95 protein-coding genes and 2 pseudogenes (1 of these 97 running past the window's edge) are annotated in these 102,892 nt (G+C 67.8%); 50 read left to right on the forward strand and 47 right to left on the reverse strand.

Features of this window, described 5'->3' with window-relative positions; all coding sequences use genetic code 11:
* Both AU195_RS02165 and AU195_RS02170 read left to right on the forward strand, forming a co-directional pair.
* A protein-coding gene (locus AU195_RS02165) for a hypothetical protein (protein ID WP_059157507.1) crosses the window boundary here: on the forward strand, positions 1–252 show its end. Its footprint begins 480 nt before the window's first position; the window shows 252 of its 732 coding nt (coding positions 481–732); its start codon lies off the left edge, out of view; its stop codon occupies positions 250–252.
* Between the two features lie 91 nt (positions 253–343).
* Positions 344–919, forward strand: coding sequence for a hypothetical protein (locus tag AU195_RS02170; protein ID WP_059157421.1), 576 nt, complete (start codon positions 344–346; stop codon positions 917–919).
* Between the two features lie 16 nt (positions 920–935).
* On the opposite strand, the gene AU195_RS02175 is transcribed toward AU195_RS02170, so the two are convergent.
* Complete coding sequence (locus AU195_RS02175) at positions 936–1,625, reverse strand: hypothetical protein (protein WP_059157422.1); 690 nt, start codon at positions 1,623–1,625, stop codon at positions 936–938.
* 78 nt (positions 1,626–1,703) lie between these two features.
* On the opposite strand from AU195_RS02175, the gene AU195_RS02180 reads away from it, so the two are divergent.
* The 5 genes from AU195_RS02180 (at position 1,704) to AU195_RS02200 (ending at position 6,316) form a co-directional block, all read left to right on the forward strand.
* The gene (locus AU195_RS02180) at positions 1,704–3,212 is read left to right on the forward strand and encodes a carboxylesterase/lipase family protein (protein ID WP_059157423.1); all 1,509 of its coding nucleotides are present in this window, start codon (positions 1,704–1,706) and stop codon (positions 3,210–3,212) included.
* A 61-nt stretch (positions 3,213–3,273) separates the two neighbouring features.
* Positions 3,274–5,277: a DUF7064 domain-containing protein gene (locus AU195_RS02185; RefSeq protein WP_059157424.1), complete on the forward strand. Its 2,004-nt coding sequence runs from the start codon at positions 3,274–3,276 to the stop codon at positions 5,275–5,277.
* Between the two features lie 78 nt (positions 5,278–5,355).
* Positions 5,356–5,685: a YnfA family protein gene (locus AU195_RS02190; protein ID WP_059157425.1), complete on the forward strand. Its 330-nt coding sequence runs from the start codon at positions 5,356–5,358 to the stop codon at positions 5,683–5,685.
* Positions 5,686–5,754: 69 nt separating this feature from the next.
* The gene (locus AU195_RS02195) at positions 5,755–5,967 is read left to right on the forward strand and encodes a hypervirulence associated TUDOR domain-containing protein (protein ID WP_011559910.1); all 213 of its coding nucleotides are present in this window, start codon (positions 5,755–5,757) and stop codon (positions 5,965–5,967) included.
* 10 nt (positions 5,968–5,977) lie between these two features.
* Positions 5,978–6,316, forward strand: a complete 339-nt coding sequence (locus AU195_RS02200) for a DUF3140 domain-containing protein (RefSeq protein WP_059157426.1) — start codon at positions 5,978–5,980, stop codon at positions 6,314–6,316.
* 7 nt (positions 6,317–6,323) lie between these two features.
* Here AU195_RS02200 and AU195_RS02205 read toward each other — a convergent pair whose 3' ends face one another.
* The 4 genes from AU195_RS02205 to AU195_RS02220 form a co-directional block, all read right to left on the reverse strand.
* Positions 6,324–7,211 (reverse strand): SCO6745 family protein, encoded by an 888-nt coding sequence (locus tag AU195_RS02205; protein ID WP_059157427.1) that lies wholly within the window; start codon positions 7,209–7,211, stop codon positions 6,324–6,326.
* 27 nt (positions 7,212–7,238) lie between these two features.
* Entirely contained in the window at positions 7,239–7,856 is a 618-nt protein-coding gene (locus tag AU195_RS02210; protein ID WP_059157428.1) for an RDD family protein, read from the reverse strand.
* 104 nt (positions 7,857–7,960) lie between these two features.
* Complete coding sequence (locus tag AU195_RS02215) at positions 7,961–8,926, reverse strand: DoxX family membrane protein (RefSeq protein ID WP_059157429.1); 966 nt, start codon at positions 8,924–8,926, stop codon at positions 7,961–7,963.
* A 40-nt stretch (positions 8,927–8,966) separates the two neighbouring features.
* Complete coding sequence (locus AU195_RS02220) at positions 8,967–9,476, reverse strand: DUF6328 family protein (RefSeq protein WP_059157430.1); 510 nt, start codon at positions 9,474–9,476, stop codon at positions 8,967–8,969.
* Positions 9,477–9,579: 103 nt separating this feature from the next.
* Between AU195_RS02220 and AU195_RS02225 the strand changes: the two genes are divergently transcribed.
* Together AU195_RS02225 and AU195_RS02230 are read left to right on the forward strand one after the other, a co-directional pair.
* The gene (locus AU195_RS02225) at positions 9,580–10,977 is read left to right on the forward strand and encodes a xylulokinase (RefSeq protein WP_059157431.1); all 1,398 of its coding nucleotides are present in this window, start codon (positions 9,580–9,582) and stop codon (positions 10,975–10,977) included.
* A 119-nt stretch (positions 10,978–11,096) separates the two neighbouring features.
* Positions 11,097–12,314 (forward strand): acyl-CoA dehydrogenase family protein, encoded by a 1,218-nt coding sequence (locus AU195_RS02230; protein ID WP_059157432.1) that lies wholly within the window; start codon positions 11,097–11,099, stop codon positions 12,312–12,314.
* Positions 12,315–12,401: 87 nt separating this feature from the next.
* Here the strand turns inward: AU195_RS02230 and AU195_RS02235 are convergent, their stop codons facing one another.
* Positions 12,402–13,031: a flavodoxin family protein gene (locus tag AU195_RS02235; protein WP_059157433.1), complete on the reverse strand. Its 630-nt coding sequence runs from the start codon at positions 13,029–13,031 to the stop codon at positions 12,402–12,404.
* A 90-nt stretch (positions 13,032–13,121) separates the two neighbouring features.
* Between AU195_RS02235 and AU195_RS02240 the strand changes: the two genes are divergently transcribed.
* Together AU195_RS02240 and AU195_RS02245 are read left to right on the forward strand one after the other, a co-directional pair.
* On the forward strand, positions 13,122–13,934 hold the full coding sequence (locus AU195_RS02240) for an acyl-CoA thioesterase domain-containing protein (protein WP_059157434.1): 813 nt from the start codon (positions 13,122–13,124) through the stop codon (positions 13,932–13,934).
* Positions 13,935–13,964: 30 nt separating this feature from the next.
* Positions 13,965–15,446 (forward strand): FGGY-family carbohydrate kinase, encoded by a 1,482-nt coding sequence (locus AU195_RS02245; protein ID WP_059157435.1) that lies wholly within the window; start codon positions 13,965–13,967, stop codon positions 15,444–15,446.
* 10 nt (positions 15,447–15,456) lie between these two features.
* Here the strand turns inward: AU195_RS02245 and AU195_RS02250 are convergent, their stop codons facing one another.
* The 8 genes from AU195_RS02250 to AU195_RS02285 all read right to left on the reverse strand — a co-directional run bounded on the left by AU195_RS02250 (position 15,457) and on the right by AU195_RS02285 (position 24,377).
* Positions 15,457–15,963 (reverse strand): Rv2253/PknI dimerization domain-containing protein, encoded by a 507-nt coding sequence (locus AU195_RS02250; RefSeq protein WP_353612148.1) that lies wholly within the window; start codon positions 15,961–15,963, stop codon positions 15,457–15,459.
* A 9-nt stretch (positions 15,964–15,972) separates the two neighbouring features.
* Positions 15,973–17,460 carry an MCE family protein gene (locus tag AU195_RS02255; RefSeq protein ID WP_059157436.1) on the reverse strand — a complete coding sequence of 496 codons (1,488 nt, stop codon included), beginning with the start codon at positions 17,458–17,460 and terminating at the stop codon, positions 15,973–15,975.
* A complete protein-coding gene (locus AU195_RS02260) occupies positions 17,460–18,596 on the reverse strand; it encodes an MCE family protein (protein WP_502687307.1) in 1,137 nt (378 codons plus the stop codon). The genes AU195_RS02255 and AU195_RS02260 overlap by 1 nt, the downstream gene beginning before the upstream one ends.
* A gap of 77 nt (positions 18,597–18,673) precedes the next feature.
* Positions 18,674–19,942, reverse strand: a complete 1,269-nt coding sequence (locus AU195_RS02265) for an MCE family protein (RefSeq protein ID WP_059157438.1) — start codon at positions 19,940–19,942, stop codon at positions 18,674–18,676.
* Positions 19,939–21,024 (reverse strand): MCE family protein, encoded by a 1,086-nt coding sequence (locus tag AU195_RS02270; protein ID WP_059157509.1) that lies wholly within the window; start codon positions 21,022–21,024, stop codon positions 19,939–19,941. The genes AU195_RS02265 and AU195_RS02270 overlap by 4 nt, the downstream gene beginning before the upstream one ends.
* Complete coding sequence (locus AU195_RS02275; protein ID WP_059157439.1) at positions 21,024–22,052, reverse strand: MCE family protein; 1,029 nt, start codon at positions 22,050–22,052, stop codon at positions 21,024–21,026. Before AU195_RS02275 ends, AU195_RS02270 begins: the two co-directional genes overlap by 1 nt.
* Positions 22,049–23,236, reverse strand: a complete 1,188-nt coding sequence (locus AU195_RS02280) for an MCE family protein (protein ID WP_059157440.1) — start codon at positions 23,234–23,236, stop codon at positions 22,049–22,051. The genes AU195_RS02275 and AU195_RS02280 overlap by 4 nt, the downstream gene beginning before the upstream one ends.
* A gap of 37 nt (positions 23,237–23,273) precedes the next feature.
* Positions 23,274–24,377 (reverse strand): NAD(P)H-dependent amine dehydrogenase family protein, encoded by a 1,104-nt coding sequence (locus AU195_RS02285; RefSeq protein ID WP_059157441.1) that lies wholly within the window; start codon positions 24,375–24,377, stop codon positions 23,274–23,276.
* A 216-nt stretch (positions 24,378–24,593) separates the two neighbouring features.
* Here AU195_RS02285 and AU195_RS02290 point away from each other — a divergent pair, with 216 nt between their 5' ends.
* The 4 genes and pseudogenes from AU195_RS02290 (at position 24,594) to AU195_RS02305 (ending at position 28,842) form a co-directional block, all read left to right on the forward strand.
* Entirely contained in the window at positions 24,594–25,562 is a 969-nt protein-coding gene (locus tag AU195_RS02290) for an LLM class flavin-dependent oxidoreductase (RefSeq protein WP_059157442.1), read from the forward strand.
* A gap of 15 nt (positions 25,563–25,577) precedes the next feature.
* Complete coding sequence (locus AU195_RS02295; protein WP_059157443.1) at positions 25,578–26,651, forward strand: NAD(P)H-dependent amine dehydrogenase family protein; 1,074 nt, start codon at positions 25,578–25,580, stop codon at positions 26,649–26,651.
* A gap of 18 nt (positions 26,652–26,669) precedes the next feature.
* Positions 26,670–27,652: pseudogene (locus AU195_RS02300) on the forward strand (LLM class flavin-dependent oxidoreductase).
* Positions 27,652–28,842, forward strand: coding sequence for a cytochrome P450 (locus AU195_RS02305; protein ID WP_059157444.1), 1,191 nt, complete (start codon positions 27,652–27,654; stop codon positions 28,840–28,842). Before AU195_RS02300 ends, AU195_RS02305 begins: the two are co-directional and overlap by 1 nt.
* Positions 28,843–28,875: 33 nt before the next feature.
* Here AU195_RS02305 and AU195_RS02310 read toward each other — a convergent pair whose 3' ends face one another.
* On the reverse strand, positions 28,876–30,087 hold the full coding sequence (locus AU195_RS02310) for a cytochrome P450 (protein WP_059157445.1): 1,212 nt from the start codon (positions 30,085–30,087) through the stop codon (positions 28,876–28,878).
* 100 nt (positions 30,088–30,187) lie between these two features.
* On the opposite strand from AU195_RS02310, the gene AU195_RS02315 reads away from it, so the two are divergent.
* Together AU195_RS02315 and AU195_RS25000 are read left to right on the forward strand one after the other, a co-directional pair.
* The gene (locus tag AU195_RS02315; RefSeq protein WP_059157510.1) at positions 30,188–30,805 is read left to right on the forward strand and encodes a TetR/AcrR family transcriptional regulator; all 618 of its coding nucleotides are present in this window, start codon (positions 30,188–30,190) and stop codon (positions 30,803–30,805) included.
* Positions 30,806–31,519 (forward strand): annotated as a pseudogene (locus AU195_RS25000) (SDR family NAD(P)-dependent oxidoreductase); the annotation flags it as partial.
* A 247-nt stretch (positions 31,520–31,766) separates the two neighbouring features.
* Here AU195_RS25000 and AU195_RS02325 read toward each other — a convergent pair.
* The 4 genes from AU195_RS02325 to AU195_RS02340 are packed head-to-tail and all read right to left on the reverse strand — an operon-like array spanning position 31,767 to position 36,308.
* On the reverse strand, positions 31,767–33,047 hold the full coding sequence (locus tag AU195_RS02325) for an amidohydrolase family protein (protein ID WP_059157447.1): 1,281 nt from the start codon (positions 33,045–33,047) through the stop codon (positions 31,767–31,769).
* Positions 33,038–34,033, reverse strand: a complete 996-nt coding sequence (locus AU195_RS02330; protein ID WP_059157448.1) for an SDR family NAD(P)-dependent oxidoreductase — start codon at positions 34,031–34,033, stop codon at positions 33,038–33,040. Before AU195_RS02330 ends, AU195_RS02325 begins: the two co-directional genes overlap by 10 nt.
* Positions 34,030–35,157: an acyl-CoA dehydrogenase family protein gene (locus tag AU195_RS02335; protein ID WP_059157449.1), complete on the reverse strand. Its 1,128-nt coding sequence runs from the start codon at positions 35,155–35,157 to the stop codon at positions 34,030–34,032. The genes AU195_RS02330 and AU195_RS02335 overlap by 4 nt, the downstream gene beginning before the upstream one ends.
* Positions 35,154–36,308, reverse strand: a complete 1,155-nt coding sequence (locus AU195_RS02340; RefSeq protein WP_059157450.1) for an acyl-CoA dehydrogenase family protein — start codon at positions 36,306–36,308, stop codon at positions 35,154–35,156. The genes AU195_RS02335 and AU195_RS02340 overlap by 4 nt, the downstream gene beginning before the upstream one ends.
* A 99-nt stretch (positions 36,309–36,407) precedes the next feature.
* On the opposite strand from AU195_RS02340, the gene AU195_RS02345 reads away from it, so the two are divergent.
* The 8 genes from AU195_RS02345 to AU195_RS02380 all read left to right on the forward strand — a co-directional run bounded on the left by AU195_RS02345 (position 36,408) and on the right by AU195_RS02380 (position 46,484).
* Entirely contained in the window at positions 36,408–38,096 is a 1,689-nt protein-coding gene (locus AU195_RS02345) for a nitric oxide reductase activation protein NorD (RefSeq protein ID WP_059157451.1), read from the forward strand.
* A gap of 102 nt (positions 38,097–38,198) precedes the next feature.
* A complete protein-coding gene (locus tag AU195_RS02350) occupies positions 38,199–39,050 on the forward strand; it encodes a CbbQ/NirQ/NorQ/GpvN family protein (RefSeq protein ID WP_059157511.1) in 852 nt (283 codons plus the stop codon).
* Between the two features lie 83 nt (positions 39,051–39,133).
* Positions 39,134–40,252: an ABC transporter substrate-binding protein gene (locus AU195_RS02355; protein ID WP_059157452.1), complete on the forward strand. Its 1,119-nt coding sequence runs from the start codon at positions 39,134–39,136 to the stop codon at positions 40,250–40,252.
* A 4-nt stretch (positions 40,253–40,256) separates the two neighbouring features.
* Positions 40,257–41,393 carry a spirocyclase AveC family protein gene (locus AU195_RS02360; protein WP_059157453.1) on the forward strand — a complete coding sequence of 379 codons (1,137 nt, stop codon included), beginning with the start codon at positions 40,257–40,259 and terminating at the stop codon, positions 41,391–41,393.
* Positions 41,386–42,432 carry an SDR family oxidoreductase gene (locus tag AU195_RS02365; protein ID WP_059157454.1) on the forward strand — a complete coding sequence of 349 codons (1,047 nt, stop codon included), beginning with the start codon at positions 41,386–41,388 and terminating at the stop codon, positions 42,430–42,432. Before AU195_RS02360 ends, AU195_RS02365 begins: the two co-directional genes overlap by 8 nt.
* Positions 42,425–43,918, forward strand: a complete 1,494-nt coding sequence (locus tag AU195_RS02370; protein ID WP_059157455.1) for an aldehyde dehydrogenase family protein — start codon at positions 42,425–42,427, stop codon at positions 43,916–43,918. The genes AU195_RS02365 and AU195_RS02370 overlap by 8 nt, the downstream gene beginning before the upstream one ends.
* On the forward strand, positions 43,918–45,135 hold the full coding sequence (locus tag AU195_RS02375) for a cytochrome P450 (RefSeq protein WP_059157456.1): 1,218 nt from the start codon (positions 43,918–43,920) through the stop codon (positions 45,133–45,135). The genes AU195_RS02370 and AU195_RS02375 overlap by 1 nt, the downstream gene beginning before the upstream one ends.
* Positions 45,136–45,206: 71 nt before the next feature.
* Positions 45,207–46,484 carry a cytochrome P450 gene (locus tag AU195_RS02380; RefSeq protein ID WP_059157512.1) on the forward strand — a complete coding sequence of 426 codons (1,278 nt, stop codon included), beginning with the start codon at positions 45,207–45,209 and terminating at the stop codon, positions 46,482–46,484.
* A 167-nt stretch (positions 46,485–46,651) separates the two neighbouring features.
* Here AU195_RS02380 and AU195_RS02385 read toward each other — a convergent pair whose 3' ends face one another.
* Positions 46,652–47,455 (reverse strand): lysophospholipid acyltransferase family protein, encoded by an 804-nt coding sequence (locus tag AU195_RS02385; RefSeq protein WP_059157457.1) that lies wholly within the window; start codon positions 47,453–47,455, stop codon positions 46,652–46,654.
* Between the two features lie 86 nt (positions 47,456–47,541).
* Positions 47,542–48,849: a TetR/AcrR family transcriptional regulator gene (locus AU195_RS02390; RefSeq protein ID WP_059157458.1), complete on the reverse strand. Its 1,308-nt coding sequence runs from the start codon at positions 48,847–48,849 to the stop codon at positions 47,542–47,544.
* Between the two features lie 330 nt (positions 48,850–49,179).
* On the opposite strand from AU195_RS02390, the gene AU195_RS02395 reads away from it, so the two are divergent.
* Entirely contained in the window at positions 49,180–50,058 is an 879-nt protein-coding gene (locus AU195_RS02395) for a mycofactocin-coupled SDR family oxidoreductase (protein WP_059157513.1), read from the forward strand.
* On the opposite strand, the gene AU195_RS02400 is transcribed toward AU195_RS02395, so the two are convergent.
* Positions 50,055–50,711, reverse strand: coding sequence for a TetR/AcrR family transcriptional regulator (locus AU195_RS02400; protein WP_059157459.1), 657 nt, complete (start codon positions 50,709–50,711; stop codon positions 50,055–50,057). The genes AU195_RS02395 and AU195_RS02400 overlap by 4 nt on opposite strands.
* Before the next feature lie 188 nt (positions 50,712–50,899).
* Here AU195_RS02400 and AU195_RS02405 point away from each other — a divergent pair, with 188 nt between their 5' ends.
* On the forward strand, positions 50,900–51,688 hold the full coding sequence (locus tag AU195_RS02405; RefSeq protein ID WP_059157460.1) for a spirocyclase AveC family protein: 789 nt from the start codon (positions 50,900–50,902) through the stop codon (positions 51,686–51,688).
* 8 nt (positions 51,689–51,696) lie between these two features.
* The gene (locus AU195_RS02410; protein WP_059157461.1) at positions 51,697–52,902 is read left to right on the forward strand and encodes a cytochrome P450; all 1,206 of its coding nucleotides are present in this window, start codon (positions 51,697–51,699) and stop codon (positions 52,900–52,902) included.
* Between the two features lie 15 nt (positions 52,903–52,917).
* On the opposite strand, the gene AU195_RS02415 is transcribed toward AU195_RS02410, so the two are convergent.
* Positions 52,918–53,946: a sugar-binding transcriptional regulator gene (locus AU195_RS02415; protein WP_059157462.1), complete on the reverse strand. Its 1,029-nt coding sequence runs from the start codon at positions 53,944–53,946 to the stop codon at positions 52,918–52,920.
* A gap of 117 nt (positions 53,947–54,063) precedes the next feature.
* On the opposite strand from AU195_RS02415, the gene eltD reads away from it, so the two are divergent.
* From eltD to AU195_RS02455, 8 genes are read left to right on the forward strand one after another with little or no spacing between them, the layout of a single operon-like run.
* Positions 54,064–55,152: an erythritol/L-threitol dehyrogenase gene (eltD, locus tag AU195_RS02420; RefSeq protein ID WP_059157463.1), complete on the forward strand. Its 1,089-nt coding sequence runs from the start codon at positions 54,064–54,066 to the stop codon at positions 55,150–55,152.
* 20 nt (positions 55,153–55,172) lie between these two features.
* Positions 55,173–56,600: an ABC transporter substrate-binding protein gene (locus AU195_RS02425; RefSeq protein ID WP_059157464.1), complete on the forward strand. Its 1,428-nt coding sequence runs from the start codon at positions 55,173–55,175 to the stop codon at positions 56,598–56,600.
* Between the two features lie 32 nt (positions 56,601–56,632).
* Positions 56,633–57,589 (forward strand): carbohydrate ABC transporter permease, encoded by a 957-nt coding sequence (locus tag AU195_RS02430; RefSeq protein ID WP_059157465.1) that lies wholly within the window; start codon positions 56,633–56,635, stop codon positions 57,587–57,589.
* Positions 57,590–57,591: 2 nt separating this feature from the next.
* Positions 57,592–58,470 carry a carbohydrate ABC transporter permease gene (locus AU195_RS02435; RefSeq protein ID WP_059157466.1) on the forward strand — a complete coding sequence of 293 codons (879 nt, stop codon included), beginning with the start codon at positions 57,592–57,594 and terminating at the stop codon, positions 58,468–58,470.
* Positions 58,470–59,585 carry an ABC transporter ATP-binding protein gene (locus AU195_RS02440; protein ID WP_059157467.1) on the forward strand — a complete coding sequence of 372 codons (1,116 nt, stop codon included), beginning with the start codon at positions 58,470–58,472 and terminating at the stop codon, positions 59,583–59,585. Before AU195_RS02435 ends, AU195_RS02440 begins: the two co-directional genes overlap by 1 nt.
* Positions 59,582–60,709, forward strand: coding sequence for an ABC transporter ATP-binding protein (locus AU195_RS02445; protein ID WP_059157468.1), 1,128 nt, complete (start codon positions 59,582–59,584; stop codon positions 60,707–60,709). Before AU195_RS02440 ends, AU195_RS02445 begins: the two co-directional genes overlap by 4 nt.
* Positions 60,706–62,454 (forward strand): D-erythrulose 4-kinase, encoded by a 1,749-nt coding sequence (gene derK, locus AU195_RS02450; protein ID WP_059157469.1) that lies wholly within the window; start codon positions 60,706–60,708, stop codon positions 62,452–62,454. Before AU195_RS02445 ends, derK begins: the two co-directional genes overlap by 4 nt.
* Positions 62,451–62,918, forward strand: a complete 468-nt coding sequence (locus AU195_RS02455) for a ribose-5-phosphate isomerase (protein ID WP_059157470.1) — start codon at positions 62,451–62,453, stop codon at positions 62,916–62,918. The genes derK and AU195_RS02455 overlap by 4 nt, the downstream gene beginning before the upstream one ends.
* A 24-nt stretch (positions 62,919–62,942) precedes the next feature.
* On the opposite strand, the gene AU195_RS02460 is transcribed toward AU195_RS02455, so the two are convergent.
* A complete protein-coding gene (locus tag AU195_RS02460) occupies positions 62,943–63,434 on the reverse strand; it encodes a hypothetical protein (protein ID WP_059157471.1) in 492 nt (163 codons plus the stop codon).
* Between the two features lie 242 nt (positions 63,435–63,676).
* Between AU195_RS02460 and AU195_RS02465 the strand changes: the two genes are divergently transcribed.
* Positions 63,677–64,543: an EamA family transporter gene (locus AU195_RS02465; RefSeq protein ID WP_059157514.1), complete on the forward strand. Its 867-nt coding sequence runs from the start codon at positions 63,677–63,679 to the stop codon at positions 64,541–64,543.
* Between the two features lie 26 nt (positions 64,544–64,569).
* On the opposite strand, the gene AU195_RS02470 is transcribed toward AU195_RS02465, so the two are convergent.
* The 4 genes from AU195_RS02470 to AU195_RS02485 form a co-directional block, all read right to left on the reverse strand.
* Entirely contained in the window at positions 64,570–65,427 is an 858-nt protein-coding gene (locus AU195_RS02470) for an ABC transporter permease (protein WP_059157472.1), read from the reverse strand.
* Entirely contained in the window at positions 65,424–66,299 is an 876-nt protein-coding gene (locus tag AU195_RS02475) for an ABC transporter permease (protein ID WP_059157473.1), read from the reverse strand. Before AU195_RS02475 ends, AU195_RS02470 begins: the two co-directional genes overlap by 4 nt.
* A gap of 9 nt (positions 66,300–66,308) precedes the next feature.
* Positions 66,309–67,499 carry a polyamine ABC transporter substrate-binding protein gene (locus AU195_RS02480; RefSeq protein WP_059157474.1) on the reverse strand — a complete coding sequence of 397 codons (1,191 nt, stop codon included), beginning with the start codon at positions 67,497–67,499 and terminating at the stop codon, positions 66,309–66,311.
* 73 nt (positions 67,500–67,572) lie between these two features.
* Complete coding sequence (locus tag AU195_RS02485; RefSeq protein WP_059157475.1) at positions 67,573–68,739, reverse strand: ABC transporter ATP-binding protein; 1,167 nt, start codon at positions 68,737–68,739, stop codon at positions 67,573–67,575.
* A 324-nt stretch (positions 68,740–69,063) separates the two neighbouring features.
* Between AU195_RS02485 and AU195_RS02490 the strand changes: the two genes are divergently transcribed.
* Positions 69,064–69,495 carry a type II toxin-antitoxin system Rv0910 family toxin gene (locus AU195_RS02490; RefSeq protein WP_059157476.1) on the forward strand — a complete coding sequence of 144 codons (432 nt, stop codon included), beginning with the start codon at positions 69,064–69,066 and terminating at the stop codon, positions 69,493–69,495.
* On the opposite strand, the gene AU195_RS02495 is transcribed toward AU195_RS02490, so the two are convergent.
* The gene (locus tag AU195_RS02495) at positions 69,492–70,958 is read right to left on the reverse strand and encodes an MFS transporter (RefSeq protein ID WP_059157477.1); all 1,467 of its coding nucleotides are present in this window, start codon (positions 70,956–70,958) and stop codon (positions 69,492–69,494) included. The genes AU195_RS02490 and AU195_RS02495 overlap by 4 nt on opposite strands.
* Before the next feature lie 113 nt (positions 70,959–71,071).
* Here AU195_RS02495 and AU195_RS02500 point away from each other — a divergent pair, with 113 nt between their 5' ends.
* Together AU195_RS02500 and AU195_RS02505 are read left to right on the forward strand one after the other, a co-directional pair.
* Positions 71,072–71,551: a TspO/MBR family protein gene (locus AU195_RS02500; protein WP_059157478.1), complete on the forward strand. Its 480-nt coding sequence runs from the start codon at positions 71,072–71,074 to the stop codon at positions 71,549–71,551.
* Positions 71,552–71,609: 58 nt separating this feature from the next.
* Entirely contained in the window at positions 71,610–72,137 is a 528-nt protein-coding gene (locus AU195_RS02505) for a phosphate-starvation-inducible PsiE family protein (RefSeq protein WP_059157515.1), read from the forward strand.
* Between the two features lie 4 nt (positions 72,138–72,141).
* Here the strand turns inward: AU195_RS02505 and AU195_RS02510 are convergent, their stop codons facing one another.
* The 7 genes from AU195_RS02510 to AU195_RS02540 form a co-directional block, all read right to left on the reverse strand.
* Positions 72,142–73,224, reverse strand: a complete 1,083-nt coding sequence (locus AU195_RS02510) for an isocitrate/isopropylmalate dehydrogenase family protein (protein ID WP_059157479.1) — start codon at positions 73,222–73,224, stop codon at positions 72,142–72,144.
* A gap of 35 nt (positions 73,225–73,259) precedes the next feature.
* Complete coding sequence (locus AU195_RS02515; RefSeq protein WP_059157480.1) at positions 73,260–74,312, reverse strand: tartrate dehydrogenase; 1,053 nt, start codon at positions 74,310–74,312, stop codon at positions 73,260–73,262.
* Entirely contained in the window at positions 74,309–75,913 is a 1,605-nt protein-coding gene (locus AU195_RS02520) for an SLC13 family permease (protein ID WP_059157481.1), read from the reverse strand. The genes AU195_RS02515 and AU195_RS02520 overlap by 4 nt, the downstream gene beginning before the upstream one ends.
* Before the next feature lie 98 nt (positions 75,914–76,011).
* Entirely contained in the window at positions 76,012–76,431 is a 420-nt protein-coding gene (locus AU195_RS02525) for a hypothetical protein (RefSeq protein WP_059157482.1), read from the reverse strand.
* A gap of 120 nt (positions 76,432–76,551) precedes the next feature.
* The gene (locus AU195_RS02530; RefSeq protein WP_059093464.1) at positions 76,552–76,737 is read right to left on the reverse strand and encodes a hypothetical protein; all 186 of its coding nucleotides are present in this window, start codon (positions 76,735–76,737) and stop codon (positions 76,552–76,554) included.
* Positions 76,738–76,913: 176 nt separating this feature from the next.
* Positions 76,914–77,330 (reverse strand): DUF5313 domain-containing protein, encoded by a 417-nt coding sequence (locus AU195_RS02535; protein ID WP_059157483.1) that lies wholly within the window; start codon positions 77,328–77,330, stop codon positions 76,914–76,916.
* A 25-nt stretch (positions 77,331–77,355) separates the two neighbouring features.
* Positions 77,356–77,844 (reverse strand): MarR family winged helix-turn-helix transcriptional regulator, encoded by a 489-nt coding sequence (locus AU195_RS02540; protein ID WP_059157484.1) that lies wholly within the window; start codon positions 77,842–77,844, stop codon positions 77,356–77,358.
* 86 nt (positions 77,845–77,930) lie between these two features.
* Here AU195_RS02540 and AU195_RS02545 point away from each other — a divergent pair, with 86 nt between their 5' ends.
* Positions 77,931–78,773 (forward strand): nitroreductase family protein, encoded by an 843-nt coding sequence (locus tag AU195_RS02545; protein WP_286149104.1) that lies wholly within the window; start codon positions 77,931–77,933, stop codon positions 78,771–78,773.
* A gap of 12 nt (positions 78,774–78,785) precedes the next feature.
* Here the strand turns inward: AU195_RS02545 and AU195_RS02550 are convergent, their stop codons facing one another.
* From AU195_RS02550 to AU195_RS02570, 5 genes are read right to left on the reverse strand one after another with little or no spacing between them, the layout of a single operon-like run.
* A complete protein-coding gene (locus tag AU195_RS02550) occupies positions 78,786–79,193 on the reverse strand; it encodes a 4Fe-4S dicluster domain-containing protein (protein ID WP_059157485.1) in 408 nt (135 codons plus the stop codon).
* The gene (locus tag AU195_RS02555) at positions 79,190–80,788 is read right to left on the reverse strand and encodes an FAD-dependent oxidoreductase (protein WP_059157486.1); all 1,599 of its coding nucleotides are present in this window, start codon (positions 80,786–80,788) and stop codon (positions 79,190–79,192) included. The genes AU195_RS02550 and AU195_RS02555 overlap by 4 nt, the downstream gene beginning before the upstream one ends.
* On the reverse strand, positions 80,772–81,503 hold the full coding sequence (locus tag AU195_RS02560; RefSeq protein WP_059157487.1) for an ABC transporter ATP-binding protein: 732 nt from the start codon (positions 81,501–81,503) through the stop codon (positions 80,772–80,774). The genes AU195_RS02555 and AU195_RS02560 overlap by 17 nt, the downstream gene beginning before the upstream one ends.
* Positions 81,500–82,387, reverse strand: a complete 888-nt coding sequence (locus AU195_RS02565; protein ID WP_059157488.1) for an ABC transporter permease — start codon at positions 82,385–82,387, stop codon at positions 81,500–81,502. Before AU195_RS02565 ends, AU195_RS02560 begins: the two co-directional genes overlap by 4 nt.
* A complete protein-coding gene (locus tag AU195_RS02570) occupies positions 82,366–83,325 on the reverse strand; it encodes an ABC transporter substrate-binding protein (protein ID WP_059157489.1) in 960 nt (319 codons plus the stop codon). The genes AU195_RS02565 and AU195_RS02570 overlap by 22 nt, the downstream gene beginning before the upstream one ends.
* Before the next feature lie 180 nt (positions 83,326–83,505).
* Between AU195_RS02570 and AU195_RS02575 the strand changes: the two genes are divergently transcribed.
* Both AU195_RS02575 and AU195_RS25005 read left to right on the forward strand, forming a co-directional pair.
* A complete protein-coding gene (locus AU195_RS02575) occupies positions 83,506–84,123 on the forward strand; it encodes a peroxidase-related enzyme (protein WP_059157490.1) in 618 nt (205 codons plus the stop codon).
* A 310-nt stretch (positions 84,124–84,433) separates the two neighbouring features.
* Positions 84,434–86,416 (forward strand): SIMPL domain-containing protein, encoded by a 1,983-nt coding sequence (locus tag AU195_RS25005; protein WP_082702937.1) that lies wholly within the window; start codon positions 84,434–84,436, stop codon positions 86,414–86,416.
* Between the two features lie 463 nt (positions 86,417–86,879).
* On the opposite strand, the gene AU195_RS02585 is transcribed toward AU195_RS25005, so the two are convergent.
* Positions 86,880–92,441: an alpha-2-macroglobulin family protein gene (locus AU195_RS02585; RefSeq protein ID WP_353612149.1), complete on the reverse strand. Its 5,562-nt coding sequence runs from the start codon at positions 92,439–92,441 to the stop codon at positions 86,880–86,882.
* On the opposite strand from AU195_RS02585, the gene AU195_RS25570 reads away from it, so the two are divergent.
* From AU195_RS25570 to AU195_RS02595, 3 genes are all read left to right on the forward strand, one after another.
* Complete coding sequence (locus AU195_RS25570; RefSeq protein ID WP_157531000.1) at positions 92,403–92,552, forward strand: hypothetical protein; 150 nt, start codon at positions 92,403–92,405, stop codon at positions 92,550–92,552. The two genes, AU195_RS02585 and AU195_RS25570, sit on opposite strands and share 39 nt — an antisense overlap.
* Positions 92,553–93,159: 607 nt before the next feature.
* On the forward strand, positions 93,160–94,461 hold the full coding sequence (locus AU195_RS02590; protein WP_059157492.1) for a TrpB-like pyridoxal phosphate-dependent enzyme: 1,302 nt from the start codon (positions 93,160–93,162) through the stop codon (positions 94,459–94,461).
* 62 nt (positions 94,462–94,523) lie between these two features.
* Entirely contained in the window at positions 94,524–95,063 is a 540-nt protein-coding gene (locus AU195_RS02595) for a hypothetical protein (protein ID WP_059157493.1), read from the forward strand.
* 604 nt (positions 95,064–95,667) lie between these two features.
* Here AU195_RS02595 and AU195_RS02600 read toward each other — a convergent pair.
* Both AU195_RS02600 and AU195_RS02605 read right to left on the reverse strand, forming a co-directional pair.
* Complete coding sequence (locus AU195_RS02600; RefSeq protein ID WP_059157494.1) at positions 95,668–95,979, reverse strand: type II toxin-antitoxin system PemK/MazF family toxin; 312 nt, start codon at positions 95,977–95,979, stop codon at positions 95,668–95,670.
* The gene (locus AU195_RS02605; RefSeq protein WP_059157495.1) at positions 95,969–96,202 is read right to left on the reverse strand and encodes a hypothetical protein; all 234 of its coding nucleotides are present in this window, start codon (positions 96,200–96,202) and stop codon (positions 95,969–95,971) included. Before AU195_RS02605 ends, AU195_RS02600 begins: the two co-directional genes overlap by 11 nt.
* Before the next feature lie 592 nt (positions 96,203–96,794).
* Between AU195_RS02605 and AU195_RS02610 the strand changes: the two genes are divergently transcribed.
* Positions 96,795–97,034: a type II toxin-antitoxin system Phd/YefM family antitoxin gene (locus AU195_RS02610; protein WP_059157496.1), complete on the forward strand. Its 240-nt coding sequence runs from the start codon at positions 96,795–96,797 to the stop codon at positions 97,032–97,034.
* Complete coding sequence (locus AU195_RS02615; RefSeq protein WP_059157497.1) at positions 97,031–97,420, forward strand: type II toxin-antitoxin system VapC family toxin; 390 nt, start codon at positions 97,031–97,033, stop codon at positions 97,418–97,420. Before AU195_RS02610 ends, AU195_RS02615 begins: the two co-directional genes overlap by 4 nt.
* A 335-nt stretch (positions 97,421–97,755) precedes the next feature.
* Here AU195_RS02615 and AU195_RS02620 read toward each other — a convergent pair whose 3' ends face one another.
* Together AU195_RS02620 and AU195_RS02625 are read right to left on the reverse strand one after the other, a co-directional pair.
* Positions 97,756–98,439, reverse strand: coding sequence for a DUF4304 domain-containing protein (locus tag AU195_RS02620; protein ID WP_059157498.1), 684 nt, complete (start codon positions 98,437–98,439; stop codon positions 97,756–97,758).
* Positions 98,440–98,538: 99 nt separating this feature from the next.
* Positions 98,539–99,138: a TetR/AcrR family transcriptional regulator gene (locus AU195_RS02625; RefSeq protein WP_059157499.1), complete on the reverse strand. Its 600-nt coding sequence runs from the start codon at positions 99,136–99,138 to the stop codon at positions 98,539–98,541.
* Positions 99,139–99,261: 123 nt separating this feature from the next.
* On the opposite strand from AU195_RS02625, the gene AU195_RS02630 reads away from it, so the two are divergent.
* Positions 99,262–100,269 (forward strand): NAD(P)H-dependent amine dehydrogenase family protein, encoded by a 1,008-nt coding sequence (locus AU195_RS02630; protein WP_172800452.1) that lies wholly within the window; start codon positions 99,262–99,264, stop codon positions 100,267–100,269.
* A gap of 407 nt (positions 100,270–100,676) precedes the next feature.
* Positions 100,677–102,359: a GMC family oxidoreductase N-terminal domain-containing protein gene (locus AU195_RS02635; protein WP_157531002.1), complete on the forward strand. Its 1,683-nt coding sequence runs from the start codon at positions 100,677–100,679 to the stop codon at positions 102,357–102,359.
* 79 nt (positions 102,360–102,438) lie between these two features.
* On the opposite strand, the gene AU195_RS25885 is transcribed toward AU195_RS02635, so the two are convergent.
* Complete coding sequence (locus AU195_RS25885; protein ID WP_172800450.1) at positions 102,439–102,585, reverse strand: hypothetical protein; 147 nt, start codon at positions 102,583–102,585, stop codon at positions 102,439–102,441.
* Between the last annotated feature and the right edge of the window lie 307 nt (positions 102,586–102,892).

A 102,892-nucleotide genomic window follows, 5' to 3' on the forward strand; every position in this document is an offset into this window, starting at 1 on the left:
AACGGTTCGGCCGTCGGTGTGCAGTTCGGCGGCCTCGGCGGAGACTTCGGCCGAGACGACGACCAGAACATCTTCGAGAAACAACAACAGCTCAAGGACGCGCAGTTCCGCGCCGAGGTGCGCAACCGGCGACTGTTGCAGCAAGCCGGACAGCTCCAGCAGCGGCCGGACGGCAGATGGGGCGCCACCATCGACGGTCAACCCGTCGAGGCGGTGATCGTCGACGGCGACTTCCGGCTTCCACCGTCCTGAGCCGCCGGACCGCCGGCCCCGTGGACCCAGCACCCGCGGGGCCGTCGGCCTTCCGTCACGCCGCGCCCGCCGGGCGTACGCTGCGGAACTGATGGATGACTGGTTCGACCGAAGCCCGTTCGTCGGGTTCGTGCCGTGGATCATCTACTGGGTCGTCGCCGACGGCCCGAGCACGTGGAAGTTCGGCGCGCTCTGCGCGGTCCTGTCCGCCGTCATCCTCGGAGTCGCGATGGGCCGGGGCGGTCCGCGGCTGCTCGACATCGTCACGATCGTGTTCTTCTTCGGCGTCACGGTGGTCGCGACCGCCGTCGGCGCCGCAGACCGGGACTGGATGGACACCTACGCGACCACGCTGTCCAGTGCTGTGCTGGCGGTGATGACGTTGGTGTCGCTGGCGTTCGTGCCGTTCACCGAGCAGTACGCCAGAGAGTCGGTGCCGCTTCAGGATTGGGAGGAGCCGGCCTTCCGGCGCAGCAACCAGGTGCTGACCCTGATGTGGGCGCTGGTGTTCTCGTTGATCGCGTTGCTCGGGTTGCTCGCCGCGCAGATCCCGCACACCCGCGACTGGACCAACTACGTCATCCCCGTCGTCGTCATCGTCGGCGCCATCGGGATGACGCACGCCTACCCGCAGCGGGCCCGGGACCGGGCGCGCCCGGCGAAGTGAAGCGTGCCGACTGCGATCAGCAGCTGAAGCGTGCGCCGACACCTGGCGGCGGCGTCACCTGTTGTAGACAGCCGAACGGTTCGACGCCCGTGTCACTCAACCGCGCCGCCGACTGGTGGGCGTAGTTGACACAGAACAGGCCCGACGGGTCGGTGCGGCACCGGTAGTCGCCGAAGTTCAGCGCCTGCCCGTACGGCAGTTCGACACCGAATCCGTCGGAGAACGGACCGGGATCGGCGTGCGCCGAACCGACGTCGAGGGTGGCCCCCGGGAAGTCGACCCAGCCGCCCTTCCACTCGCCGTACACGTCGGGCGGACGCGCCGGCGGCTCCGTCAGATCCACCAGACAGGTCAACGCCCCTTCGGCGCGGCGGTCGGTGACGCACTTCGACGTGCCTGCGGGTGTGGTGAACGCGACGCCGTCACCGAGATCCGTGGCGGCCCCCTCGCGGCTCACCGTGCGGAAACCCTCGGGTGCGGCCGGGGGCGCGGCCTCGATCCACCGGACCACCTCGCCGATCGGCGCCCCGGCCGCCGGGGCGCTGGTCGGCGGGGGTTTCGTCGTCGTCGTCGTCGGCGTCGGTGAGGTGCGGGTGGTGACGGACGGCGCCGACAGCGTCGGTTCCGTCTGCCGCGCCTGCTCCTCGACGCCCTGGGAACAACCCGCGACCAGCACAGACGCCGCCAGCATCACAGCAATCCGCATGGTCGCCAGGCTAGCGGGCCGACACGCACACCCCGGTCAGGCGCGGCCGCGCAGACGTGTTCGACTACCGTCGAAAACATGCACGAGCGTACCGTCCGCGCAACCATCAGCACCGGAACGGTCGAGGGGTTCACCCGCGACGGGGTCCACCGGTGGCGAGCCATTCCCTACGCCCAGCCGCCCGTGGGGCGCCGCCGGTTCCGCGCCCCGCTGCCCGCCGAGCCGTGGCGCGGGGTCCGGTACTGCCACAGCGTGGGCAACTGTGCCCCCCAGGACCCGAGGTACACGCTCCTCGGCGTGGGGAAGCGCCAGCAGATGAGCGAGGACTGCCTGACGCTCAACGTGGTCGCGCCGGAGAAGCCTGCGGACGGTCCGTTGCCGGTGATGTTCTTCGTCCACGGCGGGGGATACGCGTTCGGCAGTTCGGCCACCCCGATCTACGACGGTGCCGCGATGGCGCGCCGCGGGTGCGTCTACGTGTCGGTCAACTACCGCCTCGGCCCGCTGGGCTGTATGGACTTCTCGTCGCTGTCCACCCCGGAGAATCCGATCGACGGGAACCTGTTCCTGCGCGACCTGGTGATGGCGTTGCGGTGGGTTCGCGACAACATCGCGGTGTTCGGCGGCGACCCGGGCAACGTCACGATCTTCGGCGAGAGCGCGGGCGCCCACGCGGTCGCCACGCTGCTCGCCGTGCCGCAGGCCAAAGGCCTGTTTCATCAAGCGATCTCGCAGAGCCCGGCCAGCGGGATGGTGCGCTCCCACGAGGCGGCCGCGGCGTTCGCCGAACGCTTCGTCGAGCAGCTCGGCGCCCGGCCCCAGGACGGCGCCGCCGCGTTGATGGCCGCTCGGCCCGTTCAGCTCGGCGACGCGCTCGAGCACCTGATCCGGCGGGGAATGACCCATATGCCGGGCGCGTTCCCGGTCGGTCCGTCGTACGGCACCGACTACCTGCCCGTCGAACCCGTCGCGGCGATGGCAGAGGGCAGCGCGCACCGGGTGCCGCTGATCGTGGGCAACAACGCCGAGGAGGGTCGGCTGTTCAGCCGGTTCCTGCCGCTGCTGCCGATGTCGGAGCCGATGATCGAGACGCTGCTGGCCGATTCGGACGCCGAGCGCCGTGACCGGATCACCGGCGCCTATCCCGGCTATCCGGACCCGTCGGCGTGCATGCAACTGGGTGGGGATTTCGCCTTCGGCACCGCCACGTGGCAGATCTCAGAGGCGCACTCCCGTCACGCCCCGACGTTCGTGTACCGCTACGACTACGCACCGCGCACGCTGAAGTGGTCGGGGCTGGGCGCGACGCACGCGACCGAACTGCTGGCGGTCTTCGACACCTACCGCACCAGGTTCGGATCCCTGCTGACCGCGGCCGCCGACCGGCGTTCGGCCGTCAAGGTGAGCAGGGACGTCCAGCGCCGCTGGCGGGCGTTCAGTCGTAGCGGAACGCCCGGCGACGGGTGGGAGCCCTACCGCGCCGATCAGCGTGCGGTGCTGGTCTTCGACCGCAGGCCGCGCGTCGAGTACGACCCCGATGCCGATCGCAGGCAGGCCTGGGAAGGGTTCACGCTCTCCACGCGCTGACGCGACACTCGTGGTTGACACCCGTCAACAGTGTGATGCAGCCCACTGCTAGGTTCATCGCGTGGCTCACACTGCAGACCTCGTCATCGAACGTCCCTCGGACCTCACCGCCGAGTGGCTGACCACCGTGCTGGGCGCGGGTGCCGTCACCGGATTCGGCTTCGAACGCATCGGCACCGGCCAGATGAGCGAGTGCTACCGCGTCTCGCTCGCCTACGCCGACACCGCGACCGCCGGACCGGAATCGGTGGTCCTCAAGGTCGCCGCGACCGACCCCAACAGCCGCCAGACCGGGTTGGCGCTCGGGCTCTACGAGCGGGAAGTGCGGTTCTACACCGACATCGCCCCGGGCCTGCCGGGTCCGGTGGCGCCCTGCTATCACGCCGCCTACAACGGCGAGACCGGTGCGTTCGACCTGCTGCTCGGCGACGCGGCGCCCGCGGTGGTCGGCGACGAGATCCGCGGTGCGACGGTCGAGCAGGCGGCGCTCGCACTGGCCGAACTCGGCCGCGTTCACGGCCCGCTGCTCGGTGACGCCGCGCTCGCCGACGCCGACTGGCTCAACCGCGAGTCACCGATGAATCAGGCGCTCATCGGCCAACTGTGGGCGGGCTTCGCCGACCGCTACGGTGACGCGATCGCGCCGGAGCACCGCGCCGTCTGCGAGCGCCTGGTCGCGGTGTTCGACGCCTATCTCGACGCCGAGGGCGCCCCCGAGCGCCCGCACGGGCTGATCCACGGCGACTATCGACTCGACAACATGCTGTTCGGCCAGCCCGGCGCGGACCGGCCGCTGACCGTCGTCGACTGGCAGACAGTCACCTGGGGACCCGCGTTCACCGACGTGGCCTACTTCCTGGGATGTGCGCTGCCGGTGGAGGATCGGCGCGCGCACTACGATGCGCTGCTGCGCGCCTACCACGACGCGCTGGGGGCCCAGGCGCCGGTGGACCTGGCGGCCGTCCGCGACGGGGTCCGCCGCCAGAGCTTCTTCGGCGTGATGATGGCGATCGTGTCCTCGATGCTGGTCGCGCGTACCGAGCGCGGCGACGAGATGTTCATGACGATGTTGCGCCGCCACTGCCAACACGTGCTCGACACCGACGCCCTGGCCGCGCTGCCGGACGCGACAGCCGGTGAACCCCTGCAGCCCGGCGCCGACGACGAGGGCTCACACCGGCCCGGCGACGAGGAACTCTGGAACGAGAGCTGGTATTTCGACTTCGCCGACGGGGCACAGGATGTCGGCGGCTGGGTCCGGCTCGGGCTGTACCCGAACCGCAACGCCGCCTGGGTCAACGCGCTGGTGTGCGGACCGGGTATGCCGACCATCGGGATCGTGGACTTCGAGGCCCCGCTGCCGGACGACTACACCGAAACCGTCACCGACAGTACGCATCTCGGCCTCGAACCCGTCGAACCGCTGCGCACCTACCGGGTCACCGTCCGCGGCCGCGGGGAAGCGCACGACGATCCCGTCGCACTGTTGCGCGGGGAGGCGGGCCGTCCGGTCGACCTGACGATGGATCTGACGTGGACGACTGTCGGCACGCCCTATCAATACCGCATCACGTCACGCTACGAGATCGCCTGCACGGTGTCGGGCACCATCAGCGCCGACGGCCGCGAGTACACGTTCGACGCGGTGCCCGGACAGCGGGACCACTCGTGGGGGGTGCGCGACTGGTGGGCCATGGACTGGGTGTGGAACGCCCTGCACCTCGACGACGGCACCCACTTGCACGGGGTCGACCTGCGGATCCCCGGGATGGGGCCGATGAGCATCGGTTACGTGCAGTCCCCGGGCGCTGCCCTGATCGAGACCACCGAGATGACCGCCCAGGCGACGTTCGCCGACACCGGTCTGCCGGTCACCACCTCGCTGACGGTGCAACCCGGCGACCTCACCGTCGACGTGGACATCCGCGGCTTCGCCCCGGTGATGCTGACCTCGGGGGACGGCCGCGTCAGTCACTTCCCCCGGGCGTGGGCGGCGGTCACCACGGGAGACGGACGCACGGGCATCGGCTGGCTGGAGTGGAACCGCAACGTCACCCGCCCCTGACGACGAGCGCGCGCGTCCGCTCCGCGACACGCCGCGCGGATTCGGCATTCTGCGCACGCCCGCGGCAGGCTGACGGGCGTGCTCGTGCTCAAGTCCGCCGTCCTGTTCGTCCTCGCCGCAGTGCTCGAGATCGGTGGCGCATGGCTGGTCTGGCAGGGGGTGCGTGAGCACCGCGGCTGGATCTGGGCGGGCGCAGGGGTCCTCGCACTGGGCGCCTACGGCTTCGTGGCGGCGTTCCAGCCCGACGCCCACTTCGGCCGCATCCTGGCCGCGTACGGCGGGGTGTTCGTCGCGGGTTCCCTGCTGTGGGGCGTGGTGGTCGATGGTTTCCGCCCTGATCGATGGGACATCACCGGCGCGCTCATCTGCCTGGCCGGGGTGGGCCTCATCATGTACGCCCCGCGCTGAGGAGCAACGGAAATATGACGTCGGCTTCGCGGCGCGGGTGACCGCGGAACCGGTGGGTACCCGCTCGTCATGAGCGATCAAGAATTCAAGAAGGGCGACAAGGTCACCTGGCAGAGCCACGGCAGCACCGCCGAGGGCGAGGTCGTCGAGAAGATCACCTCCGAGACCGAGGCGGCGGGCCGGAAGGTCAAGGCGTCCAAGGACGAACCGCAGTACCGGGTGGTCAGCGACAAGAGCGGCAACGACGCCGTGCACAAGCCCGGCGCGCTCGACAAGAAGTGACGGTCATCCGATGACCGCCGACAATGACGCCGAACAGACGTGGTCGCAGTTCAAGGACGCGGTCAACATGACCGCCGGTGAACTCGACGAATGGCTGGACACCGACGAGTCGAAGTCGGTGGGGCAGAAGTCCGGCGGCGGCGAAGCCACCGGACACGCCAGCGGGCGCCACATCGTGTCGATCCTGCACACCAAGAAGGCCGACCTCAGCGACGACGACCACGCCCACATGCGGAAGGTCGTCGGATACGTCAACCGGCATCTCGCGCAACGGCCGTCGGGAGACGTCGAGAACACCCCGTGGCGGTACTCGCTGATGAACTGGGGCCACGACCCGCTCAAGAAGTGACCTGTCGTCAGCTCAGGTGGGCGCCGGCGTCGTCGAGGTCGGCACGGGACAGCCCCATCGGGGTGGCGTCGGGGACGATCTCCGCGGCGACCACCGCGCGGGTGATCGGCGTCAGCGTCTGGAACAACGTCTCGACCTCGTCGTCGTCGAGTCCGTCGAGGGCGCTCAACGCCAACTCGTCGGTGGAGTCCTCGACCCGCTGTTTGAGCGCATGGCCCGCCGTGGTGAGCCCGCCCCCGGCGTCGAGGAGACCGCGCTCCGCCAGGCGGTCCGTGTAGTGCTGCCACTGCGCGTCGTCGTAGTCGCGGCTGCGCATGATCATCTCGCGCGGCACCCGGCCGGCCGCCGCATGCAGCACATTGCACTCACGGCCGCTCAAACCCGCGGCGGCCAGCACCGCGACGTGCCCGTCCCCGCGGTGCTCCCGCAGCAGGGTGGCGGCGTGCCACAGGACGGCGACCGGATGGTCGGGCCAGTCCAGGGATTTGTTCGCCGCGTACAGCGGCCGACCGTCGACGGGCAGATCGCGCGCGGCCTTCGCGGCCAGCGCGGCGGCGGTGCGCACCCCCTCGCCGTCGCCGACACCGCACCGGTTCAGCGCCGCCACCGCCGACTGCTCCCTGGCCTGCAGCGCCGCGTCCGGCGGTGCGACCTCCCATGCCGCGGGCAACGCCTTGGCCACCCGCTCCGGAGCGAAGTTGTAGAAGATCGCGGTCACCACGTCGGCGGGCACGCGGCCCAACGGCGCGGAGCGGGCGGCGAAATACCCCATCCAGAATCCGCGGTACCCGAGGCCGTCGAGGGCCGAGCGGGCTTCCGGAGCGAAGTAGGTGACGGCGTGCACGGGCTCGAAGCGATCGAACAGGCGGCGGGCGAGTTCGGGACGTCTACTCACACTCCCGCGCTTGGCGCTCAACGTATTTCAGCCTTTGACCACCTGGGTGCCGCCCGCCATCTCGTCGTGCTTGCCCTGTTTGGTCGGGCTGCCGTTGATCGTCACGGCGATCACGACGATCGCGATCACGCCCAGCAGGCCACCGACGAACGGGATGATGGGGAGCAGCGTGAACAGGTTGCGGATGGCCGACTGGGCCGCCGACGGCTTGGGTGCGCCGCCGGGGCCGCGCACGCTCATCCCCAGCAGCTTCTTCCCCGGGGTCCAGCCCTGCGTCGCCTCGAACGCGACGTAGTACAGGAACGACAGCACCCCGGTGAACACTCCGGTGACCAGGACGTTGGACATCGAGTCGGTCAGCACGATCAGCAGACCGCCGACGATGCCGACGATGACGCCGTCGATCAACCGGGCCAGGAAGCGCATCCCGAGGCTGCCGGGAACCTGCCCGCCGAAGGGCGGGGGATACCCGCCGGGCTGTCCGTACTGCGGCTGCCCATACGGCGGTTGACCGTAATCGGGTTGGCCGAACTGCGGCTGCTGTCCGTACTGCGGCTGCTGTCCGTACTGGGGCTGCTTTCCGTACTGGGGCTGCTTTCCGTACTGGGGCTGGCCCGGCTGAGGGGGGTAGTCACCGGTTGTCATTGCATCCGCTCCTGACCGCGTAGTGGGTGGGAACGAATCTACCGCCGGAAGACGACGAACCGGGCGCTTCGACGCGCCCGGTTCGACAAGATCAAACGACGGTGTCAGCGAAGCCGGCGCTTGGCCTCCTTGCGGACCTGCTTCCTGGACTGCTTGGCCTGCTTGCGGGTGGTCTCGGCCAGCTCGTTGGCCCGCTCGCGGGCCAGCAGGGCCAGTTCCGCGCTGCGCCCCTTGGCGACATCGGCGAGTTCGGGGGCGCGGTCGCGAGCCACCTCGGCCCATTCGGTCCCGCGTTCGCGGGCGACGTCGGCCAGCACCGCGCCGCGCTTGCTCGCCACCTCGGCCAGCTCGGCACTGCGTTTGCTCGCGACCTCGGCGAATTCCGCACCGCGCTTGCTGGCGATCTCGGCGAACTCCGCACCGCGTTCGCGGGCGACGTCGGCCAGCACCGCGCCGCGCTTGCTCGCCACCTCGGCCAGCTCCGCACCGCGTTCCCGGGCGACGCCGGCCAACTCGCGTCCCCGCTCTGCGCCGACGTGCAGGCCGTGGCCGAGCTTCTCGGCGAATTCACTGTCTGTCAGCGAACCGCCGGCAGCCGCACCGACCGGCAGCGCCGCGGTGACCTTCTGCGCCGCGCGGCGACCGCGCCACCCCAGGGACGGCTTGCCCTCGGTGTCGACGGCCGCGATGATCAAGCCGCCGATGAGGCTGACGTCGGTGAGGAAGGCGCGCCGCTCCTCGGCCTTGCGCTCCGGCTCGGTCTCGTTCCAGAACATGTGGCCGCCGAGGCTGCCCGGCACCACGCTGAACGCCAGCGCCGCGGAGGCGAGCCGCGGCAACTTGCCGGAGGCCAGCAGCAGCCCGCCGCCGATCTGCACGCCCGCGGTGATGCGGGCGACGGTCTCGGCGTTGGTGGGTACGTTGGTGCCGACCGGGTCGGGCAGTTTGGCCAGTCCCTCGAGCGTTGGTTTGGCCGCATCGACAGCCGGTTTGGGGCTCCGCAGAGCCTCCACTCCACGCCCGATGAACACAGCAGACAACATGGGTCGCGCGATACGTCGGATAAGCATGTTGCGCTGTGTTCCCCGGCCGAACAGGTCACAAACGCCCTCAGTTCGGCCTCTTGTGCCTGCGGTGCCGCACCGGAACCCAGAACCACGAGAACGCCAGTGCCAGCAACGTCGCGGTGCCGGCCGCCCACGCCGCGGTGGCGCCGAGCACCGCGTCGAAGATGATCGCGGCCACCCCCGTCAACGCCATACCGAGCAACACCAGACCCGCGAGCGCGAACCGGTGCGAGGACGCCACCAGGGCGTCGAGTCGGTGCCGGCGGAACAGCATCCGGTGCATGCTCGCCGGCGCGACCAGCAAGACCGTCGACCCGATCGAGCACGCCACGGTCAGCAGGTACACCAGCCGGGCGCCCCAGTCGAGGTCGGCGAACCGCTCCTGGAACGGCAACACGAGGAGGAAACCGGTCAGCACCTGCACGCCGGTCTGTGCCACGCGCAGCTCCTGCAGCAGGCTCGACCAGTTGCGGTCCAACCGCTCGGTCTCCGTCTCGTCGCGGTCCGGATCCCATCGCTGGCGGTCCCGCGGCTCCGTGCTCTCGCCGGCCATCGGACGATTCTCGCAGTCGGCCGCCGCCTCGATCGGCGTTCGGCCGGGTGGGTTTCCGCGTGACTAGGGTGGACGGTCGAGTCGCCGTTCTGAGGAGGTCGCCGTGGCACTGGTCGCCGGCATCGATTCGTCGACCCAGTCGTGCAAGATCCTGGTGTGCGACGCCGACACGGGTGAGATCGTCCGCTCGGCGACCTCTCCGCACCCCGGCGGCACCGAGGTCGATCCCCGGTTGTGGTGGTCGGCCCTACAGGCCGCCGAGACCGCGGCCGGGGGCCTCGAGGACGTCGGTGCCGTATCGGTCGGCGCCCAACAGCACGGGATGGTCTGCCTGGACTCCTCGGGCGCGGTGGTGCGAGATGCGTTGCTGTGGAACGACACCCGGTCGGCCGGGGCCGCCGCCGATCTGGTCGGGGAGCTCGGCGGTCCGGGCGCGTGGGCCGACCGCATCGGCGTGGTGCCGGTCGCCGCCATCACCGCGGCGAAGCTCCGGTGGCTGGCCGACGCGGAACCGGAGAACGCCGACGCCACCGCGGCGGTGTGCCTGCCGCACGACTGGCTGACGTGGCGGTTGTCCGCATCCGACGACATCGGTGAGGTGCGCACCGACCGCAGCGATGCCAGCGGCACCGGGTACTTCTCCGCACAGACCGGTGACTACGACCTCGATCTGCTCGAGTTGGCGATGCGGGGCCGACGGCCCACGCTGCCCCCGGTGCTCGGGCCGCGGGACGTCGCCGGCCGCACCGCGTCCGGCGCCCTGCTCGGTCCGGGCGCGGGGGACAACGCGGCCGCCGCACTGGGCCTCGGTGCCGCCGCGGGTGACTGCGTCGTGTCGCTGGGGACCTCGGGTGTGGTCAGCGCGGTCGCGACCACCGCGCCACGCGATCCCGAGGGTCTCGTCGCGGGTTTCGCCGATGCGACCGGCCGTCAGCTGCCCCTGGTGTGCACGCTCAACGGGGCGCCGGTGCTGGCCGCGACGGCGGGCATGCTCCGGGTGGAGTTCGACGAGTTCGACCGCCTGGCGCTGTCGGCGCCCGCCGGTGCGGAGGGCCTGAGCCTCGTACCGTACTTCGACGGCGAGCGGTCACCGAACCTCCCGGACGCCTCGGGCGCACTGCACGGCCTCACCACCCGCAACTTCACCCCGTCCAACGTGGCCCGGGCGGCGGTGGAGGGACTGCTGGCCTCCATGGCGTTCTGTATCGACAAGATCTCCGAGCAGGGCATCGGCGTCCAGCGGATCATCCTGGTCGGCGGCGGGGCGCGTTCGGGAGCCGTGCGCCGGATCGCACCCGCCATCCTCGGCCGCCCCGTGCACGTCCCGACGCCGGCCGAGTACGTCGCGCTGGGCGCCGCGCGTCAGGCCGCCTGGGTGCTGAGCGGTCAGGACGCCCCGCCCGACTGGGCCCTGGGAGGGACGGCGTCCTACGAGGCGGAACCGACCCCGCACGTCACCGAGCGGTACACCGCGGCCCGGATGCTGACGCTCGGTCAGTGATCCCGGTGAATACCGTGGCGCCGCAACGGCTTTGATCTCTGTCGGACGCGGGCGCGCGCACTCTCGCCCACGCATGACACGATGGGCGGCGACGACCGCGTCACGATAGGAGATCCGCGATGGAGCCCACTTTCTCGCTCGAACTTCCCGAGGACGTCGTCTCGGTGCGTGACTGGGTGCACGAGTTCGCCCACGACGTGGTCCGTCCCGCGGCGGCCGAGTGGGACGAGCGGGAGGAGACCCCGTGGCCGATCATCGAAGAGGCCGCGAAGGTCGGGCTGTACACGCCGGAGCTGTTCGCCCAGATGGCGGGGGAGAGCAGCGGGATCGGTCTCATCACGGTGTTCGAGGAGCTCTTCTGGGGCGATGCGGGCATCGCGCTGTCGATCCTGGCGACCGGTCTGGCGGCGGCGGCGCTGGCGTCGAACGGCACACCGCAGCAGATCGGGGACTGGCTGCCCGCGATGTTCGGCACACCGGGTGACACCAAGGTCGCCGCGTTCTGCTCGTCGGAACCGGGAGCCGGCTCCGATGTCGGGGCGGTACGCACCCGCGCGGTCTATGACGAGTCCGCCGACGAGTGGGTGCTCAACGGGACCAAGACGTGGGCGACCAACGGCGGCATCGCCAACGTCCACGTGGTGGTCGCCTCGGTGTACCCGGACCTCGGCACCCGCGGGCAGGCCAGCTTCATCGTGCCGCCCGGCACGCGCGGGCTGTCGCAGGGGCAGAAGTTCAAGAAGCACGGCATCCGGGCCTCGCATACCGCGGAAGTGGTGTTGGACAACGTCCGTATCCCCGGGGAGCTGCTCCTGGGTGGCCGGGAGAAGTTCGAGCAGCGGATCGCGCGCGCGAAGGAGGGGCAGCGGACGGCGAGCCAGGCGGCGATGGCGACCTTCGAGCGGACCCGGCCGTTCGTGGGCGCGATGGCGCTGGGGGTGGCGCGGGCAGCCTATGAGTACGCCCTCGACTACTCCTGCCAGCGTGAGCAGTTCGGCCGCAAGATCGGAGAGTTCCAGGCGATCGCCTTCAAGCTCGCCGACATGAAGGCGCGTATCGACGCCACCCGGATGCTGGTGTGGCGGGCCGGATGGATGCACCGCAACAACAAGGCGTTCACCGCGGCGGAGGGGTCGATGGCCAAGCTGTACGCCAGCGAGACCGCCGTCTACGTCACCGACGAGGCGATCCAGATCCTCGGCGGCAACGGCTACACCCGCGACTATCCGGTCGAGCGGATGCACCGTGACGCGAAGATCTTCACGATCTTCGAGGGCACCAGCGAAATTCAGCGCCTCGTCATCGGGCGCGCGCTGACCGGTCTGCCCATCCGCTAGCGGTTCCACCCACCGCGAACGTGCGTGTCTGTCACCCGAAACGCCGTGCAGCGCATGGCATTTGCGCACGATCGCGGGCGGCCGGCCTCAGGTGTACGGCGGATACGGGTGGGCGCGCAGCATGCCCGCCAGGTGCGCCGCATTGCGCGCGGCCGAACGGGTCGTGCCGGCGACCGCCTCCGGGGTCTCGTCGAGGTCCTTGAAGTCGCGGCCGCCCATCGCCTCGTCGTTCCAGTAGGTGCAGCCCTGCGCCGGGATGGTGAACCCGATGTCGTTGAGCGCCTGGAACAGGTCGGCCACGATCTTGTGCGCGCCGTCCTCGTTGCCGACGACCGCGGCGAGCGCCACCTTCCCGACCTGCCGGGGCCGGCCGGCGTCGTCGGTCTCGGACAATTCGGCGTCGAGTCGCTCGAGCACCCGCTGGGCGACGCTCGACATGTGTCCCACCCACGTCGGGGTGGACACGACCACGATGTCGGCGGCGACGATCTTCTCGAGGATGGCGGGCCATTCGTCACCGGGTCCCATGTCCGCCTCGACTCCGGGGTGCAGGGCGTGGTCGACGCACCGCACGATCTCGCACTCGACGCCGGACTCGCGCATCGGTTCGAACAGCTGCTCGGCGATCACGACGCTGCTCGACGGTGCCGGGCTGGGTTTGAGGGTGCAGACGAGACCGACGGCGCGCAGGGGCCGGTTCTGTTCGGGGGTGGTCATACCGGGCCGTCTACCCCGCGGTACCCGCTCGGAATCACCCGGCGGCGGCCGTCACAGGTCGGTCACCACCGGCTGTGCGACGATGCCGGGATGAGCGAGCATCCCGTCCACTTCGATCCGGCCGACGACGGCGCGTTCCTGCCCACCCGGTTCGCTCAGAGCCACTGGGGCGAGGACCACCTCAACGGGCCGGCCGTCGTGGGTCTGGCGGCATCGGTCCTCGAGGCCGAGTTCGGGTGCGATGGGTTCCTCCCGACCCGGCTGACCGTCGACCTGTTCAAGGCTGCCCGCGGCGTCGCGACGACGGCGAAGACGAACCTGGTGCGCGACGGCAGGCGCGTGCGCAACGCCGAGTGCGAGTTGGTGCAGGACGGCGTCACCGTCGCGCGCGCGACCCTCGTGCAGTACCGGCGGGCACAGGCGCCGCGCGGTGACGAATGGGTCGCCCCCGGAGCGTTCGACGTGCCGCCCGAGGTCGATCCGTCGCGGGCGATCCACCTCGGCAGCGACGGACTGGGCTGGACGCATGCGATCGTCGACCACCAGAACACCGCACGCAAACGGACCTGGAGCCGCTCGATCCAGGTCGTCGCCGGCATCGAGAATTCGCCGTTCGTGCGGGCGGTGGTGGCCGCCGAGGGCACCAGCCTCGTGACCAACCTCGGCACGGCCGGGGTCGGGTACATCAACGGCGACCTCACCGTCGCGCTCGCCCGGCTGCCGGTCGACGAGTGGGTCGGTGTGCAAGCCGATTCGCACTGGGTCGCCGACGGCATCTCCGTGGGCACCGCGACGCTCTACGACCGGGAGGGGGCCTTCGGCTCGGGGATGGTGACCGCGGTCAGCAACCCGGCCGCGCAGATCGATTTCGGCAACGATCCCTTTCCGTCCAGGACGCACTGACGCGGTCTGTCACCACGTAGGGTTTGGCACGTGGATCTGCTGCTCGGAATCGACATCGGAACGGGGAGCACCAAGGGCGTACTCGTCGATCTGAGCGGAACAGTGATCGCCTCTGAGGCCATCGCCCATTCGATGAGCCTGCCGCGCCCGGGTTGGGCGGAGGCCGATGCGGAGGGGCTCTGGTGGCGCGAGGTCTGCCGCATCAGCGCCGCGCTGATGGAGCGGCTTCCGGACGGCGGTGCGGTCGCCGGGATGTGTGTCAGCGGAGTGGGGCCGTGTCTCGTGCTCTGCGACGACCGCCTGCACCCGCTGCGGCCGGCCATCCTGTACGGTGTCGACACTCGCGCCACCGATGAAATCGACTCGCTCACAGCCGAATTCGGTGAGCGGAACATCCTCGAACGGGCCGGCACCCTGCTGTCCAGCCAGGCCGTCGGACCGAAACTGGAGTGGGTGCGCCGCCACGAGCCCGAGGTGTTCGACCGCGCGACGGGCTGGTTCGGGTCGAACTCGTACATCGCCGCCAAGTTGACCGGCGAATACGTCATCGACCATCACACCGCCAGCCAGTGCGACCCGCTCTACGGCACCCGGCTGTTCGACTGGAACCACGACTGGGCGCGGCGCATCTGCGCCCATCTGCCGTTGCCGCGCCTGGTCTGGCCAAGTGAAGTGGTGGGCACGGTCACCGCCGAGGCGGCGGCGGCCACCGGCGTTCCGGCAGGCACCCCGGTGTCGGCCGGCACCATCGACGCGTACTCCGAGGCGTTCTCCGTCGGTGTGCGCCAACCCGGCGATCAGATGCTGATGTACGGCTCGACGATGTTCCTCGTCCAGATCATCGACGAGTACTTCAGCGACCCGACGCTGTGGACGACGACGGGCGTCGAGCACGGCAGCCTCGCGCTGGCGGCCGGGACGTCGACGGCGGGCAGCCTGATCGGGTGGTTGCAGGCCACCACCGGCGGCGCGTCGTTCGACGAGCTGACCGCCGAGGCGTCCGCGGTGCCTCCCGGCAGCGAGGGGTTGCTGATGCTGCCGTACCTGGCCGGCGAGCGCACGCCGGTGTTCGACCCGCGGGCGCGTGGCGTGGTCGCGGGCCTGACCCTGCGCCACGGCCGCGGGCACCTGTTCCGTGCGGCCTACGAGGGCATCTCGTTCGGCATCCGGCAGATCCTCGAACGCTTCGACGACGCCCACTCCGCGATCAGGACGGTGGCCGTCGGAGGCGGGCTGCGCAGTCCGGTGTGGGCGCAGGCGGTCAGCGACATCACCGGTCGGCCGCAGCTGGTTCCCGAACAGGCGATCGGCGCGAGCTACGGGGACGCCCTGCTCGCCGCGATCGGGACCGGACTGGTCGATCCGGACACGGACTGGACACGGGTGGCCCGGGAGATCGAGCCGGACCCCCGGCGCCGCGCGCTCTACGACGACCTCTACGACACGTGGTGCGAGTTGTATCCGGCCACCCGCACGCAGGTGCACCGGCTGTCGGCGCTCGACCCCGGCTGAGCGTCGGCGATCAGGCGATTCGGCTGAGCCGGAACGGCATTCGGATGTTCTGCCACCGGTTGACGCCGCACGCCCCGCTCGGTCCTATGGTCTGGTCCCACCCGCTGAGCCGGTCATGGCGGTCCGGCGCGTCCGCCCGGGCCGGCCAGAACGTGAACGACTGTTCGCCGGGGAAGGCGGTGCCGTCCGGACAACGCTCCCAACCCTCGATGACCCGGGTGACGCGCCACATGAGATTGCGGTAGACCAGGTCGGCCGTCCACCCCTGATCGCTGCTCACCGAGCCGGTGCAGTCCTGATAGGTGGTGCACGTCGACGAGATCGTCCATGTGCTGACGACCGTGGCCTCGTCGCGGAAGCTCTCCCGTGTCTTGGCCCATTCGCCGTCGGACACCGCCGTGAACACCCCGTTGAGGGCCACGTCGCCGACGGAGGCGGAGGCGGTCGCGCCGGCTGCGACGCTCCCGATGAGAAGGGCGCCGGCCGCGGCCGCGGTGGTGGTACGCGTCATCGACATGTCTCCCGGCTACCCGCTTCCCGACATCACGAGGTCTTTCCAGGTCTTGTCCGCCCCGGACGACGCCAGGTCGCTCTGTTCGAAGATGTGACCGTCGGGTGCGGCGACGCGGCCGGTTTCGGGGTCATAGGTGGCGACGGCCACCGTGGGTCCTGGTGCGGGGCCGTCGCCGGTGTGGCCACTCGGCGCGGCGCCCGGTGTTCCCTCGATCGGCCCGTGGATGTTCTCGTCGAGGGTCACCCGGTCGTCGGGCGGGACACCTTGAGCGATGAGATTCGGGTCCAGCGGGTAGGGCCCCGTGGCGTGCTGGCGGACGGCCAGTGGCTGGAACGGCCGGTCGCTGTTGCACTCCTCGATGGTGGGGGCGTATTTGCCCGGGTGGCGCATACAGGGGAAGTTGCGGGCCCCGCGCACGGCTATCGGCGAATCCTGCGGCAGTTTGCAGTACAGACCGTCCGGGGTGTCGATGGTCGTCGTGTCGGCGGGGGAGCGCCACGACGACGGCGGCAGGAAGCCCACGGTGCAGGCCGGCGGATCGCTCATCGACACCCGGAAGTCGCCGAGAGGTATACCGGTCGCGTTCTGTCCGGGCCCCGCCGACTGGTAGAAGGCCGTGGCCGGCGGCAGCAACACGAGGAGCTGCTCCAAACCCGGGCGATAGGTCACGGCGATCTGTCCGATCGACGTGAGGTTGGCCAGCAGCACAGGCAGCGTCGGCTTCACCTGGTCGAGTAGGCGCGAAACCTCCTGCGCGGCGCCGGGTCCCGTCTCGAGGATGGTGCGAAGGTGGGGGTCGTCGGCCACCAGTTGCCCGGTGACGCCTGCGAGTCGATCGGCCCACGTGCGCAGTGCCTGCGCGCTGACGTTCTGGCCGTCGAGCACCGGTTGCGCATCGTCGATGAGGCGTGAGGTGCGGTCGGCCACCGCGTCGGTGTCGTGGGCGATCCGCGACGCGGAGTCCGAGAGGGACTGCAGGTCGTACGCGGAGCCGTTGAACGCCTTGAACGATTCGTCGAGCAGCCCGTCGAGCTTGTCGGTCGGGACACTGCCGATCAGCGCGCTGAGCCGGTCCATCATGGGGCCGACCTCCTGCGGGATGACCGTCCGGTCACTCGGGATCACCGAACCGTCCTGCAGGAAGGGGCCGCCTCGGCCGTGCGGTTGCAGATCGACGTACTGCTCGCCGACCGCGGACACACTGCGCACTTCGGCGGTCAGATCGCTCGGCACCTTCGGGGAGCCGTCGAGCGACAGGGTGGCGACGGCGCCGCGCGGGTTGACGTCGACTTCGGTGACCTTCCCGATCTGCACTCCGCGATAGGTCACGTTGGAGAACCGGTAGAGACCCCCGGCGTTCGGCAGTTCCATCGTCACGGTGATCCGACCCACTCCGAGCAGGGTGGGCACCTGCAGGTATTCGACGATCAACACCGACACGCCGACCAGCGAGGCGACGGCGAACACCGCGAGCTGAACCCGGACGAATCGAGTCAGCATCAGCCACCACCCGGCCCGGTTGGCGGAGGAGCCGGAGTCGGGGGAGGCGGCATCCGGTCGGGCCCTCGCACGCCGGGGGGCGGTGCGACAGCCTCCCCGAGCGGGTTCTTCGAGTAGAACGAGTCGTATCCCGGGTCCCCCGGAGCAGGTACCAGGGGTGCGTTCTCGTCACCGAAGCTGGTGCCCGCCAACAGGCCCCGCTTGAAGCGTCCCAGCGTCAGGTCGACGGTGACGAACAGGTTCATGTAGTCGCCGCGGATTCCGCGGTCGATGATGTCCTGTCCCAGTGGGAACACGGTGGCCCACGCGAGCGCCGTGCTGATGTCGGGGCCCACGTCGGCCAGCGCGCGGATGGTCGGCGCCAGGTTCTGCAGGTCGGTGACGAGGTCGTCGCCGACTTCGGAGACGACGCCGGTGGCCGTGTCGCTGAACACGCGGAGCCTGTCCAACGCGGCCACCAGTCGGGGCCGTTCCCGCCGTAGCGTGTCGAGCGCCGGCGGGATGTCGCGGAGTGCGTCGGTGATGACGTCGCGCTGGGCGGCCAGTGTGGACGCGAACCTGTCGAGTTCCGTCACGGTGGCGATGACGTTGTCGCGCTGCGCGTCAAGGGCTCCGACGAAGGTGTCGAGACGGCCGAGGAGAGCGCGGATCTGGGTCTGGCGTCCGGTGAAGGCGGCGTTCAACGAGTGGATGATGTCGCCGATCTGCCCGAGCCCGCCCGCGTTGACCACGGCCGACAGGGCTGCGAGCGTCTGCTCGGTCGACGGGTACGTCGACGAGCGATCGAGGGGGATCGTCGCGCCGTCGCGCAGCGCGCCTGCCGGCGCCTGACCGGTCGGGACGTCCAACTGCAGGTGCATGGAGCCGAGAAGGCTGGTCTGGCCCACCGCGGCGGTGGCGTTCGCGGGGATGTGCACGTCCGGCCGCACGGCGATCTCGACCTCGGCGCGGCGGTTCACGAGGCCGACGCTGCGGACGCTCCCGACCACGACGTCGTCGACCATGACCGGTGAATTCGGTTCCAGGGTACCGACATTGCTCAGCTCGACACGGTATCTCGACGCGTCGGACTCCCGGCCGACGGTGCCGGGGAGGGGCAGGGAGTTCACTCCCTGGAAGCTGCACCCGACGACCATGACCGGGAGCAGGGCGGACAGGACGCGACGTCCCGCGCGGAAGATGCTCACGACGGTGGCCCTTTCACGACGGTGCCTCATGAGGGGGGCCGCTCGGCGGGCAGGAGGAGATCAGGCGTCGTGGTCGCGGCATACGCCGAATCCTCCGGTGCGACGGGCATGGGACCCGAGGTGGTTCCTTCCCCGCCCGGCCGCAGCGCGGGATCGGTGTAGATGAGCTTCTCTGCCGACGGAACGCTGGTGAGTCCCGGATTGAACGGGAACGGAAGGTAATTGAAGTTCAGCCGGTCCAGACCCGGGCCGAGGTACTGCGAACACAGCCGACTCGTCTCGGGCGCGGTGACATTGGCCAGTGCTCCGATCATGCCGCAGAAGAACATGGTCGGATCCGAGAAGTTGTTCAGCACGAACACCCCGCTGGCGCCGCCGGTTCGGGGATCCATCATGTTGTAGGAGTTCGCGAGCGCCGAGGGTGCGACGTGGAGCACCTGCTCGAGGTCGCCCTGGTGGTCGACCAGGGTCTGAGTGACGTTGCGCAGCCGTTGTACCTGTTCGGCGGTGGCATCGCGGCTGCCGGCGACGAATCGCCGGACGTCGGTCACCGCCTCGGACAGGTTGGTCAGCGCGGCGTCGATGTCCGACCGGCTGCCGTCGAGCACGTCGGTGAGCGTGGCGAGCCGGTCCTGGAACTGCACTATCTGCTCGTTGCTCCTCCGGAGGACGGCGACGAAGATCTGGAGGTTCTCGATGATCCCGCTGATGTCCCCGCTGCCGTCGGCGATGACCCGGCTGATCGCGGCCAGCTGCGACAACGTCTCACGGAGCTTGTCTCCGTTGCCGTCCATCGCGTCGGCGGCGCTGTCGATGAGGCGTCCGACCGAACTGCTCGACGACGCGGCGGTGGGCCCGAGATCGGCGGCCAGCCGGGTCAACTGCTCCTTGACCTCGTCCCATTCCACGGGGACGGCGGTCCGTTCCATGGGGATGACGGTGTGGTCCGCCATCGTGGGTCCCGCGGTGAAGGCGGGGGTGAGCTGGACGAACCGCGCCGAGACCAGGTTCTGCGCGACGATGACGGCCCGCGCGTCGACGGGCACCCGCACGCCGTGGTCGATCTGCAGGGTGAGCACCGCCTGGGTGCCGTCCGGTTCGATGGCGGTGATCGTCCCCACCGGAACGCCGGCGATCCGCACCTCGTCTCCCGGATAGATCGAGGTGGCGCCGGCGAAGACAGCGGTGATCACCGTCGGGCGGAAGAGGTGACGGGACATGATGAACACGGCCGCGCCGAGAATCGACACCACCAGCGCCGCTGCCGTGATCCTGGTGAGGGCTGCGCGGTTCATCGGGGCGGCTCCTCCGGGATTCCGTTGTAGGGGAACGGAATCTCCGCGCGGGGTCCGACGTTGTCCGGCGGCTGTCCGGCATCGACGCCACGACGGAAGCCGAAGGCGTAGTCCAGGAACGGCTGCAGTACCGCCGGGAGGTCGACGTTGGGGATGTAGGCCGAGTAGAAGGGCCCGCTCGCCACCGTCTCCCCGAGCGTGGTCTGGTACTTCGCGAACCGGGGGAGCGCCAGGGCGATGTTGTCCCGCTGCCGTTCCAACATGGCGAGCACCGAGTTCAACTCAGCCAGTGTGGGTGCCAGTTCCTGTTCGTTGTCGTCGATCACGGCGGAGACCTCGCGGGCCATCGCGGAGGTGTGAGCGAGCAACTCGACGATGACCCGGCGCCGCTCGGACAGCATGCCGACCAGGTCGTTGGCGTTGAGGATCAGCGTGGAGATCTGCTCGCTGCGCTGGGCGAGGATCTCGGTGACCTCCCGGCCGCTCGAGAACAGTTCGCCCAGTGATGAATTGCGGTCGTTGAGCGCGGCCGATATCCGCGTCAGCCCGTCGAACGTGGGTCCGAGCTGTGGTGCGATCTGGTCGATGGTGGCCGACAGGGCGTCCAGCGACTGATTCAGATTCGCGGTGTCCGTGGCGGCGGTGTTCGCCGTCAGTTCGCCGACCGCCTCGGTGAGGGTGTACGGGGAGAAGGTGCGGGAGACCGGGATGACGGTCATCGGTTTCAGCGCCGCGTCGCCCGCGGAGCGCAGTGTGAGCACCCGCTGCCCCAGCAGCGTGCCGGTCCGGATCTGGGCCGTGCTCTGCGAGCCGAGTGCGATGTCGTCGTCGACGGTGAACGTCACCAGGGCGTTGGGATCCTGCAGCGCTATGGAGCTCACCGTGCCGACGGTCATACCCGACATCGTCACGTCGTTGCCGACCGCCAAGCCGCTCGCATCGACGAACAACGCCTGGTACCGCGCGGACGCCGCCCAGTTGATGAGCCGCTCGGGGGACAGCCCGACGGCGATGACGAGAACGACGAGGACCAGGCCGACGAAGCCGGTCCGGATGACTTTGGGGTTGCGGTACTTCAGCATCAGTCCTCCGCGCACCGTCCGCCGTCTTGCCGGAAGGACGGGAATACCGCGGTTCGGCCCTGCAGGTCTGTGACGCGTACCGCCAGCGAGCAGATGTAGTAGTTGACGAAGCTGCCGTAGGAGCCGATCCGGATGAGCTTGCGGTAGTTCTCGGGGGCTTTCTGCAGTGCCGTCTCGATACGGTCCTGTTTTCCCGCGACGTTGGGCGCCAACGTCTTCAAGTGGTCGACGGTCTCGGCGAGAGGTGGCCGGGCACGGGTGAGCAGGTCGGCGACCGAAGCGGTGCCGGTGTTGAGGGATTCGATGGCCGCACCGATCGGTTCGCGATCGGCCGCGAGTTCGGTGATCAGACCTTCGAGCCGGTCGAGCGCCGTGGAGAACTGATCGCCGTCGCGCGCCAGCGTCGACAAGGTGGTGCGAAGGTTCTCGATGAGCCGGTCGATCACCTCGTTCTTGTCGGCCAGCGCATGGGAGAACGACGAGGTTCTCGACAGCAGGGATTCGATGGTGCCGCCCTGGCCCTGGATGATCTGGATCAGCGATGACGCCAACGCGTTGACGTCCTGGGCGTTCAGGCCCCGGATGACGGGTTTGAGGCCCCCGAGGAGGAGGTCGAGGTCCAGTGCCGGTGCCGTTCGTTCGAGGGGGATCCGCGCTCCGGGAGGCATGATCCGGGTCGAACCCTCACCGTCGACGAGTTCGAGGAAGCGGTCGCCGACCAGGTTGAGATAGCGGACGACGGCGCGGGTGCCGTCGGTCAGCACCAGGGTGCGGTCGGCATCGAAGGTGACGACGATGGTTTTGTCCGAACCCATCTCGAGGTCGCTCACCGTGCCGACGCGGACACCGGCGAAACGAACCGACTCGCCGGCACGGAGGTTCGAGACGTCGTCGAAGACCGCCGAGTAGGTGTTCGCCGACCCGGTGCGGTAGTCGCCGAAGACCGCGAACAGACACGCGGTCAGCAGTGTCATCGCCGCGACGAAGACGCCGAACTTGACGAACGACTTCCTGCCGTCACTCCTCATCCCGGTTGGCCGATCTGTGCGCTGTTACGCGGTGGACCGTCGATGGGCCCGAACAGGATCTGTTTGAGCAGATCGGAATTGAGCACCGGGCCGAGATTGCCGTATTTCCACGGGTTCGCCCCCGTGTCCGAGATGACGAAGGGCGGGGCCTTGCCGTACGGGACCTTGGGCAGATCGGTGCACTGCGGACCGCCTGTCGCGGCCACCTTGGGCAGATCCGAGGGATAGCGGTAACGCTCCTGCCCCCAGAAGAACCCGGCCAGCACCTCCACGCCCGGTACGGTCAGCGGCGGATTGTTCGCCAACACGTCGATGCCACCGATGCCGCAGGTCAGTGCTTCGTGGTACTCGGCCGTCAACGCCGTCAGTGGTACCAGCAGTTCGAGGGTTTCGGTCAGCGGTCGCCGATTCTCGGCCAACACCTGGTTTCCGATGTCGCCGAGGCCGATTGCGCTGACCAGCAGGTTGTCGAGGTCCTGCTGCTTCTCGACGACGGTGTGGCTGATGGCGGTGGCGCTGTCCGCCACCGAGAGGAGGTCGGGTGCCGCATCGGCGTAGGCGCGCACGACCGGAGGTGCGGTGGCGAGGTCGTGGTTCAGCGCGTCGAGGTGCGGATTGATCTGCGCGAGTGCGGAATCGAGATCCTCGAGCGTCGCCCCGATCTGGTCGCCGCGACCGTTCATCGCCGCCGCGATGGCGCCGAGTGTTTCGTTGAGTTTGTCGGGGTGGATCGTGGTCAGCACGGCGACGAGCTGCTCGAACACGGTGTTCACCTCGATCATCACGTGGTCGGTGTCGAGCACCTGCCCGGCCCGGATCGGCGCCGGAGAGGGGTGCTCGGGTGGGATGAGTCGGATCACCTTGGCGCCGAACACCGTTGTCGAGGAGATGTCGACGGTCGTGTTCGCCGGGATGATCGGCACCCGCGACGGCTCGATGGCCAGGTGGATCGCCGCGCGACCGTCGGAGAGTTCGTCGATCGAACTGACCTTGCCGACCTGAACCCCGTGGAACTGCACCTTCGCATCCGGGTTCATCACCAGGCCCGCGCGCGGGGAGACGACCGTCACCGCGACCGAGTCCGAGAAACCGTCGGCGAAGAGGGTTGCGGACAGGGCGACCGCCCCGCCGATCGCTGCGATGGTGACGGCGCCCACGAGCGGCCGCACGACGGCTGCCCTCATGTGTGTTCCTTCCCCCCGGACCCGGATCGGTGTCGTGTCAGGCCGGCGAGAAGACGTGCTGGGGGATCGTCGGAGGGATGTCCATGGAGCTGAGCAGGCCGGGCTGTGCCGAGACCACATACGGCACGGCGTTCACGACACGCATCGCGGTGGCCACCATCGCACCCGCCCCGGATGTCATCCCGGCGATGCCGGCCCGCCGGGGATCGCGCAGGGTGGCGGCGAGGGTGCACTCGATGTCCGGATCGCCGGTGATGACGACGCGATATGACAGGTCGCCGTTGCCTTGCGGCCAGTGTGGCGCGACGTCTGCGGCCAGTCGGGTGACGTGTTCGATCACGATGGCCTCCCGTCCCTCCACCATCCCGATCGCCTGCATCCGCAGCGCGCCGCAGGTGCCGGCCTCCACGGTGCCCATCGCGACGTCCAGGGTGCGCTCCGTCAGTGCGCGGTCGAAGGTCTCGCGGACCTCCTGGACCTCGACGCCGAGCGCGTCGGCGATCAGGCGGATCTGGCCCTGCCATTCGCCGGCGATCGCTCCGGGGATACTCACCCACGGCTGGTAGTCGAGGGGCTGGCCGAAGCCCATGCCGTTGATCATGATCTCGGGGACGCCGTAGTCGTCGTACAGTCCGATCTCGGAGGCGTGGATCTTCTCGATCGAGGCCGATTGGGTCGAGAGGATGAGTGGCAGGTAGTCGGCGGCGAACCCCGGTTCGATACCTGAGGCGTACAGCGACGCCTGGCCCTCCTTGGCGGCGGTCGCGAGTTGGTCGCGCCACTCCGCCGGCTCGTAGGCGTGGGGGTTGACCAGACGCGTGGTGCTGGTGGTCACGACATTGATGCCCGCACCGAGGAGCCGGACGTAGTCCGGGATGGCCAACGCGTCGCGCTCCGGTCCGCTGGCCGCGTAGATCACGCAGTCCGGCCGTAGCGCCATGAGGGCGTCGGCATCGTCCGTGGCGGCCAGGCCGATCGGTTCGCCGTTGGCCAACTCCCCGGCGTCCCTGCCGACCTTCTCCTCGGAGTGCACCCAGACGCCGACCAGGTCCAGGTTCGGACGACGGCTGACGGCCCGGATGGCGATCGACCCGATGCCACCCGTCGACCACACCACGACGCGATGTCTGCTCTCTGTCATGACAAACCTTCCGTCGTCGGACATCGCCGATCGGTCGGGGCGGTCTTCGACCGGTCCGCTCCGCACTGTGGAACCTAACGTTTGCTCCGGAAGCTAACAGCAGCGAAGAGGCGAGGTCAAGACATCGGGACGAGGAAAAGGATCAAATGCCAGCTGGGGAACAAAACTTAGGTTAGCGTCGTTTGTCGTGACCGATCCGGCTCCGATTCGGCAGTGATGTTCACCCTTCGGTTCGACATGCGTGCGCCCGGAAACGGGGCGCCGACCACCGATCTGTATGCGGCGGCCGTCGACATGTGCGAGTGGGCCGAGACGAGGGGAGCGGTGATCGCCGTGCTCTCGGAACATCACGGTTGCGAGGACGGCCACCTGCCCGCACCTCAACTGCTCGCCTCGGCGATCGCCGCGCGCACGAAGCAGTTGGCGATCCTGCTGGCGGCTGTGCCGATCACGTTCTGGGATCCCGTCCGCCTCGCCGAAGAGATGAGCGTTTTGGACATCATCAGCAGGGGGCGGGTCTCCTTCGCGCTCGGAATCGGCCACCGCAGAGAGGAATACGACCATTTCGGCATCGACATGGGCTCGCGCGGAGCGCTGGCCGACGCGTCGTTGACGGTGCTCCGCCGCCTCCTGGACGGCAAGCCGACCGAGGTGGACGGACGGCTTGTGCGTGTGACCCCACCCCCCGCCACCCCCGGCGGACCGCGCATCGTGATCGCCGGCGGCAGCAGGGCCGCCGCTCGGCGCGCTGCCCGCCACGGTCTCGGATTCATCTCGCAGGTCGCGTCGGAGGGGCTTCGGGAGTTCTACGAATCCGAATGTCGGGACAACGGTTTCGAACCCGGCGTCGTGCAGTTCCCGGTCGAGGGCGCGCCGACGGCGGTCTTCGTCGCCGACGACGTCGACGCGGCGTGGGATGAGCTGGGGCCCCACCTGCTCCACGACGCGGTGACCGCAGCGTCCTACCGGGGCGGCGATGACTCCGTGGCGAGCATCTCTCCCGCCCAGAACGTCGCCGATCTCAGGGAGCGCGGTGGTCCCTACCGGATCTTCACACTCGACGAGGCGGCGGCGTACGTCCGTAGCGGCAGACTGCTGCCCTTGCTCCCACTCTGCGGCGGATTGCCGCCGGATGTGGCCTGGCCCTACCTCGAACGCGCGGCAATCGCGTCCGGACGCGTCTGAACGACAGGAGGATTGGTGACAACACCCCTGAGAACAGTGGTCTGGTCGACGGGTGGTGTCGGATCGGTGGCGATCGATGCGATTCGGCGCAGGCCCGACCTGGAGCTGGTCGGTGTGTGGGTGCACTCCGAGGAGAAGATCGGCGAAGACGCCGGGCGACTGGCCGGTGGCGACCCCATCGGAGTGACCGCGACGAACGACGCCGACGCGCTCGTCGCGCTGAAGCCCGACTGCGTGGTGTATGCCGCGAGCGGACCCGACCGCGATGCCGGCGCGGTGCCCGACTACCTGAAGCTGCTCGCCGCGGGCATCAACGTCGTCTCCACATCGTCGACCAGCTTGGTCTACCCGCCCGCCTATTACTCACCGGAGTGGCGCGACCAGATGGCGACGGCCGCCGAGTCGGGCAACGCGTCGTTCTACGTCTCGGGCATCTTCCCGGGTTTCGGCTCTGACGAGCTCGCCCTTCTGCTCTCGACGCAGTCGAAGACGATCCGGTGCCTGACGGTCACCGAGATCGCGCTCAACGACCACTACCCGGTGGCCGACGTCATGATGAACGGCATGGGGTTCGGCCATCCGCTGGACTTCGAACCCCTGTTGAAGACACCGGGATTCATCGAGATGGCCTGGCGTGCGCCGCTTCATCTGATCGCGGCCGGTCTGGGTGTCGAACTCGACGAGGTCCGCGGAACCCTGGACCGACGCCTCACCGACCGGGACATCGAGGTGGCGTTCGGCACGGTCGAGGCGGGCACCTGCGGCGCCGTGCGGACCCGAGCCGCGGGCGTGGTCAACGGCAGGGAGGCCATCGTCGTCGAACACATCATCCGGATGGCCCGCGACGTGGCCCCGGACTGGCCGGCAGCGGATTTCGACGCCACCTACCGCGTCGATATCGAGGGGGATCCCGACATCCACTGCACGATGAACCTGGGCGCCGCCGAAGGCCACGCGGCAGGCCACGCCGCGATGGCCGCCACCGCGATGCGGGTGGTCAACGCGATCCCGTTCGTCGTGGCGGCGCCGGCCGGCCTGCTCAGCTCGCTGGACCTGCCGACCACCCTGCCTCGGCACGTCTTCGGCTGAGAGACAGCGCTTTCGACGATGTTCACCATTCGTTTCGACATGCGGGCCCCGGCCTTCGGTGCCCCGACGACGGAACTCTATGCCGCGGCGATCGACATGTCGGCCTGGGCCGAGCAGCACGGTTGCCTCGCGGCCGTGCTGTGCGAGCACCACGGGTCCGAAGACGGGTACCTGCCCGCACCGCTGCTGCTGGCGTCGGCCATGGCGGCACGCACCGATCGTCTGGCGCTGAGCCTCGTCGTGATCCTGCCGTTCCACGATCCGGTCAGATTGGCCGAGGAGATCGCGGTGCTCGACCTCATCAGCGCGGGCCGGGCCTCGTACGTGTTCGGTTTGGGTTATCGGCGGAGGAATTCGAGCACTTCGGTCTCGACGTGGCGCAGCGGGGCAGACTGGCCGACGAGAACATCGATATCGTACGGACGTTGCTCACCGGTTCCACCGTCACGCGCGAGAACCGCCGCATCACGGTGACGCCGCGACCGCGGACCCCCGGCGGACCCGTCCTGATGTGGGGCGGGTCGAGTCTCGCGGCCGCGCGCCGGGCCGGCAGATACGGTCTGGGACTCCTCGCCAACGGGAGCGTCGCGGGTATGCAGGAGGCGTACGAAGCGGCATGCCGCGAGCATGGACACGAGCCGCGCGCCACACTGCTTCCGGCGGCTGACACGCCGACGGTCACGTTCGTCGCCGACGACGTCGACGCCGCATGGGACGAGATCGGCGAGCACCTGCTGCACGACGCCCGGATGTATGCGCAGTGGAATCCCGGCAACAGTGTGTCGGCGGGCATCTCCGACGCGCGCGACGTCGCGGAATTACGGAACCGCTTCACCTCGCACCGCATCATCGCCGTGGCCGAGGCCACGGCGATCGTGCGCGGCGGCGGGATGCTCAACCTGTCTCCGCTGTGCGGCGGGCTCCCGCCCGACGTGGCGTGGCCGTACCTGGAGCGCGCGGCCGCGGCGGTTCACGACGGCACACCGAGAAAGGGCGGTTGATGGCGGACGTCACCGACTTGTACTACGACCCGTTCGATTTCGACATCGACGACGATCCGTATCCGATCTGGAGACGGCTCAGAGACGAGGCGCCGCTCTACCACAACGAGAAGTACGGCTTCTACGCGTTGAGCCGGTACGAGGACGTCGCGCGCGGACTCCACGACTGGGACACCTACCGGTCCGGCCGCGGCACGACCATCGACGTCATCATGAGCGGTGTCGAGGTGCCGCCGGGTGTGATCCTGTTCGAGGACCCGCCGCTGCACGACCTTCACCGGCGCGTGCTGTCGAAGGTGTTCACGCCCCGCCGGATGGAGGCGATCGAGCCTCTGACGCGCCAGTTCTGCGTCCGGGCGCTCGACGCGTTGGCGGGCGCGTCGCGGTTCGACTTCATCACCGATTTCGGGGCGATGATCCCCATGCGGACCATCGGTTACCTGCTCGGAATCCCCGAACAGGGACAGCAGCAGATCCGGGACAACACCGATGCGGCGATCGGACTGAAGGAAGGCGGATTCCAGTCGGTGTCGCAGGCCTCATTCGAGAACGCCTATCAGCTGTTCGCGGAGTACATCGAATGGCGCGCCGACCATCCGTCGGACGACCTGATGACCCAGCTGCTCAACGCGGAGATCGAGGAGGACGGGGAACTGCGGCCGCTGACCCGCGTCGAGGTGCTGACCTACACCAGCATGATCGCCGGCGCGGGTAACGAGACGACCACCCGGCTGATCGGATTCATCGGCCAGCTGCTCGCCGAGCATCCCGATCAGCGCCGTGAACTCGTCGACGACTTCTCCTTGATCCCCCGGGCGATCGAGGAGGTGCTGCGCTATCAGGCGCCGTCCCCGGTGCAGGCGCGTCACGTCGCCCGGGACACCCGATGTCACGGGCAGCCGATCGCCGAGGGCTCGATCATGTTGCTGCTCAACGGATCCGCCAACAGGGATGATCGGCAGTATTCCAACGGAGAGACGTTCGACATCCACCGCACCGGAGCGCACCTGTCGTTCGGTCAGGGTTTGCATTTCTGCCTCGGCTCGGCCCTGGCCCGGATGCAGGCCAGGGTCGCGCTCGAGGAGGTCCTGCTGCGCTGGCCGGAATGGGACGTCGACTACGAGAAGGCGGCGATGGCGCACACGTCGAGCGTGCGGGGGTGGGGTACGTTGCCGGTCACCGTCGGCTAGGTGCACGAGCCCCGATCCCGCGATCGCGCGATCTCACCAACTGACCGGCAGTTCGTGCATCGTGTAGATCTCCTGCTGGTCGGCGAAGCGCAGGTCGTGGTCGGGTACCGCCAGCTGGAGGGTGGGAAGCCGGCGGAACAAGGTGGTCAGGGCGATCTGGAGCTCGACGCGGGCAAGGTTCTGACCGATGCACTGATGGACTCCGAAACCGAAACCGAGGTGGCCACGCGGGTTCCTGTCGATGTCGAATCGGTCTGGGTCGTCGACGAACTCGGGATCCCAGTTGCCCGCCGGGAGATTCATCAGCACGTGATCGCCGGCACGGATCAGTTGGCCGTTGATCGTCAGGTCCTCGACGGCGACGCGGTCGACCTGGCTGTGCACGGTCGACAGGTAGCGCATCAGTTCCTCGACGACGTTGCCGGCCAGCGCCGGGTCGTCGGAGAGCAGCAGCCGCTCGAGCTGTGCAGGATGCTGAAGCAGCGCAACGGTTCCCAGCGCGATCATGCCTGCGGTCGTCTCGTGCCCGGCCTGCAGGAGGATGACGCCGTTCATGACCGCCGTCTCGCGGCTGAGTTCGCCGTTGGCGACGTGGTCGGTCATCAATCGGCTCATCAGGTCGTCGCCGGGTTCGCGCGCCTTGAGTTCCGCGAGCTTCCACATGAAGTCGAACAACGCCCCGATCGCCGCCGCCTTCTCCTCGTCCGTGGAGCGCGAGTCGAGCCCCTTCGTGCTGTGGTACTGGAAGAAGTCGTGGTCCTCGTAGGGGACTCCGAGAAGCAGTGAGATGACCAGCGACGGGACGGGCAGGGCGAATTCCCGGACCAGATCCGCGGGAGGGCCGGCGTCGACCATCGCGTCCAGGAGACCGTCGACCAGGGACTGGATCCGTGGCCGCATCGACTCGGCTCTGCGGAAGGTGAAGTCGCGCGTCATCATCCGTCTCAACCTGTTGTGCTCGGGATCGTCGATGCGGGCGAAGATCGCCGGGATGCTGTCATCGGCGGCGCGCGCACGCAGGTTGTCCGGGAGCGTCTCCGCGCTGAGTCGCGGGTCGGTCAGCGCTGCCCGGATGTCCTCGTAACGACTGACCACCCACGTCGGCTGATGCCGCCAGAGCGCCCGCTGCAGACCTTCGGTGTCGCGCCATTCGCGAAACTGTCGAGGTGGCTCGAGCGGGCAACGGGCGTCGCGCGGAAGGGGAATGACGGGCAGATCGGCTCCGTCCGCGGACTGTGTGGTCATCCTCGGCTCTCCGTAACGACAGACGACTGTCACTTCATGCGAGCGTAAGGTCACTGGTTCTGACAGTCAACTGTCGGTTAAGGTTGATGGCGTGGTAGAACTGGCCGCCGCCCGGCCTCTCCGTGCCGACGCGGCGCGCAATGCCGCACGAATAGTGAGCGCAGCACGCGAGGCCTATGCCGAACTCGGGCCGGATGTCCCGATGGACGTCATCGCCGACCGCGCCGGGATCGCTGAGCGAACGCTGTATCGCCGTTTCCCCAACAAGGGTGAACTCGCCAGGGCGGTCATCGACCAGAGTGTCGTCGAAACCCTCTCGCCTGTCATCGACCGGGCGCGCCGGTCCCGCAACGCGTTGCGCGGCCTCGCCACACTGCTCGAAGCGGCGATCGCGTTGGGGGCTCGTGAGCACAACGCCCTGCTGGCAGCCCGGCGAGCGGGGTCGTTGGCGGGCGTCTCGACGCAGCTCGACGAGACCCTCGAAGAGCTGGTCCGCCGTGCGCAGGCAGCCGGCCTGGTACGTGCGGATCTCGCCCCCGAGGACCTGCCCCGCATGGTCGCCATGTTGTACAGCGTGCTGGGAACCATGGATCCCTCGGTCGAAGGCTGGCAGCGATACCTGATCCTGATGCTCGACGCGATCTCGACGCCGACGCCCAGCCGGCTGCCGCGGGCGGTCGCGATCCGCTATCCGCGTCCGGACGATTGGCCGATGTAGATGTCCGATCTGCGTTTCGACGGGCGCGTTGCGGTGGTCACCGGCGCCGGTCGCGGGTTGGGCAGGCACTACGCACGGCTACTCGCCGAACGCGGTGCCCGCGTGCTCGTCAACGATCTCGGCGCCTCGGTCACCGGCGAGGGAGCGGCCCCCGACGCGGCCGACGCCACCGTACGGGAGATTCGCGACAACGGTGGGGAGGCGGTCGCGGACACCCACAGCGTCGCGACGCGTGACGGCGCGCGGGCGATCATCGACTCCGCACTCGATCACTGGGGACGCGTCGACATCGTGGTGAACAACGCGGGAACCGTGTCCGACGCGCCGTTCGACGCGGTGACCGACGATCGCCTCGACCTGATGATCGACGTCCACCTCAAGGGTGCCTTCTTCGTCACCCAGTGCGCCTGGAAAGCCATGTCCGAACGAGGTTTCGGACGCATCGTCAACACGTGTTCGGCAGCCGGGATCCTCGGTGCCCCCCGCATGAGCACCTACGGCGCGGCCAAGACCGGGCTCATCGGACTCACCCGTGTGCTGGCCGCGGAAGCGGCGGGATCCGACATCAAGGTCAATGCGGTGGCCCCGATCGCCGCGACACGGATGCTGGCCCAGTCGATGCGACAGGCTGCCGGCGCCGACAGCGGTGAGGCGGAGGACATCATGCGGCCGTTCGCCGATCGGCTCGATCCGGCTCTGGTCGCGCCGGTCGTGGCCTACTTGGCTCACGACGAGTGTCCGGTCTCCGGCGAACTCTTCACAGTCGGGGGAGGGCAGGTCTCCCGGTTCTTCGTCGGCAGAACCGAGGGGTACCAATCCCCATCTGTCGGTCGAGGACGTGCGGGACCACCTGGCGCAGATCCTGGACCCGACGGACCACACCATCCCGGCCGGACCCATCGACGAGATGGCGAGCCTGTACCGGGCGATCTTCGGTCAGTGAAGGTCGACGCGTCTGTCGCTAGGTGGACAGTTTCGAAGCCAGATCGAGCACTGTCACGGTGTCCGTACCGGTTTTCTTCAGCCGCTCCGATGACCGGAAGCCGAGGTCGACGCCGGTTGCCTGGGCGCGCAGCGCCCCGACGGTCAGCTGCTCCTTGGGAATGTGGCCGAACATGTCGAAGGAGTAGAGCCGCATCGCGTTCAGGTGGGTGATCCGGTCGATCTCGTCGTCGGGGACACCGTCGAGATACAGGGCCAGGGTCTCGGGAGACAGGGGCCAGGTGGAGTCCGAATGGGGATAGTCGCACTCCCACGTCACCATGTCGAGATTCAGCTTGTGGCGGCTCTCGATCCCGAACTCGTCATCGATGAAACACAGCGCGACGCGGTCGAGGAAGACCTCGCTGGGGAGCCTGTCGCCGAAGTCCTGGTGCGTCCAGGCGCGGTGCATCTTGTAGGTGCGGTCGATGCGCTCTAGGAAGTATGGCACCCAGCCGATTCCGCCCTCGGACAACGCGAACGTCAGATCGGGGAACTTGCGTAGCATCGGTGACCAGATCAGATCTGCCGCGGCCTGCACGATGCTCATCGGCTGCAGTGTGATCATGGTGTCCACCGGAGCGTCGATCGAGGTGATGACGACGCTCGACGACGAACCGATGTGCAGGTTGACCACGGTGTTGGTGTCGCTGCAGGCACGCCAGAACGGATCCCAGTGCGGATCGTGGATCGACGGGTAGTCGATCTTGGTCGGATTCTCGGAGAACGAGACGGCATGGCAACCCTTTTCGGCCACCCGCCGCACCTCGTCGGCCATCAGGGTGGGATCCCAGATCGGCGGCAGGGCCTGCGGGATCATGCGGCCCGGATAGGTCCCGCACCACTCGTCGATGTTCCAGTCGTTGTAGGCCCGCAACACCGCCAGGCCGAGATCCTTGTCCCGGGCACGGGCGAAGTACTGACCGCAGAACTGCGGATAGGACGGGAAGCACAACGCGGCTGCGACGCCGTTGGCGTTCATGTCGCGGATCCGCTCGTGGATGTTGTAGCAGCCCTCGCGGATCTCGGAGAGCTTGGTCGGCTCCGCGCCGTATTCGTCCGGCGGCCGTCCGGCGACCGCGTTCAAGCCGACGTTCGTGGCCTCCTGTCCCTCGAAGACCCACGCGTCGGTACCGTCTGCGCGCTGGATGAGTTTCGGCGCATCGTCTTTGTATCTGGCCGGGATGTGTCCGTCGAACATATCCGGTGGCTCGACCATGTGGTCGTCGACCGACACCAGGACGAGGTCGTTCATCTGCATGGGTTGTCTCCTCCGTTCTTGGTCGCGTCGGGAAACGCGACCTCGGCGTTGTCGGGCATCGGACTGATGCCGCGGCGATCGCAGACCTCCAGCACTTCGTCGACGATCGAGTCGGGCACGATGAACTCCTCGGTGCTGGACACCTCTTCGAGGTGCTCGAGGATGTCTTCGGCCGTCGGTTCGCTCTCGGCGTCGGCCAGCCAGCCCTCGCCGAGGCCGACGAACACGCGTGCGTAGCGCCCGGCGCACGCCGAATAGTTGCGGTGCGTGACATCACACGCCCTGCTGGCCAGGAACACCACCAGGGGAACCACGAGTTCGGCCCGGATGGCCCGCATGAACCCGGACTCGGCGAGGAACTTCTCGTCGCCGACGGTCTCGGTCACCATTCGCGAGAAGCCGGTGGGCAGAACGGTGTTCGAGAGGATCCCGTGTTCGGCGCCTTCGATCGCGATCACGTTCGACAACCCGATCAGCCCCGCCTTGGCTGCCGCGTAGTGCGCCTCGGATGGCTGGCCGAAGTTGCCTGCCGACGAGGAGATGAACACGAATCGGCCGGACTTCTGCTTCGCCATCACCGTGAACGCGGGCCGGCTGAGATAGAAGGCTCCGTCGAGATGCACACTCAGCATGCGACGCCACGTCCCGGGGGTGAGCCGGTCGAAAGGCACGCTGTTGAAGATCCCCGCGTTGCTCACCACGGCGTCGAGGCGTCCGAAGGCCTCGACCGCGGCGTCGACGATGGCCTGTCCGCCTTCGGGACTGTCGACCGAATCGTAGGACGCCACGGCACGCCCACCTTCGCGCGTGATCTCCTCGACCACCTCGTCGGCGACGCGGGGGTCGGATCCGTCTCCGTGCATGGTTCCGCCGAGGTCGTTGACGACCACCGCGGCACCGCGCCGCGCCAGGTCGAGGGCGTAGAGCCGGCCGAGCCCGCGTCCCGCACCGGTGACGACGGCCACCTGATCGCGAAAGTCGATCATGCTGTCCTCGCCTCCGCGCCGAGCGTCCCCTCGCGGTCCGCCACGAGTGCGGCGCCGAGCTGTTCTGCGTACTCCCCGGGGTGGCCGAGGAACCGGCTGTAGTCGAGCAGCCGCCTGAGATACAGCTGCGCGTCGTGTTCCCAGGTGAAGCCGACGCCACCGAAGATCTGTATCGCCGAGTCAGCGACACCGGCGAGGTGGCCGCCGAAGGCCTTGACCCGCAACGCGGCTCGGTGGCTCTCGGCCGGGTCCGCCGAGTCGGCGGCCCAGAGTGCGTAGAGCACGCCACTGCGCGCCAGTTCGACCGTCTCGAGCATGTCGACGCAGAGGTGCGCGACCGCCTGGAAACTGCCGATCGGCTGACCGAACTGACGCCGCACCTTCGCGTAGTCGACAGTCATCGCGAGGATCCGACCGGCCGCGCCCACCGCATCGGCTGCTCGCGCGACGAGAACGTCGTCGGTGAGCGCCCGAGCGGCGTGTTGATCGGCAGCGGCGAGCACGCGGCCGGGTGCGTCGTCGAACCGCACCCGGCATCTCTTGTGCGTCCGGTCGATACCGGGGATGGGAGTCATCGAGACGCGCGGATCGGACGTTTCCACGGCCACGAGCTCGACGTCCGCTCGTCCGCGCACCGGCACCAGGAGGACGTCGGCGGCTCGCGCGTCCGACACGTCGTCGAGTGCACCGCGCAGCGCCACCCGACCGTCGCCGCGATGGCTGACCGCCGGTGGGTTCTCGCCGGGAAGGGCGACAGTGGCAATCGTCTGGCCCCCGGCCAAGGCCACGGCCAGGTCCGCGGCCTCTGAGCTCGCCCGGAAACGGGCGAGCGCACGAGGTGCGGCCACCGCGCTGGACAGCCACGGCCCGGGGTGCAGGGCGGCGCCCATCTCCTCGAGCACCACACCCGCCTCCAGCATGGACATGCCGTCGCCGCCGAGATCGGACGGGATCAGCAGTGCGGTGGTTCCGAGGGCGGCCAGGCCTCGCCAGACGTCGTCGGTGGTGCCCCTGGCATCGGTCAGCATCGGTCGCACATGGCCGCTGATCGGAGCCTTCTCGCCGAGGAATCGGCGCACGGCGTCTCGGAGGGCCTGCTGCTCTTCGGTGGGTTCGAGGTTCATGAGCGGGGGAGTCCGAGAACGCGCTGGGCGGTGATGTTCTTGTTGATGTGCGTGGTGCCGCCCGCGATGGTCAGGGCGTGCGAGCTCAGGCGAAACTCATCCCATTTCCCCTCGGCCACATCGGGATCGAGGGAATCGAAGGCGAGCGCGGCGAGGTCCTTGCCGATCTCACCCCACACGGATTTGGCCAGGCTCGCGGTGGCGAACGGGTCGCCACCGTGCATGCCCGCCGATATCGATCGTTGGCAGAGCACCTCGAGGTTCTTGATCCGCACGTCGAGCTCGCCGAGCCTGCGCAGGGTTGCGGGGTCATCGAGTATCGCCTTGCCCGAACGTTTCTTGGCGAGATCGTCGACGAGCTCGGCCAGCCGGATCTGCATCTCGGCGTAGAGTCGCGCCGCCGCGGCGCGTTCGAAACTCAGTGTGGACGTGGCCACCTGCCATCCCTTGTTCAACGGGCCCAGCAGGGCGTCAGCGGGTACGCGCACGTCGTCGAAGAAGACCTCGGCGAAGTCGGCGGCGCCGTTGAGCGTCACGAGTGGCCGGGCGTCGATCCCCGTCGACGCCATGTCCACGATCAAGCACGAGATGCCCTTGTGCTTGGGCGCATCCGGGTCGGTGCGAACGAACAGCTGACACCAGTCCGCGCGGTGTCCCAACGAGGTCCAGATCTTCTGCCCGGACACCACGAAGTGGTCCCCGTCCCGGACGGCCCTGGTGCGCAAGGAGGCCAGGTCCGAGCCGGCCTCCGGCTCGGACATGCCCTGGCACCAGATGTCGTCTGCCCGCAGCATGCGGGGGAGCAGCCTGGACTTCTGTGACTCCGAGCCGTACTGCATGATCGCCGGCGCGATGTTGTTGATACCGATGACGTTGAGGGGCAGCGGGACTCGCGCTCGCGTGGTCTCCTCGACGTACGCCATCTGCTCTATCGGGGTGGCTCCGCGCCCGCCGTACTCCCGCGGCCACGACACCGCAGCCCAGCCGGCGTCGGCCATCGTGGCGTTCCAGGCGCGCAAGGTCTCGAAGGCGCTGTCATCGGTGCCTCGCCGGGCTCCACTGGCGATCACCTCTGAGGTCAGATGCGCCGACAGCCACGCGGCGAGTTCGCTCCGGAACTGTTCAGCCTCTTGTGGGTATGAGAAATCCACGGTCTCCAGACGACCTTGTTCGATTGACTTCCGAGGACCCGAACAATACGGTGGAACAGATATTTGGTCAACAGTTCGGGCCGACGGAGGTGGTGGCGGGTGACGGACGATGCCCCCGGTGACCGGCTACCGGGCCTGGGCATGCTGGCGTCGGCGCTCGCGGGTCGCCCCCTCGCGGTGGTGCCCCTCGATCCCGGCGAGCCGTCGTGGACGGACGGCCAGACCGTCTATCTCGATCCCTCCGCGGGGGCCCGCGCGAACCTCGACTCGGTCGCGGTCCATGCGTCGCTGATCGCCGCGGGCAGCCTCGACCCCGACCTCATGGAGGCCCTGGGGCGACGCGCGCGGACGGCGAGGCGGTACCTGGCACTGGAGGGACACCGCGCCCTGGTCGCCAACGCCGCGCTGCTGCCCGGTGTGCTGGCCTCCCTCGCCGATCCCGACGTGGCGCGGCGCAGCGAGTCACCGGCGGTGTCGCTGTCGCTGGCGTCCGGGAAGGCTGCCGTGGACGATCCACCCGAGCGGTTCGGCGTGATCCGCGCCAAGAAGGTCATCGCCGCGGAGAGTCGGGCCGCGAGGCAGGTCGACGGAGAGGCGGCGGCTCATGTGCCGCGCCGCGACGCCGCGGGCCCGCTGGAGGACCTCGACGACGGAGACGTGGACGACACCGCCGACCCGGACCTGTTCACCAGTCCCGTGGGTGGCGGCGGCGCGATCGGTAAGTGGTTCGCGAAGTTGCTGTCGTCGGCCCGCAAGACGTCGGGCAGCGGCGGGGGACCACCCGGTGCGGATTCGCCCACTCACCGCACCAACGCGGCGAACCGGGGCGCCTACGCGGTGTCGTCGACGGCGACGGCGCCCGGCGAACAGGTCGCCGACATCACGCCGGACGGCTTCAGGTACCCGGAGTGGGATGCGAATCGTCAGGCCTACCGGCATGACTGGTGCACGGTTCGTGAGACCGAGGCGCAGGTCAAGGCGTCGGCGTCGCAGGCCATCGACGGTGCCATCGGGGTACGCCGACCGCTCGCCCGGCTGGGAATGGGCCTACACCGCCGGCACCGCCAGGCCCAGGGCGATGACATCGACATCGACGCGGCCGTCGAGGAGCGCGTTGAGGTGATCGCGGGGTCGGTGCCCGACGAGGCGGTCTATCTCGACAGCCTGCGCCGGAGTCGCGACCTCTCGGTCCTTCTGCTGTGGGATGTCTCCGGATCGACCGCCGAGCCCGGCTTCGCGGGGCGGACGGTGCACCAGCAACAGCGCACCGCGGTGGCCCACCTCACGGTCGCGCTGCACGACCTCGGGGACCGGGTCGCCCTGTACGGCTACTACTCGCACGGGCGCACCGCCGTGAACCTGGTGCCGGTCAAGCGGTTCGACGATCATCTCGACACTCGTGTGATCAGGCGGTTGAACAGTCTCGAACCAGGAGCGTATTCGCGACTCGGAGCGGCGATCAGGCACGGCTCGACCGTGTTGGAGAAGCATGGCGGCACGACGCGGCGACTGTTGGTCGTGTTGTCGGACGGGCTGGCATACGACCACGGCTACGAACGGGCGTACGGGGCGGCCGATGCCAGGCGCGCGTTGACCGAGGCGCGTCGCCGAGGCACAGGGTGCGTGTGTCTGACCGTCGGCGCGAACACCGACGTGGCGTCGCTGCGGCGGGTGTTCGGCAGCACCGCGCACGCGACCATCTCGAGTCCCGAACGACTCGCCGGCGTCATCGGTCCGCTGTTCCGGTCGGCGATTCGGTCGGCGGAGGTTCGGCGGCGGGTGTCGTGACGGGGCGGGCCGGCGCGCCTCGGCGTCGCGGATTCGTTGAAACAAACATCTGTTCCGCGTTAGGGTTCACTGGCGCGGGGCATGAACGACGAGAGGGGCGCCATGGGCACCGAGTCAGGGACTGCGTACCAGAACGGCGCACGGCCGCAGGCGGGATCGCCGCGTCCGTACTACCAGCCGGTGGGCAACGAGGAGACCGTCTTCAAGGCGGCGTATCGCCAAGGCCTGTCACTGGTCCTCAAAGGGCCGACGGGGTGTGGGAAGACGCGCTTCGTCGAGGCCATGGCTCACGACCTCGGCCGCGAACTGATCACCGTCGCCTGCCATGACGATCTGACCACGGCGGACCTCGTCGGCCGGTACCTGCTCAAGGGCGACGAGACGGTCTGGGTCGACGGACCGCTGACGCGCGCCGTGAGGGAAGGCGCCATCTGTTATCTGGACGAGGTGGTCGAGGCCCGGCAGGACACCACGGTGGTGCTGCATCCGCTCGCCGACTACCGGCGGCAGCTACCCATCGAACGTCTGGGCGTCACATTGGACGCGGCGCCGGGATTCGGGCTCGTCGTGTCCTACAACCCCGGTTACCAGAGCGTCCTCAAGGACCTCAAGGACTCCACGAGGCAGCGGATGGTGGCCATCGAATTCGGTTTCCCCCCACCTGAGGTGGAGGAGGGAATCGTCGCCCGCGAGGCTTGCGTGGACCAGGCCACGGCGGCCGAGCTGGTCCGTTTCGGACAGGCGATCCGCCGCCTGGAGGCCGGGGGACTGCGGGAGGTGGCCTCGACACGCGTCCTCATCGCCGCCGGCCGGCTGATCGCCGAAGGGCTCACCACGCCCGAGGCGGCGCGGGCGGCGATCGCGGGACCCCTCACCGACGACACCCAGGTCGCGCGCGGTCTGCACGAGATGATCGACGTGTACCTCGGCGGATCGGCACGAATCGGTGATTGACGCTCCGGAGCGTCACCCGATAGTGTCTGAACAAATATTAGGTCGTATCGTCAGGCGATCGACGGATTCGTCGGGAGGTCAGGTTGTCCTACGAGAGCACCGCTGAGCCGATCAAGGTCGGCTATCTGATGGACTTCACGCTGCCGCCGGGTTTCCCCGACGAGTTGATGGCCTCCTTCACCCGCTGTTTCGACCTCATCTTCGAGGAGGCCCATCAGCAGGGGCTCATGGATCGGCCGGTGCAGATGATCTACCGCGAGGTGGAGGGTCTGCCGAAGGGGTCGGTCAAAGCGGTGATCGACGCGTACGCCGAACTCGTCGACGAGGGGTGCCTGGTCGTCTTCGGACCCAACATCACCGACAACTGCGTCCCGATGCGGGAGGCCATCGAGGAGCGGTTCAAGGTGCCGGCGATCAGTGTCACCGGCACCGATGACTGGTTGGGGGAGTGGACCTTCGCCTTCCCACAGGGGTCGATGACCGACGAGCCGATCTTCCTCGTGGACCTGATCGCCAAACGCGGGTTCAAGGACATCGGTGTCCTGGTGGAGCAGAACCTCATCGGCGAGAGCTATGTGAAGAATCTGCGGCGCGCCGCAGCCCGCCGGGGCATCCGCATCGTCGCGGAGGCCCCGATCGCCCAGACCGCGCAGGACATCAACGGCGCGGTGCGCACCCTGCACGATGCGAAGGCCGAGGCGATCGTGCACCTCGGATTCGGCTTCGGGATCGTGTTCATCAACCCGGCCCTCGAAAGCGTCGACTGGGACCCGCCGCGGTTCACCACCACCGCATTCCAGAACGCATGGGTGAACCCGATCATGTGGAACGCGTTCCTGGGTTGGGTCGGGATCGATCAGTACGACGAGGGCAACCCGATCGGTCAGGACTTCCTGGACCGCTACGCGCAGAAGTACGACGGCAGCCGTCCCGAATACTGCGTCTCGGTGGTCAACCGGGATGTCGCCGCGACCCTGGTTCGCGCGTTCACCGACGCGCACCCGCTGAGTCCGCGCGGAGTCAAGGAAGCCCTGGAACGGGTGAAGATGATGCCCGCCGCATCGGGCGCACCGGGAACCCGCATCTCGTTCGGCAAGTGGACGCGGCGGGCATGGATGGGCGCCGGCTATCTGGTCGCCCGGACGCTCGACCCCGACGGCACCAACTCGCATCTGGTCGATCGCTTCGGAGAGGAGGGCTGAGTCGATGGCCACCAAGGACCCGTTGGTCGTGGACGAGCCGACCCGCGCGAAACCCCGGAGCAAGCGGAACTGGGGCGGGTGGATCGCCTTCCTCGCGCTGGTGGCGTTCCTCAGCTTCTTCGCCCTCTCCTCGCGACGGAATCTCGATCCCCGCATCGCCAATCCCGAGGTCGAAGGGCGGCCGCGGCCCGTCGAGTTCATCTTCGGCTGGGAAGACTGGATCTACCTGCACGAAGTCGGCACCGTCCTGGCGCTGATCGTACTCATCGTCGTCTTCATCGTCGGATGGAAGCGCAACCCGGGCAGTCCGGTGATGCTGATGTTCCTGTGTACGACGCTGATCGTGTGGCAGGACCCGATCATGAACTGGGCGCCGTTCGCGGTCTACAACCCCGAACTGCTGCACTGGCCGGAGTCGTGGCCGCTGGTGTCGCTGTCCCCGACGGTGGAACCGTTCCTGGTCTTCGGCTACGTGATGTTCTACTTCGCCCCGTACTTCCCGTCGGTGTGGATCCTGCGCAAACTGCAGGCCAAGAGGGGGCCCCAGGCGTTCGTCTCCCGTCACCCGCTGGTGAGCCTCGGACTGCTGGCCCTGGTCATCGGTTTCATCTTCGACGCATGCCTGGAGATCTTCCTCGTGCGCACCGGCATGTACATCTACTCGCAGGTCATCCCGTTCGGATCGGTGTTCGCCGGAACGACGTTCCAGTTCCCGCTCATCTGGGAGTCGTTCGCCGTCTGCTTCGTGATGGTCCCGGCGGCCATCCTCTGTTACCGCGACGACACCGGTAAGTCCGTGGCCGAGAAGCTCTCCGCCAGGGCGAAACTCTTCCGATCCAAGCCGGCGCTGGGCACCTTCCTGGTGATGTTCGTGATCATCAACGTGTCGTACTTCGCCTACGGTGCGTGGTTCGCGGTGATCAAGGCCAGCGGGGCCGCCACGTCGGTGGCGTGCCCGTGGCCCTATCCGGAGGCCAAAGTCTATGACCCACAGGGTTATTACGAGAAGGCCGGGGCGGAGGGGCCGTTCTCGGTCGGCATCTGGTCGACGTGGATGAGCGGCCAGCCGGAGGGACGTCCGGACGTCGAACCCCCGCCACCGGGCGAGGGCGCCTGTGCAGCCGAGAACCAGAATGGCTGAACCTCGTAGCGGCGATGAGCGCTCGTGCGGGAAGCGGACGGTCGTCATCACGGGCGCATCGCGTGGGCTCGGATTCGCCTCGGCCGTACGCCTCTATCACGAGGGGTGGCGTGTGGTCGCCGCGATGCGCACACCCGGTGAGGCCGCCGGGCGACTACGCGAAGCCGCCGGAGCAGCCGAGGACGACGACCGTCTGCTCTGCGTCCAGCTCGATCTCATGGACTCGGCCTCGGTCGCTGCTGCAGCCAAGACGATAGAAGAGATGGTCGGTGCGCCGTACGCCCTGGTGCACAACGCCGGAATCTCCGCTGCAGGTGTCGTGGAGGAGGCCGATATCGACCTGTGGCAGAGGATGTTCGCGACCCACGTGCTGGGTCCGGTCGAGCTGACGAAGGCGTTGCTCCCGTCGATGCGCGCGGCGGGCCGCGGACGGATCGTGCTGGTGTCGAGTGCGGGCGGAGTGCGGGGCCAACCAGCCATCGCACCGTACTCCGCAGCGAAGGGGGCGCTGGAACGGTGGGGTGAGTCGATGGCAGGTGAGATCGCGCCGTTCGGTCTCGGAGTGACCGTTCTGGTCACCGGCACCTACGACACCGACATCATCACCGACGCCGGCACCATCGACGACCGGAACTTCGGCGGACCCTATGCCCGTATCCACGCCACCATGAACACCCGCGGGCGGTTCGCGATGCGGTTGGCACGGCCGCCGGAACGATTCACCGACGGTCTGCTGAAGGCACTGGAGGATAAGGCATCTTTCCGCAGACGAGCTGTCGGACCCGACGCGTCGATGCTGCTGATGTCCAACCGGGTTCTTCCCGCCGGCGCGATGCACCACGTGTCGAGGCTGGCGATGGGGATTCCGCGGCAGGGCGCCATGCGGGACGGTGCCTACCCGCTGACGACCGCCCAGAACGCGATGGTGTTCGCCGCAAAGGTGCTGCCGCAGCCGATTCTCCTGCGGTTGGCGTCCCTGGCGACGCGGCTGTCGCCGGCCGGACAGGGCGGGCAGGACGGAGGTGAGAAGCATGGGTGACGCACCGGCGTTCGAGTCGCGGATGTTGATAGACGGCAAACTCGTCGACGGCGAGGCGGGCACCTTCACCAACGTGAACCCGGCGAACGAGGAGGTGCTCGGCGAGGTCGCCGACGCCTCGACGGCCGATATGCACCGGGCGATCGACGCCGCGCGCCGGGCGTTCGACGAGACCGACTGGTCGACCAACGGTGAACTGCGCAAGCGATGCCTGTTGCAGTTGCAGGCGGCCATCGAAAGCGAGGTGGAGGAGCTGCGCGAAGAGCTCATCCTCGAAGTCGGCGCGCCGCGCGCGGTGACCCACGGACCCCAGTTGGATGCGCCGCTGGAGGACGGGCTGAAGTATCCCGCGAGGCTGATCGACGAATTCCCCTGGGAGACCGACCTCGGAGACAAGGTCGTCTCCGTCACCGGCGTCGACACCCGACGCGTGGTGTGGCACGAACCGGTCGGGGTGGTCGGCGCCATCGTGCCGTGGAACTTCCCGTTCGAGGTGACGATCAACAAACTCGGACAGGCTCTGGCGGCGGGCAACACCGTGATCCTCAAGCCGGCGCCGAACACCCCGTTCAATGCCACGCGGCTGGGACGGCTGATCGCCGAGAAGACCGATTTCCCAGCCGGTGTCGTCAACGTGGTCACGGCATCCGATCACTTCGTCGGCGAGGAACTGACGCTCTCACCGAAGGTCGACATGATCTCGTTCACCGGGTCGACGACGGTGGGCAAGAGGATCATGGAGAAGGGCGCCGCAACCATGAAGCGGCTGTTCCTCGAACTCGGCGGCAAGTCGGCGACCATAGTTCTCGAGGACGCCGACTTCAACACCGCCTGCCTCATCGGTATCGGTCCGCTCATGCATGCCGGCCAAGGATGCGCGGCGCCCACCCGGATGCTTCTGCCGCGGTCTCGATACGACGAGGGCGTGTCGATCTTGAAGGCCCTCTACGAGAACATCAAGGCCGGCGACCCGCAGGATCCGAGCACGATCTGTGGTCCGGTCATCTCCGCCGAACAGCAGTCGCGCATCCTCGGTTACATCCGCAAGGGCGTCGACGAGGGCGCCACCATGGTCGTGGGAAGCACCGAGCCACCGGTGGAGTTCGACAAGGGATTCTGGGTGAGCCCGACACTTTTCACCGACGTCGACAACACGATGACGATCGCCCGAGAGGAGATCTTCGGCCCCGTGCTCGCCGTCATCGCCTACGAGGACGAAGAGGACGCGATCCGGATCGCCAACGACAGCGTGTACGGCCTGGCGGGCAATGTGATGTCCGGCTCGCTCGACCGTTCACTCGCCGTCGCCCGCCGGTTGCGCGCCGGCTTCATCGGGCTCAACGGCACCGCGGGTTACGGCGCGGACACTACGTTCGGTGGATACAAGCACAGCGGTGTCGGTCGGCAGAACGGGATCGTGGGATTGAGCCAGTACACCGAAGTCAAATCGGTCGCCTACCCGGCCGGCAGCTCGAAGGAGCAATGATGGAACAGCTTTTCGACGACCTCGACGACTTCGGGGCGTTCGACGACGCGATCTCCGGAGACGTCCGTGATCCCTACACCGAGCTGGCGCGACTGCGGCGGGAAGAACCGGTGCAGCGCCTGGAGACCTCCGGGATGCTGCCGCACGAGAAGTCGCTGCCGATGTTCATCGTCTACCGGCACGAGGACGTCCAGCAGATGCTGCGCGACAACGAGACCTTCTCGTCGCGAGGTGTGATCGACGCGTTCGGACCGGTACTCGGCCAAGGCGTGATGCTCGGGATGGACGAGCCGATCCACGGCAGGCTGCGCTCGCTGGTGTCGAAGGCGTTCTCCCAGAAGGCGTTGGCCAAATGGGAGGACGAACTCGTCGGCCGCGTGGGCAATTCGCTGATCGACGAATTCGCGCCCAACGGCAAGGCCGATCTGGTCAAGGAGTTCACGTTCGACTATCCGAGCCAGATCATCGCGGGACTGCTGGGACTGCCGCAGGAGGACTATCCGCAGTTCCAGCGCTGGTCGATCTCGCTGCTGAGCTGGATCATGAACCCCGAACGCGGATTGGCCGCATCGGCCGCGTTGTGCGACTACTTCGCGCCGATTCTGCAGGCGCGCCGCGCGGAGCCGAAAGACGACCTGATCAGCCGGCTCGCCGAAGCGGAGATCGACGGGGAGAAGCTCGCGGACGAGGAGATCTACTCGTTCCTGCGGCTGTTGCTGCCCGCGGGTGTGGAGACGACGTACCGATCGCTGGGCAGCCTCCTGTTCGGGTTGTTGTCGAATCCCGGGCAGCTCGACGCCATCCGTGAAGACCGGTCGCTGCTTGCCCAGGCCATCGAGGAGGGCGTGCGGTGGGAGCCGCCCCTGCTGACCATCACCCGTGTCGCAACGCGTGACACCGAACTCGGCGGGGTGCAGATACCCGCCGGGGCGACGGTGATGCCGATGCTGGGTTCTGCCAACCGTCAGGAGGAGCGCTATCCGGACCCCGACACGTTCGACATCTTCCGGCAGGCGAAAGCGAATCTCGGGTGGGGACACGGCGTCCACGTGTGCCTCGGGATGCATCTCGCCCGCCTCGAGATGCGCACCGCGGTGAACCTCCTGCTGGATCGCCTGCCGAACCTTCGGCTGGATCCCGACGGCGGCGATCCGCACATCCGGGGCCAGGTGTTCCGGTCACCGACCTCGTTGCCGGTGCTGTTCGATCCGGCCTAGGGGAGACCTGTGGCGCGTTCCACCGTGTGTTCGACAACAGCCGGGGTGCCGATACCCCGCGAGGAGGCGTGATGAGCGATTTCGAGACGGTCGACTACTTCACCGACATGTCCCTGATCCCCGACCCGTATCCCTACTTCGACTACCTGCGGGCCAAATGCCCGGTGCAGCGGGCCACTCCGTACGGGGTGATGGCGGTGACCGGCCACCAGGAGGCATTGGCCGCATACAAGGACCCCGCGATGTCCTCGTGTGTCGCCGTGGCGGGCCCGTTCCCGCCGCTGCCCTTCACACCCGAGGGCGACGACATCAGCGCCCAGATCGAAGAGCACCGCGCCACCATTCCGATGGCTGAGCACATCGTCACGATGGATGCCGAGGCGCACCAGAAGACACGGGGGCTCCTGAGCAAGCTCATCACCCCGAAGCGACTCAGCGAGAACGAAGAATTCATGTGGCGCCTCGTCGATCAGCAACTCGACAAGATCGTCGACCGCGGATCCTGCGAATTCATGGAGGAATTCGCCAAACCCCTTGCGCTGCTGGTCATCGCCGACCTGCTTGGTGTGCCGGCCGAAGATCACCAAGAGTTCAAGCAAATGATGGGCGCCGAGCCACTCGGGGAGGTCGATGGCAACAGCGGCGAAACCGTCGCGCACAATCCGCTCGCCTGGCTTGACGAGAAGTTCACGTCCTACATCAGCGATCGACGACGGCACCCACGTGCGGATGTGCTGACGGAGCTCGCCGCAGCAACGTATCCCGACGGGTCGGTACCCGAGGTCGACGAGGTCGTCAAACTTGCCACGTTCCTGTTCGCCGCCGGTACCGACACGACAACCAAGCTGGTCAGCACCGCGGTGCGTACCCTCGGAGAGCGCCCGGATATTCAGGAGTCACTGCGAGGTGACCGCGCCCGGATTCCGGCTTTCCTCGAGGAGTGCCTCCGAATGGAAAGCCCCGTCAAGAGTCATTTCCGGCTGGCGCGGACCTCGACGAGGATCGGTGACCATCAGATTCCCGCCGGCACGATCCTCATGATGCTTCCCGGCGCGAGTAACCGCGATCCGCGAAAGTTCGAGGACCCGCACGAGTTCAAGCACGACCGAAGCAACGTGCGCGAACACGTGGCGTTCGGACGAGGGCCACACTCGTGCCCAGGGTCACCACTGGCCCGTGCCGAGGCCCGGATAGCCGTCAATCGGATCTTGGATCGGATGGCAGACATCCGCATCTCCGAGGAGATGCACGGACCATCCGAGAGCCGAAAGTACGATTACGAGCCGACATTCATCATGCGCGGCCTCACGGCACTTCACGTGGAGTACAACGCGCTGCCTGACGATTGAGCCGAAAGTGCCGTGTTCATTCCTTCTGAGAGAAAGCAATGAAGCGTCTGAACGGAATGGACGCCCTCTTGCTCTACAGCGAAACGGTCGAGGACGTCTCCGAGGCCACCGACGCTCTCCTGGAGGCATTCGACGAAATGCGTTGCATCGCAGGGGAGTAGCAATGATCATCCGAGTACGGGAAGGCGCCGTTCCTCGGCGAGTTCGTCCAGCGCGTTCTGCATGACCGATCGGACGTGGGCGTCGACCTCGGCGATGTCCGGGTCATCGCCGAACCGGGTGGCGACGTCGATAGGGGGAAGCACTCGGGTGACGATCTTCGTCGGCAGCGGGAGATTGACCGGAACGACGACGCTGAACCCGAACGGAAACCCCACGGAGATCGGGAGTATGTCGGAGCGGAACCGCTCGAGTCCGAGGCGTTTCGCGAGCCAGGTGCCGCGGGTGAGGAACAGTTGACTCTGCTGACCACCGATCGACACCACCGGGACGATGGGCGCGCCCGCCGCCAACGCGGTGGCGACGTAGCCGGTGCGGCCGTTGAAGTCGATGACGTTCGCGCGCCGGGTCGGCCGATAGGCGTCGTAGACACCGCCGGGGAAGACCAACACGACTGCGCCTGCCTTCATGGCCTCTGTGGCGACCGCCCGGTGGGCGGGTACGAGTCCGATGCGCGACACCCAGTCGCCGATGGGGCCGGTGAACAACGCGTCATGCCCCAACGTGAGCACCGGTCGGTCGTAACCGAACCGGTCGTAGAACGCGCTGCTGAACGTGACGGTGTCGAGCGTGAGGATGCCACCCGAGTGGTTCGACACGGTCAGCGCGCCACCGGTTTCCGGGAAGGACTCCATGCCGCGTACCTCCCAGCGGAACCAATGCCTGCCGACAGGGCGGGCGGCCTCGATCAGCTTGCGGGTCGCAGCCGGATCCCAGCGAGAAGGGTCGTATCGGTTCGTGGCGCCGTCCATCGAGCGAGTCCTTCAGTCGATTGCGCGCCATGCTACATCAGAACAAGTATTTGGTTTTAGCGTCGGTGGACGGTGCGAGGTCCCCGTCAGGGATGGCGTTCGACGACACCACGAAGCGTCGTGTCCCGGACGTGGATCAGTGCCTGACGTGTCCCCAGGTCACGGAGGATGTTCTCGGGGACCCAGCCGATTCCGATGACGCCGCGCGCCAGGAGATCGTTCGGCGGGCTGTCGACCCGTATCTCGCCGGACCGTATCCCCTCGGACAAGAGGTTTCTCATCTGCCGCACGCGTTTGGAGAACAACCACCCGGGGTTGGGCGTACCCGGAGGGGACTGTCGCATCCATGCCAGCTGGATGCGGAACTCGTCGCCGAAGCGGTCCAGCGCATTGGTGTTGATCCAGCTCAGTGCGTCCAGCTTCTCGATCGACGTCGCATCGGCGCCCAGCACTTCGGTCCAGCCCATCGCGATCTTCTCGCCGAAGGACCGCATGATCGAGGCGAGCAGCTCGTCCTTGGAACCGATCAGCCGGTACACGGTGCCGGTGCCCATGCCGGCTGCCGAGGCGATGTCGCGGATGGTGGTGACCTCGTAACCCCTGCGTCCGAACTCCGCACGGGCGACCGCGCGCACGTGTGCCGCCTTGCCGTCCGCCTCGGTCTCGCCGTCCTCACTCCACGACTGCACGACGGCGTCGGCGGCCAGGAACGCAGCCGATCGATCCAGACTCTGATCCGTCGGCGGCTCGACTGCCAGACCCTCGAGCACGATTCGGGTCAGGAGGGTGGCCACCTTCTCGGCGGGCGAGTTCTGCCGGATGACGTCGAGACCGGCCTGCAGCATCGTCTGGACCATCCGGTCCGCCAGCACCGGTAGGTCGACGTCGGACCTGAGGTAGCCGCTCCACCTGGCTGCACGCAGCGTCTGCAGCATGGCCTGCAGGATCGCCGTGGGTCTGCGCTGCGCGAGGGCGGCGAGTTCCGGATTGGAGCTGCGACCCTCGTAGAACGACATCTGCAGGGCGGCGCGGTGGGTCACGGCGCACTGCGCGATCGCGGCGCTCAACTCGACGATCCGGTCGAAGGCGGAGTGTGAGATGGGGTCGTCCAATTTGAGCTGGGCGAGTTCGGCGATCCGGTCGAGGTCGGCGTGATAGCGCCGAAGCAGTTCGACCAGGATCGACTCTTTGGATTCGAAGTGGTGGTAGAGGCTTCCGGGCAGGATGCCTGCGGCGTCCGCGATCTCCTGCAGGGAGGTGCGCAAACCGGACGTGGCGATCAGCGATGCCGCGGTCTGCAGGATCTCGGTGCGGCGCGAGCCGTCGTCGTACGCGTTGCCCGCCTCGGATCCGAGGTTGGAGGCGCGTTTCGCCGTACTGCGTCTCGGCGTCAAGGTAGGACGCTCCACGACTCCGCCAATGACCTCGACTCCCAACGCGGGCGCTCGTCCCTCTGACCGAATATTTGGTGGAATGCTACCAGATCATGGGTGGTCGGAGGGCCTCCTGCCTGCTGAAACATCGGGCTTCGGCCAGATTCTGGAAGATTCGTTTGGGAGAACGTGTTCCGTTGGGGGCACGACCGGGACCACGGAAGCGGTGCCCGGCCGGGTCGGTACCAAACTTTTGTCCCACAAACCCTTGCCTCCCCTCGCCCGAGTGGCATAGTTTCGCATCGTTCGAGCGCGGGAGTCGGCTCGCGTCTCATGGACATCGGAGGATGCATGACCGGAAAGCTCGACGGCAAGGTCGCTTTCATCACCGGCGCCGCCCGCGGGCAGGGTCGCGCGCACGCCATCGCGATGGCCAGGGAGGGCGCCGACATCATCGCGGTCGACATCTGCCGTGACATCCCGTCCAACCCGTACCCGTTGGCGACCCCGGACGATCTCGCCGAGACCGAGCGTTCCGTCAAGGAGATCGGCAGGCGCGTCGTCGCGCGGATCGCCGACGTCAGGGAACGCCACGAACTGCGCGACGCCGTCGAGGCCGGGCTGGCGGACCTCGGCAGGATCGACATCGTCGTCGCCAACGCGGGAATCCTCCCGATGGCGATGGGCAACCCCGACCCCATGGGTTTCGTCGACGCGTCCGACGTCGACCTGCTGGGGGTGATGAACACCGTCGCGGTCGCCATCCCGCACCTACCCGACGGTGCCTCGATCATCGTCACCGGCTCCACTGCGGGCATGATCCGTGGCACCACGACCAGCCCGGACATGGGTCCCGGTGGCGCCGGCTACGGGTGGAGCAAGCGCATCGTGATGGAGTACGTCGACGAGATGTGTCTTCACCTGGCGCCGAGGATGATTCGCATCAACGCGATCCACCCGACGAACTGCAACACCCACCTGCTGCAGAACGAGGGCATGTACGGCGTGTTCCGGCCCGATCTGACCGCCGAGGGCAAAAAGCCCACCCGCGAGGACGCCGAACCGGTGTTCACGATCTTCCAGGCCATGCCGATCCCGTACATCGAGCCGGAGGACATGGCCAACCTCGGGGTGTTCCTCGCCAGCGACGACAGCCGCTACATCACCGGACAGCACATCCGCGTCGACGCCGGCTCGCTGCTGAAGTGGCCCAACGGACCGGGCGGTTAGGGCCGGTGCAGGAACCCGTGCAGGATCGCCTGGACGAGTTCCTCGACGATGGCCTCGCGTGACGGGGGACTGCTGCCGAAGAACGTCGAACGCAGCGCGACCATCCCGACGACCATCGCCACCGTCGAATGGGCGGGCAGGTCCGGCTGGTTGGACCGAAGGCCGCGCAAGCGCACACCCTCGGCGCTGATGCGGCCGAGCATGCTCAGTGCGCGCCGGATGTCGGCGATGCCCGCGGCCTCGATGTCCTCGTCGCCGAGCCCGTCCGACGCGACGAGCGTCAGCAACAGGCCCCGGTTCTCGACGAGCGTGTCGTAAAGATGGCCGACGAACTGCCGCGCCAAGTCGACCTCGTCGGTCTCCTCGGGAACGACGGCCTGCCAGGTCTGCGCGAAGTCGTCGAGGAAGCTCGTGAACGGCACCACGAGGGCTTCCCGGAACAGTCCCGCCTTCGAGCCGAAATGGCGAAATAGCAGGTACTCGCTGACGCCGGCAGCCTCGGCGATCTCGCGGGTGGTGGTACTGCGATAGTCCTTGCGCGCGAACAGATCACGGGCGGCATCGAGAAGCAGGCGACGGGCCTCGCCGCGGGGCCGGCGGCCGGCCTGGACCGGGACCGCGGTCTGCTTGTCTGACGACGTTCGTTCGGACACCGTTGTTCACCCTAGTCGGCCCTTGACCTTCTCCCTTGTAATAGTGTCCACTATTACACATCGTCGGAGAAAGGGGCTGCCGTGGGTGCGGTCATCATGCTCGGCACGCTGTTCGGGCTCATGGTGCTCATCGTCGGGGCGATCGTCTACGTCGACCCGGAAGCGCGGGACCGCGACGGGCGTGAACGATGAGCACCGAACTCACACCGGCCCTGATCGCCGGCCTGGCCTTCGCCTACGTCGGTGGACTCGTGTTTCTGGGCGTCGGTGTGGTGCTGAGCCTGCGGCGCGGCCGCCTCCATCCGCTGCTGCTGGTGTCGATCTCGGCGATCTCGTTCTCGTGGATCGAGGCGCCGTACGACTGGGCGGTGTACGCACAGTTCCCGCCCGCGCTCCCGCGGATGCCCTCGTGGTGGCCGCTGAACATGACCTGGGGCGGCGGCCTGCCGTCCGCGGTGCCTGTCGGATACATCGCCTACTTCGTGCTGCCTGCGGTGATCGGCGCAGCGCTCGGCCGGCGGCTGATCGCGCGGTTCGGCTGGCGCAGGCCACAGACGCTCCTGGCCGTCGGCCTGCTCGTCGGGTTCTGCTGGGCCCTGTTCTTCAACGGGTTCTTCGGTCCCCGAATGGGAGTCTTCTACTACGGATACGTCATACCCGGACTCGCGATCTTCGAGGGGAGCAAGTTCCAGTACCCCGTCTACGACGCCATCGCGATGGGCATCCAGATGATGGTGTTCACCTACCTTCTCGGACGCACCGACGCCCAGGGGCGCAACATCATCGAGTCATGGGCCGACCGGGTCTCCAAGACCCGGGTGCAGTCCGCGGCCATGTCGATCCTCGCCGTGGTCGTCGTCGGCCACGCCGTGTACGGCGCCGTCTTCGCCCCACACCTCGTGACCAAGCTCCGCGGCGACGTGACATCGGGACCGACCGAACAGTTGTTCCCCGGCGTGCCCAACCAACCTCGATGAGGACTCCCATGACCATTGATCCCGCGGTCGAGTTGTACTACGACCCCTTCGATTTCGCGATCGACGACGACCCGTACCCGATCTGGAAGCGGATGCGCGCCGAGGCGCCGCTGTACTTCAACAGCAAGTACGGCTTCTACGCGCTCAGTCGCTTCGACGATGTCGTCCGTGCGCTGCCGGACTGGGAGACCTACCGGTCGGGCCGGGGGACCACGGCGGACATCTTGTTCAGCGGCATCGAGGTGCCGCCGGGGATCCTCCTCTGGGAGGACCCGCCCCTGCACGATCTGCACCGGCGGCTGCTCTCCAGGGTCTTTACTCCCCGCCGGATGCTGGCCGTCGAGGACCTTGTTCGCGGATTTTGTTCGCGCGCACTGGATCCGCTGCAGGCCGCCGACGGCTTCGACTTCGTCGTCGATCTCGGCGCGATCATGCCGATGCGCACGATCGGGTACCTGCTGGGGATCCCCGAGGAGGGGCAACAGCAGATCCGCGACCTCAACGACAAGAGCATCACCGTCGGCTCGCAGGGCGATGGCGCCGGCGAGGTCAGCCAGACGATCTTCGAGGAGTCGCTCGGCGTCTTCGCGGAGTACATCGAATGGCGGGCGACCCATCCCTCCGACGACCTGATGACAGAGCTGCTCAACGCGGAGATCGAGGAACCCGGCGGGACACGCCGACTGCTCGACCGCACCGAGGTCCTCGCGTACACCGCGATGATCGCCGGCGCGGGCAACGAGACGACGGCACGGCTCATCGGGTTCATGGGTCAGCTGCTCGGCGAACACCCCGAGCAGCGGCGGGAACTCGTCAGGGACCCGTCGCTCATCCCCTCGGCGGTGGAGGAGACGCTCCGTTACGAGCCGCCGTCGCCGGTGCAGGCGCGTTATGTCGCACGCGACGTCGAACTGTACGGGCAGACGGTCACCGAGGGCTCGTACATGCTGTTGCTCAACGGGTCGGCCAATCGGGACGAGACACGGTTCGCCGATCCCGACCGCTACGACATCCACCGACAGGGCGGACACCTGAGTTTCGGGCAGGGGCTGCATTTCTGTCTGGGGTCGGCCCTGGCCAGGCTCGAGGCGCGGGTGGCCTTCGAGGAAGTCCTCAAACGGTGGACGGACTGGGAGGTCGACTACGGCAACGCGACCAGGGCGCGTACGTCGAGTGTGCGGGGTTGGGCGAAGCTGCCGGTCAGGACGGGCTGACCGCCCGTTCGCCCGTCAGGCGTTCGCGCCGTCGACCGCCTCGAGGACGGCCGCGGCGGTGGACGGGTCGGTCACCAGTTGGTTGAAGTAGCCGCCGCGGGCGCCGGCGATGATGGAGGACACCTTGTCGCCGCCCACCGCCACCGCGATGGTCACGGGGACGTGGCGCAGTGCGTCGAGTTCGACGGCGATCAGGCGGTCGCTGCCCTCGAACTCGACTTCCTCACCGTCGCGGTCGTAGAAGCGTGAGCACACGTCGCCCACGGCGGCGCGCAGTGAATTCGACCGAGTCGGGACGAACTGCGGGATGTCCGAACGCATCAACGGCGGCGCACCGACGCCCATCAGCGCGCAGCGGGCGTGCGGCCACAGGTGCAGGACGCGTTGGATGCTCGGATCCTTGAGCAGCGACGGATACAGGTCCGGTCCGGGCAGCGCGGGGGCGAACAGGTAGTTCGGCCTGCCGTTGACCCGGTTGGCGACCCGCCTGGTGATCTCGTTGGTCTGGTACCACTCCTCGGGCTGGTCGTTGCCGCCGACCGTGGGCGCCACCAGCACCCCCGGCAACGGCACGAGGTCGTACTGGGACACCTCGTACACCGTCCGCCCGCTCGACACCAGCAACACATCTCCGGGTAGCAGCCCCGCCCCGGCCAGCGCCCGTCCCACCGCAGGCGCCAGCGCCGCGCCCATCACGTCGACGATGCCGCGGCCGGGCCCCGGTTGGGGCAGTGGGTGGCTGAGGAAGACCGTCGTCAGGGACAGCGCGCGGGCCACCCGGTCGGCGAGGTCACCGGATGCGACCTCCGCGGGCGGGACCACCTCGATGCGCACGATGCCGCGCCGCTTGGCCTCGGCGAGCAGGCGGCTCACCGTCGCCCTGCTGGTGCCGAGTTGCGTCGCCACTTCGGCCTGGGTGGCGTCCTCGGTGTAGTACAGCTTCGCCGCGGCATAGAGCAGCGAAGCGGGGAAATGGCCGGCGTCGGCGTCCGGGGCGGGACTGTCGACGCCGGTCGGAGACGCGGGCTGTGCGGACCGGGGCACGCCAAGAAGTATGACATTGAACACCTGAAGCTGAACAGATTTTCCCTGAACAGATGTTCTGGACAGATGTGCACAGCATTGGTTAGTGTGAGCGCAGCCACACGAGAGGAACCGCTGATGCCCGATCAGATCCCGGAGAAGATGCAGGCCGTGGTCTGCCACGGACCGCGCGACTACCGGCTCGAGGAGATCGCCGTCCCGCAGCGCGGACCCGGGGAGGCCCTGATCAAGGTCGAAGCAGTCGGCATCTGCGCCAGCGACCTCAAGTGCTACCACGGCGCGGCGAAGTTCTGGGGAGACGAGAACCGCCCCGCATGGGCCGAGACCATGGTGATCCCCGGCCACGAATTCGTCGGCACGGTGGTCGAACTCGACGACGATGCGGCCCAGCGGTGGGGGATCGCCGTCGGCGACCGGGTGGTCTCCGAGCAGATCGTGCCGTGCTGGGAGTGCCGCTTCTGCAAGCGCGGCCAGTACCACATGTGCCAGCCGCACGACCTGTACGGCTTCAAGCGCCGCACCCCTGGGGCGATGGCGAGCTACATGGTCTACCCGGCGGAAGCGCTGGTGCACAAGGTCTCCAAAGACATCAAGCCCCACCACGCCGCCTTCGCCGAACCGCTGTCGTGCTCCCTGCACGCGGTCGAACGCGCCCAGATCATGTTCGAGGACACCGTCGTCGTGGCGGGTTGCGGGCCGATCGGCCTGGGCATGATCGCCGGCGCCAGGGCCAAGAACCCGATGCACGTCATCGCGCTCGACCTGGCGCCCGAGAAACTCGAACTGGCCAAGAAGTGCGGCGCCGACATCACGATCAACATCGCCGAACAGGATCCGGTGGCGATCGTCAAGGAGCTCACCGACGGCTACGGCGCCGACGTCTACCTCGAGGGCACCGGTCACACGGCGGCGGTTCCCCAGGGGCTCAACCTGCTGCGCAAGCTCGGCCGCTACGTCGAGTACGGGGTGTTCGGCAGCGACGTCACCGTCGACTGGAGCATCATCAGCGACGATAAGGAACTCGACGTGCTCGGCGCGCATCTCGGGCCGTACTGCTGGCCGGCCGCCATCAAGATGATCGAGTCCGGTGTCCTGCCCATGGACGAGATCTGCACACATCAGTTGCCGCTCAACGACTTCCAGAAGGGTCTCGACCTGGTCGCGAGCGGTAAAGAGTCGGTCAAGGTCTCGCTGATCCCCGCCTGAGAGCCGAAGGAAAACACCACATGAGTCGAGATCGGGTCGCGCAGCACCGTCAGCTGTCGCGCCGGAACATGCTGGCCGCGATGGGAATCGCCGGCGCGGCCGCCGCGAGTCTGCCGGTGCTGTCGGCCTGCGGCGTCGGAGGCAAGGCCAGTGCGCCGAACGGGGCGTCGGAGGTGAGCGGCGGATTCGACTGGCGCAAGGCGTCCGGGTCGACCATCAACATCCTGCAGACCCCGCACCCGTATCAGCAGTCGTACCAGCCACTTCTCAAGGAGTTCACCGAGCTCACCGGGATCACCGTCAACGTCGACCTGGTGCCCGAGGCGGACTACTTCACCAAGCTGAACACCGAACTCGCCGGCGGTACGGGCAAACACGACGCATTCATGCTGGGCGCCTACTTCATCTGGCAGTACGGGCCGCCCGGCTGGATCGAAGACCTCAACCCCTGGCTGCAGAACGCTTCGGCGACCAACGCCGAGTACGACTTCGAGGACATCTTCGAGGGTCTGCGCACCTCGACCCGGTGGGACTTCGAGCTCGGGAACCCGTTGGGCACCGGTGGTCAGTGGGCCATCCCATGGGGCTTCGAGAACAACGTCGTCGCCTACAACAAGGCGTATTTCGACCGGCGGGGCATCAGGAAGCTGCCCGACAACTTCGACGACTTCGTCCAGCTCGCCGTCGACCTCACCGACCGCTCGCAGAACCGGTACGGCATCGCCACCCGCGGGTCGAAGTCGTGGGCCACGATCCACCCGGGGTTCATGACCCAGTACGTCCGCGAAGGCGCCGTGGACTACACGTTCGACGGTCGTGATCTGGTCGCCGAGATGGACAGCGACAAGGCCGTGGCGTTCACCGAGAAGTGGATCCAGATGCAGCACGAGGCGGGCCCCACCTCGTGGACCACGTACGACTACCCCAACGCCACCGGAGATCTCGGTGACGGCAAGGCGATGATGGTCTACGACGCCGACAGTGCCACGTATCCGAAGAACAAGCCGGGCGCCAGCGCGCAGGCGGGGAATCTCGGCTGGTACCCGGGCCCGGCCGGTCCGGACGGCAACTACAAGACCAACCTGTGGACCTGGACGTGGGCGATGAACGCCAACTCCCGCAACAAGCTTCCCGCATGGCTGTTCATCCAGTGGGCCACCGGCAAGGAGTCGATGAACAAAGCCGTCGAGGGTGGCATCTACGCAGATCCCGTGCGGCAGTCGGTCTTCGACACGACGTTCAAGCGGATCGCCGCCGACCAGTACGGATACCTCGAGACCTTCGAGACCGTGATCCCCACCTCGAAGATCCAGTTCACCCCGCAGAAGAAGTTCTTCGACACCACCAAGGACTGGGCCGTCGCGCTGCAGGACATCTACGGCGGTGACGACGCCGCGTCCCGGTTGCGCAGTCTGGCCAAGACCAACACGTCCAAGGTCAACCTCTAGGAGCCGTGTCCAATGAAAGAGCAGGGCCACCCATGACCACTCAGACTCCCAAGGCGCCGGAGGCTTCGCCCGAACAGCAGGCGCAGGATTCGGGCCGCGCGCTGCCCGAGGTGCCGACCTGGCGGCGCAGGCTTCGGCCCTATCTCTTGTCGATCCCGGCGCTCGTCATCGTCATCGGCATCCTGTATCCGTTCTTCGTGGGCGCTTATTACGCGTTCCTCAACTACGCGGCGGTCAACCCGAATCCGCACTTCATCTGGTTCGAGAACTTCGCATCCGTCCTCGGCGACCAGATCTTCTGGGAGAGCGTCAAGGTCACCGGCATCTTCGCCGTCGTGGCGACCACGATCGAGACCGTCCTCGGTGTCGGGTTGGCGCTGTTGCTCAACAGGTCGAGCATCATCGGCAAGATCTTCGAGAAGGTGTTGATCCTTCCGCTCATGATCGCCCCGGTGATCGCGGGCGTGATCTGGAAGCTGATGTTCAACCCGCAGTTCGGAATCCTCAACCACGTTCTGGGTCTTGGCAATACGTTCGACTGGTTGTCGTCGGGTAATGCGTTGTGGTCGGTGATCCTGGTCGACCTGTGGATCTTCACGCCGTTCGTGGCGATCCTCGTGCTGGCCGGTATCCGGTCGCTGCCCAAGGAACCCTTCGAGGCCTCGGAGGTCGACGGCGCCAACTGGTTCTACATGTTCCGCAAGCTGATGCTGCCGATGCTGTGGCCCTACATCCTGGTCGCGGTCATCTTCCGGTTCATGGACAACCTCAAGGTGTTCGACCACATCTACGTGCTCACCGCGGGCGGACCGGGTGTCGCCACGCGCACCCTGCAGATCGGCGCGTTCGAGGACTCGATCATCAACCTCGACTACTCCCGCGGCAGCACCTACATGCTGCTGCTCTGGATCATCGTGTTCATCACCGCGCGCTACCTCGTCAGCGTGCTCGGCAAAGCGCAGCGCCGTGCTGCCGGAGCGGAGTCGTAACCATGGCACTCTTTCGCAGAAGCGAGTTGATGCCCGGTCAGAAGCGGTTCTCGATCGGTTCCGTCGCGGCCGACGTCGGACTGGTGTTCTGGTTCCTCTTCTCGCTGTTCCCGATCTTCTGGATGCTCATGCTGGCGCTCAAGAACGCCGAACAGCAGACCACCACGTACTTCTCGTTCAGCCCCACCTGGTCGAACTTCGCGACGGTGCTCTCCGACAAAGGCACCCAGATGACCAGCGTGGACTTCAAGGCGTCGCTGCTGACCAGCCTGATCAACTGCGGCGGGGCGGTGATCGTGTCGCTGGTGATCGGCATCCCGGCCGCCTATGCCGCGGGCCGCTGGCAGTACAAGGGCAGCAACGACCTGATGTTCCAGATGCTGTCGTTCCGATTCGCTCCGGAACTCATGGTGATCGTGCCGCTGTTCGTGATCTACAACCAGATCGGTCTGTTCGACACCAAGGTCGGCATGATCTGGGTGCTGCAGCTGGTGACGATGCCGCTGGTGGTGTGGATCCTGCGGTCCTACTTCCAGGATCTGCCGGAGGATCTGGAGCAGGCCGCACTGCTCGACGGCTACACCCGTAAGCGGGCGTTCCTCATGGTGGCGTTGCCGATCGTGCGGCCCGGTATCGCCGCGGCGGCCCTGCTGGCGTTCATCTTCGCCTGGAACAACTACGTGTTCCCGCTCATCCTGGCCGACAGCAACGCCGGCACCGTCACGGTCGCCATCACGAAGTTCCTCGGTGGCGGCGGTCAGGCGTACTACAACCTCACAGCCGCGGCGGCGATCATCGCGGCCCTCCCGCCCCTGATCCTGGCGCTGACCATTCAGCGTTATCTGGTACGGGGCCTGTCATTTGGGGCGGTGAAAGCCTGATGGCCACGGTATCTGTCAACGATCTGCACAAGTCCTTCGGCAAGACGCGAGCCGTCGACGGGGTGACCGTCGACATCGCCAACGGCGAGTTCTTCGTGATCCTCGGGCCCAGCGGCGCCGGGAAGACCACCACGCTGAAATCGATCGCCGGTCTCGTCGACATCGACAGCGGGTCGGTGCACATCGGGGGCCGCGACGTCACCCGCGTCGAGCCGTACCACCGCAACGTCGCGATGGCCTTCGAGAGTTACGCGCTGTACCCGCAGAAGACGGTGAGCGAGAACCTGGCCTCCCCGCTGAGATCGGGTCGTACGGGCCGTTATTCGGAGGCCGAGCGTACCGAGCGCATCGATCAGGTGACGACCACGCTGGGGATCAACCACCTGCTGAAGCGGTATCCGCGCGAACTGTCGAACGGTCAGCGACAGCGGGTCGCGCTCGGTCGGGTGCTGGTGCGCCCCGCCGACATCTACCTGCTCGACGAACCGCTCAGCCACCTCGACGCGAAGCTGCGCGCCGCGATGCGCGCCGAGCTCAAACAGCTCGGCGCGATGTCGAACACCACGACGCTCTACGTGACGCACGACTACCAGGAGGCGCTCGCGCTCGGCGACCGGATCGCGGTGATGCGCGAGGGCCGGCTGGTCCAGATCGGCACACCGGAGGACATCTGGCGCCGGCCGGCGGACACCTTCGTCGCGAAAGCGCTCGGCCAGCCCGAGATCAACCTGCTCGACGGGGTGGTCGACGACGGCCGGATCCGGCTCGGGGACGGCTCGCTGGACGTGGCCATCCCGGCCGACGCGCTCGTCGACCGCGGTGACCGCGTGCGGGTGGGGTTGCGCCCCAGCGACATCCACGTCACCAGCGGGGACGGAACGCTGCGGGGACGGGTGCTGCTCGCCGAGCGCCTCGGCCGCAACATCGAGCTGACCGTCGACTGCGGCGGCACCCAGCTCATCGTGCTGACCTCGGGCCGCCACGGTGTGGGGGAGGGCGACGACGTGACGATGAAGGTCGCCGACTCCGATGTCCACGTCTTCGCCGTCGGCGACGGCGACACCTCGCGTCTTGGACCTGCCGATCACCACTCGACACTGGAGGCAGCACAGTGAGTCTGACCGCCGAGAAGCCGCGGACCGCCACCGCGCAGAGCCTCACCCTGAGCGATCTGGTGAAGACTTACGCATCGCGCGGCCGGGAGAGTGTCACCGCGGTCAAGGGCATCGACCTGGCCATCGAACCGGGCGAACTGGTCGCGCTGCTCGGGCCGTCCGGCTGCGGGAAGACGACCACGCTGCGGATGATCGCCGGACTGGAGACCGTCACCAGCGGGTCCATCAAGATCGGCGACCGGGAGATCTCCCAGTTGCCCGCCGCCAAGCGGGGAATCGGTGTCGGGTTCGAGAGCTACGCCCTGTACCCGCCGATGTCGGTGCGCGAGAACCTGTTGTACGGATTGAAGGCGCGCAAGGTCAAAGGCGCCGAGCAGATGGTCGATTCGATCAGCCGGCGCCTCGAGATGGACGATCTGATGGGCCTGCGCCCGGCCGGGCTGTCGAGCGGTCAGAAGCAGCGGGTGGCGCTGGCTCGCGCGCTCGTGCGCAACCCACCGGTGCTGCTGCTCGACGAACCGCTCAGCCACCTCGACGCGTCGGCCCGGCAGCGGGTGCGCCGCGAACTCAAGGTGCTGCAACGCGAATTCGGTTATACGACGATCGTGGTGACCCACGATCAGGTGGAGGCGCTGTCGCTGGCGGACCGTCTCGCGGTGATGGACGCCGGCGTCGTACAGCAGTTCGGCACACCCGACGAGGTGTTCGACGATCCGGCGAACCTGTTCGTCGCGCAGTTCGTGGGCGAACCGCAGATCAACGTCCTACCCGGGGTCGCCCGTGTCCGGGACGGCCGGGTGTCCGTGCAGATCGGCGACGACGCGGGGAGTCTGGACACCGCGGCCACCGACGTCGCCGACGGCACCGCGGTCACGGTGGGCCTGCGGCCGCAGGACTGCGTGATCACCGGTGACTCCGCACGCGGTGTCGCCACCACCGTCGCCTATTTCGAACACCTCCTGGAGTTCGGCCTGTCCACCAGCACCGTCCACGGTCTGGAGGAGGGCGTCGTCGTGCAGACACCGGCTGCCGAAACCTACGAACCCGAACAGAAGGTGGTCGTCACGGCGCCGCCGGAACGGGTGTACCTGTTCGACACCGACACGGGGGAGCGCCTGCGGTGACGAAGCTGTTCAACGATCCGGCCCGCTTCACCGAGGACATGCTCGTCGGGTTCCTCGACGCCAATGCACGCTACGTGGCGGGAGTCCCCGGCGGTGTGGTGCGCGCGCACACCACCCGCGCCGGCAAGGTGGCCGTCGTCATCGGCGGCGGATCCGGGCACTACCCGGCGTTCTGCGGAACCGTCGGGGCGGGCTTCGCCGACGGCGCAGTGGTGGGCAACATCTTCACCTCCCCGTCCACCGAGGAGGCCGCATCGGTCGCGCGCGCCGCCCACGGTGACGCCGGCGTCCTGCTGGTCACGGGCAACTACGCCGGCGACGTCATGAACTTCACCCTGGCGGTCGACCAGTTGCGTGGTGAGGGTATCGACGCCCACTACTTCGCGGTCACCGACGACATCGCCAGCGCGCCCAAGGGCGAAGAGGCCAAACGACGCGGTATCGCGGGCGATTTCACCGTCTTCAAGTGCGCATCCGCCGCCGCCGAGGAGGGTCTCGACCTCGCTGGCGTGATCCGGGTCGCCGAGGCGTCCAACGCGGCGACCCGCACACTGGGCGTCGCGTTCGACGGGTGCACGCTGCCCGGCGCGGATCACCCCCTGTTCACGGTGCCAGAGGGACAGATGGGCGTAGGCCTGGGCATCCACGGGGAGCCGGGTGTCGCCGAGGAGCCCATGCCCACCGCCGCCGGTCTGGCCGGAACGCTGGTCGACGGTGTGCTCGGCGACTCTCCCGCCGACGCCGGGTCGAAGCGAATCGCGGTCATCCTGAACGGATTGGGCCGCACCAAGTACGAAGAGCTGTTCGTCGTGTGGGGTGGGGTGGCGCGGCTGCTGCGCGAACGCGGTTACGAGATCGTCGAACCCGAGGTCGGCGAGCTCGTGACGAGCCTCGACATGGCCGGCTGCTCACTGACGGTCATGTGGCTCGACGACGAACTCGAACGGTACTGGCGGGCCCCAGCGGACACCCCGGCATACCGCAAAGGTGCTGCATCCGTTGCGGATTCGACCGGTGAGCGGCGCAGCGACGCCGACGTCAGCGCGACGGCCGCCGCACCGTCGGTCGGTGAGCGCTCCGACGAGGCCGGGCGCGACGGCGGCCGGACGGTCGCCAGGATCTTCGAGGCGCTGGCCACCATGCTCGCCGGCGCCGAGGACGAACTCGGCCGCATCGACGCGATCGCCGGTGACGGCGACCACGGCCGCGGCATGGTCAAGGGCTCGTCCGCGGCGCGTGCGGCGGCCGCCGGCGCGGTGGAGCAGGGCGCCGGGCAGGGTTCTGTGCTCACCGCGGCCGGCAAGGAGTGGGCGGCCAAGGCGGGCGGCACATCCGGCGTGCTCTGGGGAGCGATGCTCAGCGCGCTGGGCACCCGCCTCGGTGACACCGGACGGCCTGACTCGGCGACCGTCGCCGCGGGAATGCGGGACGGCTACGACGCGCTGGTTCAGCTGGGCGGCGCCGCGCCCGGCGACAAGACGATGCTCGACGCGCTGCTGCCGTTCGTCGAGGAACTCGAGCGGCGGGTGGCCGACGGGGAGCGTTGGCAGCAGGCGTGGGCGGCGGCCGCGGAGACCGCGGAGAACGCCGCACGTGCCACCGCCGACCTGCGCCCCCGGGTCGGCCGCGCCCGCCCGCTGGCCGAACGCAGCGTCGGCACCCCCGACGCCGGGGCGACCTCGCTGGCGATGTGCGCACGCACGGTCGCCGAAAGCCTCACTGTGAAAGGGGACAACCCGCAATGACTGACAAACTGCGCATCGTCGTCGGCTCCGACGACGCCGGATACGAGTACAAAGAGGCCCTCAAGGGCGACCTGAAGTCCGACGATCGGGTCGTCGAGGTGACCGATATCGGCGTGGGCACCGACGAGGACACGGCCTACCCGCACATCGCGGTGGCGGCGGCCCGGATGGTGGCCGAGGGCAAGGCCGACCGCGCCCTGCTGGTCTGCGGTACGGGTCTGGGCGTGGCGATCAGCGCCAACAAGGTGCCCGGCATCCGGGCGGTCACCGCGCACGACAGCTTCTCCGTCGAACGGTCGGTGCTGTCCAACGACGCTCAGGTGCTGTGCTTCGGACAGCGCGTCATCGGGCTGGAGTTGGCGCGCCGGCTGGCCCGGGAATGGCTGAACTACGAATTCGATCCGGCCAGCAAATCGGCGGACAAGGTCGAGGCCATCTGCGGCTACGAATCCGGTACCGACTGAGGCCGCGAGGCCCGTTCGGCGGCCTCAGTTGAAAGTCACCGGATCGGCGACGGCGAAACAGCGCTGGGTGTTCGTCATGATCAGCACCTCGGTCACCGCGGCGGCGTCGATCGTCGGGAATTCGAACAGGCGCAGGTCTCCCCGGTCGAGGATCCCCCGGTCGGCGATGTCGACACCCGAGTTGGTACGCACGAGCACGGTGACCGCCGTCGCATAGTCGGTCGTCACCGTGACCAAAACGCCGCCGCCCTCCGGTTGCCTGCCCCAGGCCAGCGAGGACGGGCAGGCGGGGTCGCCGTCGGCGTTCGGGGGAACGCCGTGGTTGGCCGCGGCGACGGAGGCGTTCTGCCGGATCTCCGGCACCTCCGGCGTTGCGGCGGTCGCCGCGATGGCGCGGGTCTCGACCGGTTCGGATGCCGGGGCGGGCTCGGCGGGATATGCGCCCAGACGGTATCCGCACCCCGTGACCGAGAGTGCGGTGGCGGCGACCACGACGGCCGCCCTACCGATGTCCACGAGTCCCCCTCGCTGCCATCCCCGACAAACCCGCGGGTACCCGTTTACCCGCGCGTCAATCCCCATGGTCTTCCCATCGGACGCCCCGACGGGGTCGAATCGCCGAAATTTCGTCAGTTCGAGACAAACGCCGGAACCCGAACCGATCGACCGTGAATCGTGCGCCGGCGCGCCCGCGTTACTGCCGGGCCGGCGAAACCGGTTGGACGCCGACGCTCGATGTGCCGTATATCAATGCGGTGATGACCAGCACCGACGCCCGCACCGGTGCGGCCATGGCAGTGACCGCGATGTTGTCGGTGCAGTTGGGCGTCGCGGTGGCGGTGGGACTGATCGACCAGATCGGAGCCGAAGGCGCCGCCTGGCTGCGCCTGGCCTGGGCGGGCCTGCTGTTCCTGGTCTTCCTGCGCCCGCGGCGGGCGGGGTTCACCCGCCGGAGCCTGCTGGCGTGCGTGGCGCTCGGGGTGGTCACCGCCGCGATCACGCTGCTGTTCATGGCGGCGCTCGACCGGATCCCGATGGGCACCGCCAGCGCGCTGGAGTTCCTCGGACCACTCGGGGTGGCGGTGGTGCGGGGAACAGGTGTGGCGCGGGTGATCTGGCCCGGTCTGGCCGCGGTCGGCGTGCTGCTGATGACGCAGCCGTGGACCGGAACGGTCGACACAGTGGGCGTTCTCTACGCGCTGGCGGCCGCGGTGTGCTGGGCCGGCTACATCCTGCTGACCCAGCGGGTGGGCGATCAGGTCGCCGGGATCAACGGGCTGGCGGTCTCGATGCCCGTGGCCGGACTCGTCGGCACGATCGTCGTCGGACCGATGGTGTTCGACCGGATGACACCGCAGCTACTGCTCATCGGGCTCGGCCTGGCCGTCATGCTCCCGATGTTCCCGTTCGCCCTCGAGTTCCTCGCGCTGCGCCGCCTCAGCGCCGCGGCGTTCGGGACGCTGATGAGCCTGGAACCGGCGTTCGCGTTGACCATCGGCTTCGTCGCGCTGGACCAGGTGCCGGGTGTGGCGGCGGTGGTCGGCATCGTGTTCGTCGTCGCGGCGGGGATCGGCGCGGCTCGCGGCGGCGGGCGGGGGACGCCCGTGCCGGTCGAAGTCGCCTGACCCCGCTCCGGGGCGCGAAACGGCGGTCAGGTGTCGATGCGCTTGCGGCGGTAGAGCGTGCCCGCCGCCAGCAGGATCAAGCTGACCACGAGGATGGCCGTCGCGATCACGTTGATCTGAGGTGGCACCGCCGCCTTGACGGCCGCGTTGACGTAGAGCGGATACGTCACCGTCGACCCGCTGACGAAGTACGTGATGATGAAGTCGTCGAGCGACAGCGCGAACGACAGCATCGCCGCGGCGACGATGCCGGGGACGATCAACGGCAACGTCACCTTGAAGAAGGTGCGGGTCGGGCTCGCGCCCAGGTCCATCGACGCATCCTCGAGTGTCCAGTCGAAGCCACGCACCCGGGCACGCACCGTCATCGCGATGAAGCTGACCTCGAAGGCGATGTGGGCCAGCACGATCGTGACGTAACCGGTCGCCCAGCCCAGGTCGAGGAACAACACCAGCAGCGATGCGCCCATCACCACCTCGGGCGCGGTGAGCGGGAGCACCAGGAACGTGTCGACGGCACGCTGTCCGCGCCAGCGTTGCCGCACCAGCGCGATGGCGACGAGCGTGCCGAGCACCAGCGCGATGAGCGTCGACACCCCGGCGACGTTGAGGCTCAACTTCATCGCGTTCGTCAGCGCCGGGTACTTGAACGGGTCGAGCCAGTTGTCGAGCGTGAAGCCCTGCCAGCTGTAGTTGAACTTGCCCTTGGGGTCGTTGAACGAGAACAGCACGATCACGAAGATCGGGACGAACAGGTACAGCAGCACCAGGCCGGCGACGATCCGCAGGCTCCAGTCACCCCACTTCGGCGTTCCTCGAACGGTTTTGGGCCGCGGGGGCTGCTCGGCCGCGACGGCCACCGCGGCGCCGGCTTGGGTGGTCATACCAGATCCTCCGTGCCCAGCGCCCGCGTGTAGAGCAACACCCCGGCCAGGATCGTGCCCATCAGGACCAGACTCAGCGCGGCGGCCGCCGGATAGTCCTTGACCACGAGGAACTGCTGTTGGATGACGTTGCCGATCATCGTGGTCTGGGTACTGCCGAGGTACTCGGCGTTGATGAAGTCACCGGCGGCCGGGATGAACACCAGCAGGCTGCCCGCCAGCACACCCGGTAACGACAGCGGCAGGATCACCTTGGTGAAGCTGCGAGTGTTCGACGAGTACAGGTCTTTCGACGCTTCGATGAGCCGCGGGTCGATCTTCTCGAGGCTGACGTACAGCGGCAGGATCATGAAGATGATCCAGTTGTAGATCAGCCCGCCGATCACCGCCCAACTGGTGGACAGCAGGCGGCCGTCGCTGGGCAGCAGGCCGATCGCACCGAGGATGCTGACCACCCAACCGTCATCGGCGAGAATGGTTTTCCACGCGATGGTGCGGATCAGGAACGTCACGAAGAACGGCAGGATCACCAGTCCGAGGATCAGGTTCTTGAACCGGCCGGCCTTGAACGCGATCACGTAGGCGAGCGGATACGCCAGCAGCAGACACACGATCGTCGCGGTCAGTGCGTAGCCGAAGGAGCGCAGGATCTGATCGGAGTACCGGGAGAACGCCTCACCGTAATTGGCGAAATCCCACGAGAAGGTCAGGGTCGGCAGGAACACCGACCCGCCCGTTGACGACAACGATGTGCGCGCCAGCGAGATCAGCGGCCACACGAAGAAGATTGCGAGATACGCCAGCGCGGGCAGGATCATCAGATACGGGGCGATCCTGCTGCGCTGCCGGCTACTGCTGGCTACACCTGCCATGGGTGGGCGTCAGCCCCCGGTCACCGCGGCGTACATGGTGTTGTACTCCTGCGTCTGCTCGTCGGTCAGCGCCGCCCACGACTTGAGGTTGTTCACCGTCGACTCCGGCGGGTTGATCAGCGGGTTGGACGCGACGCCGGGATCGATCTTGTTCAGTTCGTCGGTCATCTCGGACAGCACCGGCACGAACTGGGTGAAGGCGATCAGCTTCGCGTAGTTGGCCCGGTCGTAGACGTAGTCGATCCACGCCTCGGCGGCACTCTGGTTCTGCGTGGTGTAGGGGATCACCATCGTGTCGATGAACCACGTGCCCCCGGCCTCCGGGACGATGAACTCCAGATCGGGGTTGTCCGCCTTCAACTGCACCACGTCACCCGAATAGGCCTGTGCGATGGCGACATTGCCCGCGGCGAGGTCGTCGGCGTAGTCGTTGCCGGTGAAGCGGCGGATCTGCCCGCTGTCCTTCTGCTGGCGCACCAGGTCGACGGCCTTCTGCACGGCCTCGGTCGAGGGCCGCTCCGGGGAGGCGCCCTGCGACAGCATCACCATGCCCAGGCCGTCCTGGGTGTCGGAGAGCAGGCTGACCCGACCCTTGAACGCCGGGTCCCACAGGTCCTCGATCCGGGTGATCTCCCGTCCGGTGGCGGCCTTGTTGTAGGCGAGGCCGACCATGCCGGTCATGTAGGGCGCGGTCTTGTTGCGGCCCGGGTCGATCGCGGAGTTCAGCAGATCGGGACGGAGGTTCTTCTTGTTCGGCACGCGATCGGCACGGATCTCGTTGAGCCATCCGAGGCCGTTGATGCGGGCCGCCATGAACTCGGTCGGGATGACCAGATCGGCGCCGATGTCCTGCTTACGTGAGAGCGGTTCCTTGACCTTGGCGAACCACTCCTCGTTGTCGTTGAAGTCCTCTTTGTAGTCGACGGTGACCCCGGATGCGGTCTGGAAGGCGGCGACGAATCCGTCGGCCATGTACAGCGGCCAGTTCGAGACCCGGAGCGTCCCGCCGGCCGGGCCGCCGTCGTCGGTGGCCGTCGACTCGGAGCCACCACCGTCCGAACCGCACGCGGCCAGGACCGCCGGGCCCAGTGCCAGCGCAGCGGCCGCGGCGGCGCCGCCGCCGAGGAACCGCCGCCGCGACGTCCGGGCGGCGGCGAGCCGGGCGGCCAGTTGCGGGTCGAGCTCTGACGATCGGGGCATGACTGGTGTGCCTTTCGTGATCTTCTGATGGTGAGAAGGGCCGGGGGAGGGAAACGGCGGGGACGGTGCGGGGTCAGGACTCGTCGAGCATCTCTTCGAGATCCTCGGTGGTCGGGATGTCGGCGGCGGGCAGCACCAGCGAGGCGTCGGGCGACCAGCAGACGTACACCTGGTCACCGGGGCGCAGCGACGGCAGGTGATGTTCGGGTCCGATGTGGGCGACGATCGGGGAATCGTCGGGTGCGGCCAGCGAGAGGCGCACCACCGGACCCTGGAAGGTCAAGTCCCGCACGGTCGCCCGGGCCGCGGCGACATCGCCCACCGGGGGCTCCAGCGACACCCGGAGGCGTTCGGGCCGCACCATCAGCGTCGCGTGCCCGCCCGCCTCGATGGCGGTGTCACCCGGTTTCGCCTTCAGCTTGCTGCCGAGGACGTCGACTTCGACGTAGCCACCGTTGAGGCGACCGGTCTGGCGCCCCGCCCACAGGTTGGCCTGTCCGATGAAGTTGGCGACGAACACCGTCGCGGGCCGGTCGTAGATGTCGGTCGGTGTGCCGATCTGTTCGACGTTGCCGGCGTTCATGACCGCGATGCGGTCGCTCATCGTCAGCGCCTCTTCCTGATCGTGGGTGACGTAGATGAACGTGATGCCCACTTCGCGCTGGATCCGTTTGAGCTCGAACTGCATGGCGTGGCGCAGTTTGAGGTCGAGCGCGCCGAGCGGTTCGTCGAGCAGCAGCGCACTCGGGTAGTTCACGAGTGCGCGGGCCAGCGCCACGCGCTGCTGCTGACCGCCGGAGAGTTGTCCCGGTTTGCGCTTGGCGAAGTCGGTCAGGCGGACCACCTCGAGCAGTTCGTCGACGCGGCGTTTGACTTCGGATTTGTCCTTCTTCATGCTGCGCGGGCCGTAGGCGACGTTGTCCCAGACGCTCATGTGCGGGAACAGCGCGTAGTGCTGGAACACCGTGTTGACGTTGCGCTTGTGCGGGGGGACGCGCGAGACATCGGTGCCCTCCAGTCGGATCGCGCCCGACGTCGGTGTCTCGAAGCCGGCGATCATCCGCAACGTCGTGGTCTTCCCGCACCCGGACGGCCCCAGCATCGAGAAGAACTCGCCGGAGGCGATGGAGAAGTCCGCGTCGGCGACGGCGACGTAGTCGGCGAACCGCTTCGTCACATGGTCGATCTCGATGACCGGGCCGCCCTTCTGGGGGGCGACCCCGTCGACGGTCTGGTTCACCGAAGTGGTGTGTGTGCCGGTCAGAAAGCAGCCTCCTCAGATCCCAGCCCTGCGGACTGTGCGTAAACAATCGCCGATACCGGCACCCTTCGCAAGTGATTCCGCAACGATTTAACATTTTTACAATGGAATCCCTCATCCCGAGGGGGTTCCAGCAGAAGAATCCGCGCTTTGCCGCGGACGGCTTCCCAGCCGGTCAGGGCGCCCGACGGGCGCGGTGATCGGTGCGGCGGTTTCCGATTCAGTGTCGCAGTGTGACCGGGGTCCCGTCCGGAATCCGCGCAGGCCGTTTACCTGGCCGCACGGGCAGGGTAATGGGGAGCCATGGCATCGGTTGACGTGGCGGTCTCATCCGACCTCACGCCGGAGAAGGCGTGGGAGTTGGCTTCCAACCTGCGGCGGTTCGACGAGTGGCTGACGATCTTCGGAGGCTGGCGCAGCCAGGTCCCGGCCGAGATCGAAGTCGGCACCTGCGTGTCGTCGTTGATCAAGGTCAAGGGATTCCGCAACACCATCCACTGGCGGGTGACCCGTTACGACGAGCCCAAGGAGATCGAGCTGATCGGGACGGGGTTCCCGGCGATCTGCATCGCGCTGTCGCTGCACGTCGAGGAGGAGCCGAACACCGGCTCGAACTTCCGGGTGGTCGCCGACCTGTCCGGCGGTCTGCTCAACACCAGGGTCGGGTCGCTGGTGGCGAAGGTCATCGAATCCGACGTGCACAAATCGGTCAGCAATCTCGCGTCGCTGCGCTAACCCCATTCGTGGTTCATCGCGCGGGTGTGTGACAGCGCATCCGGGTCGACCGCCCGCGGTCGCGTGCGGGTGAGCGCGATCAGTGTCAGCGCCAGCGCCGCGGTGACGGCGCCCGCCACGAAAACGACCACGAAGCTGCTCTCCATCGGCACATCGGTGCCGGGCACCGAGCGTCCCAGCAGCACCGCGACGACCGCGGCGGCCATGGAACTGCCGACGGTGCGGGCGATCGCGTTGATCCCGGTGGCCACCCCGGTCTCGCCGGCCTCGACCTCCGCGACGACCAGTGCCGGGAGGGCGCCGTACCCGAGGCTGATGTAGGCGTTGGCGAGAATCCCCGCCACGATCACCTGCCACGGCTGATCGTGTGCGACGGCCAGCAGGACGAACCCGACGACTCCGGCCATCGCGGCGACGACCAGGACACGGCGGGCGCCGTACCGGTCGATGAAGCGACCGCTGACCAGCGCGACGGCGAAACCCGTGACGGCGCCCGGAAGCAGGTACACCACACTCGACTGCAGCACGGAGGCGCCGAACCCGTATCCGGCCGCCTCCCGCGGGATCTGGACGAACTGGGTCAGCCCGAGGAACGCGAAGTACAGCCCCATCCCCACGAAGATCGTGGCGAGGTTGGTGAGCAGCATCGCCGGCTTGGTGAGCATGCGCGTGGACACCAGAGGGTGGACGCGCCGCTTCTCCCACATCCACCACACGACCAGAAGGGACGCACCGCCGAGCGCGCAGACCAGCGTTCGGGCCGACACCCACCCCCACGCGTTGCCCTGGGTGACGGCCAGCAGCACCGCCGACAGCCCGGCCGCCAGACCGACGGCGCCCAGCCAGTCGATCGACCCCTCGGCGCGGCGTCGGCGCGCCGGTACCAGGAACACGACGATCCCGAGGACGACGACAGTGAAGCCGGTGGTCAGCCAGAACACGCGGTGGTAGTCCGCGTCACCGCTCATCAACAGCCCGACGACCACCAGTCCGACGCCGCCGCCGAAGCCGAGCGTGCCCGACATGACCGCCATGGCCCCGGCCAACCGTCCGGGCGGGAGTTCCTCGCGCAACACCGCCACGCTGATCGGGTACAGCGCGTACGAGGCGCCCTGCAACACCCGGGCGACGATCAGCAGCGGCAACGACGAGGTCACCGCCGCGAGGACCGACCCGACGAGCACCACGACCAGCACGCCGAGAAGCACGCGCTTCTTGCTGTACAGATCCGCCAGACGGCCGAGCAGCGGCGTCGCCGCGATGGCGGCCAGCAGGTTGGCGGTGACCGCCCAGCTCACGGCGACGGTGGAGGCGCCGAGTTGTTCCTCGATGACCCCGAGCACCGGCACGACCGCCGTCTGCAGCACGGCGACGGTGAGGACGACGATGCTCAGACCGCCGACCAACAGCGCCGGGCGCACGGTGCCGGTGGTGGTCGAGCCCGCGACCCCCGTGCCCACCACCCGAAACTCCGATCCTCAGCGCATCTCGACGTCCTTGACGCTAGCTCAGCGGCGGTCACGGTTGCCCGGCGGCGGTGCGGGGTACGTGATGATGACTCGTCGAAAGGGAACCCATGCGTGCGTCGACCCTCGCCAAGACTGCCGGCACGGTGTTCGCCACCGGGGCGCTCGGCGGACTTGCCAGCCGGCCGGTCCTTTCGCCGTGGTACGCGAAGCTGAAGAAGCCGAGTTTCCAGCCGCCGGGGCAGGCGTTCGGAATCGTGTGGCCGGTGCTGTACGCCGACATCGCGGCCGTCTCGGCGTCGACGATCGACCACTACCACGACACCGGCCAACCGGAGAAGGCGCGGGCCTACACCACCGCGCTGGCCGCCAACCTGGTCCTCAACGGCAGCTGGTCGTGGCTGTTCTTCAACCAGCACAAGCTGGCGCTGTCGGCGGTGGCGGCGGGCGCGCTCGCCGCCAGCAGTGCGGATCTGACCCGTCGCGCCGTCGAGGCGAAAGGCGCACAGGCGGCGCCGTTGGCCCTCTATCCGCTCTGGTGTGGCTTCGCGACCGTGCTGTCGTCGCGCATCTGGTGGCTGAATCGCTGACCCGGCAGGCGAATCGGCGGTTAGCCTGACTGCCTCGGACGGCGGTGGGAGGGTGGCGGTGGCGGAACGGACGAAGTCCAAGCCGGAAGAGCAGGAGCGGCAGCGCTTCGCCGACCGGGCGCTCGGGATGCTCGAGGACGCGGTCTACTGGGCCATCGCGTCCGTGCTGGTGATCTGTTCGGTCGCGCTGCTGGTGTCGCAGTTCAACACGATGCTGCGGCTACGCAACACACCGGCGTCGACGGTGATGCTCGAAGTGCTCGACGGACTGCTGCTGATCTTCATCTTCGTCGAACTGCTCTACGCCGTCCGCACGTGCCTGCGTTCGCACGAGATCGTTGCCGAACCGTTCCTCATCGTCGGAATCCTGGCCGGCATCAAGGAGATCGTGGTGCTCTCCGTGGAGGCGGCGACGCTGCTGGAGAAGGGACCGGCGTTCGCGAGGGCGGTGGTCGAGATCGGCGTCCTCGGCGGCGTGGTCCTGGTTTTGGCGTTGGCGGCGTTCGTGTTGCGCGAGCGGCGCCGCGACACCGAGGACGCCGGTGAGAAGGCCGCCGACGGCAAGGACGGGATCGAGGCGACGTAGCGGGTCAGGCCGACGCGAGCACCGACAGCACGTGCTCGGTGAAGCCGGTGGTGGTCGCCGCACCGCCGAGGTCGGGGGTGTGCACACCGTCATCGAGGCTGCGGCACACCGCATCTCGTATCAGCGCCGCGGCATCGATCAGCGCAGCGCGGCCGTGCCGTTGGGCCAGCCATTCGAGCAGCATCGCGGTGGACAGGATCATCGCGACGGGGTTGGCGGTGTTGCGTCCGGCGATGTCCGGCGCCGAACCGTGCGCAGCCTGCGCCATGGCCTTGGTGTCGGACGCGTTCACCGATGGCGCCATCCCGAGTGAACCGGCGAGCTGACCGGTCAGGTCGGAGAGGATGTCGCCGAACATGTTCTCGGCGACGATGACGTCGAACTCTGCGGGACGGGCGACCAGGAGGGCGGCCAGCGCGTCGATGTGCTCGAGGCGCACGGTCACGTCGGGATACTGTTCGGCGACCCGCAGGCAGCTGTCGCGGAACAGCCCCGTCGTCTTGGACAGCACATTGGCCTTGTGGGCGACGGTGACCGAGTGGCGCCGCGTGCGCGCCAGCCGGAACGCCTGGTGCGCAATGCGTTCGCAGGCCTCCCGGGTGAACACGGCGACCGCCATCGCGACGTCCGCCGTCGGCATGAACTCGCCGGCGCCGTCGTACATGTTGCGGTCGGAGTAGAAGCCCTCGGTGTTCTCGCGCACCACCACCACGTCGAGGGCGGGACACACCGCGGGGATCGTGTCGCTCAGCCGGCGGGCCGGCCGGATGTTGGCGTAGAGCCCGTAGCGTTTGCGGATGGTGCCGCCGGGGGACAGGGCGTCGCGGAACGGGTCGGGGTAGCTCGCGTTGTCGTGCGGGCCGAGCAGCCACGCGTCGAGACGGTCGAGTGCGGCGAGCGTGGCGTCCGGCAGGGGAGTGCCGTCACCGGTGATCGCCTCGGCCCCCATACGCAGCCGCCGCCAGTCGACCGGAACCGATACCGCCGCCAGCGCGCGCTCGGTGATCTGCACTGTGGCCGAGACGATCTCGGGTCCGATGCCGTCACCGGCCAGCACTCCGAGCTGTAGCGGGTCCTGTGGTGCCATACCGCTCAGTGTGCCGTATCGGTGTCGCCGGCGCGTCAGCGCAACTGGGCGGCCAACGCCTCGGTGACGTCGGCGGTCGACGCGTGCCCGCCCAGGTCGCCGGTGCGCGTCTGCGGTTGCGCCAGTGTCCGCTCGACCGCGGTCATCACATCGGCGGCCGCGGCGGCGTGTCCGAGGTGCTCGAGCATCAACGCCGCCGACCACACCGCGCCGATCGGGTTGGCGACGCCCTTCCCGGCGATGTCGGGCGCCGATCCGTGGACGGGTTCGAACATCGAGGGGTACTGCTTGGTGGGGTCGAGGTTCGCCGACGGAGCGATCCCGATGGAGCCCGCCACCGCCGCGGCGAGGTCGGAGAGGATGTCTCCGAACAGGTTCGAGCCCACCACCACGTCGAACCGTTGCGGTTGCAGGACGAGTTTCGCGGCCAGGGCGTCGATGTGCTCGCTGTCGAACCGCACGTCCGGATGGCGTGCGGCGCGCTCGGCGACGACTTCGTCCCAGAACGGCAGGGTGTGGACGATGCCGTTGGATTTCGTCGCCGAGGTGACGTACCGGCGCCGGGTCTCGGCGAGGTCGAAGGCGTAGTCGGCGATACGGCTGATCCCGACCCGGCTGAACACCGACTCCTGGACCGCCATCTCGTCGGGGAAGCCGCGGTTGAGGCGCCCACCGATCTCGCTGTACTCGCCCTCGACGTTCTCCCGCACGACGACGAAGTCGACGCCGGTGGCATCGCGCAGCGGACTGGCGACCCCGTCGAAGACCCGGATGGGCCGCAGGTTCACGTACTGCCGGAACGCCCGTCGGATCGGGATGAGCAGGCCCCACAGCGAGACGTGGTCGGGTACGCCCGGCCAGCCGACGGCGCCGAGCAGGATCGCGTCGAAGCCGCGCAGCGTCTCGATCCCGTCGGCCGGCATCATCGCGCCGTCACGGGTGAATCGCTCACAGGACCAATCGAATTCCTGGTAGGCCAGGTCGATCCCGTGGCGGGCGGCGACCGCGTCGAGCACGGTGCGCGCCGACGCCGTCACCTCGGTGCCGATTCCGTCGCCGGGGATGACGGCGATGTGCGCAGCGCTCATCCGCCCAGTCCCACCAGCGCGATCATCAGCGGCAGGAAGACGATGATCAGGATCGCGCCCGCGATGTCGAACGTGACGCCGGAGCGGATCATCGTCGTGATGGGAACGGCGCCGGAACCGTAGACGATCGCGTTCTGTGGCGTCGAGACCGGGAGCATGAAGCCGAAGGATGCGGCGAACGTGGCTGCCAGCGCAGGCACGAACGGATTCACGCCCGCCGCGATGGCGACCGGGATCACGATGGGGACGACGACCGCCGCGGACGCGGTGTTGCTCGTGGTCTCCGAGACGACGATGGCGAGCAGCACGGCGAAGATCGTGATGGCCACGACGCTGGAGAGTCCGAGCGCGTCGGCGACCGAGTTCCCGATGGTCTCGGCCAGTCCGGAGTCGGCGAGCAGCGAACCGAAGATGATCCCCGTGCCGAACAGCACGATCGTGCCCCAGTCGATCGCGGCCGCGTCACGCCAGCGCAGCGTGAATTCGCGCTGCTCCCAGTCGGTGGGCAGCAGGAACAGCAGGGCCGCACCGAATACCGCGACCGTGCCCTCGTCCAACCGATCGCTGATCGTGGAGTACATGTCGGAGTCGTTGCCGAAGATGAGCGCGACGATGCCTGGCAGCACCCACAGGAACACCGTGGTCCCGAACGCGATCAACGTGTTCTTCTCGGCGCGGGAGAGCGTGCCCATCTCTTCGCGCTCACGGGCCACGTAGTCGGCGACGCCGTCGATGTGCTTGATCTCCGGTTTGTTCAACAGGAGCAGCACGAGGGCGAGGATCGCGAACATCAGCAGACAGATCGGTGCGGCCATGACCATCCACTGCCCGAAGCTGATTCGTTCCCCGGTGGCCTCTTCGATGAGGCCGCGCCCGATGAGATTCGGTGGGCTGCCGACGGGTGTCAGCAGACCCCCGACACTGGCCGCGTAGGCGAGCATCAACATGAGCGCCGCACCGACTCGCAACCTCAACGGGTCGAAGTCCTCGGCCACCTTGCCCTGTTTCTGCAGCAGTTTGGCGATCACCCCGAGGATGCCGATCGCGGTGGGCAACAACATCGCGACGGTCGCGGTGTTGGAGACGAACGCCGACAGCAGACAGGTGATCGCCCCGAAGGCGAGGATCACCCCGGTGGTCGACTGGCCCGCGCGCGGCAACGCCAGGATGCGGAACGCGAACCGCCGTGCCAGGCCGTGCTTGAGCATCGCCTGCGCCAGAATGAAGGCGCCGATGAAGGTGAAGATCGTCGACGAGCCGAACGGGCCGAGCACGTCGTCGGCCGGTGCGACGCCGAGGAAGACCACGACCGCCACACCGAGCAGACCGCCGATGGGAATGGGAACCGCCTCGGTCACCCACAGCACGATCACGCCGAGCAGCACGCCGGCCAGGGTCTGTTGCTGCGCCGGGATGTTCATCGGCAGCAGCAGGAAGACGATCGTGACGACGGGCGCGAGGAACAGGCCGACGGTGCGGCGGCCCTTCTCGAAGCGCTCTTCGGCGGGGGTCAGGCGCTGTTCCCCGAGGCTGCGGTAGGTGGCGCTGCCGAGCAACGCCTTGTCCACATCGGTGCGTCGGACCGGATTGTCAGCGGTCATGGGTGTCCCCTTCGAGGCCATCGGCTCACCGGCGTGTGAGGTGCCTCACACCCGCGGAGGATGCCCGATCTCGGCAGGAAGTAACCGCCGACCGGTACTCAGTACCGGCTGAGGACCTTTCGGCCGCCGAGCGGAGCGTCGAGCGCGACGTCGGTGGCAGCGAGAACGGCCTTCGCGGTGCACCTGCGGTTGGCCGCCTCGGGGAGCAGACCCGACTGGAGTTCGACGGTGACGGTGTCGGCGGTCTCGGTGGTGAGGGCACGGACGCCGTTGCAGGCGGGCGTCCCCGAGAGGAAGTAGACACGCACACCCGCGGCGTTCTCGAGCGGGCTCCACGCCTCGACGCGCACGGGCTCGCTGTCCACGATGTCGGACCGGCCGGTGAACAGGACTTCGGACGAACTCAGCGGGCGCTCAACGGGTTCGGTGGTGGTCGGCGCGGCCGAGGCGATGCCCGGCGCGAAACCGATGCTGAACAGTGAGCCCGCCACGGCGGCGGCGACCAGGACAACCCGCATGGCGTGACAGTACGTGCGACGCGGTCTGCGGCGCGGGCTGCCGGTGGGCGCGCCACGTCACGATTGGGCTTCGGTTGGATCGCGAAATGTGTTGGTCTGTGACGCTGTTTGCGCCAGGAGTCAGTCGCGTGACCAGACGGCGACGAAGCCGTGGGGGATGCCGGTGTGACGGGAGATGAGCTCGCGGGCGGCCATCTCGGCTTCGGCCCGTTCGGTGCGGTGGGTGACGGCGCCGAGTTCGGGGACGGTCACCGACCATCCGGTCGCGTCCCGGGTGACGACGATCTCGAAAGCCTGGCCCGCCATGGGCGGAAGGGTCCGGCGACGTGCGCCGCGCGAGATGGTCCGGCGGCGGCATCCGTGGCTGCTCCGAATCGTGGCAGGCATGTTCGTGGGCTTTCTGCAGCGGGGATCGGGCCGTCGGACAATGTACTGCCCGGCGGGACCCAACTCCAAATCGCCGCAGCGCCTGTGCTAGCCGGTCAGAACGGGCTGCTGTTCTGCTGCCACTTGGCCTCTTCGGGGCGCGGTCCGAAGCGCCGGGCGTAGTCCTCGTGGATGTGGGCGTCCTTCTGGCGCTGGATCACGTCCACCAGCTTGGGGTCGAGGTTGTGCTGGGCCAACCGGTGACGGCGCCATACCTTGTTCAGGGCGAGCGCCATCAGCAGCGCCCAGATGTAGATCGGTGCGGTCATCTCCAGCCGCACGTAGAACGACGTCGGCAGGAGCCAGAACGGGGCCAGCACCAGCAGCGGCGGGATGGCCATGCGGATCATGTGCCTGCGGACGGCGCCGTGTCCGGCGAGGTCCTCGGCGACCCACCGGCTCATCGAGGCGGGCAGCCGCCGGCCGTAGGCGTAGGTGATGCGCTGGAAGAACGACGGGCGGGCGTCGGCCATGGTGGCTCCTGTGTGTGGTGGGTGGTCAGAGGTCGAGGGCGCCCGCCGCCTGGGCGGCGGAGTTGATGCGGGTCAGCGCGCGGTGGAGGTTCTCGAGTTCGTCCAGGTCGCCGCCCAGGCGGGCGACGACCGCGGAAGGGATCGCCAGGGCCCGTTCGCGCAGCGCGACTCCGGCGTCGGTGAGTTCGACGTTCATCGAGCGCTCGTCCAGGGTGCTGCGGGTGCGGGTGATCAGCCCGATGGTCTCCAGCCGCTTGAGCATGGGTGAGAGCGTCGCCGAGTCGAGCTGCAGCGCGCTGGCGATCTGCTTGACCGACAGCGGGGCATCCGCGGTCGAGGTCTTCCGGTGGTCCCACAGGGTCAGCATCACCAGGTACTGCGGATGGGTCAGACCCAGCGGTTCGAGCAGCGGGCGGTAGACGGCCAGGACGGCGCGATTGGCGACCGCGAGGGCGAAGCAGACCTGACGCTCCAGAGCGAGCGGGTCGAGATCCGTGGCGGTCGACGACGACATACTTGCATCGTACGCAAATTGTTAGGGTACTAACAATATGGCCGCGGTCACAGGTGCCACTATCATCGGTGGTCAACTGCGTATCGGTGGAGGTGAGACACCTGGCGGGTTTGCCCGATGTCGCCACGCTCGAGCGTGTGCTGGACACCGCCGCGCACGCGCCCTCGGCGCAGAACGCGCAGCCCTGGTCCTGGCGTGTCACTCCCGGTGGCGTCGACCTGTTCGCCGACTGGGCTCGCCGGCTGGGCGACACCGACCACGATCGCCGCGACGTGTTGCTCAGTTGCGGCGCGGTCCTGCACCACTGCGTGGTGGCGTTCGCCGCCGGCGGATGGGCTCCGCGGGTGCGCCGGTTTCCCGAGCGGGACGATGACGACCACCTGGCGCTGATCGAGTTGATCGAGGCGCCGCCGAGCGTTGGTGACGCCGAGCTGTTCGGGGCGATCGCGCAGCGGCGGGCCGACCGGCGCCCGTACCGCGCCGAGTCGCTTCCGGAGGGCTCACTCGAGTTTCTGCATGTGCGTTCCGAGCGCGACGGGGTGCGGTTCGGTGTGGTGCCGAAGGCCGCCTGGGGACGGTCGTCCGCGGGTGACGTGGTCCTGCAATACGGCAGTGCCGCCGACGCGCCGGCCGACGACGCGGTACTGCTCGTGCTCGGCACCGAAGGCGACGGCGATCTCGCGCAGTTGCGGGCCGGTGAGGTGATGAGCGATGTCGTGCTGGCGGCCACGTCGATGGGCTTGGCGACCTGTCCGCTGACGACACCGTTGAGCGATGCCCGCAGCCGACTGTCGTTGGCCTGCGAGGTCTTCGACGGTGAGGCGTACCCGCAGGTGCTGGTGCGGGTGGGCTGGGCACCCGACGGCGGCGAGCCGTTGCCGGTGCTCGAGCGGCGCCCGGTCCGGGAGACGACGGTCTGGGCGGTCTGAGGACTGGACCCGTCAGTCCGTGGGGTGGTTCCACGGCGAGTCCGCCAGCGGCGCCGGCGAGGGAAGACGCGACTCCGGCAGGGGCGGAACGGCTTTGAGGACCGGATTGCGGTCCAACAACGCTCCTGCGGTGCGTCCGCGGCCCCAGCCGAGCATGTCGCGATACCCGCCCAGCAGGCCGTGGCGGGTCACTGCGTCCTCGTCCGCATGGGGACTGTCCGCGCCGACCGGCGCCGACACCGGGGAGACGTACAGCGCATCGACGGGACAATATGCCTCGCACATGAAGCAGGTCTGGCAGTCGGACTGGCGGGCGATCACCGGGATACCGTCCTCGCCGCGCTCGAAGACATCGGTGGGGCAGACCTTGACGCACAGGTCGCAGGCGATGCAGGCGGCGGCGGCGACGATCTCGATCATGCCACCGCCTCCGACGAGATTCGTTGTGGGAGGACCGGATCAGCCGCGGTCCACACCGAGTCGAGCCCGCCGACCAGGATGCGGTGACCCAGCCCGTGGTGGACGTCGGGGAGGTCCTCCCGGCGGTGCAGACCGCGGGATTCCGTGCGCGCCAAAGATGCGGCGGTGATCCACCGGGCCGCCGCAACCATGGCGACGGCCTGCCGCTGCTTGTACGCCTCCCGGGCCGGCACCGGCGCCAGCCCGCCCGTGATGTCACGCCACAACCGCTCCAGCGCTTGCGCCGATTCGGTCAGCCTCTGGTGCGACTTGAGGTGACTGCGCAGCGGCGGCAGAACGTGCGCCTGCGCGGTGCCCACCACGTCGTCGACGGTCGGCGCGTTCCGGGGCCCTGGCCGCAGGCCCACCCGGTCGGCCTCGGCGGGCTCACCTGCCCTGTGTCGCCGGCTGAACTCCGCCGCACCCCGGCCCGCGAAGGCGCCGGAGGCGATCGCCCACGAACCGTTGTGGCTGCCGCCCCCGCTGATCGAACCGGTGACGAGTTCCCGGGTCGCGGCGTCACCCGCGGCGAACAGGCCGGGAACCGTTGTCGCACAGTCGGGTCCGGTCAACCGCAGACCTCCGGTGCCGCGCACGGACCCCTCGTAGACCATGCGGACCGGGTAGGCGGTCACGAACGGGTCGATACCGGCCTTGTCCAGGGGCAGAAAGTAGTTGGGTTGGGCATCGCGCATGGTCTGCCGGATGTGCTCGGGCGCCCGGTCCAGCCTGGCGAACACCCGCTCACCGTGAGCCAGCGCCCATTGCGCGTCCCTGCGGCCGCCCAGCCCGCGTTCGGTGGGGAAGGGCCGGCCGTGTTCGTCGTAGAAACTGGCCCACTGCAGCATGCGTCCCTTGGTGTGGGTGCCCCATTCGGGCGCGAGCGCGTAGGCGGTGCAGAACTCCATGCCCGAGAGGTCAGCGCCCAGCTCGGCGGCCATCAACAGCCCGTCACCGGTGTCGACGTTGGTGCCGAACGTTCCGGACAGGAATGCGGTGCCGCCGGTGGCCAGGACCACCGAACCGGCCGAGACCCGCCACGGCCGTCCGCCGTCCTGGCGGGCGATCCCGACCGCGCCGTTGACGATTCCGTCGCTGTCCGCGGTGAGTGCGGTGGCCGGATGATGGTCGAGGATGCGGACCCCGCTGCGGTAGGCCTTGCGCCGCATCCGCCGCATGTACTCGGGGCCCTGCAGGCTGCTGCGCAGTTGCCTGCCGTCGTCACCGACCGGGAACGGGTAACCCCACCGCGCGAGTTGTTCGATCCGATCCCACGACGAGGCCAGTACCCGCAGCATCCAGTCGGCATCGGTCAGACCGCCCGCGGCGGCCTCGCGCTCCCTCACGGACTCCTCGCGACGGGGCCCGGGCGGGATCAGCCACAGGTTGTTGCCCCCCGCGGCGGTGGCGCCGCTGGTGCCGCAGTATCCCTTGTCAACCAGGGTGACTTGGCTTCCCGCTTCGGTGGCCGAGATCGCCGCCCAGGTGGCCGCCGGACCGCCGCCGATCACCAGGACGTCGGTGACATGGGTGTCGGCGTCACCCGCTGCGGTCATGGCCGACCTCCTCCCGGACACCGAGTTCAGCCAGCAGCGTGCGGCGCAGATCGTCGAAGCCGTCGTCGCCGCGACTGCGGGGAAACGGCAGATCCACGCGGCGATCCAGCGAGACCCGGCCTTCGGAGAGCACGACCACCCGGTCGGCCAGCAGGATCGCCTCGTCCACGTCGTGGGTGACGTGGAGGACGGCCATGTGGCGGCGGGCCCACAGATCGTGCAGCAGGCGGTACATCTTGAGGCGAGTCAGGGCGTCGAGTGCGCCGAACGGTTCGTCGAGCAGCAGCAGATCCGGTTCCCGCACCAGCGCTCGGGCAAGCGAAACCCGCTGCGCTTCACCGCCTGAGAGCGACAGTGGCCATGCACGCGCCTTGTCCGAGAGCCCCACCTCGTCGAGGGCGGCATGTCCGCGGGCGGTCCGGCTGGGTGCGTCGGGGCCGGCGTCGGGTAGTGCGAACGTGACGTTGGCCAGCGCGCGCCGCCACGGCAGCAGTCGGGGGTTCTGGAACACGACCGCGCGCGACCGGGGCACCACCACCGAACCCTGGGCCTGGTTGTCGAGCCCGGCCAGGATCCGCAGCAGCGTGCTCTTACCCGACCCCGATCTGCCCAGCATCGCGACGAACTCGCCGTCGGCGACGTCCAGGTCGAGGCTGTCGAGGACCTGTTGCGCTCCGAATGCGCGCCGCACGCCGCGGACCGCGACCACGCTCATACCGCGCCCTCGAAACCGGCGAACCCGTTGCGCCAGGACAGCAGCAGACGTTCCAGAAGCCGCACCAGCGAGTAGGACGCCAGACCGGCCACCGCGTAGATGACGATCACCAGCAGCGAGATGTCGAACTGCAGGTTGGTCTGCGCCCGCGACATCAGAAAACCGATGCCCTCCGTGGTGTTGATCATCTCGGCGAAGATCAGGCTCAGCCACGCGCTGGACAGCCCTAGGCGCAGGCCGACAAGGAAGTTCGGCATCGCGCCGGGCAGGATCACCTGTGTGATGAGCGTGGAGCGCCGAGCCTCGAGGGTCTGGGCCATCTCCACCAGCTGTTGATCCACGCCGCGGATGCCGGAGTAGGTGTTGATGTAGATGGCGATCGCGACGCCGAGCGTGATGAGCACGATCTTGGGGCCCTCGCCGATGCCCATCCAGATGATCAGCAGCGGGGTGAGCGCAAAATTCGGCACCGCCTTGAGGATCTGCATGGTCCAGTCGAGCAGATCCTCACCGGTGCGGGTCAACCCGGCCAGCACCGCCAGCAACACGCCGAGCAGGATGCCCACCACGGTGCCGGTCAGAACGCGGGTGGCCGAGGCCCCGACGTGCAGGGCGAGTTGGCCGTCGGTGAGCAGCCGCCATGCGGTGGTGGCCACGTGCGCCGGGGGCGGGAACAGGTCGGCGTTCAGAAGTCCGGTCGCGGAACCGATGGCCCACGCCGCCAGGATCAACACCGGACTCATCATCCGGCGCACCGGGCGCGGGATCCGCGCCCAGACGCTGCGTCGGCGGCGGTGCCCGGCGACGACGTCGATCAGTTCCGGCGTGCGGACACCGGGATGTATCGGTGCGGCGACGGCCGTCACGACTTGGCTCCGGCCCATTCCCGCACCGAGTACTGGTTCTCCAGGGAACCGTCGGCGTTGAGGAACTCGTAGGCGGCCTCGAGTTGGTCGACGCCCTTGGCGGGGAACGGTTCGGTGTTGAACTCGTCGACCTTCGTCGACTGCTTGACGAATTCGAGGTCGGTTCCGTCGGTCTGCGCGACCCAGGCCGTGTAGTCGCCGAAGTTCTCGGTGATGTCGCGGTTGACCGCGGTGACCGCTCGGCGCCAGGACTCGGCGAATTCGGGGTGCTCGTCGGTGAAGGGCGACAATGCGATGTTGGTGCCCGTGCTGCCCAGGCCGTGCCGGGACAGGCTGTCGATGATGGGGAAGCCCTTGTCCTGCAACTCGATAGCGCTGGCACCGGTCACGACGGTGGCGTCGATCTGGCCGGAACTCAGACCGGCGATCGATTCGGGGGTGGGCACGTCCCGGACCTGGATCTTGCCGGTGAGGCCGGCGGCGTCGATCAGCTGTTTGGCCGCGCGGTCCCGGATGGTGCCCTGCGGGGCGGTGACGTTCTTGCCGACGAGGCCCGCGATGTCGGTCGGGCCGCCCTTGGCGCCGACCAGCCAGGCGTCGCTGTTGATCGAATCCAGGGCCAGCAGCACCACTTTCGGATCCCGACTGCGTGCCCGCAGGGCGGGGTTGTCACCGATCGCGGCGACATCGACGGCGCCGGCGAACAACGCCGAGGCGACATCGCTGCCGGACTGAAAGAACGAGTACTCGATCTTGTCGACGCCCGCGTCCTTGAGCTGCTCGGCGAGGATGCCCTGCTTGTCGCCCCACCCGAGTGAACCGGCGGGGGTGCCGGTCGGCGAGGTGGCGCCGATGCGCAGCGTGTAGCCGCCTGAACTGTCGTCATTGCTGGTGCACGCGACCGCAGAGGCGAGGACGGCAAGAGTCAGGGCGGTGCGGACGAGAGGGCGAAGCATGGTGGGCCTCCGGGAGGGTTCGCGTGAAAGGCACGATCGCACTCCAGTAGATGCCGAAGACCGGGCGGAGACGACGGTTCGGATCAGTCTGACCGGAAGGCGTCGGTGTGGCCGCGGTAATTAAAGTCATTGGACGCATAAGGATTGGCGAAGCCCGGAGCCGCGGGCACAGTGTCGCGCATGACCACCATCGCCGAACGTCCCGACTCCAGCCTGACGCCGACCCGGATCTCGCGACTCGAGGTGCCCGAGGTCGAAGCACTGCGCAATGCCGCCGTGAAGAACTTCTTCACCCGGCAGCAGCGCGAGGAAGGGCTGACCTCCAATTGGTTCCGCGCGCTGTCGCTCAACGAGGATGATCTCGGCCGGCTCAACAGCTATTTGCTGCCGCTGCTGGGCGCCGACGGCCGCGGTGGGCTCACGGCCCGCGAACGTGAGGTGATCGCCACCGTGGTGTCTGGCGAGAACCGTTGCGCCTACTGCCATACCAACCACGCGAACAAGCTCGGGAAGGTGGCGGGGGACTGGTCGTTCGGGCAGCGCGTGGCGATCGACCATCACCAGGTCGCCGAACTGACCGACCGGGAACGCGCGCTCGCCGATCTGGCGATCGCGGTGAACAACGATCCGCAGTCGCTACGCGATGCGGACTTCGACCGGTTGCGGCAGTTGGGACTCGACGATCACCTGATCCTGGAGGGCATCTCGATCGCGGCATTCATCGGTGCCACCAATCGGATCGGTATCGCGCTGTCGGTGCCGCCGAATCCGGAATACACGGGCGTCCCGCACCACTGACCCGCTGTTGCCGAGCCCGGCCGGAAGTCGGTTCCACCCGCTCGGCGCCTGGGTGGCGAATCACACGCAGTCGCGACCGGTTCGCGTGGGACTGGCGGTGCCGGAGTGCGTGTGACCTTGGTCGCCGACAGCGCTGCGGCCGAGGAAGCCGTCCAACGCGCTCGGTGGTAGCGAGTCGGTTGCTGCGGTGAGCGATGTGAAGGCCCTGCTGTGTTGAGCTCTACCCGGCGCTCGCCGGTCCACCCACCAAACCTTTGCTGCGCTATCGCAAGTTCGCGGAAATGTCAGTGGCCGACGCTACTCTGATCGAATGCTTACCGAAATCACGGTTCGCGGGATGTCCGGGGCGTCCCGCCCGCCGGAACGAGGTACTGTTCTCGCCTCGATCAGCTACGCCGGCCCGTCGATGGAGCCGGTGTACTCGCGCGTCGCACGTGATCTTGAAATCGTGCAGGCATCCGTGGCTGAGCTGAAGGACGGCGAGGATCCTGCGATCACCTGGTGGTCCGCTGACCGCTTACGCACCTGGTCGACCCGGCCCTGGAATCAGGACGGTGAACTGCTGCCGCTCGAGCACCACGCAAGCGTCAGCCTGCAAGTGAAGTTCCGCGAGTTCACCGCGCTGTCGTCCTGGGTCAGCCGGCATGTCACGCAGACCGAGGGATTTCGAGTCACGAATATCGGCTGGACGCTGACGGCAGAACGACGCGATGAGTTGGTCCGCCAGGTCCGCGAGCATGCGGTTCACGACGCCGTCGAACGCGCCCAGCAGTACGCCGACGCTCTCGGGCTGGGCACGATCAGCCCCGTCGCGATCGCCGACGCAGGGATGCTCGTCGCCAATCTCCGCCCTGAGGTGGGCACTGGGCAGACCTACGCGGTGACGCGGGCGCCCGCGGGGCACTCTGCCTACGGATCGAACGTCGAACTGGTACCGCAAGACATCGAGGTCACCGCCTCGGTTGACGCGCGGTTCATCGCGGACGGGTCGAATCCGCGTTCATCGCACCTCTCAGACGAGTCAGAGGAGACCGATGGGCCCACATTGGAGCCTGAGCAAGACCCGAACGTACCGAGCGTTTTCGAATACCGCGACGATGACGCGGGATATCTGGCCTGGTGTGCCAATCACCGTGATGGCTTCGTCATCAACATCTTGCGCAGGTACAGCGCGAAACAAGCGCGCGTGCATCGCGCCGACTGTTGGACACTAAGCGGTGCAGAAACCAAGAAGGGCGCACTCACCGGCACCAATGTGAAGGTGTGCGCGGGCCGGCTAGCCGACCTCGAACAGTGGGCAGTCAACCAAGTGGGTCATCCGATCCAACGTTGCGGGACTTGCTTCCCCGGTGGCAGCGCCGCACAACCCGTCTCACCCGAGGGCACTGAGCCGCCCATGACGGCCCCGACGCCGGAGATTCGCCACGGAATCCGGGGACCGAGAGGCAGTGGGGTGGTCGAGGCGTGGGCGGACGACTACATCAAGTTCGGGAATCTGCCTGAATGGCAGCGCCGACTGCGAGGCGAAATCCGCACTCACTGCGGAGAATTGGATCCATCGGCAGATCAAGTGCTGCACGCCACGTTCTTCGGCCCGAAACACCCCAGAGCCGACATCGAGAACCTTCTCCTCTACAACATCGACACCTTCAGAATTGCCGGCGCAAACGGGATCCGTTTCGAGCACGGCTCGGGATTGCTCCCAGCGACGGACGATCAGCAGTACCAGTTCGGCTACCGCTACGCGCTCGCGCCGCGATCTGGAACCTTCGAGCATTGGCAGCGGGGGCGAACCCTGGCATCGTTCGGCTGGATCGACTTGGGTGACTCCGCTGACGAAACGAAACTGGCCCCGGTGTGGTTGGCGCTGTCCCGCGGCGAGACGAGGGCTCTCGAGCCAATTGCGCCCGACGCACCGTTCGCCCTTCGGCTCGAGATCTCGCCGCCGGATGATGTCACGCCGGCGTGGGGCGGACTGATGAAGGGGATCTTCGATGGGGTCATCTGCGCAGTCCAAGCCCACACAGACCGCACAGTCCTACCGGACGTCGTGGCACGGCTCGCGGAAACACTCCCGGCGGATTCCGCTGAGATCGAACAGCATCTGCTTGATCAGCGTCGAGCAGTGCTTGGCGTAGTGCACCGACTCGTCGCCCCCTATGGCAAGGGCGTCAAGTGGGACCCCTGCGACCACTTGTGCGTCGCCGGCGAGTTGCTCGCTGCTGAATCAGCGCTTGCAGGGCTCGGTGACCGCTGGGCGATCAGAGGTGAGGTGTTCGAGGTGACCCGGTGACACAACGTGTTGGTCACGAGCCGACAGGGACGGTCGTAGTCGGTTAGCACATAGGCGGGAGCGTCGGTAGGAATGCTGAGGCGGAATCAAACTCACGTCATCCTGCACGGGGGAGTAAGACATGATCGAGTGCCGTAAGTGCGCGGCGGGCCTGTGCAGCCATGGTGCGCAGTGTTCGATGATGATCCGCTGGTACGACGATGCGTGGGATGGCACGTTCTGGCGACGCTGTGAGTGCACCGCCTCGATCGACGCGCCGGGGTACCCCGTGACGGTCAGTCGCCTCGACGGACGCCAGTAGCGGTACGGATCTCACTGTCGGCCCGGAAAACCCTGCACACGTTGCGGATTGACACCCAGCCACTTGCCTGTCGATCGTAACGTTTGGTGCACCCAATCGACACCACCAGCGGGCAGGGCCGCAATCGGTTATCGGAAATCGGAACACCTTCGGCCCGGCGAGCTACTCAATGACCACCCGGTCAGTGGCGCCTCGGCCGAATACTTCGGGTGAGTACATCTCCTCGGCCTTGGGCGGCCCGGCGGTGAACGTGCCCGGGGTCGTCGCGCGGGCCGTGTACCGGTACCGGTACGAGCCCTCCCACAGCAGCGAGGTGAACGCTTCGGCGCGGTCGTCGCGCAGGTTTTCGTGGTCGAACCACGGCCGGCTCCACCACCACCAATGGCCAGCACCGCGTCCGGGTCCGCCGAGCCCCGGTCCGCCGATGACACCGACCTCGGACCCGTCGGGCGCCGCGTCCCTTGCGGTGGTGGCCAGTGATGGGTCGAGCGGCTCGAGTCCGGCAGGCAGTGGATCCACCAGGGCGACGTGGTAGCGCCGCGCCCGTGCGGTCATGAGGAGGCTGACCCTGATGCGGGCCCCGGCCCGGATGTGCCAGGTCCCGTCATCGTCGCGGTGGACGTCGGCCGGGTCGTCGAGCGCCTCGTACGTCCGGGACACCTCGAACCCACGGTCGAGCGGCTCGAGGGCGAGGTCAGCGGGGGCATACCGCATACCGAGCCGGTAGTAGAGCCGTCCGGGACCATCCTTGGCGAGAAGCACATCTCGTGCACCCATCCCGGTTGACAACGTCGCCATTGGGACGACGAGGTGGCGCCGGTCGGCGGACCGGCCCTGGAACGCCTGCTCGCCGGCGAAGTCCTCACCTAGCCACAGCCGCGCGGTGATGTCGGGCGTGACGGCCTCGTAGGTGTCGAAGTAGCGGCCGAGCGCCAGCAGCACGAACGAGTTCTCCTGGGTAGTCGCCCATCGGCCCGCCGTGCGGTGGCCCAGCAGTCCTGCCACGAGTTTGGGTATGAGGTCGCTGTCGGGCTGGTCCGCGATCAGCGCCTCGAGGACGACAGCGTCGGCGCGCCGGTCCGACGCCAGCAGCAGATGGGCGCCGTCCTCGTACCGCACGGCCACCGATGCGGCGCCGGGCGTCTCGACCACGCGGTTGGCGAGTTCCCGCCGGACCTCGCGCGTTTCGTGATGTGAGTCGGGATCGGCGGCCAGGACTGGCAGCAGCCAGGCGAGTCCCTCGACGGACAACGCGCCGTCCGCGCGTTGACCCGGCACGCTGTGGGCGACGACCAGTTGGCGGGCCGACGCCGGATCCGGGTCGCCGAGCGCCGCCCGGACGGAGATGGCGTAGGCCTCGATCACGGCGCGGGCATTCGCCGGGTAGTCGCGGGGGAATCGCCGCCCGATGGTCCGCAGGTAGCCGAGCAGGGCGGTCGACACCGGCTCCGGGACCTCGAACCCCTTCGCCCGTGCGCGAGCGAGCGCGTTGCCGACGTGCACGCTGATGTACGGCCACGACTCCTCGGTCGGCCGCCACCAGCCGAAACCGCCGTCTGCACCCTGGCGCGCCGTCAGCACCTTGATGTCGCGTCGGACAGCCGCCTCCAACTCCGCCGGAGAAGCCTGCCCCTCGGTACCGAAGGCCGCCAGCACGTCGCTCAGGGCGGCGATGGCCAGCACGCGCGAGGCCAACTGCTCGGCGCAGTCGAACGGGTAGGCGACCAGGTACGCGACGGCGTCGGCCAGGGCCGCAACCCCGGTCGAGGATGTCGTGACCTCGAGCCCTCCGAAGGACGGGACCGCGCCGGCGGGTGCCCGGATGGGCTGCTCCAGCGCGGCCTCGTCGAGAACACCGTGCAGCGCGTAGGCCTCGGTTGTCGCCGGCGACCGTACGGGCAGGGTCACCGTGGCGGCGTCGGCGTCCGGGCCTGCCGCGGCGGCGACCTGGAACCGGGCCTGCCCTACCGCGTCGGTGGTGGCCGGGAACCGGACCTCGGCCCGGTCGTTGCCGGGCACGACGAGGCGGCGTCCGCCACCGGCCGTCAGCGCCGCGTTGCTCGCTCGCACGGCCACGTCGACCTCGAGTGGCACGTCGGCCTGGTTCTGGACGACCACCGGCAGTTCGAACGTGTCGCCCCACGCGAGGAAGCGTGGCGCCGACGGGCGGATCATCAGGGGCAGGCGGGCGGTCAGCGAGGACTCGCCCACACCGAACCGGGCAACCCCGTCGGTCGCGACGGCGAGGACGCGGTAGCGGGTGAGGTTGTCGGGGACCGTGACCGGGACGGCGGCCCGACCGTTCGCATCGGTGGTGACGGCGGCCGCAAACAAGGCGAGCGCGCTGAAGTCGGTCCGGGCACGGATCGGCGGCGAGACGGCGGCGCCTCGATCCGCCATCGCCAGGGCCATAGGCGAGGGCATCACTGCGCCGGTGGGCGGTCCATCCTCCAGAGCCAAGTCCGGTTCCGACTCCTCGGTCAGCGCGAGCGTGTCGGGCCGTGCGAGCAGCACTCTCGGTCGCGACCGGGTCGTCTCCACACCGGCATCCCGCCCCGGGTAGAACACGCCGAGCGGGTTCGGATTGGTGTACCCCGCGACGGCCAGCACGGACTCGTCCACCACGATCACGGTGGCACCGGCGCCGGCCACGGGGGCTCCATCGGCACCGGTGACCGCCAGGTCCAGCACGGTTTCCTCGCCTGGCCGGAGACCAGGCGACCGAGGCGTGATGGCCACGGCCAGCGTCCGGGAAACCGGCGGCACGGAGAGGTGAACGCTGCCGGAGGCGAAGGCGGGCCGCGTGACACCGGCCGGCGCATCGGAGCGCGCGACGGCGCCGGTCAACAAAATGTGCACGTCAACGCCGGGGGTGAACGCGTCCTCCACCGGGATGCGGAGGGTGTGAAAGGAGTCGGTGACATGCAGCGGCTCGGTGCGCACGACGCCGTCGCGCTCCAAGAGCACCTGCCCGTAGGCCGGCGTGAAGGGCGCCAGCAGCAGCACCTCGGCCACGTCGCCGGGCATGTAGGCCGGCCGGTGCGGAATCAGTTGCAGCTCATCGCCTTTGACCTGCAGGTCCGCGCCTGCACCCGCGCCGCCCACCCAGGACTCGAGGGTGCTGCGGTGCGCTCGTCCGTCGGCGTCGGCCGCCTCGACGACCACCGTCCACCGGCCGGGTGTAAGGCCTTCGAGCGACACGCCCACCGCGTCGGTCCCGCTCAGAGTCTTCCGCTCGACTGTCTCGGCGGCCACCTCGCGCCACTGCCCGGCCACCTGGCGGTGCTCCCGGCGCTCGGCGCGCACGCTGACGGGAATCCCCGGCAGCGCAGCGCCGTCGAGGTCCACGACGACCGTCTCGATCTCGAGAGGGCGGTCGCCCGTGACGAACGAGCGTTCCGACCGCAGCCCGACGCACAGCGTCGATGGGTGGACCACGACCGACGCCGATGCCGTCCACGCCTGGCGGTTGACGTCCTGGACTGTCGCTTCGGCCGACACCGACCAGGCGCGGGGCTCGGGGCCGGGCGCCGTGGAGATCTCGAGGTGGTGGCTGCCGTCGTCGCCGGTCAACCCCTGGAACCAGGCGCTGACCTCCTCGCTGTCGTCGTCCCATGCATCCCACCGCCACCAGGGCGCCGCGCTGCCGAACGTGAAGCGGTCCCAACCGGGCGGGCTGTACCGCGCAGGCGTCGCGGTGACCGACCAGTTGACCGGCGCGGCACACAGCGGGCCGCCCGCGTAATAGGCGGCCCGCGTTGATGCCGTGACCGTTTCGCCGGCGATGGCCCGGTCCGGCGCGATGGACGCGCTGACCTCGTACTCGGGGCGCCGGAACTCAGCGATCCTGAATTCGTGGCGCCAGAACCACGTTTCGCGGGCGTCCAGTTCCACCCGCGCCTGTCCGAGGTTCACCGTCTCGGGCAGGCCGATGGTGATGTCGAACCCGCCCAGCCCGTCGAGATGCGCTGAGCCCGAATCGATCTCGTTGTGCGACGCATCCCAGGCCGTCCAGGTGACCTCCTCGAGTCGACCCGGAGCCGGCGCGACGTCTCCAGTCGGTCCGCCGGTGAGCGTGCGAAGCCAACCCTTCAGGCGCACCTGCTCACCGGGGCGGTAGAGCCCGCGATCGTCGAACACGAGCCAGGCCGCGCGGTCGCTGAGGTCACCGCGTTGCCAGCCGCCCCGCCACCCGCCCGACGGCAGCAACGCCAGGTCTCGACCCAGCCGCACGGCCAGCACCGGCTCCGGCAGGTCGGACAGTAGTAGCGCACAGGTGCCGTCCTGCCCGCTCACCGCCGAGGCGGCACCGAGCGTCACCGTCGCACCACTAACTGGTGTGCCGGTCGCGAGATCCGTGACCCACGCCCGCAGCGTGGTCGCATCCACGAGCGAGTCCACGCCGAGACGCGTTGCCTGGACCCAGGACGCGGCAGTCAGCCGCCGCCGATCCTGCTTGGCCATTCGGTCCTTCGGCTCGACGGATACGACGAATTGCCCGAGCCCGTCGTCGAGCCAGGGGGTCAGGTCGACCTCCACGTCGGACCATGCCCGCCGGCCGCCGGGCACCTTCAGCACGAGCTCTGCGACCCGCTCACCCGGCAGCTTGAGATCGTCACCGGACCAGCGCTTCTGCCACGCCGGCCAGTCGCGCGGCCCGACCAGATGTACCCGCACCCGGACCCGGTCGAGGCCGATGGTGCGCACCGCGAGCACCGGGGCGCCCGCCGGATCCAGGATCACATGATCGCCGCCGAGGATCGCCAGCCGCGGCTCCGGCGCCCCGACATCCACCGGCACCGGGTTCGACGGCTCGAGCGTTTGGCCGAACACGTCGCGCAGCGCCGGGTCCAGCGTGACGTGGTAGCGCTGCCCGGCCAGCGACGCCGCAGCCACGAGGACGTACGACCCGGAGACCGACGCCACGAGCCGCTCGACCGGCGGCTCGACGCTGACCATCGCCTCCTCGAACGACGCGGGGTCCACTTCGTTGCTGAGCGCGATGTGCCAGGTGGCGCCCGGTACAGAGTTCCGGCCACGCCAGCCCGACTCCAGGCCGTGCACACGGAACGGCTCGGGTGTGGCGAAGTCCCAAGTGACCGCCGACGTTGTGGTCGCCGGTCCTTCGAGTGACCGCAGGCCCGCTTGGAGCGTCACTGTGCAGGTCGTGTCGAGCGGGAACGACGCCAGCGGGCGCAAGGCAACCATGCGCCCCTCCGGCACCCCGGCCGCCCGCCTGGCCGCGACGGCATCCGCGGCGAGCTCGTCGGCAGTGGCAGCACGGAAGGCCGTCTCGTGTTCCCCGGCTGTGACCGTGGTCCGCGCGAGGACTGCCTCCGCGTCCACCGGCTGGTCGAACACGAGCAGCACGACGCCGTCGGGTCTTACGTCGCGTCCCTCGGGATGGCGGGCAACGAGCCGAGGCGCGGGTGTTGCGAAGTCGAATGCGACGTCCTGCTCGAGCGCCGCACCCGCGGCGGCCTTGGTCCCGGCCGGAATCTCGACCCGGTAGGCCGTCGCCATGGGCATGCGCTCGTGCTGAGGCACGAAGACGAGGGTCCGGGGGTCCATCCAGCGCCACTCGCCCGGCGGCTGCGGGTCCAGCCGTACGGGCGGCTCCACCACCACCGCGGCATCAACGCTGTCGAGGGCGACCATCGGCGCGGAGAACGTAATCGAGACCCCTTGAGCGAGTTCGACTTCGCCTGCGGGTTGATACCGCACGACCTCCAGTGCGGGTGGGACGACCGCCGGTCGCTGCTGATCACCCTCCGCGCCGGCAGGTGGCGGGAATGGCACTTCGGCGACATGGCCGGGCCTCGGGCGCGGCTGTGACGCCTCGCGCAGGGTGAACCCGGATTCCGAAGTTGCGGGCGGCTCCGGCGGAGCCGGCAGGCGCGCGAGCAGACGGGCGGTGGCGGCGTCATCGAGGGTTCGTGCCTCGGGGCGCGCGATGATCTCGGCCTCTGTCCGGCTGGACGATGGGCTGCCCTCAGCCAGCTCGAGAATGAGCGGCGTATTAGCCTCAGGTTCGATCGGATCCGGCGTCACCGCGCCAACCCCCTTGCCCATGTCGTTCCGCTCTCGACGAGGAAACTGCCCCCTGTTTGACTGGCCGAGGTCTTCAAGAGTGGATCAGCGCCCATTGGTCGGGAAGCTTAAGCACTAGCACCGACACGGTCGAAGGTCCGATCGCCGCCGAGGCCCGAGCGCGATGGAGACCATCGTGCAGCGAGTCGTCGACCGCGGCGAACCGTCGACGGTGCCGCTCACCCGCGCCGTCTCGCCCGGTCGATGCGGTACGCCATGGACGGCTGATGACGATGTCCACGGTGCCGGCTGAGGCGATCCGCGCGATCGTCGGCGGCATCTTCTGCCGACGGCGACGTCGTCTCGACCAGGATATTTCAGCCGCGCAAACGCGACGATTAGGGTGTCCGGCATGACCGAACAGCTCGACGCCACCCATCCGGACCTCGTCACCGTCGAGGTGCCGACGCACTGGTACAACCTGGCGGCTGAGCTTAACGAGCCGATCCCGCCGCACCTGCACCCCGCCACCTTGGAACCGGTCGGCCCGAATGACCTCGCGCCGTTGTTCGCCAGCGGGTTGATCGCGCAGGAGGTGGCCACCGAGACCTACATCGAGATCCCGCAAGAGGTGCGGGAGATCTACACGATGTGGCGTCCGTCGCCGCTGATCCGTGCCCGGCGCTTCGAGAAGGCCCTGAACACCGGAGCCCATATTTACGTCAAGTACGAGGGCGTGAGCCCGGTGGGTAGCCACAAGACCAACTCGGCGGTGGCGCAGGCCTACTACAACTCCATCGACGGTGTGCGGAAGTTGACGACCGAGACCGGCGCCGGGCAATGGGGGAGTGCGCTGTCCTTCGCGGGGGCGCAATTCGGCCTGGAGGTCGAGGTATGGCAAGTCCGTGCCTCGTACGAGTCCAAGCCCTATCGCGGACACCTGATGCGCACCTACGGCGGCACGGTGCACTCGAGCCCGTCGACGCTCACCGAAGCCGGGCGGGCCATCCTGGCCAAGAATCCGAACACTACCGGCAGCCTCGGCATGGCGGTCAGTGAGGCGGTCGAGGTTGCCGCGGCGGACCCGGAGGCCCGCTACGCGCTGGGTAGCGTGCTCAACCACGTGGTGCTCCATCAGACTGTCATCGGCCAGGAGGCCGTCGCGCAGCTGGCGCTGGTGGAGGCCGACGGCGCCGATGTCGTATTTGGGTGCGCCGGAGGCGGTTCCAATCTCGCCGGGCTGTCGTTCCCGTTCCTGCGAGAAATGATTCACGGTCGGTCGAACCCGCGGATCGTGGCCGCCGAGCCGTCTGCGTGCCCGTCGATCACCGAGGGCGAGTACCGCTACGACCATGGCGACGTGGCCGGGCTGACCCCGCTGCTCAAGATGCACACGCTGGGCATGGATTTCGTGCCCGACCCGATCCACGCCGGCGGACTGCGCTACCACGGGATGGCGCCGGCGCTCAGCCACACCGTCGAGCTGGGTCTGGTTGAGGGCGTGGCGGTCTCGCAGCCCGATGCATTCGCTGCCGGTGTGCAGTTCGCCCGCACGCAGGGGATCGTGCCGGCACCGGAGTCGACGCACGCCATCGCGGCGGCGGCCAAGTATGTCGCGGACGATCCGCGGGAGCAGGTGGTGGTCATCGGGTTGTCCGGGCACGGTCAGCTCGATCTGCCGGCCTACGCGGAGTACCTGGACGGCAAGTTTTGAGCAGGCGGTTTGTGGGCGCGACTATCCTCAACACCAGGCATTTGTCGAGGAGGTGAGCCCCCGTGTTCCGTCTGCGGTCGCGCGACCAGTCGATCGAGGCGACCCTCAAGCAGATTGAACACCGGGTACTCGACGACGTCTATCTGCCCATCTGGGCACGGCGCGTGGCATGGGCGGCGACCGCGGTGCTGATCATCACCGGCATCACCGCATGGGTGGTAGGCGAGGGTTTACCGCTGGGCGCATCCGCGCTGGGCGCCGGCGCCGCGATCTGTTCGGTCGTCACGCTGCGGCGCCGCCGGTTCCGGTGGTCCGTCGCGGCAGCCTCCCTGTCCGGGGTGTCGACCGTCGCCGGCGTCGGCGCGTTCTGGTGGTCCCGTACCAGCTCGGCGGACGCGCTCCTGGCGACCTCGGCCGGTGTGTCCGCGGTGGCCGCGGCGGCGCTCACGGCGGTGTGGGTCGCGGTGGCGATCACCCCGGTGAAGGATTCGCACCCGCACATGCGGCAGCCATCGAAACGCAAATGGGGTGTCCGCGAGAGCGGCGCCACGATCACCTGGCCGCCGCCATGCGCGGGTCCGCACCGTCTCGACCGGGAGTAGCTCGAACCATCAATGCCTCGTCTCTCGACGATGACCATTTCATCACGTGATGGAATGGTCCCGGGTCGCGAAACAATCTGTGCAGCAGCGGTATTCACCGACCGGGTCGCGACCAGCCATTACGTCACTGTGACGTTGTTGGGAGACTGCAGCCGGTGGTGGCGGGGCTGTAGCCGAAGCGCATGTCTGAAAACACGTCCGGGCGTATCGGCCGCCGCAGACGAAAAGCCGGTACTTGGATGGCGGCGCCACCGAGGGACTCAGGGCGGCACGCCGACGACGTTGGTTGGAAACGCGCACATAGCGGACGAGGGGCGAATCCGGGCCATCCGGGCCGCGGTCCAATCACCCAGGTCACCCAACTACCGATAAGCCACATTATGTCAACTAAACTACGCCGTGTTCATCTGGCGAATATGTGGCACCCGAACTGCCCTCCGTGGCCCAAGCGGGGTCGGGAGAATACGACCTCACCTACGGCTTCGGCCTAGTTTGGTCAAATATTCCCGACGGCAATGGTTTACGGAGGATCTCGTTCGGTACGCCGTGGTTTGATTCTGGACTGCAGTGCGCACATCCATAGGCTATCGAGGCGGTCCGACGCTCATAGATCGAGGACGATGCGCAGTGCCGCATCAACGCGGCGCATCTCATCGAAGCTTAGGAACCCGACGCTCTTGCCGAGTCGGCCCGGGTCGACTGCGGCGGCCTGTTCGGCAAGCACGCGGGTGTTCACGCCGCCGATTTCAACTTCGGGACGAAAGGTGGCGGCACGAGCCGACGTGGATGTTGGTGCAACCAGCCACGTAGACAGGGGTAGGTGATCTGGCTGGACTACTACAGCGTAGCGGGAACCGGACTGCTCGTGACCGCGACTCCCCCGCGGGGCATGTAACTGAAAGACCTCACCACGCACGCAGCGTCTCCATGTCGCGCAGCACCTGCATGGCCTCAACGCGGTCGGATTCGTCTTCGGCAAGCCTTTCCGCCTCGGCGCGAATCGCCGCGCCGGCCTTCCGTCGTGCGGCGTCGATAAGTGCAGATCGAACGGCCGCAGATACCGCCGTGCCGTCTTTGGTCAAGACCTCCAGCGCTCTCAATGTGTCTTCGTCGGGTCGGAATGTGATCGTGTCGGCCATGGCAACATTGTACGACGGTTTGTAAGACAGCGAGGGTGCTACGCGAGCCTGCTCTCGTTAGGCGGCGGCAACTTCACAGCGACTACCCGCCGATAGCCCCCTATGGCTCTGCAGCAAACTCGCTCGTCCCTACGGAATTGCGGCGCCGCTCAGCCCAGCAGGAATACGGCGGGATCGATTACGGCGGTTACCAGTGAACTACTGCATATTGCATCGGATTGATCATCGCCCGGATTCATCCATTCGTGCCGGCCGGCTACCACTCCTCCCATCGTCTTCGGTTGCCGTGCAGGGCTTTACGCTCGCCGCTATTTGCGGCATGGGCCTGCGCGCTATGGCCATGACCGAACATCGTGTCGGCCCAGCGCAGGAGTCTGTCGATTCGCGCCGTTCCCGGCGAGCGACCGATCTAGGGGCAGCAGTTCGGGTCAGTCACCTCGCACAGTGCTTGCACCCCTCTGGGTGCGCGTGACGGGACATGATCACGCCCGCGGCGCTCGATCTGCTCGGCAACTACCCACCGGCGGTGGTCGGGCCCAAAATCGCGCTATTAGCGCTAGCGCATTTAGCGTTATTCTGCTAATTTCTATGCGTGGACACGACCGTGACGAGCACGGAGGCCAAGAATCGGCTCAATGCCCTGCTCGCCGAAGTCCAACGGACAGGCAAGGCTGTGACGATCACGAATCACGGTCGCCCCGTCGCCAAGCTGGTGCCTGTCGAGCCGGTGCCGCGAAAGTTCGGGCAGTTGCCAAACCTGCTGGTGCCCGGGGATTTTGACGAGCCACTGCCCGATTCCGAACTGGCTCGCTGGGAGAGCGATCAATCGTGAACGTGCTGCTGGACACCCACACACTTCTATGGCTGGCGAGCAGTCCGGCCGATCTGGACGCCTCGGCGCTGGCAATTATCGCCGACGCGAACAGCAACGTGTGGGTGACCGCCGCCTCCGCGTGGGAGATCGCCATCAAGACTCGACTCGGGCGCCTTGACGGTGAGGCACTCCTGTCGGCCTGGGCCGACATCATCTCTGACATGAGCACTACCGAATTGCCCATCGAGTCACCCGACGCGATCTTGGCCGGCCGTCTCCCTTGGGATCATAAGGATCCATTCGACCGCGTGATCGTCGCCCAGGCGCTGCGCCGCAATCTCACTATCGCGACACGCGATACGAAGATTCTCGACGCTGCCCTAGCCCCCACCCTGAGTATCTGAGTCATCCCCTAGCTGATTTGGGTATCGGAATCCTCTCTTCTGTACTCGGCGCCGCCGACCGCCTGTCCTCGGTGTCCCGGTACACGTGGCATCTCTCGCGTACGACACAGATGCCCGCGAAGTCATTGCAGACGCGATCGGCGTGCGGGATTGAGGTCAGATCCGATTACGGAGCGTGAAGTACAAACCACCCGGTATTACGGTCCGCCTCAACGGGGTCGATTTTCCAAGCGACTCTGCCGCACGCGATGTCAGCTGGTTGCGCGCTCGTGGCTGTGGCGCCAACCCCGCCCTGCGGCTCACCGATGCGGTGGCACGCTGTAGTCGCACCGCCGTCACGGAGGCGCAAACCCGCCACTGGCGGCAATCGGGTCGAGCAATCCACGTTTTCGCAGTTCCGGCGCCCAGCGTCCCGCAGCCGTGCTGATGTTGCGGCTGAAGATCGACCAGCGGTCTTGATGTCCGAAGCAATCGTGCAGCGTTGTCACGTATTCGGCCAGTGTGTCGATGGCATTGATTGCAGCGAGATACCGGCAGGTCTTGTCGTATTCGATGAGCAAGTTGTTGTCGACGGCGTATCGCACCAAGTGCTCTGTGGTGGCAATCTTTTCCATCTCGACCAGTACCTGGTCTAAGCCGTCGCAGAGCGCAGCGGCGAACTGCCGCATGTCGGTGCGATGGTCGAACCGCACCTCGTACGGCAGATCGGGCGCTAGATGTTCCCAACGACATTGCAGTAGTGAACCTTTGAGGGGATGCCTCGCTCGTTCGTATCCAGGGCACGCGGCATCGACCTCCGCTGATCCGATGCCGACGTTGACGAAGAATCCATGCCACGACAAGGTGCCGTTGTGCCGGTCGGGCTGTAGGTGAATCACGTCGTAGAGCTGCCCGCGCTCCCGCTCGAACCTCGAATCGGATATGTCGAAGCCGCGTGCGCGCAGGAACGAACCGACATCGGCGGAAACCATCGCCGCGTAGGCCCGTTGTAGTGAATCGTTTACTGTCCCCTTGCCCATGACCGAAGACTAAGTCGTCGGACACGTCCCTCCGTGCACCAATTTTCTTTGCATCGCCCTGACACGACCCTGGCGCTCGCGCCGACATGCTCCCCGATGTTACGTTTTCCGCAAACCGAGTATCAGAGCGTCGATGATTCCGTTGAAGACTCTGATGGTATCGTCAACAGTCGTGGCGCGGTTGAAGATTCGGTACAACATGGCGCCGATGAGCGCTTCCGCGACCGCCTCGATGTCGGTGTTTGCTCTGATTTCGCCGGCCGCTGCGGCCGCTTGGAGTCTGCGCAGCAGGGCGTCTCGGTGCGGTCCGGCAAGCTGACGGTCGAGTGCTTCGTTGGCTCCGGCATCGTCTGCTGAGGCAACCGCAAGCGCCCGGCTGAGGGCAACGTTACGTTCCAACCCGAAATATCTTGCTTGTCCGAGCAGCCAAGTCCTCAAATCGGCCTCGACGTCACCGGTATCTGGCAGTAGCAGCGGGCTCTGCTGCCCGTAAGCATTCATGACCGCTTCAGCGACCAAGGGCGCCTTCGATGCCCAGCGGCGATACAAACTGTGTTTCCCGACTCCGGCGGCGGTGGCAACGCGATCCATCGATACCTCGGAATAGCCGCCGGTAACCAAGATGTCGCAAACGGCGTCGAGGATCGCGTCGTGGGTCGCCTGACTGCGAGGCCTTCCGCGGCGATTCACTTCTTCCATCCGGACAGCTTAAGCTGTACATTGCCACTAACGGCACGTGTCGTGCCGTAACTATCAGTAAGGACTTCGGTGGAAAAGCTGCGCGTCATCCAATGGACCACAGGCAAGGTCCGCAAGCTGAGCATGCGAGGGATTCTCGATGACCCCCGACTCGAACTGGTCGGGGTCTACGCCTACTCGGCCGAGAAAGCAGGGACCGACGCCGGACCGCTGTGTGGCAGGCAAGGGACCGGTGTGCTTGCCACTACGGACATCGATGCGCTGATCGCGCTGAATGCCGACACCGTCCTCTACACGCCGTTCATGGCCGACCTGGACCACGCGGTTCGGCTACTGGAAAGCGGCCTCGACGTCATCAGCACGAACCTGTTCCTCAACGTCGGCGGAATCCGAGGCGAGACAAGGGAGAAGCTCGCTGCGGCATGTGAACGGGGAAACAGCTCGTTGTACATCACCGGCGTCAACCCCGGCTGGATCAACACCATGGTGACGGCGATGACCGCCGTGTGCCGAGACGTGCAGAAGGTGTCGATCGTCGAATCGGCAGATGTCTCCGTCTACGAGTCAGCGGAAACATGGCAAGCGTTGGGTATGGGACAGCCCGAGGTGACGCCTGAAGTCGCCGGTTTGGCCGAGTTCGGATTCACCACCTTCGCCGAGTCGGTCCGACGCATGGCGTTTGCTCTCGGCTTCGGAGTGGATGACATGGAGTTCGTCGTCGAGCACCAGACCGCCTCCGAAACAGTTGACCTCGGATGGTTCCGCATGGAGAAGGACACCATCGCGGCAATCCGAGGCGGCTGGAACGCGAAAGTAAAGGGCAAGACGGTCATTGAGTCGCGCGTGGCCTGGTATCTGACCGAGAAGCTCAACGGCGACTGGGTGTTCGACGACGATCACTATCACGTCGTCATCGCCGGCGAGCCGGAGGTGCAGACTCGTATTCGGTTCGTTCCACCGGAACACTGGGGCAACCATGAATGGGACACCATGACGGCGATGCCCGCGGTCAACGCGGTCCACAACGTAGCTGCAGCACCCGCAGGCATCCTGACGCTGCGGGACGCAGGGCTACCGTGCGCCCCCGCAGGATTCTGGGAAAGTGAGCGCCGCAACTCGCCGATTGACTGAGGTTTGGATCACGCGGCAGCTGCGAGCGCTCTCGAAATAGGTCGCCACCGAAAAGTCAGCTTCTCGCGGCTGCCCGTGACCGGTGATTCATCGTTCGCCGGTGGCCCTCGTTCACCGCACAGAGCGCGACGGGCAATCGCGGGGATGCCGGCTTCTGCCCGGCGTCGCGGCGGATCTACCACCGGCCTCAGCTCGGCCGCCGCCGCACCATCACGCGTCACAACGATCCGCTCACCACGCTCCACTCTGCGCAGTACTTCCCCACCGTGGTTGCGCCTCCATTCGCAACGACTGACCCGATGTCGGCAAGCTCGCATACAACGGGATGCGCTTGGACCGGGCCGTCATCGCGCACACTGGGACACACATCCCACGGCAATGGAGGAACGGTGCCGGATACCAGCCCTGTGGCCGAGTTCGACTACATCATCGTGGGCGCAGGCAGCGCGGGCTGCCTGCTCGCCAATCGGCTCAGCGCCAACCCTGATCACCGTGTGCTCCTGATTGAGGCCGGCGGCACGGACAACTGGTTCTGGATCAAGGTGCCGGTGGGCTACTTGTACACAATCGGCAACCCCCGCACCGACTGGTGCTTCACGACCGAACCCGATCCAGGTCTGGCCGGGCGCAGCATCCTCTACGCGCGGGGCCGCGTGATCGGCGGCTGCTCGTCGATCAACGCGATGATCCACATGCGCGGGCAGGCCAGCGATTACGAACTCTGGGCGCAGGCTACCGGCGACGAACGATGGCTGTGGGGTGGCCCGGACCGTCCTGGCCAGACACTGGCCATCTACAAGGAGTTGGAAGACTACTTCGGCGGAGCCGACGACTGGCACGGCGCCGGCGGTGAGATCCGCGTCGAACGGCCGCGGGTGCGCTGGAAGATCCTGGACGCCTGGCAGGCCGCCGCCGCCCAGTTGGGCATCGAGCCGATCGACGAGTTCAACCGCGGCGACAACTCCGGCAGTGCGTACTTCCACGTCAATCAACGGCGTGGCCGGCGCTGGTCGATGGCCGACGCGTTCCTGCATCCGATCTCCCACCGCCGCAATCTCACCGTCTACACCCAGACCCAGGCCTTACAGCTGTTGATGGACGAGCAGGTCCGCGACGATCAGCGCCGCGGCGCCTGGACCACGGCCCAGCACCGCGTCACCGGCCTGCGACTGCTCAAAGACGGCCAGCATGTCGACGTCCGGGCCCGCCGGGAGGTGGTTCTGAGCGCCGGCGCCATCGGCTCGCCGCACCTGATGCAGGTCTCCGGTCTGGGCCCGGCCGGGCTGCTCGCCCAGCATCACGTGCCGGTGGTCGTCGATCTGCCCGGAGTCGGCGAGAACCTGCAGGACCATCTACAGCTTCGCACCGTTTACCGTGTTCGAGGCGCGCGCACTGTCAACACGTTGTACCGGAATTGGATCACCCGGGCGGGCATGGGGATTCAGTACCTGCTGCTGCGATCGGGGCCCCTGACCATGCCGCCGTCCACGCTGGGGGCCTTCGCGAAAAGCGACCCCGCGCTGGCCAGCCCCGACTTGGAGTGGCATGTGCAGCCCTTGTCATTGGCGAAGTTCGGCGAACCCCTGCACCCCTTTGGCGCCATCACTCCGTCGGTCTGCAATCTGCGACCCACCTCGCGGGGCCACGTGCGGATGGCCGATGCGGATCCGCTGGCCCACCCGAAGATCTCGTGCAACTACCTGTCCACCGACGCAGATCGTGACGTCGCCGTGCGCGGCCTTCGGATGACCCGGCAGATCATGGCGGCGCCGGCCCTGGCCCGCTACCACCGCGAAGAGATGCTGCCCGGCCCGCAACTGGTGAGCGACGATGACCTGCAGACGGCAGCGGGTGAACTGGGGACCACGATCTTCCATCCGGTGGGCACCTGCGCCATGGGAGCTTTCGACGCGCGTGGTGTGCCGCGGTCGGACACCACGGTGCTCGACACCGACTGCCGCGTGTTTCGCGTTGCGGGCCTTCGCGTGGTGGATGCCTCGGCGATGCCCACCATCACTTCCGGGAACACCAACGCGCCGGTCATGCTGATCGCAGAGCGCGCAGCGCGGGCGATCCTGGCTCATATATGAGCGACCAGAGTCGACGGCGTACAGCCGACCGGTCCGATCCACACTGCCGAATCCAGGGGCAAGCCCGACACCCGATCCGTCAATCCTCTTTGTCGTCGTCACGGTGCGCGGCCTCGATCACTTCGGGAGACGCCGGCTTCTGCAGCCAGGCCCGAATGCTCAACAGCCCGCCGGCGACGGCCCCGAAGGCGAATACCGCAATGACGATCCACACCGCAGTGGACATAGCGTCATTGTGCCGCCTTCGGCCAGAAGTTGGGCCCGATACGCGCACGGCGGTCGCCCACCGCCTCCGCAAGCCACGTTGGTCCGGCCACCGGAGGTTCAACACCCATGCTTATGACCGGTGACCTCCGAGATGGCAATCGGCTGCTTGCGTGGGTGTTGCTACGGTGGGCTCAGTGTCAGGGTGAGGTAGCCGCTATCGCGGTGGTTGGATCCTTTGCATCTGGTGTCTGGCTCGTACGGTGGCTGCCGCCTTCGGGTTGGCGAGCATGCGTTTTGCCGACATCAGGTGTGAAGGACTGGCCGGC

Source organism: Mycobacterium sp. IS-1496 (assembly GCF_001499995.1).
Taxonomy (GTDB): domain Bacteria; phylum Actinomycetota; class Actinomycetes; order Mycobacteriales; family Mycobacteriaceae; genus Mycobacterium.

Coding starts and splice junctions, on each gene's coding strand:
- AU195_RS02565 (WP_059157488.1), bottom strand. CDS start 82,387: ATGGGCCGGAGCCAAGTCGTGACGGCCGTCGCCGCACCGATACATCCC.
- AU195_RS02570 (WP_059157489.1), bottom strand. CDS start 83,325: ATGCTTCGCCCTCTCGTCCGCACCGCCCTGACTCTTGCCGTCCTCGCC.
- AU195_RS02365 (WP_059157454.1), top strand. CDS start 41,386: ATGGCTGAACCTCGTAGCGGCGATGAGCGCTCGTGCGGGAAGCGGACG.
- AU195_RS02290 (WP_059157442.1), top strand. CDS start 24,594: ATGTTCACCCTTCGGTTCGACATGCGTGCGCCCGGAAACGGGGCGCCG.
- AU195_RS02470 (WP_059157472.1), bottom strand. CDS start 65,427: ATGACCACCCAAGCCGGCGCCGCGGTGGCCGTCGCGGCCGAGCAGCCC.
- AU195_RS02515 (WP_059157480.1), bottom strand. CDS start 74,312: ATGAGCGCTGCGCACATCGCCGTCATCCCCGGCGACGGAATCGGCACC.
- AU195_RS02510 (WP_059157479.1), bottom strand. CDS start 73,224: ATGGCACCACAGGACCCGCTACAGCTCGGAGTGCTGGCCGGTGACGGC.
- AU195_RS02395 (WP_059157513.1), top strand. CDS start 49,180: ATGACCGGAAAGCTCGACGGCAAGGTCGCTTTCATCACCGGCGCCGCC.
- AU195_RS02255 (WP_059157436.1), bottom strand. CDS start 17,460: ATGCTGACTCGATTCGTCCGGGTTCAGCTCGCGGTGTTCGCCGTCGCC.
- AU195_RS02250 (WP_353612148.1), bottom strand. CDS start 15,963: ATGTCGATGACGCGTACCACCACCGCGGCCGCGGCCGGCGCCCTTCTC.
- AU195_RS02370 (WP_059157455.1), top strand. CDS start 42,425: ATGGGTGACGCACCGGCGTTCGAGTCGCGGATGTTGATAGACGGCAAA.
- AU195_RS02285 (WP_059157441.1), bottom strand. CDS start 24,377: ATGACAGAGAGCAGACATCGCGTCGTGGTGTGGTCGACGGGTGGCATC.
- AU195_RS02230 (WP_059157432.1), top strand. CDS start 11,097: ATGGAGCCCACTTTCTCGCTCGAACTTCCCGAGGACGTCGTCTCGGTG.
- AU195_RS02430 (WP_059157465.1), top strand. CDS start 56,633: ATGACCACTCAGACTCCCAAGGCGCCGGAGGCTTCGCCCGAACAGCAG.
- AU195_RS02440 (WP_059157467.1), top strand. CDS start 58,470: ATGGCCACGGTATCTGTCAACGATCTGCACAAGTCCTTCGGCAAGACG.
- AU195_RS02325 (WP_059157447.1), bottom strand. CDS start 33,047: ATGCAGATGAACGACCTCGTCCTGGTGTCGGTCGACGACCACATGGTC.
- AU195_RS02350 (WP_059157511.1), top strand. CDS start 38,199: ATGGGCACCGAGTCAGGGACTGCGTACCAGAACGGCGCACGGCCGCAG.
- AU195_RS02195 (WP_011559910.1), top strand. CDS start 5,755: ATGAGCGATCAAGAATTCAAGAAGGGCGACAAGGTCACCTGGCAGAGC.
- AU195_RS02620 (WP_059157498.1), bottom strand. CDS start 98,439: ATGGGCAAGGGGACAGTAAACGATTCACTACAACGGGCCTACGCGGCG.
- AU195_RS02260 (WP_502687307.1), bottom strand. CDS start 18,596: ATGGTCGTCGGGTGCAGCTTCCAGGGAGTGAACTCCCTGCCCCTCCCC.
- AU195_RS02375 (WP_059157456.1), top strand. CDS start 43,918: ATGGAACAGCTTTTCGACGACCTCGACGACTTCGGGGCGTTCGACGAC.
- AU195_RS02500 (WP_059157478.1), top strand. CDS start 71,072: ATGCGTGCGTCGACCCTCGCCAAGACTGCCGGCACGGTGTTCGCCACC.
- AU195_RS02360 (WP_059157453.1), top strand. CDS start 40,257: ATGGCCACCAAGGACCCGTTGGTCGTGGACGAGCCGACCCGCGCGAAA.
- AU195_RS02520 (WP_059157481.1), bottom strand. CDS start 75,913: ATGACCGCTGACAATCCGGTCCGACGCACCGATGTGGACAAGGCGTTG.
- eltD (WP_059157463.1), top strand. CDS start 54,064: ATGCCCGATCAGATCCCGGAGAAGATGCAGGCCGTGGTCTGCCACGGA.
- AU195_RS02380 (WP_059157512.1), top strand. CDS start 45,207: ATGAGCGATTTCGAGACGGTCGACTACTTCACCGACATGTCCCTGATC.
- AU195_RS02455 (WP_059157470.1), top strand. CDS start 62,451: ATGACTGACAAACTGCGCATCGTCGTCGGCTCCGACGACGCCGGATAC.
- AU195_RS02180 (WP_059157423.1), top strand. CDS start 1,704: ATGCACGAGCGTACCGTCCGCGCAACCATCAGCACCGGAACGGTCGAG.
- AU195_RS02555 (WP_059157486.1), bottom strand. CDS start 80,788: ATGACCGCAGCGGGTGACGCCGACACCCATGTCACCGACGTCCTGGTG.
- AU195_RS02535 (WP_059157483.1), bottom strand. CDS start 77,330: ATGGCCGACGCCCGCCCGTCGTTCTTCCAGCGCATCACCTACGCCTAC.
- AU195_RS02175 (WP_059157422.1), bottom strand. CDS start 1,625: ATGCGGATTGCTGTGATGCTGGCGGCGTCTGTGCTGGTCGCGGGTTGT.
- AU195_RS02630 (WP_172800452.1), top strand. CDS start 99,262: ATGCGAGGGATTCTCGATGACCCCCGACTCGAACTGGTCGGGGTCTAC.
- AU195_RS02525 (WP_059157482.1), bottom strand. CDS start 76,431: ATGCGGGTTGTCCTGGTCGCCGCCGCCGTGGCGGGCTCACTGTTCAGC.
- AU195_RS02590 (WP_059157492.1), top strand. CDS start 93,160: ATGACCGAACAGCTCGACGCCACCCATCCGGACCTCGTCACCGTCGAG.
- AU195_RS02575 (WP_059157490.1), top strand. CDS start 83,506: ATGACCACCATCGCCGAACGTCCCGACTCCAGCCTGACGCCGACCCGG.
- AU195_RS02465 (WP_059157514.1), top strand. CDS start 63,677: ATGACCAGCACCGACGCCCGCACCGGTGCGGCCATGGCAGTGACCGCG.
- AU195_RS02335 (WP_059157449.1), bottom strand. CDS start 35,157: ATGAACCTCGAACCCACCGAAGAGCAGCAGGCCCTCCGAGACGCCGTG.
- AU195_RS02330 (WP_059157448.1), bottom strand. CDS start 34,033: ATGATCGACTTTCGCGATCAGGTGGCCGTCGTCACCGGTGCGGGACGC.
- AU195_RS02410 (WP_059157461.1), top strand. CDS start 51,697: ATGACCATTGATCCCGCGGTCGAGTTGTACTACGACCCCTTCGATTTC.
- AU195_RS02270 (WP_059157509.1), bottom strand. CDS start 21,024: ATGCTGAAGTACCGCAACCCCAAAGTCATCCGGACCGGCTTCGTCGGC.
- AU195_RS02310 (WP_059157445.1), bottom strand. CDS start 30,087: ATGACCACACAGTCCGCGGACGGAGCCGATCTGCCCGTCATTCCCCTT.
- AU195_RS02625 (WP_059157499.1), bottom strand. CDS start 99,138: ATGGAAGAAGTGAATCGCCGCGGAAGGCCTCGCAGTCAGGCGACCCAC.
- AU195_RS25885 (WP_172800450.1), bottom strand. CDS start 102,585: ATGTCCACTGCGGTGTGGATCGTCATTGCGGTATTCGCCTTCGGGGCC.
- AU195_RS02550 (WP_059157485.1), bottom strand. CDS start 79,193: ATGATCGAGATCGTCGCCGCCGCCGCCTGCATCGCCTGCGACCTGTGC.
- AU195_RS02560 (WP_059157487.1), bottom strand. CDS start 81,503: ATGAGCGTGGTCGCGGTCCGCGGCGTGCGGCGCGCATTCGGAGCGCAA.
- AU195_RS02235 (WP_059157433.1), bottom strand. CDS start 13,031: ATGACCACCCCCGAACAGAACCGGCCCCTGCGCGCCGTCGGTCTCGTC.
- AU195_RS02490 (WP_059157476.1), top strand. CDS start 69,064: ATGGCATCGGTTGACGTGGCGGTCTCATCCGACCTCACGCCGGAGAAG.
- AU195_RS02200 (WP_059157426.1), top strand. CDS start 5,978: ATGACCGCCGACAATGACGCCGAACAGACGTGGTCGCAGTTCAAGGAC.
- AU195_RS02540 (WP_059157484.1), bottom strand. CDS start 77,844: ATGTCGTCGTCGACCGCCACGGATCTCGACCCGCTCGCTCTGGAGCGT.
- AU195_RS02435 (WP_059157466.1), top strand. CDS start 57,592: ATGGCACTCTTTCGCAGAAGCGAGTTGATGCCCGGTCAGAAGCGGTTC.
- AU195_RS02405 (WP_059157460.1), top strand. CDS start 50,900: ATGAGCACCGAACTCACACCGGCCCTGATCGCCGGCCTGGCCTTCGCC.
- AU195_RS02425 (WP_059157464.1), top strand. CDS start 55,173: ATGAGTCGAGATCGGGTCGCGCAGCACCGTCAGCTGTCGCGCCGGAAC.
- AU195_RS02170 (WP_059157421.1), top strand. CDS start 344: ATGGATGACTGGTTCGACCGAAGCCCGTTCGTCGGGTTCGTGCCGTGG.
- AU195_RS02305 (WP_059157444.1), top strand. CDS start 27,652: ATGGCGGACGTCACCGACTTGTACTACGACCCGTTCGATTTCGACATC.
- AU195_RS02605 (WP_059157495.1), bottom strand. CDS start 96,202: ATGGCCGACACGATCACATTCCGACCCGACGAAGACACATTGAGAGCG.
- AU195_RS02220 (WP_059157430.1), bottom strand. CDS start 9,476: ATGGCCGGCGAGAGCACGGAGCCGCGGGACCGCCAGCGATGGGATCCG.
- AU195_RS02530 (WP_059093464.1), bottom strand. CDS start 76,737: ATGGCGGGCCAGGCTTTCGAGATCGTCGTCACCCGGGACGCGACCGGA.
- AU195_RS02210 (WP_059157428.1), bottom strand. CDS start 7,856: ATGACAACCGGTGACTACCCCCCTCAGCCGGGCCAGCCCCAGTACGGA.
- AU195_RS02280 (WP_059157440.1), bottom strand. CDS start 23,236: ATGAGGGCAGCCGTCGTGCGGCCGCTCGTGGGCGCCGTCACCATCGCA.
- AU195_RS02475 (WP_059157473.1), bottom strand. CDS start 66,299: ATGGCAGGTGTAGCCAGCAGTAGCCGGCAGCGCAGCAGGATCGCCCCG.
- AU195_RS02385 (WP_059157457.1), bottom strand. CDS start 47,455: ATGGACGGCGCCACGAACCGATACGACCCTTCTCGCTGGGATCCGGCT.
- AU195_RS25005 (WP_082702937.1), top strand. CDS start 84,434: ATGCTTACCGAAATCACGGTTCGCGGGATGTCCGGGGCGTCCCGCCCG.
- AU195_RS02215 (WP_059157429.1), bottom strand. CDS start 8,926: ATGCTTATCCGACGTATCGCGCGACCCATGTTGTCTGCTGTGTTCATC.
- AU195_RS02275 (WP_059157439.1), bottom strand. CDS start 22,052: ATGAGGAGTGACGGCAGGAAGTCGTTCGTCAAGTTCGGCGTCTTCGTC.
- AU195_RS02480 (WP_059157474.1), bottom strand. CDS start 67,499: ATGCCCCGATCGTCAGAGCTCGACCCGCAACTGGCCGCCCGGCTCGCC.
- AU195_RS02240 (WP_059157434.1), top strand. CDS start 13,122: ATGAGCGAGCATCCCGTCCACTTCGATCCGGCCGACGACGGCGCGTTC.
- AU195_RS02265 (WP_059157438.1), bottom strand. CDS start 19,942: ATGAACCGCGCAGCCCTCACCAGGATCACGGCAGCGGCGCTGGTGGTG.